Genomic DNA, 115,343 nt, shown 5'->3' on the forward strand with positions numbered 1-115,343 from the left:
GACTAATGTTAATCACAAGAAAATATTTGGTGCTCTTGAAAGCGTTGATATAGAGCAGTCTAAATTTGTGAGTAAAATTAATAGCCAGAAGGAGATAAAACTGGAAGATACAATGCCTTTCCCTAGCAGAAACGTTCGCGAAAACAAAATCAACTATGGAAAAGGACTTGATTATATATATGGCACAAAACCTGTAAGTGATCAAGAAGATAAAAATCCATTTGCCTCAGCTTTGCAAAAAATAAAGCCAAATACAGAGAAGCTGAGCTGGTTTAAGAGTTCTATAGTAGAGGCAAAAAACGTAAATGAATTGCACAAAGTTATAGACAAAGTACTAGCTTCTGGAGCAAGGCTAAATGCATGTAATGATGGAGAATGGAGCTTCGCGGAATATGTGATACTGGGCACACATTTTCATAAATTTGATAAGGCTGATCGTAAAAAGCTAATACGTAAATTAATGCTAAGTGGTGCAGAGTTTCATGATACTCTACTGCAGAATAGACTGATAGGTGAAATCTATAATGAGCTACAGCCAGAAGTTCAGCCACAGATAGATAAGCAACTAGAAGAGCTAGAGGAAGCTGGCGAAAATGCTGTGCAAGAAGGAGAATTAATAGATGTTGAGATAGATAATACAACATCGTATATAGAATTTTCTGGGAATAGTAAGGTAGAGGTAGCCAAAATACTGGAAGCAAACAGAAAGTTAGGAAGTAATATCTTAAAAATTGGTAATGATGCAGTTGAAGTTAAAAGTGAGAAGGGAGGTATAAGAAACTATACCGATATTTCAGATGGCAGCTCTATCATGTTAGAATTTCCTACAAGCATTGGTAAGCTAAATATTATATTGTACCAAGAGGCAGATCAGGTGCAAGTGAGAGTAGAAAATAAGGAAATGTGGGCTGAGTTACAAAAAAGAGGCGAAGAAATAGGAAAAAACTGTCTCTTTGGAGGAGTGAAACTTAAAGAAGCGGTAGAAAGAGGTAGTTTCACTAGATGTGGCATATGGAGTGAAAAGCAGAAGGAAGTAAGTGAAAAATTGTTTTCATGGGCAGACAAAGTACGTGAAAATAGTAAAGAAACTTGTAGGGCACTTTAATTTAAAGGTTCCAGAGTCTGGCTATTATATCTGGAGCCTTTGAGCTATAATAGAAAATATTATATGCAAGGTTCTTTTTGTGGAAAAAAGTCTAGATTATAAAGTGGGAGAAAAATTAAAAAGCTGGAGGTTAGAGCGAGGGTACACTCAGAAAGATTTAGCAGAGAAAATTGGTGTAAAATACTGGGTGATATTGCAATATGAGAAAGGGAATCGTAGAGTTCCAATTGAAAGGTTGTATGCTATAACTGAGGCACTATCAATCAGTATTACGGATCTTATTCCTGTATCAAAAAGCTGTCTTGAAGATGAAGAAGAAATATTAAATCTAGTAAGAGAATATAAAAAGATTAACGATCAGGAGTTACGTAAGATGTTTTGTTTGCTAACCAAATTTGTCCAAGTTAGTGAGAAAAGTAGTAGAAAATCGGAAAAAATAAAAATTGCAAAGAGTCTGGTTAAAGCAGGAGTTTCTGTTGATATTGTTGCAAAAACAATTGGTCTGTCTGCTGATGAATGTGTTGAAGAAAAAGTTGGTTCTATCTACTACCAAATAGGCAAAAAGATAAAGGAATGGAGACTAGTGAGAGAGTATACTCAAAAGGATTTAGCGGAGAAAATGAGTACAACACGTGACGAAATAAGCAACTATGAACAAGGACGCGTAGCTACTCCACTGGGAAAATTATATGAGATAGCAGAAACATTATCGATTAGTATTACAGATCTACTAACAGAGGAAGATGAAGGTAGTAAAGTGGAAAATGAGCTACCGAATTTGATTAAAGAATACAAAGAAATTGAGAGCCAAGAACTACGTCATGCACTAATAAAATCTTTGTTTGAAGGGATACGTATTTGTGAGGAGAAAGTGAGAGAGATAGAAAGGATTAAAGTTGCAAAGGATCTAGTAAAAGGGGGAATTTCTATTGATACTATTTTGCAAGCGGTAGGTTTATCTATTGATATGGTTTTAGATGGATAGCTCGTAAAAAAATTATAGCAATAAAGTTTTTTTCTTAAATGGAGGATAAATGTTTGTTTCTGCAAGCAATGTTAGTTACGGAATAGGGCAAAGAATAGAAAATTGTAGGTTAATGCGAGGGCATACTCAAATAGGATTAGCAAGTCAAATAGGTTTAACATACCAAGAAGTAAACAGCTATGAAGATGGGTATATTCCTATTCCAATTGAAGTACTATATATAATAGCAAGAGTATTATCAGTTGACGTTGTAGATTTATTACCTGAACCAGTAATAGTAAGGGAAGACAGCTATGAAGACGAGGAAATACTCTATCTAACGAAAATATACGAGAATCAAAAGTTAGGCAAAATAGTACCTTCATTAGTCAGGTTTGTTCATATTAGCGAAAAAATTAATCAAGAAGAGGCAAGGTTGGAAATAGCAAAAAATCTAGTGAAAGAAGGGGTTTCAGTTGACATAATTTCCCAAGCAACCGGCTTATCTATTTACGAGTATGATAATACAGAGAAAGAAGTCTGCACTGATTCTATATACTACAGAATAGGGCAAAGAATAAGAGAATGGAGATTGATAAAAAGGTATACTCAGAAAGATTTAGCAAACAAAGTTGGTTTAACACTCAAGGAAATACACGAGTATGAAATAGGATACACTGCCATATCATTTGACAAATTATATCAAATAGCAGAAGGATTATCAGTGAATATTAAAGTTCTGCTGCCTAAAACAAATGAAGATAGTGAACTACTTAATTTACTAAGAAAAACTGAAGAGCAAGAATTAGTGAAGAAATTTTTATCTAGGGATATGAAGAATAGCAAAGAGAAAGTTAAAAAAACAGAAAAGATCAAGGTTGCGAAAAATCTAGTGAAGGCGGGTGTTTCTACTGATGTTATTTTGCGAGCAAGTGGCCTAACTGCCGATGAGTGTGAAAATTGAATTGTGTTTAAGATACAAGTAAAAATAGTCAATATATTAACCATTCTAAATCCTTGTTTAGCTAACTCAACTGAAGCATTTTCATAAAGTTTTGCTGCTAATTCGTGTTGTTTGATAAACTTCAAATTTAATGCTTTTAAAATTGATGCTGAAAACACATATTGCTAATGCTAGCAGAGGAGCTAGTTGGTAAAATCGCCACAGCCGTCAGTACTCCCGATTACTTTTCCTGATAATGTGATAGTATTCGCAAGTATTATCATATATTACAAAAAAATCAGTTAGCATTTCTGTTTATTAAAATTATGCAATAAAGCTGCATTTTATATAACACTTCTCAAATTATTTCTACTAAATATTTATGAATATGGTTAAACAGTAGATAGAAGAAACCTTTTCTATTATTGATCTTTTGTACAGTAAAGTTATCTCATAAAATATTAAATTTGGAGTTTTATGGATCACGGACTAAGAGCTTATTTGCTTGGAGTTACCTGGTTTATACTCAGTTTACTTAGTAGTGTAGTTAATGATACTATATCAAAGTGTCTCGGTTTACACCTTCAAAGTTTTGAGATAATCTTTTTCCGTTTTTTATTTAGCACTATTACTCTTATACCTTTTATATTTTACTATGGAATAGGAGTTTGTAAAACAAGTCGAATATCTATTCAAATAACTAGAGGTGCATTGTTGTTTTGTGGAATGACCTTATGGACCTATGGGTTGACTATTTGCCCAATAGTAACTGCAACAATTATAGGTTTCTCAATACCATTATTTGTTATGCTTCTTGCAATTCCTTTTCTGGAAGAAAATATAATTTGGCAAAGATGGGTAGTAGCTGTCATTGGTTTTATTGGTATTGCTATTACTACTAAAGCTTATAGTGAGGATTTTAATCCTAAAATTCTTATTTTTATTGTATCCGCATTAATCTTCGCTATACTAGATGTACTTAATAAGAAGCTTGTAATGAAGGAGACAATAATAAGTATATTATTTTACTCAGCTCTAACAACAACAATTTTTTCCACTCCATCTTTGTTATTTTATTGGCATATGCCTTCCTTGTTGGAGTTAGTATTACTGCTGATTTTAGGAATAAGTTCAAACCTAATTCTGTTCTTCATGTTAAAAGCTTTTGCTCTTACTGATGCTACTGCACTTGCACCTTATAGATACATGGAGCTAATAATTTCTGCAATAGTAGCATACGTTATATTTAATGAATTACCTGATAAAAGTGCTTTATATGGTACTTTGATATTAATACCATCAACCTTATTTATAGCTTATTCGGAAGGTAAGGCAATTAAGAAAAATAATGTAACAACAAAAGTTTATAATTGTTAATGGTATTTATTTTAGATGCTAAGCTATATTTTTAAGGTGATAATAAAATGCACATAACTATTATAGGAGTAGGGTATGTAGGCTTAGTATCTGGTACAATGTTATCGGAGCAGGGCCATAAAGTTGATTGCATTGACATAAATACTGAGAAGATTGAACTTTTGAAATCAGGGAAAATTCCCTTATATGAACCTGGATTAGCAGATTATTTAGAGAATAATATAAAGTCACAAAGGATAAGATTTTTTGATTCGTATTTTCAAATAAATCCCAATACAGAAGTAGTATTTGTAACTGTAGATACTCCATCAGACTCCCTAGGAAATGCAAATTTACAGAATGTATATAATGCAGTAAGTGAAGTTTCTGAGAGAGTTAATCAAGATTGCTTAATAGTGATAAAGTCAACTGTTCCTCCTGGTACTGCAGAAAATATACATAATTATTTATCTAATAAGGGCTATAACTTTGATTTAGGAGTTAATCCAGAGTTTCTCAAGCAAGGCTCTGCAGTATCAGATTTTTTATACCCAGATAGGATAATAATAGGAGTAAAAACTAAGCTAGCTAGGGCAAAACTAGAAGTTATATATAGATCATTTATAGATAAGAATATTCCGTTAATAGTCACTGATACAGTTACTGCTGAAATGATTAAATATGCTTCTAATGCCTTTCTAGCAACAAAGGTTGCTTTTATCAATGAGATGGCAGGTTTATGTGAGCTATTAGGAGCAGACATTGACCTTTTAGCTAACAGTATGGGAATGGACCATAGAATAGGTAAGGAATTTCTCAAAGCTGGTCCAGGATTTGGAGGATCATGTTTTCCTAAGGATTTGTCAGCTTTATTAAGGCTTGCTGAAGACTACAATGTTAAGCTACAAATTTTAAATTCAGTTAAAGAATCTAACTATAATCATATAACAAACATTGCTAAAAAGGTAGAATATGTATTAAATGGAGTCCAAAATAAAAAAATAGCAATATGGGGGCTAACTTTTAAGTCTGGTACTGATGATGTAAGAAATAGCCCAGCTATAGATATTGCAAAATTGTTAGTGAATAACAAGGCTAAAATTACTGCATATGATCCAATGGGGATGGATAATGCTAGGCAAGTTCTAAAGGATATAGAGTACGCAGACAATGCTATAGGGGCTGCAAGAGACGCGGAAGCCTTATTATTATTAACGGAGTGGAAAGAATTTAAAAATCAAGATTTTGCAAGTTTAAAGAGTATTATGGCTGCACCTAATGTTTTTGATTTCCGTAATTTATTAGATAGCGAGCTATTACTAAGATATGGTTACCATGTTTATTCCTTGGGTAAAAAATCTATCTACAAAGTTTAACTGTTGAGAAATTTTTTTTACACCGCTTTACTTAGTTTTTTTAGATCTTTGCTTGATAGTATGGAAAAGCAAACGAGTGCAACAACAGAGCAAATAGAAAAAAATGAAAACATAATACTGTTACCACAGTGCTTAACAAGTACTCCTAAGAGCACGCATGAAAATATTGAACTTGCAATATACCCAAATAATCCTGTTAAGCTTACAATTGCACATACATTATTTTGTGGAGCAATTTCTACAGCTATAACACCTGTCAGTACTTGCACTCCAAATATAAAGAATCCTGATAAGATTGCACAAAGGTTCATAAGAATTATGTTTTGACCAAAGTTCATTGCAATAAAAGTGAGTGCTATACCCAACATATAAAGTGATGCCAGCAAGCTTCTATTTTGAAAGAAGTACATATCACTAATTCTTCCTGTTATTAAAGTTCCAAGGATTCCACCTAAATCATATACGCCTGTTATTAGTGAGGATTGTACAAGAGAAATTTGTAATTTATTCTTTAAAATTAGAGGAAACCAAAAGAAGATTCCCATTTTTATAATATAAGCACAAAAAGTAGCACAACATAGAAACCATATGGAACTTGTTACCTTGATACCTATTTGAGATTTCTGCACCTTATAATAGGTAGTAAAGTTGGCACTTTCTTTGTAATATGCCTTTAATATTATATAAATTCCAAAAAGTAAGCATAAGAAACCAGAGTACAAAAATGCACTTTTTGCATCATATATTTTAATTATACTTGGTAATACAATTAAAGTAATACAAGAACCAAGTTGCTGAGATGCGCTCATAACTCCCCATGATGATGCAATTGAAGAGATGCTGGAGTTTGTAACCATAAACTTGGTAATAGCTGGCCAACCTAACCCTTGTGTCCAAGCTAATAATATTAATGTTAACAGTAATAAAGTTAGATTATTATATGATAAAGTTATACCAATGGTTAATAATCCAGTTGCAATATTGCATAGCCCAAACATAAATAATGGATTATTTTTGGAGTCCATGATTATTCCATTAACAAATTTTGATACTCCATAAAAAAAAGAAAAGCAGGCAAAAAAATAGCTTAATTTTACATGGTCAGTATCTATTAACAGTGGTAGAGCAATTGGTATACTTTGTCTTGATAAATAAAGCAGCATATATCCACAGAAGAATAGTAAATATTGAAAGGAGACAAAGTTCACACCTATTCCCAAATAGCTCTATGCAGATGCTAGCATAATACTATATTGGTATAATATTGTTTGACAAGAAGTTTGCAAACAATTAGTGCAGAAAATTACTTAGTATCTTTCTTATAGCAGATACAGTAGTATTAATATCTTCATAGCTTATATCTCTATGTGTTATAGCTCTGATTTTACCTTTGATGTTAGCCATTCTAATTCCATAATTTGTCATTAGTACGTTTATTAATTCTTGAGTAGATATACAATTAGTACGTAATGAAAAATACGCTATATTAGTTTTATACAGGTCGATATCAATTATAACTTGATCTATGGAGTCTAGGCCTTCTATAAGGTGCTGCATTTTTTTATGATCTTCTTCTAAAGAATTTACATTATTACGTAGAGCATATAAACATGCAGCTGAAATAATGCCAGCTTGGTGCATACCTCCGCCAATTTGAAACTTATAGTACCAAGCTTTTTCAATAAAATCTTCACTTCCAAGCAATATTGCGCCCATTGGAGCACCTAATCCTTTACTAAAATCAATGAATACCGAATCAAAATAACTTGCATACTCCTTTGGAGATATTTTAGTATGAGCACAAGCGTTGAACAGTCTTGCTCCATCTAAATGAGTGAATACGTCATTCTCTTTGCAGAGACTTGAGATCTCTTGAATATATTCTAAAGGCCACACAGCTCCACCACCAAAATTTGTCGTTTGTTCGATAGAAACAAGCCCAACTCTCGGAATATTTCTTAAACTAGGACGAGTAATAAACTCAACAATTTGTTCTCCAGTAAATATTCCTCTCGTACCTTTGATGGGCAAAGGAGTGGCATGTGCCTGGGCTGCGATCAAGCCAGATTGTACTATGAGCGGATGTGAAGTTTCATCAAGCAGCAAGTAATCACCAGGTCTTTGAATGTGTACTTTATAAGCAATTACATTGGACATCGTTCCTGAAATCAAAAAGATTCCTGCAGGTTTACCTAATATTTTACATGCGGTTGCCACTAATTCGTTCACAGTTGGATCTTCACATGCAGCTTCGTTTCCAACTTTTGCTTTAGCCATCGCTTCCCTCATTTTAGCTGAAGGGTCAGTGTTTGAATCGCTAAAGAAATCTATTTTTACTCTCATATTAAATTTAACACAACCTCCTTTATAATTTCAGCAGCTTTCATGATGTCTGTTTCCTTTGTGCCAAGATGGGTAACTGCTCTTATATGAGACTCGAGCCAAGGAAAAAGCAATAAACCATAAGCTTGGCACTTACTCAAGAAAACCTCATTAGTTACATTTAGTGCTTTTATACTAAAGCTTACTATATTAGTTTCTGGATAAGGTAGTACCAGTTTTATGTGTGGAATTTCCTTAATCTTGTCTGCAAACAGTTTGGCGAGTTTATTGTCTTCTTTAAGCCTAGAGATATTGTTCTGTAGTACATACTTTGCTGCATTAGCACAATACCCTATCTGATGATAACCACTACCTAGCCAAACCTGTAGCTTTTTAGCCCTTTCAATTATCTCTCTTTTACCCATAAGCATTGAACCAAAAGGAGCTCCAAGTCCTTTGGTAAAAGAAAAGCTCATTGTATCCACATATTTAGCATAATCTGCTAAAGCAATATTTGTTTCGATATGAGCATTAAATCAACTATGTTTTTTTTTAATTTTTCATTTGTATAATTTTGCAACTTTACCCAACCATATAGATAATAAAAACCCGTTTGTCATAGGAACAGAATTCTATATCAAACAGCTACTGCAACAATTTCCGTTTAAGCTATGTGAACAAGCACTTTAAGTTTGTGTGGACGCACAATATTCATTTCAATTACTGCTATGTAAATTTTTAAACATTCAAATTAATTGCCTCTTTAAGCCTTGCATTAGCAATTACTATAATTTTACGCATTAGAGCTGTTATAGCTACCATCTTCTTCTTACCACTTTCAACAAGCTTGGAATAAAAGGTGCCAAGTGCAGATTTGGACCTTGCAGCAGACATGGCAGATGTAAAGAGCTTTGAACGAACATTACTTCTACCTCCTATAATCCTTCGGTAACCAACAGTTTTACCACTTTCCCTAGGATGAGGTGCAACTCCGGCAAGACTTGCTACTTCTTTTCTACTTAAGTAACCAAGCTCTGGCATTAAACACAGAAAATCTTGTGATAACTTTTTACCTATTCCAGAAACTGTTTTAAGGATTTTTTGACGTTGTTGTAGTTCATGGCTTCCATCAATAATTTTTTGTATAGTATCATTGAGTTCGTTTATTTGACTATCGAAAAATTCAATGGTCTTCTGACAACTTTTCTTTATATGATCATTTTCAGGAGCTTCCAGTCTACACTTTTCCTGAGCTCTCATTTGCGTAATGTCATCACGACGTTGACAAAGTGCAACCAGGGTTGATTGTTCTTTTGATGTAGGTACAAATAGAGAGAGAGTTCTATGGCGTTCAAATCCATATTGAGCAAGAGCCCTCGCATCTGATTTATCAGACTTTGCTACAGTTCCGTGAGACAAGATAAAGCTTTTTACTTTACGAGTATTAGCTCGATGTACTGCAATATTCTTGTCAATAAGAAAATGTGACAAACCAAGCTCATATTTTCCTGTGTTTTCCAAAGTTACTAAAGAATTAGGTAGAATATCTGAAAACTTTTGAAATAATTGTTGCCAACCATCAGAATCATTGTCAAATTTGACAGCGTTCTTCTGTTTGTGAATTGCAACGACATTTTTAAATTTTCCGATGTCAATGCCAATAAAATTTTGATAAGATGTAACCATAATAAACCTCGATAGTTTTAGTTAATTTAAGATTGTAAACGGGTGCATATATATGTCCCAAGCAACTATTCAAACGTATCGAGAGATGGGCTAGTGTACCTTGATTTAAACGGTTGTAGTACCAATATTCTTCCGGTCGCACACGCCCATGATAGTCCTATTCCTATAGTGAGTAGGGCTATCTTTCCCTCTTATCCTCTTTTATATCACATTTTCAACTTACAATATTCTCAGGAAAAGATTGACACTGAAAGCGTTAACAAGAAATTCATTGAAGAAATAAAACAAGAAAGAACAGAGGTTCTTGGAGAAAACCACAGTAAAGATGCTAAACGCAGCAGCTTAACGCTTGAGCAAGTTGTAGTCCAATCTCATAATTGTAAGGATGTTGTTTATAGTGTCGGTTAATAAAATGCATGATATAGCTAGTGCAACCCTACGTCATACCGCCGCAGAATAATTAACCGTCATACCGCCGCGGTATCTCAGCCGCTAACAAGAGATCCCGCTAACACGTAGCGGGATGACGAATATACCGCCGCGGTATCTCTTAGCCGCTAACAAGTAGCGGGATACTTAACCATCGTCTACACCGTCATACCGCCGCGGTATCTCAGCCGCTAACAAGAGATCCCGCTAACACGTAGCGGGATGACGAATATACCGTCGCGGTATCTCTTAGCCGCTAACAAGTAGCGGGATACTTAACCATCATCTACACCGTCATACCGCGATTCATTCGCGGTATCTCTAGATCCCGCTAACAAGCAGCGGGATGACGAATTGCTTAACCGTCATGTCACCGCAGACCGTCATACCGCGATTCATTCGCGGTATCTCAGCCGCTAACAAGAGATCCCGCTAACACGTAGCGGGATGACGAATATACCGCCGCGGTATCTCTTAGCCGCTAACAAGTAGCGGGATACTTAACCATCATCTACACCGTCATACCGCGATTCATTCGCGGTATCTCGCTAACACGTAGCGGGATGACAGCAGTCCTACATCATATCGTCACGGTATCTCTTGGCCGCTAACAAGCAGCGGGATGACGGTTGTCGTTTAGCTACAAACGTTAAGAAATTTACTAAACGAAAAAAAAGGCAAAAGAAGCCCTAGTCATTGTCTACTTTCAGTATTGGCGTTTTTTAAGTCTTAAACACTGCAATTTAGCTGCTTTTAAATGCAACTCACCTTAGTTTAAATGTTTAAGAAATTTACTAAGCAGAAAAAAAGGCAAAAGAAACCCCGTGTTAGCTAGTTGTCACTCTCTAATCCTGCAAATTGGCGTACTATACTGTCTTAAACGACTTATAAGCGCGTTTCAGCTTATATAGGTAAAAACCCAGAAATGTTGTGAAGACATAAGGTGCACATAGTGCAAAAAATTAAAAATAAGACGCCAACTACGTTGTTTTCTTGCTGTTTAATCTGCACAGATGAAGATAACTGAATACCTTCACTATCATAATAAGGGGGCTGGCGAAGGGTGTCAAGTAAGTTTTTCTTTCCCGTGAATTCCCTTTGAAGTCGAGTATTGAAAATTGACTGGAGAGTTGTGGATTACTTTGTATATGTCATAACAAGCCATGGCACTCTCGGCAAAACCACTTAATATTAACTTTAGTTTGCCTGAATAAGTAGCTATATCTCCGATTGCATATATTCTATCTCTACTGGTTCTAAGTGTAGCTGGGTCGACAATTATGCGGCCATGTTCTAACTCTATACACCAACTGTTTATTGGACCAAGATTCATTGACAATCCAAAAAATGGCAGCAAAGAATCAGCGGATATTTCTTTTTCTTCCTTAGAGGCAATGTTTTTTACTATCACTGCGCTCAACTGCCCATTACCTCCTGCTAGTTCGTGTAATTGATATGGCACTACCAGTTCTATCTTTCCATCATTTTCAAGTGATTCTAATTTATTTCTAGTTTCAGGAGTGCAGCGAAATTCCTTTCTTCTATGTATCACATAAATTTTCTTTGCAACTTTAGAAAGTTCTACAGTCCAATCAGCTGCAGAATCACCCCCCCCTGCAATGACTATAGTTTTGTCCTGAAAATCAGAAATTTTATTTACACTGTAAAATACAGATTGATTTTCATATTCTAATATACCACTTAAGGGTGGACGGTTAGGTTCAAACATTCCGTTACCTGCAGCAACAATAACAGCCTTACATTTTACCTCTGTACCTGTGTTAGTTATGATAGTAAAGCTTTGATCACAGTTATTCGAAATCTTTTCCACTTTTTGACTTAAATGGTAAACAGGCTCAAATGGTGAAGCTTGCTCTATTAATTGCTCAATTAATTTTTGGGCAGTAATTACAGGATAACCAGGTATATCATATATTGGCTTTTCTGGGTAAAGAGCTGTGCATTGTCCTCCTGCTTGATCCAAAACATCTATTATATGACATCTCATATCAAGCATTCCCGCTTGAAAAGCAGTGAATATTCCAATAGGCCCTGCACCTATTATTACTATATCGGTTTTCATATTCAGATGGTAATCTATTTATAGATATTAGCTTTCTTCGCTAATAAGGTCAATTTACAAAGGGATGTATTTTTAAAAGATGTGGCTAGATTAGATAAGATTTCCAGCGTTATGAACCACATAGTCCAAATAAGCTCTAAAAATCAGCTAACATCGCGGGATGCTGTGCGGACGGAATGGGATTCGAACCCATGGTACGCTCATCACGTACGTCAGTTTTCAAGACTGGTGCCTTAAACCGCTCGGCCATCCGTCCATTTCTTTTCTATCACAACATTTGATTTTAAGCAATCTATAAAAGCTTTACTTGCCCACGCAAAAATTGCTAAACACACTACTCAATATTTCCTCAACATTAATAATTCCAATCACCGCACCAAGTTCAAATGCAGCAAGCCTCAAATCTTCAGATATCAACTCAATTGGATTATCGATATTAAAACGTTGTAAATGTTCCAGTGCTTTCTGCATGTGACTCCTATGTCTTTGCCGAGTAATCACAGGAGTGTCTCTATCATGCCCAAATTTTTCCTCTGCCTTCTTTTTTATGAGAGAGATCAACTTGTTTGTACCTATTCCCTTTAAAATAGAAATAGGTAGAAAATCTACACCGCCAATCAGTATATTTCTGTCATTAATTGCATCGTCAGCTTTGCTCAATACATAAATAGTATCGCTATTTACAACGTTGCAATTGATATTACAACGTTGTTCAAAAGGAAATAGTTCTATTCTTAGATCAGCTTCAAAAGACCTCTTTTTTGCTCGACTTATGCCTTCTGATTCTATCGGGTCTGAACTCTCACGAATTCCAGCAGTATCAGAGAGAATGATTGGGTATCCGCCAATGTCAATATGAGCTTCAAGCACGTCTCTTGTTGTGCCTGCATATTCAGAAACAATAGCAATATCACGCTTGGCTAAGAAATTAAACAGAGTTGATTTACCGACATTTGGTTCACCAGTTATTACAATATGTAAACCCTCACGCAACCTTTCGCCCCGTCTATTATCATTTAAATGCTCTTGTATCAACTGCACGAGAGATTGCACTTCATTATTAATTTTTTTCAATTCACTTTTTTCTGCCCAAATGTCCTCTGGAAAGTCTATATATGCTTCGATTTTGGATTGTATCGTTATTAATCTTTGCCTCCAATTGCTGTATAGTCTCTCCAATTCTCCCGATATCTGCTTAATCGCTTGTTTAGCTTGCATTTTCGTCTCAGCATCAATTAAGTCTGCAATCCCTTCTATTTGCGTTAAGTCAAATTTACCATTTAGAAAGGCCCTAAGTGAGAATTCTCCAGGCCTGGCCATAACAAAAATTTTTGATAATTCCTCCAAGATGATTTTTATGACTGCCTTGCTTCCATGCACTTGTAACTCTATAACGTTCTCGCCAGTGAAACTGTTTGGAGCAGGGAAATAGATGATTATTCCATTATCTATCAATTGATTGGAATCATCATATAGATCAACTAAAGTAGCAAATCTTGGTTTAATTTCTTTCTTAATATGAAAATGATTTAAAGCTTTAAGCGCGTAGTTGCCTGAAATTCTGATTACTGCAACTCCTGACTTACCCAATACGGTCGATAAAGCGAAAATAGTTTCATTTGCGTTTGTCATTATTTATATAAACTACTTAGCAATATTACACTTAAGAAACCAAAATACCTAATTTGAAAATATTCAAAATTTTTATCTATCTTGCTAGTTTATAGTAATATCATATTAATAAATACATTATATAAAAAACTGCAAAGGTCACTCAGGTGAAAATATTTATTTTGAAAACTGATAATATGATTTATAATTATCAACATAGGTTTTAAATATTTTATGCTCAAGAAATTAGCTTGGTATTGGTCTTTTGTAGAGTTAATTAAAGGGTTTGTTATTACATTAAAATATATGTTTAAGTCAAAGGTTACTTTGAGGTATCCTATGGAGAAGGGCCCTTTAAGTCCAAGGTTTCGTGGTGAGCATGCGTTGCGTAGGTATCCAAACGGTGAAGAACGATGCATAGCTTGTAAATTATGCGAAGTTATCTGCCCTGCTCAAGCAATAGTTATTGAAGCAGAGGAAAGAGAAGACGGTAGTCGTCGCACCACGCGCTATGATATTGATATGACAAAATGCATATACTGCGGACTTTGCCAAGAGGCATGTCCAGTTGATGCAATTGTGGAGGGTCCTAACTTTGAATTTGCTACTGAAACAAGAGAGGAGCTAATGTACAATAAAGAAAAGTTATTGCGTAATGGTGAAATTTGGGAGGACGCAATTGCACTCAGGTTAAAAAAGAATAGACCGTACTACTGATGTTAAAAATTTATAGCTTTCAAATCATTCCTCTGTTACCCAGGTGCTGTTTTTCTGTCATTTCAGTGTTCCTTTTTTTGTCATCCCAGTGCGTGACACTGGGATGGCTTTGTTGCATCGCTAGCTATGATGGATTAAAGATAAAAAAGATGGAGAATATCAGTAGCTTATTATTCTGGTATTTATAACAAGAACGGTCAGTGAATACCTAAATTTGAGTAAAAGAAATTTCACTACCACTCACTAATCCGGCTAAAATTCAAGAATTTCAATGCTTTAGCTATTTTCAATAGAATTAAGTTTATTAATATAAATAATAAATTACTATTCTTAAATTTGATCAGATTGATTGCAAAAAAACAAGATTTTCAATAGGTTGCTTATAATCCTAGCTATAGTTAGCCTTTCATAAGTAGCGATGCAACAAAGCCCACTGGGATCCAGGTATAAAAATATTTGCAAATTGTGCAATGGACAACAGATTTTAGGAGCATACGTTAAACTAATTTCCATTATAAAAATAAGATGGATCCCAGTGGGCTTTGTTGCATAGCACCTTAAGCAGTGATGGTTTACGACAAATTTATGTAATGATTTCAAATTTAGCCATACCAATATCAGTGAATTTGTTGAGCAAATAGCACTTAATTAGTAATTCTTTTTCACGATTTACTTCAGATTTATTCCTAAAGCTAAATCCAAATACTTGCTTCAACCTTGAGAAAAATCCTTCTATGTAAGATCTCTTTCCATAAATTGCTTCCTTTTTCCACTCTTTTACACCATCTTGTCCATATAATTTTATTAACCTAATAGCAGCATTCCTGTCAGACATATAATCTATTTTTGAATGTTCTGCTGCATCCTTTTTTGGTAGAACTTTTGTCTTTATATCGTATTTCTTACACAATTTATAAAGTTTGTGCCTATCGTATGCCCTATCTGCATATAATGCTTTTATTTTGTGCTGAAAATTAACTTCTTCAAGCAAATCGCAAGCTCCATAGTGGTCAGAGTAGACGCCATTACTGTATCTTGCAGCTATAGCTTTTTTACTATTCACACTTAACATAACATGTAACTTTCTTACTTGCTCGTAGCTTCGGTACTTTCTATCTGCACTGTTTTCCTTACTGTGGCCAGGAGTGTTACTGTAAATGCTGATACTTGTGCTATCTATGATAATTTCAATATTTTCCATGTTGCTTTTATCAACCCTGCAATCATTTATCTTAATATTAAGTTTTTTAAACCTTCTTGATGCTTGTGAATAGCTGATAACTGCCAAATTTTTTCCTATTTGTTGCAGATATCCTTTTATAAACCCCACCGTTTGTCTTAACCCAATTCTAAAAAGATTGACAATTATATGCACCAAAATTACGACTTTATCACTGTAAATATAGTTGCCGCCCTGCATTTTTGGACTATTTTCATACCAATTTTCGATAGCTTCATCGATGTAACGAAAAATATTTCCCCTTTTTTCAAGGAATTTGTTATATTCGTTTTGGTTACTGACTTTCATTTTCTGTGGCATATTTTTTCTTCAACAGTTAAATGGTTATTTATAATGAATTTTGTCAGTAGCCACCAGATTTTTTCGGTTGCTATGCAACAAAGCCATCCCAGTGTCACGCACTGGGATGACAAAGAGAGGGTTAGACAAAAGGGTCGATAAATGATTAAAATTACTTTTCCAGCTGAAAAAAGAATAGAAGAATATGACGATAAAGTCACTGGCTTTGATATATTACAACTGGATGCTTTGAAAGAAGCAGTTGCATTGAAAGTAAACGGTGAGTTGTATGATCTCTCACGTGAAATTGAATCTGATACAGAGATAGAGGTGATACAACTGAGTGACGAAGTGGGTTTGGACATAATAAGGCATGATGCTGCTCATATAATGGCCCAGGCAGTGAAAGAGCTCTTTCCTAATACTCAGATTACTATTGGCCCAACAATTCAGGACGGTTTTTACTATGATTTTGCTACAGATCGTACCTTCACTACGGATGATCTTGCTGCAATAGAAAAGAAAATGAAAGAGATTGTAAAAAGTAATCACAGATTTGTTCGAGAGGTTTGGACTCGCAAGCAGGCAGTTGATTTCTTTAGTGGTATAGGCGAAAAATATAAGGTTGAAATTATATCCTCTATATCAGAGAGTGAAAACCTAACTGTTTATAGACAAGGCGATTTTGTTGACTTATGCCGCGGTCCACATTCTCCTTCAACTGGCAGAGTCAAAGCGTTTAAGCTTATGAAAGTTGCAGGAGCATACTGGCGTGGTGATTCTAAGGGTCCAATGTTACAGCGAATATATGGCACCGCATGGAGAAATAAGGATGAATTAAACGCTTACCTTGAGTGTCTCAAAGAAGCAGAAAAACGTGATCACCGCAAAATTGCTAAGGATATGGATTTATTTCACATCCAAGAGGAAGCTGTCGGGCAGGTTTTTTGGCATGAACAAGGATATACTCTATATAATGTTCTTGAGTCTTACATCAGAAAGAAGCTAATAAATAATGGCTATTTTGAGGTAAAAACCCCTATTTTAGTAAGCAAGGAACTGTGGGAAAAGTCGGGACATTGGGATAAATTTCGTGAAAATATGTTCATTGTTGATGAATCTGAAAGCAAAAAGCTAGCAATAAAACCTATGAATTGTCCTTGTCATGTGCAGATTTTTAATTCTCACACCAGAAGCTATCGTGATCTACCAATACGTATGGCAGAGTTTGGTACATGCCATAGAAATGAAAGCTCAGGCTCATTGCACGGACTGATGCGAGTGCGTGGTTTTACGCAAGACGATGCACACATTTTTTGTATGGAAGAACAAGTAAATTCTGAAACTGTAAAGTTTTGTGACCTTTTAAAAGAAGTATATTCAGAGCTTGGATTCAATGAAATTTCTGTGAAATTTTCAGACCGTCCAGATATTAGAGCCGGTAATGATGAAGTGTGGGATAGAGCTGAAAAAGCGCTGCTTGAAGCCATTAAAGAAGCGGGCTTGAGTTATGAACTGAGCCCTGGTGAAGGTGCATTTTATGGTCCAAAGTTAGAGTTCGTTTTGAAAGACGCAGTAGGCAGAAATTGGCAATGTGGAACATTACAAGTTGATTTCATTTTACCAGAACGTCTGGGAGCTTTTTATATAGGGGCAGATGGGCACAAGCATCACCCTGTCATGTTACATAGGGCAATTCTTGGGACTTTTGAGCGTTTTATCGGAATTTTGATAGAAAATTATGCAGGAAAATTTCCAGTTTGGCTTGCTCCAACGCAACTTGCTATTCTGACCATTACAAATGAAGCTGACGGTTACGCCACAGAAATTAGCAATATTTTAAAAGAACAAGGTGTGAGAGTCAAGACTGATTTGACCAATGAAAAAATTAGTTATAAGATACGTTTGCATAGTTCAAACAAGGTTCCTATATTATGGATTATAGGCAAAAATGAAGTTACAAGTAAAACTGTGTCAGTGAGAAATTTAGGATCAGAAAGACAGGAGTCTTTTTCTTTGGAAAAGGCTACTGAATCGCTGTTAAAAAGTATTAATTTGAATTAAGGGAGTTAAAGTTTGCAAGTTAAAAAGAACAATAAAAACAGAATTAATGGATTCATCACAGCTAAGGAGGTACGCTTAGTTGATCATAGTGGTGAAATGGTCGGAATCGTGCCAATAGAACGAGCTTTGGAATGTGCACAGGGTGTTGGTTTAGACTTGGTGGAAATTGCACCTGATTCAACCCCTCCAGTATGTAAAATTCTGGATTATAGCAAACAAAAGTATGATATAAAAAAGAAAGCAAGTGAAGCAAAAAAGAAACAAAAAACATTAACTATAAAAGAAATTAAACTGGGTCCTAATATTGGTGATCACGACTACGAAACAAAATTGCGTCAAGCAAGAGACTTACTTGCCCACGGACATAAAATCAAAGTTACAATGAGATTTAAGGGCAGAGAGCTTATAAACACTGAAGTCGGACTGGAAAAATTAGAACGGCTAATTAGAGACACTGAAGATATTGCAAAGGTAGAATTGGCACCTAAAAGAGAAGGGAATCAATATTTTTTAGCTCTGGTTGCTAAGTAGCAAAACGGCTTAAGAAGTATAAGTAGAGTTAAATTATCGCTCTCTCTTTGATAACATGGCGAAAATGTCTTATTAATCCTTGAATCGGCCAAGCTGCAGCATCACCAAGCGCGCAAATTGTATGTCCTTCTATTTGAGTTGTAAGGTCAAGCAGCTTATCTATTTCATCAGGCTTAATATCTCCTGCCACCATCCTCTTCATAATCCTCCACATCCATCCAGTACCTTCACGGCATGGTGTGCATTGTCCACAGGACTCATGCATGTAAAAGTGTGATAACCTCTCTATTGCAGCTATTATATCAGTTGATTTATCCATCACTATTACAGCAGCAGTACCAAGCCCTGATTGTGCGGTTCTTAATGAATCAAAATCCATTTCAATAGTATCGCATATAGATTTTGGAATTAATGGCACTGAAGACCCACCAGGTATTACAGCAAGTAAATTATCCCAACCCCCTCGCACTCCACCTGCGTATTTTTCAATCAATTCACGTAGTGGAATTCCGAGCTCTTCTTCAACATTACACGGGTTGTTTACATGTCCTGAAATACAAAAAATCTTAGTACCAGTATTATTTGGTTTACCAAGAGATGCAAACCATTCTCCTCCGCGATTTAGAATATCTGGAACCATGGCTATAGTTTCAACGTTGTTTATTGTGGTTGGACAGCCAAAAAGTCCAACACCTGCGGGAAATGGAGGTTTCATGCGAGGAAAGCCCTTTTTTCCTTCAATTGATTCGAGTTGAGCTGTTTCTTCCCCACATATGTAAGCTCCTGCACCCCTATGGATAAACACATCAAGATCATAACCTGATTTGCAGGCATTTTTTCCAATTAAGTTTTCTTTATAGGCTTCCTCAAGTGCTTTTTTTAGAACTAAATATTCATTATAAAATTCACCCCTGATATAAATATACGCAACTGATGCGCTGATCGCTTTGCCGGCTAGGAGAATTCCCTCAAGTAACTTATGTGGCTCATATCGCAATATATCTCTATCTTTACATGTACCAGGTTCTGACTCATCTGCATTGACTACTAAATATGCTTTTGGGAGATTTTTGGGCATAAAGCTCCACTTAAGGCCGGTGGAAAATCCTGCACCCCCTCGACCTCTCAAACCAGATTTCTTTACTTCATCAATGATCTTTTCTGATCCTAAATCTAGTAACTCCTTTGTTTTTTGCCAGCTACCACGTTTTTTTGCACCCTTAAGTAGTGGAGTTTCTTTACCATTTAGGTTGGTGAATATTTTGTCTTGTTCTTTTAGCATGTTTTTCAAAATTTGTGAGTGATCCCGACGCGATTCGAACGCGTGACCCACTGATTAAAAGTCAGTTGCTCTACCGGCTGAGCTACGGGATCATTTCATTTTTCAGCTATACTAAACATCAATACAGTTTTTATCCGTTTTAATCAAACTAAAATTTTCATGTGTGGTTAAGTAAATTATATAATATACTGCGTTAGTGATAATTTAGTTAAAAAATCTATGGATAATTTAAAAAATTTTTAAAGGAAAACTTCTTGTTAATTTTCAGTTCACAGATTTATTTGGATGGTGTGAAGTATAACGCTAAGGAGACAAGAAAAATAGAAAACTGTATATACCCTGCAGAATTTGTGCACTATTATAATGCTTAGCAATAGCCTATAGCTAACACGTCATACCGCCGCGGCGCTAACACGTAGCGGAATGACGGTTTTTCAAATTGTCAGTAAATCTAAGTTAGTTTAGCTATAACAGATAAATATTTCTTGCATTTCAGCCTGAGTGATTTATGCTTTAAGCAAGAATTGGGGGCATAGCTCAGCTGGTAGAGCATCTGTTTTGCACGCAGAAGGTCAGCGGTTCGATCCCGCTTGCCTCCACCAGTCTATATTAGCTCTAGCCGCCACAAAACCTGTCAAAGCAGCTTATTTTAATCTATGAGGGTTTTATACTATTTTCCTGAAAATCCCTATTTCTTTTCATAACTTTTCTCTATGCAAGTAATGTTTGTTATTATAATTCTGATATATATCAACTTAACAATAAATTAATCAATAAATGTTAGAATAGCTATAATTAAATTTATTAGGTAATACTCATGAGTGGAAAAAAACATGTTTTTAAGATGGTGCCTGGAAAAGAGGTGCTTAAAGACCAAGTTAGACATAACATAGATTGGTCTAGAACGCATCGTACACCTGTTAAAAAAGTTGAGCTTGTACCACTGGATGATAAAAATGATGTAGTACTAAACTTACCTGCAAAATTTTGCGGCGATCTTTGCCGAGACCATTTCATATGCATAGAGGAAAATGAAGAAGGTCTGGCAAGCAAGGCAGAACACGATTCTAGCTCAGATTATGTAAACAATAAGTATGCATTTGTATATTACGGTAATACATTAGCTAAGTTATCAATCGCAACAAATTTTGTGAAGGGTATGGTCATTAGTGGTTGTAGGAGTACTGTTGGGTCGGAACAACTGAAATACCAATATGTAACATGGGAAGAGTCAGATACTGGTAACAATAAATATTATTTTTCAGACAAGAAAGGAAATATAATCGATTCACCTGACAATGAAGCATTACAAGACATTATGTTATACTGCGGTGAGAGACAGATGATAAGAGATATAATACTATCCAATATACCAGAGAGTATACTACTATCAAACGCATTTGCCAAAATTTTTGCTGAGGACCTAACAGAAAACCAATTAAAGACTTTTGCCAATACTCTTAGTAACGAGCAATTGCAGGTCCTTGCACAGAATTTAACAGATAATCAACTGCAAAAAATAATTCCTGAACTAAATTCAAACCAACTGCAGGCTTTAGCAGAGAACTTAACAGATGCACAATTCCGAGCTTTAGTGGATCATCTAACCAACCACCAATTACAAACCCTCGTTCAGGAACTAAATCCAGAAAAATTACAAATAATAGTTCCTCTTTTAGATAAAGATCAGCTTACAAACCTAGTGAAAGACTTAAATCTAGACCAAGTAAAAGAAATTTTACCTCACATAAAAATGGATCAGTTCAGGGTGATTATCAGTACAATAAGCAATGATCAGTTTGTAGAATTAATAAAAGATGCAGATGAGAAAATTTTAAACACTCTTTTTGATGAAGCGTTGAAAGATCGACTTCCAATCCTAGTACACAATTTAGAAGGAGATAGATTACATGATTTAATTAATAAGCTAGACCACAAGAAACTTGCAATAGTAGCTCGAGATTTAACTGATCCTAATAAGATTCAGATTATCATTAAGTCTTTAGTTGATAACCCAGAAAAACTTCAAGCTTTTGCTCGCAATATGTCTAATGAGCAGTTTAAAGAACTTTTGGATAACATAGGCGCAGAAGAGCTTAAAGACATCATTCACAAACTGCCTTATGAGAAAGTGACAGCTGTGATTGGTGATCTTGGCAACCAAGATCAGTCTAAAGCTATTATTGATGCATTAAAAGAGAAGTTTGATGAACAAAACAAGAAACAAGAGGAAATGAAAGAAAAACTTGAAGAACTTAAGGAATTGCTGGAAGGTGATGATATAGTTAACCCCAATCAATTTAGCTATCAACATTCTTCTGTAGTAAATGAAGAGTATTACCTTAACAGTAATGATGCTTATACTGTTCAGGATTACTCCATATCTGTTTAGCAGATTACAGAAGATAATGAATAACATTATTTTTAATATTATTATTTAAGGAGTTAATAAACATGAATAATTCAACAGAAGATAAAAATTTTAATGTGGAGTTAATTGAGGCACCATTAAAAGAGATAACAGGAACTAAAGGGATGGTAAAAGCTGACACATTTGTAGAATCAGTCAATCCCATAATAAAACATATCAATAATGTAGTAAGCCAAACCACACAGCATTTATCTACAATAAAGAAGGAAATTGGTGATAAAGATTCAGGTTTAATTGGGAAAATCGATAAATTGAGAGATGAAGTAGATTCATTCACGGATTCTGACATAACAAATCCCAACACCTTTTTTTCTCCAGAGTTAAATCCACTAGGATAGAAAATAGCTAATAATTAGCAAAAATAAGAAAAAGTAATAGCCCACTGGGCTATTACTTTTTTCACATACCATTTCAATGTAGCTGAATTGATTTTAAAATTATAATTTTTTATAGGAGTTAGCATGAATAATAGTAAACAAGAAAGCAAAAGCGAACTTAAAGTAATAAGCAAAATAGAAGTTAACACCAAACCTAAAGGTTATGATGAAACAGTTGCGCGAAATCCAGCGCAGCTTGGTTATGTCCACAAAGCTTTAGATAAATTAATCGCAGAGCTGAACACGAAATTCGTTCCTGAATTGGATGATGTATTGCATAACAATAGCAACTCTATCAGTCAATTAAATGACATGCTAACAGAAGAAAGGAGTAAGCTTGACGAGCTAATAAAAGATCTCAGTGATTTAAAACAAGCTTTAGACGATATTGCTCCTCCACCAGCATCTCCTCCATTATTCCATATTACTGGTGAAGAGAACGGATTGCTTTAATAAAAAAGGTAATAGCCTGATATCAGGCTGTTACCTTCTCCATATGCTATTTTAATATAGCTGAGTTAGGAAATCTATTTTAAAACTTTCGGCATATAGTTCTCATCATGTTTTGCAAACACTGTATCTGCAAGAAAAGTACTATTATCAAACATTTTACCTTGCACAACAACACCACTTTTTTCTGAAAACATTGGTGGAAGTATTCCCTGGTATTTTACCACAACGCTTTTGTTAAAATCTGTCATTTGAAAAACTACTTCGCTTTCGCTCCGTATCACGCTATTTTCAACAACCATTCCACCAACACGGATTGGCTTTTGATTATTTGGTAAAACTATTGCCTCACTTACTGTATAGAAAAATGAGATATTTTCTTTGAGCGTTGTTAAAATAAAAAAAACTGCACAACTTAAAAAGCAGAAAATTCCTGAAGTTATAAGTAATCGCTTATGTTTCTTCTTCATTATTATCTTTCAGGCTTTCTAGAATTTTTTTACTTTTAGTATAGCAAGAAATGGTAAAAATCAGTTCTCCGGTAATCAACGTAAAACTAATAAGGTAAGCAAAAATTACATATGTATTCATAATGCATTATCAATAAATAACTCACCTGCATCAAAATAAATTAAGCTTCCATCCTTTTGCTGCAACACCAATTTACCACTTTTATCTATATCAGCAAAAATTCCTTCATACAATTTGTCAGCTAACTTTACACTGATTTGCTCATTCATTTTAAATGCTTTTTTTAACCACATTTCTCTTATAGCATAAAACCCATCAAATAGCCATTGCTTTCTTAGCTTATTAAAATTTATTATTAATTCCTTTAACAGATCCATGTTAGACACAGATTCACCGTAATTGCTAATGCACGTTGTTCCTGGAAGTGGTGCATGATTGACATTAATTCCAATTCCTATAATGAGCCAATTCGAATTGGATCTTTTTTCAAGCAATATTCCACTTATTTTCTTGCCATCGATTAGAATGTCATTTGGCCATTTATGTTGAACGTTACTGTCACTTATAAATGATAGTAACGTGTTGCCAACAGCAAGAGCAGTAACAAAAGTCAATTCTGTCAATTTGCTGACATCCGTTTCTTGGTTAATTATCAAACTCGCATAGAGATTACCCTCTGGAGAAATCCAGCTTTTTCCAGTGCGTCCCCTACCTTCTGTTTGTTTATCAGCAATAATGACAGTTTCATTTGATATTCCTTTATCAATTAAATCTAACGCTTCTTCGTTAGTGCTTGAAACTTCTTTGTAATGATGAATATGAAAGCCCTTAGGGATCACCTTGTCAGCCCTTTAGTTCAATGAGTGAGTAAAACGTACAAGAAAAGAACGAGGTTGATAAGTGAAGCCACTGAAGTGATAATGAATAGACCCTTAGAATAAGCAACCTTATTACCACTAGCTTTATCAAAATACATAACTTTCATGATATTTAAATAATAGTAGCATGATATCACACTCGCTATTACAAGGACCAAAGACAGGCTGATAAAGCCAGAATTTATTAAACTTTTGAATATAAAAAATTTAGCGATAAAACCTGCAAGTGGAGGTATTCCCGACATCGAGAGTAACAGCACAGAAAGATGAAATGCTACAATTGGGCGTTTCTTCCCTATACCAGATAAATTTGCAATATCACAATCGTCATCGTCAATTTGTATGAGATATGAGAATAGCCCTATGCTTGTGATGATATATATCACCAGATACATTAAGGCACTATCTGTTCCTGCTTGTGTAAAAATAGAAAGTGAAGCAAATATAAAACCAATGTGACCAATTGAACTGTAAGCAAGCAGCCTTTTTAAGTTTTGCTGACGCAAGGCCCCAAAAGCTGAGATAAGCACAGACAATGCTGAAACGTATAAGAAAATAGGCTGAACATAACTTTTTACATTTACTAACTCTTCATTCATCAATCGAATTAAAAATGTTACAAGTGCAGCTTTTGGGGCCGTAGAAAAAAACGCAGTTACTATGGTAGGTGCACCTTGATAGACATCTGGAGCCCACATATGAAAAGGAGCAATAGCAAGCTTGAAACACAAACCAATAAGGATAAAAACTAACCCAAAAACTGTTCCATAAGTTATCTGATGGTTTTGCAAGAATGAACCGAGCTCAGAGAAATTGACTTGTCCTGTATATCCATAAAGCAATGACATACCATACAGCATAATGCAGGAAGATAATGCACTAAGTGTAAAATATTTCACTCCTGCTTCACATGAATAAGCTGAATCTTTATTAAAGCTCGCAAGAACATATAAAGATATACTCATCAACTCAAAAGCTAAGTAAAAAGAAATCAGACTATTTGCTGAAACTAAAGTTATCATGCCAAATAGCGCAAAAAGAATCAGTATTGAAAATTCATATTTATAGTCATATTTTGATAAATTCAGCATCAAAAGTATTAAAATTCCTGTGCTGAGAATTAACCCTTGGGCTGACCTGATGTATAAATTGAGTTTTAACAACGAATTAAAGAGAAAAATTTCATTGTTTTCTGCCGAAATAATTAAAATAATCAAAGTTATCACTGTGCAGCCAAGTGCTAATAAGTTGATAGTTCGGCGGTTAAATATAATTCCAAGCAGTAGCAACACTAACGAGGAGATAATAGAGAACGTTTCCGGCAATATCTGTATATAATTCATAGCGCATTATATTTGACTAACAAATTTGCCATACATGGCTTCAAATAATTCAGTGCAAGGGTTGGGTAGAATCCAAGCAAAATAACAAACACTGCAAGCAGAATTAAGACAGAAAATTCTATGCTATCCAAGCGGTTATTTAATAATTTAGAATAGCTAACCCCCCATATTATTTGCTTACATAAATTCAGCATATAAACTGCGCTTAAAATAGTGCCAAGTGCGATAAATCCTGTAAAAAACCCTATGCTCTTAAACATTCCAACCATAGCCAAAAACTCACCTATGAATCCAGATGTTCCAGGTAGCCCTATTGAAGCCATTGAAAATAAAATGAACATAAAACCAAATTTTGGCATTGTGTTTACTATGCCAAAATATTTTGCAATCTCCAAAGTTCCAGTTCGAGTATATAGCATTCCAACACATAAAAATAAAGCAGCAGAAATAAGGCCATGACTAATCATTTGAAATATAGCGCCGAGTACTCCTTCCTCACAAAATGAAAAGAGGCCAGCAGTAACGATCCCCATATGTGCTATTGAAGAATAAGCTATTAACTTCTTTATATCATCTTGAGCAAACGCAACTAGCGAAGCGTATATTACTGCGATAATGCTCAGCACAACAACGAAATTTGAAAAATACAAACTTGCCTGAGGAAGCATTGGAATAGAAAACCTTAAAAATCCATATCCCCCCATTTTAATAAGCAAGCCAGCTAAAATCACAGATCCAGAAGTTGGTGATTGCACATGCGCATCAGGAAGCCAAGTGTGAAATGGAAACATCGGTACTTTTATTGCAAAAGAAATAAAAAATGCAATCCATAGTAACAACTGCACTTTAAGATCAAGACCCGGCGTTAATGTGGCTAATTTTTGTATACTAAACGTCCCAAAAATACTATAGATGTACACCAACCCAAGTAGAAATAATAACGAGCCAGTTAGTGTATAAAGAAACAATTTAAATGTTGCATACACTCTTTGTTTCCCTCCCCAAACGCCAATAATAAAGAACATTGGTATTAAAACAGCTTCAAAAAATACATAAAAGCTTATAGCATTCAGTGAAATAAAGAAACCGACTACAAAACTCTCAAGCAGCAGAAACAATGCCATATAGGCTTTTAGGGTCGTATAACTCATTTTGCAATTATAGAGCATACAAATAACAAACAAGAAGGTCGTAAGTAGAAGGAAAAGCAACGATATTCCATCCACCCCTATTCCAATATCTCTTACTGGATAGCTGACAAACTGAAAGTCCGTATTGTTATAATCAAATTCTATACAAGCTACAATGCTAAGCAAAAATGGAAGTACAGCAAAAAATAGGGCAAGGAATCTTAGGTGTATAGATTGATGATTAATCCTGATCGAGGATAAAATCAACGCTCCTATCAGTGGAAGCAAGAATATACTAAGTAACAACACCTTCTATTTAATTCCAATAATATATAAAGCACCGATTATTAAAGTAACAAACATAATAAATGCATAATCAAATATATAACCAGTTTGTAACTTTATAGAACTTTTTGAACATTCATTAACCAACCTTACAACACCATTTGGCCCAAATGAATCAATAGCCTTAACATCAAACTTCCATAGAAGCCTAGACATAAATCTTATCGGTGCAATTATAACAAACTCATACACCTCATCAAAGTACCATTTATTCTGCAAAAACTTAAGTAAAAATTTACTCTTAATTTGCCTAATTACTTGATATTGGTAAATTAGGTACGCAAGTGCTATTCCACTTAGGCTTGCCAAGGTTGGTAGTAATTTTATAAAGAAATTATGAACTCCATGCTCATCAATCACCATTAAACTTGATTTCCAAAACGCATTACTAGTTATGTTCAAAATATTTGCTCCCCACACTCCAGAAAATACCGATCCAAAAGCAAGTATCAGTAATGGTATAAGCATAATCTTCGGTGCTTCATGTATATTAATTTTACTTTGTTTTTGGCTATGGAACACAAGAAGCAATAACCTCCAAGAGTAAAACGCTGTGAAGAATGCAACAACTAAGCTTATTACAAAAGCAAAGCTATCCGTGCTATAAGCATGTTCAATTATCAAATCCTTTGAGTAAAAACCTGCAAATGGAAATATTCCAGAAAGCGCAAGAGACCCAATCCACATGAGAGTGTAAGTGCAAGGGATTTTCTTCCAGCAATTTCCCATTTTCTGAATGTTTTGCTCATGATGCATTGCATGAATTACATTGCCAGCACCAAGAAATAGTAGAGCTTTAAAAAAAGCGTGTGTCATTAAATGAAAAATAGCAACATTGTAAGCAGAAAGCCCACATGCCATGAACATATAACCAAGTTGGCTGCAGGTTGAATAAGCAATTATTTTTTTTATATCGTTCTGAGTAATCGCAACCGTAGCTGCAAAAAAAGCAGTAAGTGCCCCAACAATAACTATTAATTCTCGTGCCACATTTGATAGCTCAAACAATGGAGAACATTTTGCTACTAAAAATATACCTGCTGTTACCATCGTTGCTGCGTGAATGAGTGCAGAAACAGGGGTTGGCCCTTCCATTGCATCTGGCAACCAAACATGTAAACCAAGCTGTGCAGATTTACCCATACAGCCAATAAAAAGTAATATGCATATTATATGAATTATTTTAAATTCACAGCAGAATGCCCTAATGTTCTGTGCGCCAAGAAGATCAGCTGTGTCAAAAACTTCAGTAAATTTCAAAGAGTGAAATGTATAATAAATGAGAAAGATCCCAATCAATAGTGCAAAGTCTCCTACCCTATTCACAACAAATGCTTTAATTGCTGCATTATTTGCAGAATATTTTTGGAACCAAAATCCTATGAGTAAATAAGAACATAGGCCAACCCCTTCCCAGCCAAAAAAAAGCTGCACGAAATTATCGCTTACAACCAGCACAATCATGCAAAACGTAAATAGCGATAGGTAAGAAAAAAACCTCGACTTCCCTTTGTCATGCTCCATATAACCGATAGAATAGAGGTGGACTACTAGTGAAACGGTGGTAATAACAATAAGCATTAAGGATGAGAGAGCATCCACACTAATTGCCCAATTTACTTTTAATACACTTAATGAAAATAGAGGAAATAAACTCAAGTGATAATTTTCAGAGAAGGTGAGAAAAACATACCAAGATAAAACTGCAGATATTCCAATCCCTGCCGTTGTAACTAACTGACTTTTTCTAAAAAGTGCTGCAAATAGCGAACCAAAGAGTGGCAAAAATACTATTAATTTCAGTATATCCATCATACTTTCATTCTTTCATTAAGTTCGCTTGTTCAACATCTATATTGCCACGACTTCTATAATATACAACCAATATTGCAAGCCCAACTCCTGACTCTGCTGCCGCAACAGTCAACACAAACATCACAAAAATTTGCCCAACTATATCATTCATAAAGGCAGAAAAAGCAACTAAATTGATATTAATCGCCAGCAATAATATTTCTATTGATAACAGTATATTGATTATGCTCTTACGGTTAATGAAAATACCGCACACCCCAATAGTGAACAAAATAGCAGCAACTATCAAAAAATGATTTAATCCTATTTCCATTCTACTCCTTTTCCAAATTTAGCCTTAACCAATTTTACAGATGAAGATTGTGTCAATTGCTTTAATACATTCTGTTTTTTAACTCCTTTTTTCTTGTCCTGCAAAGTAAGAGCAATTGCACCGACAATTGCAACAAGCAGCAGAATACCAGAAAGATGAAAAGCGTACATGTAGTCAGTGTAGAGCAAATTACCGATAGCTTTCACGTTATTGGCATTATAGTTTATAACATTACTTATATTCAGCGTTGAGCTGCGGATTACAAAACTGATAATCAGAAAAAACACAACACATAATATAGCACCAGGAGTGAAATGCTTCGCAAAACCCTGGCGCAACCTTATGTAGTCAATATCGAGCATCATAACTACAAAAAGGAATAACACTGCAACCGCACCGATGTATACTATCAGCACCATCATAGCGATGAATTCAGCTCCAAGGAGAATAAAAAGAACTGCAGAATTAACGAAGGTGAAAATTAAAAATAATACTGCATGCACAGGATTTCTTACACTAATCACACAAACAGCAGATAAAATGCTAAGAATTGCAAAAAAATAAAAGAAAAAAGGCATTGATACTTTAACTGCAACAACAATTACTAATTTAAAGTGACTATCGTAGTAAAGTCAATATTAAATGCCTACCTTATGGATGAACTTGCGATTGTGATTTTAAACATTCGGGAGTAAGTACATTCTTAATTGCAGTACACATACTCATATCAGGATCATTTTGCTTCTCTTCACTTACTTTCTCGCAAAACTTTCCAATACCATAACCCACCAGTGCACCAACAACAGTGGCTGCAATAAATACTGCAACAGCAACAATAGCAGGAGCTAAAGTGGCGGCTCCTGCAAGGTATGCTATGCTCAAACCTAGAAATAAACCTACTGCTTTCCCACCACAAACATAGTATTTGCTATTGTTTTCAGGACTGAATGGTAGATTTCGATTACGGTAATCTACAACAACAATACAATTTGTAAGCTTAGCTTCTAGCTCTTTTCTAACTTCATCACCAACACCTTCGGTTAAGATAAGATGTTGAAGCTTTGTAAAGTTACCATTAGCTAAAGCTTTTGCACCTTCATTACGAATGTAGTTGTCTTTTAAACTAAGGTATTCAAGCTTTGTAAGATTGTTATTAGCTAAAGCTTTTGCACCTTCATCACCAATATTGTTGTTTTCTAAGTTAAGCTGCTCGAGATTTTCAAACTTACCATTGGCTAAAACTTTTGCGCCCTTTTTACCAATCTTATTCCGGGTTAAATTAAGTTGAACAAGATTGATAAGATTACCTTCAGCCAACCCTTTTGCACCTTCAGAAGCACCAATATTATTTTGCGTTAAATCAAGATATTTAAGATTTTCAAGCTTACCATTAGCTAAAGCTTTTGCACCTTTACCACCAATTTTGTTACATGATAATTTAAGCCATTCAAGACTTGTAAGATTACCGTTAGCTAGAGCTTTTGCACCTTCATCACCAATATTGTTGTTTTTTAAATTAAGCTGCTTGAGATTTTCAAGCTTACCATTGGCTAAAGCTTTTGCACCTTCATCACCAATATTGTTGTTTTCTAAGTTAAGCTGCTTGAGATTTTTAAGCTTGCCATTGGCTAAAGCTTTTGCACCTTCAACACTAATATTGTTACTCAATAAGTTAAGTCTAGTCAGACTGGTAAGACTAGCTAAAGCTTTTGCACCTTTATCACTAATGTTGTTCATGGATAAATCAAGTGAAGTAAGATGTGTAAGCTTAGCTAACTCTTTTGCATCTTCATCATCAATTTTACACCATTCTAGACCAAGTTCTGTAATGTGTGTTTCATTTTGTAAAAACCTTACTAGCTCTTTAACCACTATATCTACAGCAACACATCCATATATAAAAAGTGCATTGCCTTTAATATATTTGTCAAAATCCATTTTTCCTCCTCACAAGAATTATCATATAAACATTTTAGCCTGTATCTCAGTGATTGTCAATTATTGACTTGTATCCTTATAATGTAAGGTATTGGAACTGAAATAGATTGTCCCGGCAGGTTATACTAGAATTAGTACAATAAATTGGTATGGTGGGACCATACACCTAGGACATTCTTTAACTGTTCTATTCAATAAAACCTTTACAATATTTCGATCATAGGTTTAACTTTACGAAGTTATAATCTATAGGGCTGCAAATGAACGATTATCTCTCACTGCTAAATCCAGAACAACAATCAGCTGTAACTAACATAGATGGACCGGTTTTAATATTGGCAGGAGCCGGAACGGGAAAGACAAGAACGATCACTTCAAGAATAGCGCACATAATTAGGAACGGTCACGCTTACTCTGATGAGATATTAGCAGTGACATTCACAAACAAAGCAGCAAATGAGATGGTATCAAGGGTACTTGAGCTAACAGGCACAAACATACCATGGCTTGGCACTTTCCATGCAATTGCAGCAAAAATTCTACGTCATCATGCTGAAGTCGTGGGGCTAAATTCCAATTTTACAATTATTGGTGTGGATGACCAATTACAGGTAATAAAAAACATCATGAATGAAATCAGCCCTGATTACCTATCAGAAAAATGTAAGACCATTATGAATATTATTCAGCAATGGAAAGAGAAGTGTTTGTTGCCATCTGAAGTGGAAGACGTTCAATCATTTAGGCCAGTGTACGTAACTGCACTCAAAGTCTATCACCAGTATCAGGAAAGGTTAAAATTCCTTAACTCTGTCGATTTTGGTGACTTATTGCTATATAACATACAACTCTTTAATCAAAAGACCGAAGTTCTGTCCTACTACCAAAACAAGTTTAAGTATGTCATGGTAGATGAGTATCAAGATACAAATGCAATACAATATCTTTGGCTAAAATACCTTGCAAAAAAGCACTCAAATATTTGCTGTGTGGGAGATGACGATCAGTCAATATACAGTTGGCGTGGTGCAGAAGTTGAAAACATTTTAAAATTTTCTGATGATTTTAAAAATGCAAAAACTGTCAAACTAGAGTGTAACTATAGATCAACATCTCACATACTTGCAACTGCGTCATATGTTATCAATCACAATAAAACTCGGCTAGAAAAAAAATTGTGGACAACAAACGTTGAAGGGGAAAAGGTAGATCTAATAAAATTATGGGACGGAAAAGCTGAAGCAAGGTTCATAAGCGAACAGATATTAAAGCTCAATAAATACAGATTTAGTGACATTGCAGTGCTGGTAAGGGCCACTTTTCAAACTAGAGTTCTCGAAGAGTATTTTATAAAATATTCAATTCCCTACAAGATTATAAGTGGCGTAAAATTCTACGAACGTCAGGAAGTCAGGGATATAATTGCATATTTAAGACTTGTTACAAACAATAACGATGACTTAGCTTTCGAAAGGATCGTAAATCGGCCAAAAAGAAGCATAGGAGCTACAACTCTAAAGAAAATATACACGACTGCTCAGGATAACAAAATTTCTTTTTTTGAGGCAGCAAAAATATTAGTTAATAGTAATCAAGTAACCGAAAGAATTAAACTCTCACTCAACGATTTTTTAAATAAAATTAAAGCTTGGGAAGAAATAGTAAGCGTAAAACCACTGCATGAATTCATTAAAATCGTAGCAAACCAATCAGGGTATATTGAAATGCTTGAAAATGAGGAGGTAACAGGCTTAGCACGAATAGAAAATGTCAAGGAGCTCATCTCATCTTTAAAGAATTTCGATAATGCCACAACTTTCTTGGAGCACATAAGTTTGGTGATGGAAGTGGATAATATGAATAACGATGACACCGTATATGTTATGACTCTTCATGCAGCCAAAGGACTTGAATTCCCGTGCGTGTTTCTACCTGGTTGGGAAGAGGGATTATTTCCTCATCAAAGATCTTTTGAAGATAAAAGTGGTAAAGCTTTAGAAGAAGAAAGGAGACTTGCATATGTTGGCATAACCAGGGCAAAGGAAAGGTTAATCATTTCATGTGCAGATAGGAGGGAAATTAACAACCAGTGGCAACCGATGCGCACTTCTCGGTTCATTAAAGAATTGCCAAGAGAAAATGTTGAGGTAATCAAGAGTAACGCCTACTGTTGAAGCTATAACTGCAGATAAACATATCTTACAAATCTGAATTACTTCAACTATATGTGTAACCAGACTGCATTCTGTGATTTTTAGCAAAACACGATCTTTCATTTGAGCTTTCTTCAATTTAAAATAAATACAGAAAATTGCTGCCTATAGCTAAACTGACTTAGATTTACCGACAATTTGAAAAACCGTCATTCCGCTACTAGTTAGCGCCGCGGCGCTATGACGGTTCGCGGCGGCATCCTCGTCATCCCGCTACTTGTTAGCGGGATCTATGCTAAGAGATACCGCGGCAGCATAGCTATCTTCAAAAATATAGTTGAATAATTGTTAATAATAGTGTATAATTATTAATATTTTCCAAGCATTACGGCTCTTTCAAAATTTCTCGATCCTCGCAATGATTTGTGTTTCAAAAAAATCTTTGGAACGGAAAAAAATAAGAATATCCTGATCCACTTTTTGAACGATATTTTAGGGTTTACTGAGATAAATGCAATACAAGAAGTTGAGTTTCTTAGCACTATTATGGATCCCGAAGTTGCCTCTGATAAACAAAGTATTGTTGATGTTCTCTGCAAGGATTCTCATGGAAATAGATATATAGCAGAAATGCAGCTCGCTAGAGACAAGGGCTTCGAAAAACGCGCTCAATTATATGCCGCTAAAGCCTACTCAAGACAATTAGATAAATCTGGCAACTACATTGATTTAAAGAAAGTCTTCTTTATTGCTATATCAAATTGTAACTTACTTCCTGAAGAAGTTGATTATATTTCTACTCATAATATACGTGATATAAAAACTAACGGCCATTACTTAAAAGATTTTCAATTTATCTTTATAGAATTGCCCAAATTTTCAAAAAGTAAAGTAGAGCAGTTAGAAAGTATAGTAGAAAGGTGGTGTTTCTTTTTTAGTGCGACCTGGAAGGTCATGGTTTTGTGGTGGTTAAATTCCATCTTCCCAGACATCAGGGATAATGTATATCTCACATTTCAAAGAGTGGCAACCTCTGGGATGCAAGCATGAGATAAAAGCAGGTAACACTAAATCTCGTGGTGAATCCCTGCAAACAGAGTTAGATATGATTACGAGAGAAACCTATGTTTGAATTGTCGTCAAAGCATAATATGCGAAAAGAGATTGAACTACGCATAGACCAAAATGGTACGAAGCAAAAAGGGAACTAAAGATTGAAGACTTTAGTTATTGATGTTCCAAGCTTCCGGCAAATAGTAGGAATCTAAGTTTAACGTGAAACGAAGCCATGGAACAGAGTAACCACATAGAAGCTCTTATATTCATTAAAATATAAGTAAGTAGCCAGCCACAAGCTACTATGTGGAAGGATTGTTTAAGAAGCTAATGCCCAAAGTAATATCTGGGATATGCAGACGTAAACACTTTAATTTGGAAGGTAAAGTGGTGAATAGTAGTGAATATGTTATGGACCAGCAAAAAGTTAGATATGAATGGAATGGAATTCCTTGGCGCAAGCTAAAGAAATCTTCATTTAAGCTACAAAAACGAATTTACCAAGCTTCTAAATGTAATGATATCAAAAAGATGCATAATCTTCAGAGATTATTACTCAAATCAACAAGTGCAAAAACACTCGCTGTTAAGAAAGTAACACAGGACAATAGGGGGAAGAAGACTGCAGGTATTGATGGAAAAGCTAACCTTAATCAAAAAGAAAGATTACAACTATCATATTTTTTAGATATAAAAGAAAAAGCAAAGCCATCAAGACGTGTCTGGATTCCAAAATCTGGTAAGCCATCGGAGCATCGCCCACTTGGTATACCCACTATATCGTGTCGAGCAAAACAAACACTTGTAAAAATGGCTTTAGAACCAGAATGGGAGGCAAAACTTGAGCCAAACACTTATGGTTTTAGACCTGGTAGATCATGTCATGATGCAATTGAAGCCATATTTGATGTGCTAAAACAGAAAACAGCATATGTATTAGATGCTGATATTTCTGGATGCTTTGACAATATTAACCATAATAAATTGCTTGAAAAGCTCAATACCACACCAACATTAAAGAAAATCATAAAAGGATGGTTAGGAGCTGGTGTTATGGAAGATGGAAAGCTTCAATCCACAAAACGTGGTACAATTCAAGGAGGGACGATCTCACCGTTGCTAGCTTGTGTTGCATTACACGGATTAGAGCAACATGTCAAAAAAGCATTAACAAACGAACTCTTTCAATGCATGAAAAGAAAATATGGTAGGATATCGCATAGAAACGCGCAAAAGTCTATTAGTGTAATTTTCTACTGTGATGATTTTGTCATCATACATGAAAACGAAGAGATTATTCTTAAAGCAAAAATTTTAGTTGAAGAATGGTTAGAAACCATTGGACTAAAATTAAAGCCCTCTAAAACAAGAGTTTCTCATACATTAAGAACCATTGACGAAACAAAACCAGGATTTGATTTTCTTGGATTTTCAATAAGACAATATCCAATAAAAGAAAGTAAGAAAGGTTACAAGTTATTAATCAAACCAAGTCGTAATTCTATAAAACAGCATACACTAGCTATTAAACATAAACTCAGAGAAATGCGTGGAGCACCACAAGAACGGGTGATAAAGGATCTCAATCCAATAAACAGAGGATGGAGTCAATATTACTCCTCGGTAGTTTCATGTAAAATCTTTAGCTCATTGGATAATATTATGCATAGAAAACTCTGGAAGTGGGCAGTTTTTAGGCACCCAAACAAAGGGAGATGCTGGATAAAAAGAAAGTACTTTAAGAAGTATAATAACGAAAACTGGCGCTTTATGACAAGTAACAAGGTACGTCTTACTATACACAGCGATCATGTTATTAAACGACATATCAAAGTGCAAAAAACCAGATCCCCATATGATGGTGATTGGGTATATTGGGGTAAACGTCTGAGAAAAATACCAGATAAGCCACTAGGAGTAATAAAATTATTGAGGTTGCAACAAAGTAAATGCGATAATTGTAGACTATGGTTTAAAAGTGATGATACAATAGAAATACATCACAAAGACCGGAATAGACGAAACAATATGATCACAAACTTATCTTTGTTACATGGACATTGTCACGATGAATTACACAGGAGGTGTGCATGAAAAGCACCAAATTAGAGAGAAGCCGTATGAGGCGCAAAGTCTCACGTACGGTTTTGCAGTCGAGTGAGGAAGGGCAACCTTCTTCACTTAGACAACAATACGCAGAAGAAACAACAGAAGAGGACTTAAAAGAGATAGCAGAAAAAGCGCCAATAATAAAGCTAGCATATGATGAATTAGACAAGTTTCGTTGGAACGAAAAAGATTTAGTAGCTTACGAAGAAAGAATAATGGATCTACGGAAAGAAGAAGCCATTCTTGAATACAGACTTGATCTTGCTGAAGAGAAAGGTATACAAAAAGGTATAGAGAAAGGAAAAATTGAAGGGAAAATTGAAGGGAAAATTGAAGTCGCAAAAGCAATGCTGGCTAATAATGTTGATGTCAACACTATTGTCAAGTTTACTGGCCTTTCTATTAGTGAGATTGAAGAATTAAGTGGAAATCTGTGAACGGTTACACTTGGAAAACCTTTGTGGCATAATTTAAGTGGGCAGCGTAGTCTACGATTACCGCATAATTTACTATATAGATATTCCAGAACATATAGACTTCAATTGAACACAGAAAAGATTCTTATCAAAGTTAATTACCCTTATTGTCAATAACTATTAGCTACAGACCAGTTCTTGTTAAGTTACAGTAAAGAAATGAGTCATATATAGCTAAACTGACTTAGATTTACCGACAATTTGAAAAACCGTCATTCCGCTACTAGTTAGCGCCGCGGCGGTATGACGTGTTGCTTGGGTCAGCTATAGAATATAGATCAGAAGTGACAGAGCTTAAAAAAAGGCCTAATATAACACAAAAAGCTTTATGAAAATCAGAGTTGGAGTAATAGGCTGCTTAGGCAGAATGGGCAAGAAAATACTCAATGAATTAATTACAAATGCCGAAGTGGAAATAGCAGGTGCTGTTGCCCGTTCAGGCAGTAAGTACATAGGCTTAGATATTGGACCAATTATAGGCTGCGGTTCCAATCTAGGAATTAAAATTACAAGTTCTATTAATGGCATATTTGAGTCATCTGACGTTGTAATAGATTTTACAACTAAAGAATGTATGTTAGACTGCCTTAAAGCAGCTGTAAAATTTAAAACACCGCTAGTTAGTGGCACAACTGGAATAGAAGGTGTCGATTTAAAAGAGTATGCTGCTGAAGTTCCAATATTATGGTCAGCAAATATGAGTGTTGGGGTTAATGTGTTGCTGAAATTGGTAAAAAAAGCTGCTGAGCTTTTAGGTAATGAATATGACGTTGAGATTTGGGAAATGCATCATAACTTAAAAAAGGATTCACCATCTGGAACAGCTATAGAACTTGGCAAAACAATTGCTAACGCTTCAAAAGTGGATTTTCAGTCCAATCAATATTTACATAGTGGTTCAAACATAAGAAAAAAGGGGGGAATAGGTTTTGCAGTATCTCGTGGAGGTGGAGTAATAGGAGATCACAGCGTGATGTTTGTTAATTCTGATGAACGGATAGAACTAAACCACAAAGCAATTGATCGCACAACATTTGCTAGAGGAGCTGTTCAAGCAGCAGTATGGCTATATGAAAATAAAAGAGAAATTCCGGGGCTCTATTCAATGCAGGATGTGATATGAGCAATACACGTGCCTCTGTTAAAGATTTAAATCTCTGGTATGGCTCTAAGCAAGTTTTATTCGATATAAATTTGAATATTTATAAAAGAAAAGTTACTACTTTTATCGGACCATCCGGGTGCGGTAAATCAACATTTTTGCGTTGTTTTAATCGTATGAATGACTATGTACCTGGATGCAAAACTGTTGGTGAATTAGATATCGATGGGCTGGGTGATATATATTCACGCGATATGGATGTTGTGCTACTCAGAGCAAAAGTTGGCATGGTATTTCAAAAGCCAAATCCTTTTCCAAAATCAATATACGACAATGTTGCTTATGGACCAAAACTGCATGTTATGGCGAAGGATAAGCAAAAATTGAATGAGATGGTGGAAAATAGTTTAACTAAAGTTGGCTTATGGGAAGAATTAAAAGACAGATTGCAAGATAGTGCACTCGATTTATCCGGTGGCCAACAACAGAGGCTATGCATCGCTCGCGCAATTGCAGTGAAGCCAACTATTTTATTAATGGATGAACCGTGCTCCGCTCTTGATCCAATGGCAACCAATGCAATCGAAAATCTTATACAAGAGCTGAAATTAAGGTTTACTATAATTATGGTAACTCATTCAATGAAGCAAGCTAAAAAGTTATCTGATAGTGTAATTTTCTTTCATAATGGCAGAATTGTTGAGTCTGGAAGCACTCAAGAAATATTCGAAAATGCTCAATCTCCCTTAACAAAGGAGTATATCCTGGATCATTAGGTTTCTGTCATCAAAGTAGCTTGGCTACTTTAAAAAATGTATCCGTATGCCGTATTTGTCATTCAGCATGGTAGCGGTTGGATCATTCAAAAAATACCACTTCATTCTTTTTGCTTCTAACTTTTCTATTTTTTACTGTAAATTTTTGCAGAGTTCTCTCACATTTACTCTCTGATTACCTTTTTGTCTTGCTTTGTTTATCTGTTTTAACGCTCCACTAAACGGATACCCAATTGTTCAACACTGTCTATTTCAATTTGTAAAGTGTCCTTTATAAACTTATCAGCCTGGTCTGTACTCATAAAAACTGTATGTTTATTGGGCATTAATTTTTCTATAGTGGCTCTATCTTTTTCGTCATATGTATATTTAAGAAGCACATCAATTTCTTTGTCCTTCAGATGAGATGTGCAATTATAACTATGCTTTTTGAGATTCAGAAATTTAGCAAAGCTATTACAATCATTCTCATGGTGAAAGGTTACATTTATACCTACTATTTCGTCCGTTTCTTGCAACTTTCCATCTTTAGCTATCTGTGCCTTAGCAAGCGCAACTGTAGGTTTATGGCCATAATTTGCTCCAATAATCCTTCTTATTGAGTGTTCTATTGCCATTTTTTGCACTTTGGGATTTTCATCGAACTCTTTCAAAAAATTAAGGTGTAAGTTAATATATTCAGAGTATTTCAACCTGTGTTTTTTATGTATAGTTGGTTTGCAGGGCAGTTCATTTGTAGGTGACTTATAGCTTGCAAGAAGCAACTTTTGTTCATACTGTTCATTATATTCTTTTACCCCTTTAAAATGTCTTTCATATTGAGTCAATCCATCTTTTCCTTTTTTCTCCATCCTTTTCAAGAATTCCTCTGCTGGCTCTTGTTTAGCTGGAATAATTTTGCGTATAAACGGAATTTGTTTTTGCAAGCCAACCCAATATGGTAAGCAGACAACTTTTGCATCTTTCGAAAATAGACCTTCTAATTTTTTCACTGCATTGTATAAGTTTGCTGATTCTGGTTTATAATGCCCACTATTATTGTCTATATAAGTTATTTTACCATTTACCACTTTTATTAAACCAGAACATAAAACTGGCCTACCACCTGCAAGAGTTGAATGACGATAAGCCCATTCGCTTTTATTAACATTAATATGTTCATGAGTGACTAGCTTTCCATCAAGCGTGATCACATAAGCTACACAACCTTTTTCTCCCTTACTAATTTTATCAGTTGTATCATATAATTTGCCTTTAAAGCCTTTTAACTTATTACCTTCTATTTCTGGCATTAAGTCTATGCATAATTTTCCTTTATAAGTAATTTTAGTATGTTCTATTTGATCATTGGAGTAAAATACTTAACCTTTGTATTAGTTCCAGGGATTTTCCTTCCTTTAACTCCAACTTCTGAAAATAAATTATAGCGTGGAAAAAAATATGTAAATTTACTTTCTATCCAGTGTAAAATTCTGTTTATAATACCAAAAACTTTTTTGTTACCTAAATCAATAGAGAGTTGCTGTTCTTTTGGTACTGTTTTATGATTGGACTTTGTACCAGATTTGCCAAATTCTTTGGCAGCATATTTAAACTTTTCTAGTAAATATTCCTTACGCTCTTTTGATACTGACATTTTTACCTCACCAACTATTATTTTATTTTATATTATTTTAGACAAAAAGTCAATTTTTCTTAATATGTTAATAAAATGAAACTTGAGTGAGAAATATTTAAGTAATAATTTTCCGCCACAAACAATACTTTCTTTGTTTGCTAGTGCAATAGAAGTCTAATCTACTTTCAATTCCCCAGTATGTAAACTGCGCGGTAAGGACTCTAATTCCTTTGCAGCACTTAAACTTTTATTTTTTGCATGTATACCAAGCTTATTGAATTCTCGGGCAGCAGGAAACACCCTTGCTTCAAGCGAACCAGCAGTTTTATTATAATGATCGACAGCACTTTTTAAGCTCCTGCGCAAATTATCAAAGTTTTCGCCCATTGTGCAAATGCGCTCATATAAAATATGACCTAGTTCACTGATTTTCTTTGCATCTTCAGCTATCATTTCTTGCTTCCATCCATATGCTATTGCTCTTAGCAACGCAATTAGAGTGATCGGTGTTGCAATGATCACTTTTTTTTCCACTCCAATCTCTATCAAAGCAGGCTCATATTCCAGTGCTGCGCTAAAAACCCCCTCCCCTGTTAAGAAAAGCACCACAAGTTCTGGCGTATTTTCAAATTGATTCCAATACTCTTTTTTACCCAAGTCATTTATGTGTTTTTTTATTGCCAGGGAATGATTCTTTAATTTCTCCTTTTGTATTTGCAAATCATTTTGTGATATAGCATCCATGTAGGAATCCAGTGGCACTTTAGCATCTATTATTATTTGCTTTCCAGATGGCATTTTGATTATTAAATCAGGACGCAATAAATTATCCTCGTTTTTATCAACCACTGACGGCTGAGTAAAAAAATCGCAATATTCAATCATTCCTGCTATTTCTACCACTCTTTTGAGTTGCATTTCACCCCACTTTCCTCTAATGTGGGGCTTTCTCAAGGCATTAGCAAGGCTGGAAGTTTGGTTCATCAGTGCTCCAATTTGCTCCTTTAAACCTTCATAGGCCCCTACCCTCTCCTTTTCTAGCTCACGTATTTCGTTATCGAATTTTTCTAATTTTTCTTTTATTGGCGTTACAACTTCGTTGATCGTTGCTTGTCTTTTTTTGAAATCGCTTTCTGTTTCTTTTAATTTACTATCAATTACTTCCTTTGCTAAGTTCAGAAAATTATTGTTATTTGTCTGCAAAGCATCAAGAGAGAGCGCTTTAAAAGTGTTTGTTAATCTCTCCTCTGCTTTTGTTAGTAATTCTATTTCCTTTTTCTTTTCCTCACGTTCTTTTTGCAGAGTTACTTCAAGCTCTGCTCTTTTGACCCTTAAATCAACTATTTCTTCATTCTTTGTAAGTAAAGTTTGCTTTGTTTCTTGAAGCTCACGCTCTAATTTACATAAATTACCCTCAAGGTTTGCTTTCTTTTCGCTCAGTTTTTTTACAATAATGTAGAAAAATAGTAATAGAGAGACAACCAGAGCTATAGAATTGAAAAGCATCAGAATAAAAGAACTGCGTTTACAATTCTATATGATTTTTGTGTGTATAGCTATAAGTAACGACGTCATACCGCACACAACTGTACGAATGTCTAGTTTAGTTATAAAATGTATATAAAATATTAACCGCTGATGTCATCCCAGTGCGTGACACTGGGATGGCTTTGTTGCATCGTTAGCTATGATGGATTAAAGATAAAAAAGATGGAGAATATCAGTAGCTTATTATTCTGGTATTTATAACAAGAACGGTCAGTGAATACCTAAATTTGAGTAAAAGAAATTTCACTACCACTCACTAATCCGGCTAAAATTCAAGAATTTCAATGCTTTAGCTATTTTCAATAGAATTAAGTTTATTAATATAAATAATAAATTACTATTCTTAAATTTGATCAGATTGATTGCAAAAAAACAAGATTTTCAATAGGTTGCTTATAATCCTAGCTATAGTTAGCCTTTCATAAGTAGCGATGCAACAAAGCCCACTGGGATCCAAATTTTTTAGACTGGATCTTATGGTCAAGCCCACAGATGTATGAACATTGTCTACCAGGAGGGTGTCATCCCAGTGCTTGACACTGGGATGACACAAGTAGGAGCTGGGATGACAACGTTCATACAGTTTGCACGGTATGACGTACTTATTTATATAGTATAATATAAAAAAAAGAACACCTAAAGAGGTGCTCTTTTTGAAGAGTTTGCTACAATGATTATGCATTAACTGATAGATCATCACCAACAGTGTGTTGTTCTGCTTCTGAATTAGTAGTTTCTGAATTTGGTAACCAAGGTTGGTTTTCTTCTGCATCAAAAAACCCCTCTTCTAAAGCAGAAGGTGAGTTTGCTCCCTCTGGAATAACAATATCATTAATAGCAGTACCATTAACTTGAGATTCACTTGGTACTTGACTTCTCGGTTGACTAGTTCCACCTGCTTGATTTGTCTTGTTACCAGACTTCCACCCTGATGAAATTTTTCTTGCAATCCACGAAATTCCCGTGTGATCAGCAATCCACTTAAAAAACTTTTTTATGTTTTTCCACATATTTTACTCCTTAAATTAATAATAAATTAACTGAATTATTTCATAAATAGTATAACATGTCAACTATTTTTTACTTTAAAGAGAAAATAGACTTCTCACATTATATAGCTAACCCAAGAAAGGTTTTCCTACGTCATACCGCCGCGATATCTCAGCATAGATTCCGCTAACAAGTAGCGGAATGACGAATTTTTGTTTTTCAAACTGTCGGTAAATCTAAGTCAGTTTAGCTATATGTGTCAAGCACTGGAATGACATCGTCGTAACATTATACCGTATTACAATGTTCGTACAGTAAGCCATAGGATGGAGCTATACAAAAAGAAGTAAAACGGCTCTAAAGATGATGCTATAGAAGTTTTTAGTACTTGCTCGCAACTTTCAACAATTTAATAGCACTGGTGTTTACAACCTCTCCGCCGACACGCTTAGTGACAAAAAACCTCACATAAGGTTTATTCGTATAAGGGTCTCGTAATATTCTCATTCCTCTGTTATCTACAATCTTATAAGCTTGTTTGAAATCTGCCATCGCAATTACCGGTAGCTGATTGTTTGGCACCGGTGGCATATCGGCAGATTGATATACTGGTATTCCCATTAAGGTATCTGGAGCTTCAAGCGACAAACTTGGTTGCCAAAGATATTGGCCCTCTTGAGATTTTAGCAGCCTAATGTTCTTCAACGTACTCCTGTTCATCAAAAATGATGCATTTTTGGAATAATATTCATCCAGAGAGTAATACAATATCATTATTGAATCGCTATCTAATTTTTCAGTTTTAACTTGCTCTATTTTATTGTAGCCCTTTCCATCATCATAAGCTAAAATTCCTTTGGGTTGAAAAGTGCCATCACCCTTAATGAAGGCTTCGTTTTCTTTCTTACTAAAAGTCTCGGCAATCTTTTCCACCAGCCAACTCTCAACATCAACAAACGCATCATCGAGTAACTTTTGTGATATCTGTGGTTGAGCATATAACTCGTAAGTCGTGATAGAAATCTTTTGGATTTTAGGCGTGTCCGTATCTTTTGCAAAATCATACTTAGATTTATTGCCACCGTCCTCATCATCTACTGTTTCACTGCTCCAACCTGCACCGGCACGGTCAAAATCTTCTATAATGTAATCCAATGTTTCAGTAGAGATTCTTTGACTGGAGCATATTTGTCGCATTGGGGACGAATCAGTTACGCGCTTGTTTATGCGTTTTACAATATGCGGAGTAACTAGATACCCTCCGATATCATTATCATCTCCACTGAGGGTTTTGTGTGATAAACCGCTTTCCATTCCCTTGCGGATATAATCAGAAAAATATTTATCACTTGTGCTAAAATCTGTATTTACTTCTGGACGTTGAGCTGCAGTTTCGATCAAGTCTAAACGCTCTTTGCAACTATCAATGGCATTATTTACCTTGCATAGCTGCTCAATCGTTGCAGAATCAGCACGCCCTTTGCTCTCAATTTCTTTTAATTTGCGATCATTTATTAATTTAAATTGCTCCCATGATGAAGCGAGTTCATTGATACGGTGAGCGATATCGGTAAGTGACATAATAGCCTCCTTTGAAAATAAAATTAGAATGGAAATAAGGTAATAGGAATGGCACCCATAGATGTTTCCCACAGTTGTACGAATATTGCAATATGGTACATAGTAAACGATGTCATGCCAGTGTCTGGGCACATAACTGTACGAACATTGTAGTTTGGGAGCAATTCCCTACCAGTGGGGTGTCATCCCAGTGCCCAGACACTGGGATGGCTTTGTTGCATCGCTAGCTATGATGGATTAAAGATAAAAAAGATGGAGAATATCAGTAGCTTATTATTCTGGTATTTATAACAAGAACGGTCAGTGAATACCTAAATTTGAGTAAAAGAAATTTCACTACCACTCACTAATCCGGCTAAAATTCAAGAATTTCAATGCTTTAGCTATTTTCAATAGAATTAAGTTTATTAATATAAATAATAAATTACTATTCTTAAATTTGATCAGATTGATTGCAAAAAAACAAGATTTTCAATAGGTTGCTTATAATCCTAGCTATAGTTAGCCTTTCATAAGTAGCGATGCAACAAAGCCCACTGGGATCCAGCTTCTATGCAACTTAATTAAAAACGTTTGTTTTAGCGTAAGACAACTACCTTTAGCTCATCAGCTCAGTTATAAGCAAAATTTCTGGATTCCAGACTGGAATGACATCATCTGTTGTGCAATTTATCTTCAAAAATGAATATTCGTACAGTTATGTGCCCAGACACTGGCATGACATCATTTGTTTATCTGTTGAAAATGTAAATCGGAAAATAGCGTGGCACTTTGTACCACGCTTAGTGATGTAAGCTTAATCCAGTAATTAAATTAAGCGAGGTAAAACAAAAGATAACGACAATATATAATGTTCGTTTTTTTATGTCAAGCACTTTTTTTATCTGCTTCAAACTTTTTTTTATCTGCTTCGATTAGATAAGGGATTTCAATATTAATTCTGCACTACTTGCAGTTTTTGTAATGGGTCTGCCAATGACGATATAATCAGCTCCTAAATTTATTGCTTCTCTTGGTGTTGCTGTTCTTTTTTGGTCGTCATGACCTGGATCTATACGAATTCCTGGAGTAATAATTTTAAAGTCTTCACCGCATTCTCGGCGCACTTCTTGAGCTTCTAGTGCAGAGCAGACTATTCCATGGAGTCCAATCTTTTTTGCAAGTTTTGCAAGCAAAATTACCTGTGATTTTGCCTCTCTTGCTACTCCAAGCTCGTTTAAATCCTCATTGCTCATACTAGTTAGCACTGTCACTCCAATCAGCTTTATTTTTGTGCCTTGCAATACACTTAGCGCTTCTTCAAGCATTTTTGTTCCACCGCTGATGTGCAGAGTTAACATTTCAATGCTCAGAACTTTTATTACTTCAACTGTTTTAGCTACAGTGCTCGGAATATCATACAATTTCAGATCTAAAAAAATTGGTACATTGCATTTTGCAACTTCTTGCACTCCAGAGAGACCATGAGCAGCAAAAAATTCTAATCCCAGCTTTACCATGCCAACTTTATTACGTAAGGCATTAGCTAGAGAAATAGCCTTATTTAAGTCTTGTGTATCCAGTGCGCATATTATTGGGTTCATTATCTTGCATAATTTTTTTTATAATAAAGCTAATTATTATGTTTTGCAAATACCTTCACTCTGACTACGTTCATAAGATTCTGTCAATAGTGAATTTGGCAATTTGATCGGGGTGGATGAGCGACTGTTATATCCAGAATCTTCCAGTAAAAAATCAAACGTTTCCTCTGATGGTGATTCACATCTAGAATCTTCACCTGGCATAAATTGCATAATTTCCTTCAATATAAACTTTATTTTTTGAGTCTCCTGTAATATTATTTTTCTACTATGATCTCCGATCGCTTCATTAGCGTTTACCAATTTTTCTACCTTGTCTATCACAGATTCTAACATTTCCAGTAAATAACCCTTTTTTTCTTCTGCATTTCTCAACAAACCTTCTTCAAGTTGTTCTATTTGAGCGTCTTGCTTCAAAAGTAAATTTTTTAAACTTTTCACTTCGTTATTACAATCTTTTCTTATCCCATCTAACTCAAAAGATTGATTTTTAATTAAATCATCTGCTTTATATAGCTCTTCAAATTTCCTTTTTAATTCTTGAGATAAGTTTTTATTTTTCTGATTAATTTCTTTAAATTTACATTGTAATTCATCTAATTCTACACAAAGTTCTTCTTGTCTTTTATGTAATTCTTCTTTTTTTTCACATAATATATGTTTTTCCTTACATAACTTGTTTATTTCCTTATCTAATTTCTCTTTTTCTTTAGATAATTTTTCTATTTCCTTATATAATTCTTCATTTTTTAATTCTGCATGTTTATTATTGTCTATTTTCCTTTTCAATTCCGTTATGCGTTTTTCTTTTTCAGCTAGATTACCTTCTTTTTCTTGTAACTGTTCACATAAATGCGTGATTTCATAAAGTAATTCTTCTTCTTGCTTACCAAGCTCATCTTTTTCCTTCGTTATCTTTTTCAATTCGTCTGTTATTTCAAATGTGTGATTCGCTTTGGCTTCTAATCTTTTCTCTAAAGATTTTTTTTCTTCAAGAAGAGATTCTCTCTCAACTTCTGACTCATTTACTTTCTGATCCAATTTTTTTGCTCTCTTGTCTAAATTTTGCTTTTCTCGAGTTAATTCACGTGATTGATTCTTTAATTTTTCCACTTCTTTGTTTGCAGCTTCTTCAGCTTCCTTTCCTAGAGTTATTTTATTTTCTAACTCTTGCTCTTTCTGAGCGAATTTATTTCTCTCAACTTCCAGTTTCTTATTATTACTAATTATTTTATACGAAAGTGCAAGCACCAAAACAGATAATGCAGCTAAAGCAAGAATTAGAGGAAGAGGCACATTAGAAGTTACAGTAAGCGCTAAAGATGTAAGTAACGTAAGAGTAGCTAAGGAACTAGCTACAAAATAAAATGTGTTAGCTTTGTTAAACAAATTGCTCATTACTCCCCTCCCCTCATGAACAAAACTTCAGCAGTCTTGTATATATTTGTTAAGATTCTCTTATCTGTGGAGGTCCCTGCACTTACATCGTTAAGGTGTGATAGGAATTATTTGTTGCATCTCTAAAAAGCGATAAATTAGGGCTGCCGGTACTTGTATTAGGATTTTCGTGATTTAGTTGCTCTGAATTTTCTTTATTCTCATCCTCATCTTCCTTTTTAGGAGATAGAGATTTTCTAGAATATCTTCTTGGTGTGGATGTGCGAGGAGAAAGTGGTTTCGGGAAAGTTAGTCCATTAGCAAGCTTATTTTCACCTGTTCCTTCAAATTCTGATGAATGTTCACTGCTTATATCTGAAGAAATGGAATGACTAGGCTTGTCTTCCTGCCCAATTACTGCTTGCAGACGTTTAACTTTTCTTTCCAAATCAGAATTACGTCTTCTTAATTTACTGCATTCGTCATCCAAATCTTTTTCGCTACTTTTCAACTTACTGTTATTATCGCGCAACTTTTCATTTCCTTTTCTTTCTTGATCCAAAAGTTTATTTAACTCTCCGATCTTATTAAGATCTTTAGTTTTTTCCTCTTCTAATTCCTTGCATAGTTTTTCTTTTTGTTCTAAATCTGCAGCTAGCTGGATCGTTTCTTGCGCTTTTTTACTTAACTCTTCTTTCAATCGTCTTTCTCTTTCTACTACATCCCTTAATTTAGGTTGTAAACAAGAAGTTTCGCCTTTTTCTTTTCTTAACTGCACTACTAATTCTTCTACTTTTTTCTTTCTCTCTTCTAAACATGTTTCCAATTCTGTTATTCTTTCTTCTAATAAAAGAGCTAAAGTTCCTTCATATTTTAATTCATGTAACTGCCTTTCTAAGGAATCTACTTCTTTTTGAGGTTGAGATAATTCCTCCATTAAAGAACCTACTCTTTCATTCAATCTTGCATTTTCATCACGTAACTCTTCAGTATAATGAAGAGAATTTTTCTTTTCACATTCTAACTGACTTACTTTCTTATTTAATTCTTTTACTCTCTCGTCTAAACCCTGCTTTTCTCGAGTTAATCTATTTAGTTGATTATTCAATTCCTCCACTTCTTTATTTACAGCTTCCAATTCTTGACCTTTCCGATTTGATTCTTGTCGTGCATCAGTTAGTTGTTTCTTTAACTGCTCTATTTCCTTATTTAACCCTTCAATCACTTTGTCTGCATCTTGCTTTTCTCGAGTTAATTCATTTAGTTGATTATTCAATTCCTCCACTTCTTTGCTTGCAGCTTCTTTAGCTTCTTTTTCTAGAGTTATTTTATTTTCTAACTCTTGTACCTTACTCTCAAATTGTTGTTTTACGCTTTCTAACTCTTGCTCTTTTTCAGCAAATTTATTTTTTTCAACCTCTATTTTCTTATTATTACTAATCATCTTGCATGAAAGTGCGAGTATCAAAGTAGATAGTATAGATAAACTCAAGGCAACAGGAAGAGCTACATTAAAGACTGCAACTGAAGACAAGAACTCAACACAAGGGGCAACAGCAAGTGTCCCAGATGCAAGCAATACCAAAGTAGCAAAAGCACCAGCTATAAGATATGGTGCATTGGCTTTATTATATAAATCCCCCATTATTATTCCCTCACAACTAAAGTATTATAATAGCATAAATGTCAAGGGAAGTAAAGCTATAAAAATCAGTATAAGTCTATATTCACTATGTATTTCCCGTCTTCAGTTTCAAGCTCGGACTGCATCCACTCTATCATTTCCGCATTGCAAACTGCTTGTAGGTCATTCTGCGCGGATTGATTCAATTTGTCCTCTCGTAGATCTGCTTTTATCACTAATTTCTTTATCAAATGCTTAACTGATACATTATTATCTGCTTTTATCTTTCTGATAATGTTTAATATCTGCACGCAATTGTCTCCCATTTCCTCTGAATATTTATCGTAGATAAGCTCTTCTTTGCTCGGCCAATTACTTTGATTGTGTACAGAATTATAACTATACAACTGGTGGTATATCTCTTCTGTAATGTAAGGCAAAAAAGGTGCAAATAACCGCAAAATAACATTTAACACATACGCCAAGCTTTGTTTTGCACTTAAGGTTGCTTCACTGCTTCCGTACGCGCGTTTTTTTACTAATTCCAAGTAGTTATCACAAAAGTCTTTCCAAAAAAATTCCTCTATTACGCCCAAAGCTTCGCAGTATTCAAACTGTAATAGGTTATTCGTTGCTCTTTCTATAACTTTGTATAACTTAGACAATATCCACTTATCTATTGTCTCGTGAGCAGAATTTATGCTCATTACTTGATGCTTTTCCATGAACATGGAAACAAACTTGCTAGCGTTCCAAAGTTTTGTAACTAGGCGCTTGCCAATTTTAAATATATTTTCAGAGTAGACTGTATCAACTCCAAGCCTTGAGTTCGCTGCCCAATAGCGTACTACATCAGCTCCATAAGTTTCAAGTATTACATGAGGAGTGATGATGTTACCTTTTGATTTACTCATCTTTTTCTTATCATCGGCTAAACACCAACCGCTGATCATAATGTTTTTCCAAGGTAAAGAATCTGCATGATAATGTGCTTTCAAAATCGTATAAAAAGCCCAAGTTCTTATTATCTCATGACTCTGGCTGCGCAGATCTGCAGGAAATATTGTATTATAGCGATGATTTGGTAAGCTAAACTCACTGTTTACTGCCAGTGCACTTAGTTGAGGAGTAATTGAACTTGTGGCCCAGGTATCCATTACATCTTGATCTGGGATAACCTCTTCTTTGCTATACCCTTTTGGCAAATCTTTGAGTGGATCTATAGGTAGGTCCTTTATCTCAGCTAGAATAATTTTACCTTCTTCTCCCTTACGTTTGGAATACCACGCTGGAAATGGCACACCAAAATAGCGCTGCCTTGAGATGCACCAGTCCCAATTTAGCCCTTCTATCCACACTTCCATACGTTTACGCATAGTAGCTGGATGCCAATTGCATTCTTTTGCTTTATCTAATACTTGAGCTTTTTGCTCTAAGGTCTTGATAAACCATTGATAAGTAGGCAATATCTCAAGTGGTGCACCAGACCTTTCTGCGCACTTAACAGAATGAGAAATGTTAGTGCTTTCTATTAGTAACTCCTTCTCAGTTAGGATTTCGATCATCCTCTTTCTTGCTGCTGTAACTTTCAATCCATTGATTTCATTGTAGATTCCAGCGTCACGCGCTGGAATGACGCCGGGGTGTGGTGGAATGACGTCTTCTTTTGTCATCTGAGTAGCTCTTTCTCCTGTCATCCGAGTAGCCCCTATGGTGTCATCCCAGTGCCCAGACACTGGGATCCATTCTTCTATTTCCTGGATTCCAGTGCCACCTATGGTGTCATCCCAGTGCCCAGACACTGGGATCCATGCTCTTTCCTTCTGACCATGTGGTGGATGCAGGTTCATCCTCCCATCCTGATCGATGATAATTTTCATCGGCAGATTATGCTTTTGCTGCCAATATATGTCGAGCTCATCACCGAATGTACAACACATAACAAGCCCAGTGCCTTTATCTATTTTGACCTTATCGTCAGCTATTATTGGAACTTTTTCCTTTATTATTGGCACTATGGCTGTTTTTCCGATCAGATGAGTGTAGCGCGCATCCTCTGGGTGGCAAAAAACTGCAACGCATGCGGGAAGTAACTCAGGTCGCGTAGTTGCAATATTGATCTGCTCATTTTCGTGAGTAGAGAAAACTATCGTATTTAAGGATGACTCAAAAACTTTATCTTCTATTTCTGCTTGCGCAATTGCGGTTTTATCAACCGGATCCCAAAGAATAGGTTGCATTTTTCTATATGCATACCCTTTATTATATAGATCGATAAACGACATTTGAGAAAGTGTCACAGTTTCCTTGCTGATCGTGTGATATTCCAAACTCCAGTCATAACTAATGCCGACCGATTTAAATAGTTCCTTAAATTCTTGCTTTGATTTTTCAATAACTTCATGGCACATCTCTATAAATTTTTCTCTGCCAACTTCTTTTGCACGGGTTTTATAGGTTTGTTCAACCAATCTTTCAGTGGGAAGGCCGTTACCATCAAACCCAATTGGATAAAACACATCTTTCCCCAGCATGCGTTGAAACCTTGCAATAAAGTCTGTGTGGCAATAGCTAAATATATGGCCAATATGGAGTTTTCCCGATATTGTTGGTGGAGGTGTGTCTATAGTGAAAGTGTTATCCTTTTCACCATTCCATTTATAAACTTTACTGCCTTCCCATAATATGTTGCATTTGTCTTCAATTTCTTTAAAGCCGTATTTTTCTTTTAACATAAATATTTCTCAATTTTAAACCTTAAGCTAGCAACGTCATATCGCGATTCATTCGCGGTATCTAAGCCGCTAACACGTAGCGGAATACTCAACCGTCATACCGCCACGAACCGTCATACCGCGATTCATTCGCGGTATCTCTTAGCATAGATCCCGCTAACAAGCAGCGGGATGACGATTGTCGATAAACCTAAATTACTTTAGCTATAGCACAATTAAGCAAATACGGCAATTTTACGCCAAAATTTTTTGTTTACGAACATAAATTTCTATGTTATGGTGAAAATATTACTTGACTTTAGATTCTAAAGGTGTCATGTAATGCTTTTATATATTGAGGTTTATTATGTATGGTTCACATAAAAATTCTTCCAAAAAGAAGGAAACAAAACAACAACAAGATGTTCTTCAGGAGGATGAGCAAGCAAAATTAAAAACAGAGAAAGATGAGAAAATTACAGAGTTAGAAAATCAAGTAACAACTTTAACGACGGAGAAAAATGAGGCAATTCAGCAGAAAGATGGAAAAATTGCAGAGTTAGAAAATCAAGTAACAACTTTAACGACGGAGAAAGATGAGAAAATTACAGAGTTAGAAAATCAAGTAACAACTTTAACGACGGGGAAAGATGAGAAAATTGCAGAGTTAGAAAATCAACTAGAAGGTTTAAAAGATGAACAGAAGAAAGTTAGCGAAGCAATTGATGGTTTATTTGCTGAAGAGTTAAACAGAGAAATAAAAGGTCTAATTGGATCCAAAGACAAAGTTAAGGGCTTATATGATGGAAAATTAAAGAGCACAATAGAAGATATAATAGGCAGTAATTTATCAAAAATGAAAGATGAAGAGAAGGCGAAATTGCATGAAGAGTTACAAATCAAAATAGAATCTATAATAGGGACTGATCAAAGTAAAAATGCAGATAAAATTGTGGATTCGATTAAGAAAGAGTTAAAGAACATTATAATAAATGCAAGTAAGTTCAGTAAGGAAGTTGCGGACTTACAGCAACAATTAGCAGATAAAGAGAAAGAAATAGCACAACTAAAACAACAACAGCCAAATGCTGAAGTTGACAAACTGAAGGCAGCCTTAACAGCTAAAGAGAAAGAAGTTGACAAGCTAAAGAAGGAAAATGAAGAACTAGAAGCTAAAATAAACCAACCAAATGCTGAAGTTGAAAAACTAAAGAACGACTTAAAAACTAAAACTTCTCAAGTTCAGCAGTTAACGCAGAAAAATAAAGAATTGGAAGCTAAAAACAAAACAACTGAGCAACCAAAACAAGGCAATGGAGCGAAGTATACCGCTACTGTTGGTATGGGTCTTGCTGCTGGACTGATAGCATTTACTGCACTTGAACGTACAGTTAGGTTAGAGATGTTAGTAATGATTGGTATAGCAGTAGCATCTGCACTCGTAGCTGGTAGTATTACATATGTAGCATTACCTAGTACTCAAGTAGATGGAGCGAAAGCACAAGAAGTAAATGAGAATGGGAAAAAGAAGTAACAAAGGCGCACTGGGCTGAAACCGTCATAAAGGAACCAGCGTCAGCTACTTGGATGACAAGAAGAGGGCACTGGGATGACATCATTATAGAGTGAACCAGTGTCACACTACTAGGATGACATCCTGACAATCGTCATCCCGCTACTTGTTAGCGGGATGACGATTAATTATTCTGCGCGGGATGACAAGAAAGGAGCAGCAGGATGACGCCTCACCATGTCATTTGAGTAGCGGACACTGGAATGGCTTTGTTGCATCGCTAGCTATGATGGATTAAAGATAAAAAAGATGGAGAATATCAGTAGCTTATTATTCTGGTGTTTATAACAAGAACGGTCAGTGAATACCTAAATTTTAACAATCTCAATTATCACACACCATAATAAAAAAGTCACCTCCATATGTTTAGGTTGTAAAATCCTAAAAAGCAGCCACAATGAAATAAGCAAACATTTACGAATTGAATTTAGTGCAAACAAGGGTGTTGATATCAACCATACTCTGCAGAATCGCAATATGGTATGACTACATGCTCTTCACTGATTTGATTAACATAATTAGCAGAGAGTTTTGTTTTGCAAAAGATGTCTACAGTAACATACTGCAATTATTTGGAATTGTAGGGCTAGGCGCGATTGTAAGGCCACTTGGTGCATTCATATTTGGTCACGTTGGTGACAGGTATGGAAGGAGGATAGCATTAATAATTACTATCTTGCTAATATCGATACCATCAAGTCTTATTGCATTTATTCCAAGTCACAATCAAGTAGGTATCATTTCTACTATATTGCTTTTTGCAATCCATATAACACAAGGAATTGCACTTGGTGGTGAACAAGGAAGTTCTGTTTATCTTATAGAACATTTATCCAGTAGGAAAGAGAACTTAGGAATGTATTTTGGAATAATGGGCTGTGGTCGCTCCATTGGTGTCTTGCTTTCTGCGGTGATAGTAATTATCTGCAAAAAAACTACTGATTTTTGTACCTGGGGTTGGAGATTGCCATTTATTTTCTCAGCTATTTTAGGATTAATTAGCGCGTATAGCATATACACATTGGGAGAAACTCCAGCATATGAAAAAAATCGAAAACAAAGAAATTTACCTGATTTGCCAATAATAGAGCTTATAAAGCGCCACAAGAGAGCTCTTATACTTGCTATTTTAATATCTGTACCTGTTAATGTTGCTGTCGGATTTACCATATTTCTTCGAACACTCGCAAAGGAAATAGCATCAGTGGATGTGTATGTAACGACATATATCAACGAAATTGTGCTCATTATAACCAGTGTATTAATGCCGATATCTTCAATAGCGTTTGGAATGTTGGCTGATAAAGTTGGAAAAGAGCGCACTGCAATCTTATTTATAGCAATTACAATGGCACTATGTTGTCCTGCGTTATCTATTGCATATTACTACAAAAATTACCTTATAATTATGCTTAGTGTAATGGCTCTTTCTATAATAGAAAGAGGTATAGTTCCCATAGGAATAGTTGCATCTGAACTCTTTCCCACCAATGTTAGATTTAGTGGTGTGAGCTTATCACGCAACATCTCTTATGCGTTACATGGAGGATTTACTCCTATGGTTTGTATTTGGTTGACTGTAACATTTCCTCAAACAAACCTTGCTGCTGGGCTTTATATAGTCTTCTGCTTGTTGGTCAGTGTGGTAGCAATATTGCAAATAAAACCGCAAGATAAAAAATGTGATTGGTCTTAGTTTTCTCTTATGTGATTTGATAGTGATCTCCACCGGAAAAGGGTTTCATCTAAGTAGCTAACACCCTGACAACCGTCATCCCGCTAACAAGCAGCGGGATGACGGTTGTCAGGGTGTCATCCGAGTAGCCTCTTTCTTGTTATCCGAGTAGCCCCTTCTCCTGTCATCCCAGTGCTCTTTTTTTGTCATCCGAGTAGCCCCTTTTTTGTCATCCCAGTGCCCAGACACTGGGATGGCTTTGTTGCATCGCTACTTATGAAAGGCTAACTATAGCTAGGATTATAAGCAACCTATTGAAAATCTTGTTTTTTTGCAATCAATCTGATCAAATTTAAGAATAGTAATTTATTATTTATATTAATAAACTTAATTCTATTGAAAATAGCTAAAGCATTGAAATTCTTGAATTTTAGCCGGATTAGTGAGTGGTAGTGAAATTTCTTTTACTCAAATTTAGGTATTCACTGACCGTTCTTGTTATAAATACCAGAATAATAAGCTACTGATATTCTCCATCTTTTTTATCTTTAATCCATCATAGCTAGCGATGCAACAAAGCCCACTGGGATCCAGCCTTTATCATGTAATTTCATCATATAAATCTTTCCATTTCTGATGTGTCTGTATATAAACATAATAACTTTTCATATATAGGAAATAAATTTACTGGATCCCAGTGTCTGGGCACTGGGATGACACCATTTGCTGTGCAATTTACCTTCAAAAATGAATGTTCGTACAGCTATGTGTCAGCTACTTGCATGACACCCTGCTGGTGGGACAATGTTTGTATAGTTGTGCGTCACGCGCTGGAATGACGAATTACTTAACCGTCATACCGTCACGGTATCTCCTAGCATAGATCCCGCTAACACGTAGCGGGATGACGAATTTGTATCGGAAAACAAGTAGCATGACGGTTTGTCAAATGTCTCTCAGTTTCTCAAAAAAATCCTTTAACAAAAAAGAGCATTCTGTTTCTAATATCCCACCATAAACTTCAGGTATATGGCTGCAAAATTGAAATATCTTAGCACCATTTTCAATTCCTCCACCTTTTGGATTATAAGCTCCAAAGTACAATCGTTTAATCCTGGCAAAGGAAATAGCTTGAGCACACATCGGACATGGTTCTAATGTTACGTATATGTCAGAATCATAAAGCGTTGAAGTTGAGAGCAACTCACATGCCTGCTTGATCGCTAACATCTCTGCATGTGCAGTTGGATCGTTGGATATGTTGTGTGCAGAAGAAACGACATTGCTTCCACTAACTATTACGGCACCTATGGGAACCTCATCATCTTTCTGAGCAAGTTTGGCTTGCTCTATGGCAAGCTCCATATATTGATACTTGAACACTTTCCTTTGCTAATCTTCTTTTTTTAAATTTTATTAACTGCTGCCTTAATAAACGATATAAAAAGAGGATGAGGAGAAAACGGCTTTGATTGAAACTCTGGATGAAACTGCACACCAATAAACCACGGATGACTCTCTAACTCCACTGCCTCTATACATGTTCCATCTTCTGATATGCCACTGCATAGCAGCCCATTTTTTTCCAAATCATCTTTATAATCTGAATTGATTATGTATCTATGCCTGTGTCTCTCTGAAATAGTAGTGTTACTATATGCATCCATCATTTTAGAGCTTGCATTTATATTACATTTGTATGCCCCAAGTCTCATGGTTCCACCAAGATCGTCATCTTGATCGCCAGCTAACTTAACGATTGGATGTTTACAGTTATGAAATTCTTCAGAGTGTGCATCTTCAAGCTTAACAACATTACGAGCAAACTCAATAATTGCAAGCTGCATACCAAGGCAAATTCCGAAAAATGGGATATTATTTGTACGGGCATAATTTATTGCTAATATTTTACCCTCTACTCCGTCATCACCAAACCCCCCTGGGACAAGAATTGCATGAGAATTCTGCAACTTCTCCCCTATAAGCTTTTCATTTATAGGTTTTTCTTCCTTTTCTCTTGAGTTAACCCAATTTATCCTTACTTTGACTTTATTACTAATCGCACCATGATTTAATGCTTCAACTAGTGATTTATACGCATCAGGGAATTCGGTGTATTTTCCCACTATAGACACAGTAACTTCCTGTGTTGGGTGCCTTATGGAATGCACTATTTGATCCCATTCAATCAAGCTTGGTTTTGGCTCACTTAAATGAAAGTGCTCCAAAATTTGCGTATCAAGCCCACATTGGCTATACAACACCGGTAACTCATATATATGACTCACATCAGGAGCAGGTATCACATTGGACAAAGAAACATTGCAAAGCTTAGCTATTTTCTCTCTCTGATTATCGAAAATTTCTTTCTCACTGCGGCATAATATAATATCTGGTTGTAACCCCGCAGAATTTAACTCTCGAACTGAATGCTGCGTTGGCTTTGTCTTTAATTCTTGCGCTGCGGTAAGATATGGTATTAAAGTTAAGTGAATAAGGATAACTCTTTGTTTTCCTAATGTGTAGTTAACTTGGCGTATAGCCTCCAAAAATGGTTGGCTTTCAATGTCACCTACAGTTCCGCCTATTTCACATATTACAAAATCTAAACCTTCCGTACCATTAAAAATGAACGATTTGATTAAATCTGTCACATGAGGAATGACTTGCACAGTTTTGCCCAGATAATCACCACGCCTCTCTTTCTTCAACAACTCATGATATATCTTACCAGTTGTTATATTGTCATCTTTTGTTGCTTTAATTCCAGTAAAACGCTCATAATGCCCAAGATCCAAATCAGTTTCAGCACCATCCTCGGTAACAAACACCTCTCCGTGCTGAGTTGGGTTCATTGTCCCAGGATCAATGTTGAGATACGGGTCAAGTTTTCTGATACGGATCTTAAAACCGTAAGCTTGAAGAAGCGCACCAACGCTTGAAGCAACTAAGCCTTTACCAAGCGATGACACAACTCCACCTGTGACAAAGATAAATTTAGCTTCCTTCATTAATTTTCAAATGGAACAGAAGTAGGTTCACTTTCTTGCTTTTTTTCTAATATAATTTTCTCTGCAATCGATTTTTTATGTACGTCTTTTGAATATAATCCTGACAATAGCAATGTGTTTATAATAAACAATCCAGCAACAATAGCCGTTATTCTGCTGAGCGGGTTTTCAGAAGATTTTACCGGAATCATCGAATTGACTCCCTGTTGTGTATTACTAAAACCACTTAACGAACTACTCCCAGGCGGCTGCAAGAGCACTAAAATTACTAACACAACAACCAATATTACTTGAAATATACTTAATACCGCTACTGACATTATAGATAGAGCTGAAAATAAAAATTTTAGGAGCATAAAGTGCATAAGTCAAGAACATCTGTCACCCAAGTAGCTTGGAATCTAAGTATGTATTTACTGCCTACCTTATTTTGGTTAGCATATGCATAAAACTGTGGGCTTAATATGTATCACATTTTAAAATACAAAGATTATGAACCAAAAATAGACGAAAGTGCTTTCATCGCAGGTGGTTCGCATATCATAGGCAAGGTTGAAATAGGAAAAGATGCGAGCATCTGGTTTAATTGTGTGGTCAGAGGGGACGTTGGATCAATAAAAATAGGTGATGGAACAAATATTCAAGATGGAACGGTAATTCATGTGGATAGAAACCCAGGTGGTGATACAACTATTGGCAATATGGTAACAGTGGGACATTTTTGTATGTTGCATGCATGTATGGTGCATGATAAAGCGTTTATTGGTATGGGCTCTACCGTGATGGACCATGCAGTTGTGGAGCCTGAAGCTATGGTAGCTGCTGGCTCGCTAGTGACACATGGAAAAGTAATAAAAAGTGGGGAAATATGGGCTGGCAGGCCAGCAAAGTTCTTCAAAAAAATGTCGAATGAAGAAATTAAACATATTACACAATCAGCACAAAATTATATTATGCTAATGAAGGAATATAAAAATTAAAGTTCGCGTGAGGCTAATTTATACTACCAACCCTATTGAGGGACTGCATAGACAGATTAGAAAATTCACTAAAACTAAGGGCTCATTTACTAGCTTGTACAAACAGGTATATTGTGCTATAAAAAAGGCAGAGCAAAATTGGACTATCCTAATTGGGCTTTAACTATATCTCAACTTGATATTTTCTTTCCTGGTAGATTGAAAATTGAGTTGAGTTAAAAATGCGGTTTGACACACTTTTTTGAACATTTCCTTATTGCCTGTTTTTACAATTTTGAATTGATTCCTTAGGTTATGCAAGAGGTCTATTGAGCAAATCCAATAATATCCTTGATTTCTTTTATATTATGGGTTGCAATTTCTGCTGCTTTCTTTGTACCTTTTTTTAATATTTCACGTAAATGGAATTGGTCTTTTAAAAGATCATTCATTCTCTCACGTATGGGTGATATAACACTGATAATTAAATCAGCTAACTCTTTTTTGAAGTGCTTCATGTCATGTTTGTTCACTTCTTCACATACTTTTTCCGCATTTACATTACTAAGCACTGAATAAATGTTTATCAAATTGCTTATTTCTGGTCGGCACTCTAAAGTAGCAAAATCAAAGCCTAGAATTGAATCTGTTTTTGCTTTTTCTATTTTTTTGACAATTAAATCATCCGTATCATCAAGGTTAATGCACGAATATTCTGAAGGGTCAGATTTACTCATCTTGCTTGTGCCATCTCTTAAGCTCATTATTCTTGATGTGCAATCCAAAGTTAAGATTTCAGGTACGATGAAATAATCCAGTTTATAATGATTGTTAAAAGCTGATGCAATATCACGTGCAAGCTCCAAATGCTGTTTTTGATCATCACCAACAGGAACGTATTTAGTTTGATACAACAATATATCTGCAGCCATAAGTACTGGATAACTATATAATCCAAGAGAGGCTTTTTGTTTATCGCCGCCAGCTTTATCTTTAAATTGAGTCATGCGATTAAGCCAACCAATTGGTGTATAGCACCCAAGCAGCCAGCCCAGTTCTGCATGACCACTAACCGTGGACTGATTAAAAATAATGGACTTTTCTGGATCTATTCCACATGCAATATAAGCTGCTGCTGTTTTGAAAATATTACTTTTTAATTCACTTGCGGGAAGCTTATTTGCTGTGATTGCATGTAGGTCGACAATACAAAAAAGAGATTTGTATTTATGCTGTAAGTCTATCCACTGTTTGATTGCACCAAGATAATTACCTAAATGTAGTACGCCACTTGGCTGGATACCTGAAAAGACAATACTTGTCATTATACATTTACCTCATGCTAATCGCTTCCACAATCAGCAGATTTCTTAGAAAGAATAACCATTGCAGGACGGAGCAACCTATTTTTGATAGTATAACCAGTCTGTAGTACTTCTATAATAGTGCCAGGCTCTTTTTCATTGTCTTCTCTTTCCACAACAGCTTGGTGTAAATTACTATCAAAAAGCTCACCAAGTGGATCTACTTCCTCTATTCCATGTTTTTTTAGATCATTTATAATTTTTTGATAAGCTACTTTAATCCCCTCATGAACAGGATCACCGTCTTTCAAAATTTCCATTACTTTTTTTAAATTGTCGCACGAGTCGATCATATCACGTGCAAATTTTGTGACTGCATAGTCACTTGCATCGCTAATTTGCTTTTGCATTATACGTTTGACGTTTTCATTATCTGCAACAGCACGGCGTAAATGATCTTCAAGCTGAGCTGCACGTTCTTTTAATGTATTGAGATCTTCATTTAAATCATCAGTTTGCTTATGGTTATCACTTTGTTGGTCGTCACCTTTCTGCCTATTTACCATATCGGCAAATTTCCTCTTTTTTTCTTTACTGCTGTCTGACATATCACTATCCTTAAGAATCTAATAAATATATAGCAATTAATTCGAAAATATCAAGCACCAGCTACATTTGTCTTTCTATGCTCGCATTTAAAAAGTCAATTAAAGTAATTTTATAAAAAGAATCAGAAAAAGTACTAATATCATTTTGTGCCATATTAATGTAGTATCTAGCTTTTTCCATAGAAAGCTGAATGGCATTATGGTGATTAATATAGTGTAATGCTTGGTCAAAATTGTGTCTAGCTGAAGAAAAGCATTTTTCCCAGAATTTTTGCTCTGCTGGACTGCCCTTTTCGTATGCTATAATAGCAGGTAAGGTGACTTTACCTTCGAAAAAGTCTTTTCCGACTTGTTTTCCAGAAGTGCCTTGATTAGCAGTATAATCGAGCATATCATCAACTATTTGAAATGCCATACCAAAATTAAAACCAAAATTCTTTAGCCTCTCTGTTTCGTCATTTGTTGCACCAGATACTGTAGATGCAGCTTCACAGCATGCAGAAAATAAAGATGCTGTCTTTTCTCCAATGATATCAAAATAATTTTCCCTGACTGTGTGGGGGTCAAAACGTGTTGTCATCTGCTTTATTTCACCCTTCACAAGTAAATGCGATGCTTTAGATAAAATAGAGAGAATATTTAAATTTCCACACTCTATAAGCCATCTAAATGCTAGAGTCAACAATAGATCACCAACTAAAATGCTTGATTTATTTCCCCAAATCTTATTCGCTGTTTTAACTCCATGGCGTGCCTCACTTTCATCGAGCACATCATCATGAAGTAAAGTAGCATTGTGTATAAACTCTACCGATGCAGCAACGTTGATCCTATCCTCCCCAGAATAGTTTAGCATTTTACATATAATAAAAACTAGTTTAGGCCTTATTTTTTTTCCACCTGAACTAACAAGATGAGATATAATATCAGTAGCAAGCTTAGCACCTTCATCATTGACATTTTTGAAGATAAAGTCCTTCATAGCTGATAAATCAGAAGATACGACATCGTCTAATTTACCATTATTTGTTAAATCAGTATTTAGCATTTTAAAGAGACTTATGCTTCTTGTCCCTGTGCTTTCTCGTTCTCTACTTTCTTCTTTTCTGTTTTCTTTGGTTCTGTTTCTAAAGTTACTATGCCTTTTTTAATGAACCATAGTACTCTTTCAGTTGCTTGCGCACCTACGCTTAGCCAATGTTTTAATCTATCAGCCTTCACCACAACACGATTTTTATTGTCTTTTGGTAACATTGGATCATATTGTCCCATTTTCTCAATAAAACGCCCATCTCTTGGTGCTCGTGAATCAGCTACAACTATCCTATAAAAAGGGCGTTTCTTTGCGCCAAACCTTGCCAACCTTATTTTAACTACCATGTTAACCTTTATTCATATATTAGTCACAATTTTATACAATGAGCCGTTTTAAGTCAAATGAATTATACAACTTTTGCACCTTATAATATAATTACCAATAATGTAGGGCAGCGCCGGGCGCACAGCTATACGAACATTCATTTTTGAAGGTAAATTGCACAGCAAATGGTGTCATTCCAGTCTGGAATCCAGCCTTTTCATAATCATTAAAACGTTGTATTTTAACATAAAACGGCTACTTTTATACTTAATAAAATTCCTGGATCCCAGTGTCTGGGCACTGGGATGACATCCTTCCTAGTGAAGATTGCTCTCAAATCGCAATGTTCGTACAGTTGTGTGTCTGGGCACTGGATGCGTTTGAAGCAACTTATAAGATTTTTGACTATATATCATCAAGTATAGCGTGATTAACTTCGACTTTATACTTTGATTCCAGATAGCTAATTAATTGCTCTTTTAGCGATATCATCACACGTTTTCCGGTGTCAAGCGTGTTTAATTTACCATTTGATGAATGCATTTCTTTTAGAACACCTATTATAATTTCATTATTGTATTGAATAGGGTCTGTCACTGAACCAGTTGTTTTCATATTGAAAATCTCTTCTACAAAAGAAAAGGGGTAGTTTTGTTGATCCACTTCATTGCGTTGCATCTGCTGACCTTTAACTAATTCCACACCTTGAATTTCTTCCAAATCTGTTTTTTCTCTTAGTTGAACTGCAACCTCTTGCCCAATTTTAAACATTCTTTCTTTTATAAACTCACTACACCAAAGCTCTACCGCTAATGCCCTGCCTTCTTCAAAACTTTGCAATTTGGGTGGAACGATATCAATGATTTTTACACTAACAACAGCGTCCCCAACGCCCTTGAAATAACCTTTCTGATCCTTTTCTCGCGAAAAAATGAAAGAAATCAAATCACTAGAATCTCCTACGTTATTACCGCTTTGATCTTTTCCACTCGCATCTACTGGACCAATAGTTTGTATAGGTAAATTATATTCACTCAATATTTCTTCAATTTCTGAACCATTGTATATCTTATAGTTCACTTGGTTTATGAAATCATTGACTCTTTCAAAAGACTTTTGGTTAGTTAGAACTGACTTTATGTCTTTTTTTAAATCAACTAAGTCTTCATCAGAGATTTGATGCGCACTTTCCACTTTTATTATATGCCAACCAAAACTGCTTGCTAAAACTTCACTTACTTCACCTACTTTGAGAGCAAATACCTTTTCCCTCACGTCTTCTGGTAAAAAATCCTTAGTTATATTATTTACTCTAGTTTCCTCAAGTTTTGCTTTGCCAAACTCTCCTACTATCTGTTCAAAGCTTGTTTTACCCTCCTCAAATGCTCTTCTTGCTGTCTCAGCTTCTTCTTTGGTAGAAAATATTACATTGAATACATCTCTTTGATCTTTTAGTTCCTGTTGTTCTATTATACCATCAACTTCTTCATCTGAGATCTTGATTTGATCTTCAAAATACTTTTGGCCTAGGGAAATATATTGCGCAGTTCGATACTCAGGATAATAAAAATGGGATTTATTTCTTTCGTACAAATCAAGTAAGGCTTGATCATCTGGTTCAGGAATGTTTGTAACTGCATCTTCAGTTATTTTAACAATATCAACCACTCTAGTTTGGTAGCGACTTTTGTATATCTGCTCATCAACTCTCTCGCCAAAAGTTACCGGATAATTATCTTTAAATAACGAAGTCATGAACATCATTGCAGGCAGAACTTTCTCTAGCTTTGCTATATACTCTTTCTCTGTCATATGCAGGTCATTTAGCGTTTCATGGAATTTATTTTTGTCAAATTCGCCTTTATCATTTTGAAAGTATTTGGTATTTTTAATATGGTTTTTTATAGACTCTTCTCCAACTGTCAACCCCAGCTCACTAATTAGGTTAAACAATAGTTTTTGCTCTATAAGTGCGTTAAGCAAATCATATTTCAGCTTTTTTACTTGTTCTCTACTCGCATCAGATCCAGAAATTTGCTTTTCATAATTTTGATATAGTGATTTATACTCATCTGACGTTATAACTTCTTTTCCAACCCTAGCTACCTCTTCTTTTTCATCATCACCTGATAAAAGGTTGCCAATTCCCATGAAGACTAATAAGCAAGCTAAAAGGACAACGGTTACTTTAGTGAAAAAATTTTTAACATTCATTTTAAACTCAGTTAATTAATGGTTAATTATAGAATAGTGATAATTTAATTCTTGTAAACCTGTTGCTTTATTAGCCAATATATATAATATTACAATATATTAACTTAAAATTTAACTCTTTTCTTAAATAGAAACATATGTTTGACTGAGTTATACTATACCTTAAGAAGGGAAAATATTTTTTTGAATCGTTTGAAATATGCTTAAACGTAAGCGCATTTAATTAACTTAAGAGGTGGGAAGTGACAAACAAAAAGTCATTGAATGACAAAATTAATGCTTTTTTAGTTTTAATAGCTTATATTTTAGCTCTGCATAACAGTAAGGGATACTTTAAATGGGAGATGCTTTTTTGATGTCAATGGAATCTTCTAAGGGCAATAACGATAGAAATAAACAGTTTCTAATGCAAATAGCTGCTTGGTTAGTAGACAACACTGGTTTAACTTTTAATCAAATAGCACAATGCTGTAGGTTGGCCCTTGAAGAAGTACAAGACATAGCTGATGAGGAAATAGAAGTTGAAAAATATAACCCTATTATTTCTGGGGTAATTACTGAAAAAGAAATCGATGATTGCAAAAAAAATTCAAACCGTGTACCAAATTTGATTATAAAAAATATAAAAAAAAGGAGTAAAGCGATTGGTAGCATTCTTGGCCTTGCCTCTACGGCAAGGCGTAGAGATAAACCTGATGCGATTTATTATTTAGTAAAAAAATTTCCTATCTTGGATAATAACGTTATAGCTAAATTAATTAGTACAACAAATTACACAGTTGAGCAAGTAAGAGATGGATCTCATCATAACATGCAAAATATAAAACCCCAAGATCCTGTACTACTTGGCTTATGTAGTCAAAAAAATTTAGAAGCAGAAGTGGAAAAAGCAAAAGTAGAAGAAGAGAAGCAAGAAAGGTTAAAAAATATAAAGAATAGCTATTGAAAATCCTCAAATTTTTGTGCTTTGTTAACATTAAACTAACTTGACTTGCTAGTGTTTATTAGTATAATGTAAGTAAAGTACGGGGTTTAATAATAATTAAGCTTAATACGCACTAAAACTAGTTCAGCCTAATTTATTATCTTATAGTCACATTTTAGGTTAGTAAGCATCAATTAAAATTTTTGGAGGATTATGACAACAATCAATGAAGATGTTTTGGCAAAAGGAAAGGTTACAGCTCAACCTGAAAAAAGTGAGCAAATTCACAATAACGATACAGTAAAACAGATGGTCAATGAAGGTACTGAGAAAAACAGAAAAACATTAGATCTGAGCGAATTAAAAGAGAAAACAGCAGAAGAATTGTTAGAGTTAGCTGAAGAAAGAAAAATTTCAACTAACGGTAAAAGCAATGGTAGAATGCTAAAGCAGGAAATGATATTCAGCTTAATGAAGAAAATGAGCGAAGAAGGAGGCATAACCACAGGGAGTGGAATAGTGGAAATATTGCCTGATGGTTTCGGTTTCTTACGTTCAGCAAGTGCAAATTATGCTCCAAGTACCGATGATGTTTATATTTCTAACGGGCAAATAAAGAAGTTTAATTTACGTACAGGAGATATGGCATGTGGAGAAATAAGGCCACCTGGTGATAAAGAAAGATATTTTACTTTAACTAAGGTTCAAAGTATAAACTCTACTGAAGTCAGTGAATTAAGAAAGTACGTCCATTTTGATAATTTGCTTCCTCTTTATCCTGAGGAAAGCATAGTACTTGAGTGTAATAGTGGTGATGATAAAAAAGGCTTAAGCATGCGTGCTATAGATATAGTAGCTCCTCTTGGGAAAGGGCAAAGAGCGTTAGTAGTTGCTCCACCTCGCACAGGAAAAACTGTATTGCTTCAGCAAATGGCTAACTCTATAGCTATAAATCACCCTGAAATAGAATTAATAGTGTTACTTATAGATGAAAGACCTGAAGAAGTAACAGATATGATACGTTCTGTAAAAGGTGAGGTAGTGAGTTCTACGTTTGATGAGCCTGCTTACCGTCACGTACAGCTTGCTGAAATAGTAATAGAAAAAGCTAAAAGAATGGTTGAGCATAAAAAAGATGTGGTAATCCTACTTGACAATATTACTAGACTTGCACGTGCTTATAACGCTGTTATTCCTTCGTCTGGGAAAGTTCTAACTGGTGGTGTGGATTCAAATGCACTGCAGAGACCCAAGCGTTTTTTTGGAGCGGCTCGTAATATTGAAAATGGTGGTTCTTTGACAATCATCGCTACAGCTCTTATAGACACTGGTTCAAAAATGGATGAGGTTATTTTTGAAGAGTTTAAAGGTACAGGAAACGCTGAGATTATACTTGATAGAAAACTTTCTGATAAACGTATATTTCCAGCTATTGACATTACAAAATCCGGAACAAGGAAGGAAGAGCTATTAGTTGATAAGGCTATACTAAATAAAATATGGGTGTTGCGTAGAATACTCAATCCTATGGGATCTGTTGAAGCAATGGAATTTTTACGTGACAAACTACTTTTAACAAAGAGCAATGCTGACTTTTTTAACTCCATGAATCACTAAAAGTAAGCCAGTTATGATGGATATGCTGAGCAAAAAGTAAAACGCTTTTATAGTTAAAATAATTGTATCCGTTCAGGCAATGGCGAACTTAGGGAGCGTTAAATAAACTATACGCGTCAAGTTAAGAAGCAAAGGTAAGAAAATTCAATGAACTTAAGGTGGATACTCTAGTCTTTCTATATCTGTCTTTCACAGAAAATTGTGATACCAAATTCCATTACTAATCGAACAAATAAGAAACATTACAAACTCGTTTAATAGTAGTGCTGGAAATACTGACAATAAAATTACACACAACATCTTCAAGTAAGCCTATGGTATCGTAGACTCTGTTGCGTAAAGTATTGTGTTTGATATATTGCCACAACCTCTCAACAGGATTCAGTTCAGGTGAATAAGGAGGCAAGTATATAATGGTAATGTTTTCCTGAAATTTCAAACTTTTTGATCTATGCCAACTTGCACAATCCATTACAAGAAAGGCTTCTTTCGTGCCTAAATCTTTCGACATCTGCTCCAGAAATATATTCATACAATCAGTGTTTACATATGGAGCAAGTAGGCTAATTTCCTTACCACTTCTTGGATTTACCGCACTGTAGATATAGAAATTTTGTCTACCGATTTTTATTTTAACCTGCGTTCTGATCCCTTTTTTGAACCATCCGTGTCCGATTTTTGAATGAGTTCCAAATCGTGATTCATCAAAAAAATACCTCCTTTTCAGGGTGGGAATTGACTATTTTATTGAAGTATTTTTTAAACTCTTCTTGCTTGTTTTTATCTTGTTTATGGTGCATTGGCCTTGGTGTTATGTAAGAAAATTTCATCCTTTGTATCTCACGGTGCACTGTTGATTTACCGATGTTTAGGTCAAATTCCTCTGAGATTTTTATTCGCACTTCCTTAATAGTAATATTTGGATTTTTTTCTACCCATATTTCAATTTGCTTACGTTGATTTTTGTTTAATTTGCTTTTTCTTCGCCGCTGAGACGGGGCAAATAGTTTTTCTACTCTACCAAATTTTAGATGCTTTATCCATTCAGTCAAAGCAGTCCTTGAAATTTTACATATTCTTGCTACAGCGCTTATACTACTTTCTTTTCCTGCTATTACCGCTTGTAACTTTTTTGAAACATATGCATTATTTCTGACCTTTTTTAACATTTCTTTCGCCAAATTTACAACTTTTTCGTCTAATAGTTTTGACCTTAATGCCATTTAAACCTCGCTATTTCACTTACTTTAGTATAGCTTTTTTTCCATTATCTTCTATCTGTTCTTTGTATAGTGGGAATTGGTATGACCAGTTTGTGGTAAGTTTTTTCAGGAAAATTCTCAAATTATTAATTTTGCTGCTTAACGCTAAAAACAAGTAACCGTTCACGGATTGTGAGAATGAATAAAGAACTAAGCAGTCGTAACTTTTGGAAGGGATTTTGGCCATTGAGACGTGATGTCAAAAATATCGACAACATTCTTCCACGAACCTTTCCCCACGTTCCAACCAGGTGAAAAAGCTGTTTTTACGATAGCCGTCTAATTTGCCGTTCTGCAAGGTTGTTGATTGACTTCAGGCTTTCGTAAAAACTTCCACACCATATCCTCGGCCTTAACATCTTAATGGCCATTCTCAAACCATTTTCGTCATTTCATGAAAAAACCCTTCTTTCGCATTAGTTGTGTAGCATCTTTTAATATTAACAAGGCCTATAATAGTGCAGCACTGCCTTACGTATTGCCAATCCAAATTCTACTTGCTGTAAAATAACACAATCTGCTACATCGCTGCTAATCTCAATCCCTCTATTTATTGGCCCTGGGTGCATAACAATCGCATCTGGTTTTGCGTATGATAGCTTTTGTGAATCAAGTCCATACAAATGAAAATATTCTTTCTCTGAAGGAACAAAACAACTATTATTCATGCGCTCTTTCTGCAGTCTTAAAAGCATGATTACATCAGCATCCTTTATACCTTCAATTAATGAATAATGGACTGAATCTACTTCAGGAAAATGCTTACAAATCAAAGTTGGTGGTGCGACCAAGCTTATCTCTGCTCCAAACATTTTTAGCAACCTTATATTTGACCTTGCAACTCTGCTGTGCAGAATATCTCCACATATCACAACTTTGAGATCCTTTATTTGCTTTTTATGACTGCTGATTACAAGATAATCTGCAAGAGCTTGAGTTGGGTGTTCACTGCTTCCATCGCCTGCGTTGATTAGCGAGCAGCTAACATTCTTAGCCAGCATATTAACAATACCGCTATTTTTTTGCCTGATTATTATATAGTCAGGATTCATTGCATTTAATGTTTTGATCATGTCTTTTAGATCTTCTCCCTTGTTAATAGAAGAAGATCTTATTGGCAAAGTTACAACATTTGCTCCAAGGCTTTTTGCTGCTATTTCAAAAGACGCAAGTGTACGCGTTGAATCTTCAAAGAATAAATTTATTACTGTCTTATTTTCCAAGATATGACTATTTGCAGCTTCTTTTTTAAGGTACTGGTTAGCCAACTTAGTTATATTTTCTACATCATCGACTGTAAGGTCTGAGATGTTTAACAAATTCCTTCTCTTGTGCATAGTTTCCTTTTCAACTACTTGAACCTATTCTACTTTCTTATTATTGTTTTTCAATAGACCTCTTGTGCAGCAATTGTTTTGGTGAAAGAACAGAAAAAGATAGTAAAGTCAAAATTAAGTTAGAAGGAAGAAAAAGTTCAGCGAGTCAAGAGTAAGGTACATTAGCATAAATCTTTCATCCCAGTGTTCAGTGGCACTGGGGATTACTTCCACTTACACTCATCCGCTATCATAACAGCCTCAAAAAGATGCTTCTCAAGTTCACTTAGAGGTAAATCACTTTGTGGATAATTTCCCCAAGACTTTAGTATATCGGAAGTTTCAACGCCTTCAATAACAGGGTATTCTTGGTTTTTTTTAGCGTATAGCTCTTGAGCCTGCTTGCTTACTAAAAATTCCAATAAGACTATAGCATTTTCCCTGTTTTTTGCGTTTTTTGTTACTGCTGCACCACTGATGTTTACCATTACGCCGTGATCATTGCGATTAGGAAAAAAAGCCCCTAGCTTGTCTATAACATTCTTTTTATTTTCTGATGAAAGAATTCTTGCAAAGTAATAACTATTTACTATTGCAACATCTCCTTCACCAGCAGCTACAGCATAAATTTGGTCAGTATCACCACCACTTGGTTTTCTTGCCATATTACTCACAATTCCACTTACCCATTCTTTCGTCTTTTCAAAACCATTATTTGCAATCATAAAAGCAATCAACGACCGGTTATATGGACTTGTAGAAGAACGCACTAATATTTTTCCTTTCCATTTTTCATTTGCTAAATCTCCATAAGTACTTAAGTTTTTAGGATTTACTGACTCTTTATTATAAACCAATATTCTGGTTCTTTTTGTAAGGCCAAACCAATAATCTTCACTATCTCTAAATTTTGCAGGTATAACACTTTTTAAAATCTCTGAATCCACTTGAGATAAAAGCCCTCTTTTTTTTGCCAAAATCAGGTTCACTGCATCTGCAGTTAAAAGTAAGTCAGCTTCACCGCCATTTTCCATGCGTGAAAGTAGCTGAGAATAATCATCAATGATGTAACGTACTTTAATGCCTGTATTTTTTGTAAATTCATCAAATAAAGTACGTACTAATTCTTCTTTGCGCGATGAATAGACATTCACTACTTGTGAATTGTCAGTTCCGCTGTTTTTATACAAAAAAGTAATGACTATTAATACAACTGCTATTAAGGATGTGAATATAAAGGCTTTTTTCATATTGGATAAAAAATAACTTCTTTCAGTTAAAGATACTCAAATAGCGCAATCTTAGCAAGTGTAAAATTCGTTAGATGTAGCTAATATAATTTGGATTTACCGAAGTCAATGTATGAAATAATCGAAATTGTCATTCCAGCGCGTGACGCTAAGCCATAAAACCTACTTGACAAACTTCGCCAGCCCCCTTATCATGAAACTGAAGGTATTCAGTTATCTTCATCTGTGCAGATTAAACAGCAAAAAAACAACGTAGTTGGCGTCTTATTTTTAATTTTTTGCACTATGTGCACCTTATGTCTTCACAACATTTCTAGGTTTTTACCTACACAAGCTGAAACGCGCTTATAAGTCGTTTAAGACAGTATAGTACGCCAATTTGCAGGATTAGAGAGTGACAACTAGCTAACACGGGATTTCTTTTGCCTTTTTTTCTGCTTAGTAAATTTCTTAAACATTTGAACTAAGGTGAGCTGCACTTAAAAGCAGCTAAATTGCAGTGTTTAAGACTTAAAAAAACGCCAATACAGAAAATAGACAATGACCAGGGCCTCTTTTGCCTTTTTTTTCGTTTGGTAAATTTCTTAATGTTTATAGCTAAACGACAACCGTCATCCCGCTACGTGTTAGCGGGATCTATGTTAAGAGATACCGCGGCGGTATGACGTAGGGCTACAGGTGTCATCCCAGTGCCCAGACACTGGAATCCAGCTAAGTTAGTGAGTGTAAACAGTAGCCAACCTTACGTTAAAACACAACGTTCTTGATGAGATTGCATAAAAACTGGATTCCTTACATCATAGAGGCACTGCCATTATAGAGTGAACCAGTGTCTGGGCACTGGGATGACAAAAAAAGGGGCTACTTGGATGACAAAAAAGAGGCACTGGGATGACATCATAGGGGCGCTGGGATGACACCCTGACAATCGTCATCCCGCTGCTTGTTAGCGGGATCTATGCTAAGAGATACCGCGGCGGTATGACGGTCTGCGGCGGTATATTCGTTATCCCGCTACGTGTTAGCGGCTAAGAGATACCGCGGCGGTATGACGTATTACTTATTATAGCTATAGTTCTACATGAATTACAAAAGTAATATTTACTAGATCTTAATATTTTAGATCTATATTTTAATAAATAATGAGCTGTAATTAGTATGAATGATCCATTTAAAAGTGAGAACTATAAAAAAAATCTCGACTCCTTGATAGAAGCTATAAAGCTGAAAAATATTGGTGAACAATATAATAAAACAGTGAGAGATTTATCCCAGACATTAGAGAGTTTTACAGATAAGGCAGAAGATGTAGCTAAGTTTGTTATATGTAGTGACTTGAATAATTATATAGAACCGGTGAACAAAAAGCCATCAGGTTTTTTTGGAATATTCAAGGAAACATTTAATAAAATCTTGGGAAAAGATGCTTCAATTCAGGATAACGATATAAGAAATTTTGCTAATGATAAATTGCCCAGTCTTGCTGAAAAAATAACATTCGAATACCTAAATGTTTTAAAGAAAATTTCAGATTTAGAGCAAAGTAAAAAAAATCAGGAGGAACATAGATTGTATGGAGTGAACTTAGAGGATAGAACAGCGTCAAAGCAAGAAGAAAATCCTTTATATGATCTACAAGCAGGAGATTCAGGCTATGGAAGTTTATTAAATGAAGAGCATGAATATGAAGACATATCAAATTATCAAGAGAAAAAGCAAAAGGAAAATCCTTTATATGAGCAGAGAGAAGATTTAGGCTATGGAAGTTTATTAAATGAAGAGCATGAATATGAAGACATATCAAATTATCAAGAGAAGAAGAGTAAAATTTTAATAGAAAATTCGCAGAGTTCAAAATCGCCCAAAGAAGAGCCAATTTATGCAACAGTTTCTAAAGAACATATAGAAGCAAAAAGAGAACGTAAGCAGAAACAACAACCTCAATCCCTCGTACTAACAAAACCACCAAAAGCATCGCAAGTGCCAAAAAAAATATCTACTACTGGTCAAGAAGTTAGACAAGAATCGAACGTGGTAGTCAAAGATAAACCTGCAGTACCGCCAAAGCCTAAAAATCTAAGCCGTGCTGATCAAAAAGTAAGCACAGAGCCAAAAGTAGTAGAAGTAATTCTTAAAAAATCAGCTGAAAGTAAACCTACAGTACCACTAAAATCTGAAAATCAAGACAATAGGAAATCAGCACAAAAAGCTGCTGGTAAGGCGATACCAAAAGTAGCAGCAGCTACTATGAAAGGAGGAGCTAATCGCGAGATGGGCAGTAAAGTAAAGGCATTAAAAGAAAAATTTGAGCAAAATCAAGCAAAAGGAAATGCTAATGTACGGCTTGCTGAAAGCAAAACTACCCCAGCAGCACAAGCGGATATCGGTGTGAAGAAAAAACAATCTCATTCATTTCTAACAGAGAATAAAAGATCTGCAACGAAACACATAACAGCAAAATCTGATCCAAAATCTCATGTCAGCAAAAATCCTCCTTCCACACAAGTAAGTGTTAAGGAAATGGTTGCACAAATTGAGAAAGGAAAAGGAGGAAGATAGTAACATTTGGGAAAAAAACATATGGTCAAGTCAAGAGATTGTGAGCAAACTTAGGAAGTTATAGCTAAACTGACTGTATCTGTTCAGAGGAGTGGCTAATGTGCAAATATTGAAGCAAAGTGCGTGACTCACAGCTGTACGAACATTGCAATATGGCACATAGTAAACGATGTCATCCCAGTGCCCAGACACTGGGATGGCTTTGTTGCATCGCTAGCTATGATGGATTAAAGATAAAAAAGATGGAGAATATCAGTAGCTTATTATTCTGGTATTTATAACAAGAACGGTCAGTGAATACCTAAATTTGAGTAAAAGAAATTTCACTACCACTCACTAATCCGGCTAAAATTCAAGAATTTCAATGCTTTAGCTATTTTCAATAGAATTAAGTTTATTAATATAAATAATAAATTACTATTCTTAAATTTGATCAGATTGATTGCAAAAAAACAAGATTTTCAATAGGTTGCTTATAATCCTAGCTATAGTTAGCCTTTCATAAGTAGCGATGCAACAAAGCCCACTGGGATCCAGTTTTTCATATAATCTCATCGAAAATGTTGTAATCACTTTCTGTGCTAGTTTGCTTGTTCACAAGCAAACTTTTCTGGTTCCCAGTGTCAAGCACTGAGATGACATCATAGGGACACTGGGATCTAGGGAATGTTCAAAAAACTGTGTCAAATCAACTCATACACTTCATTACCAACTTCATGATGAAGTTCTGCAGTTGGATGGAAATAATCAAAAAAGAAATAATCCTTTAGTGTTTCTTCGCTACACCCAGGGTTATAGTGAACGTCAAGTTCCCCTTTAAATATCAACTTTAAGAGTATTTTTATATTTTCTTTAAATCTCCCAATTTGGTTTGCAATGTTCGATGTGCATGCATCTTGACAATTTAAACCTTTGCTCTTGTATTCGCTAAGCATACTTTTCATTTTAGAGTTAAGATCAAATGCTTTTATTTCAAGATTTGTACTTTTCTTCATATAATCTAAGCCATTAGCCAATTTTGCATTGAAACTCTCTGTGAGCTTCGTAGCTAGTTCCCTTGCTTCTTCATCTCTATTAAAAGCTGGTATTGAGCCAACTTCAGGTGCGTTTGCAACAACTACATGCTTAACACCATGTTCATTTAGAACCTTAAGTGCATTACATATTTCACTCACTGCTTGTTCCAACACTTCTTCCGCTTTAGTATCGTCATAAGCAGTGGCAACCATAACATCATTTCCGCCAATTATGATGCAAAATAAATCTTCTTCACCTATATCTGGATGATGTTTAATTACCGCATCTAGCTGGTTAGCTAAACGAAATTTATTGAAGAAATAAGAAAAAATAGGGTCAAAAATTTCAGACGCTGTTGCACATGAAACTGCATAGTTTTGACCTTGCTGTTCGTGGCATCTACCAAAAAATGAATAACTCCACCCAGGTTTAAATTCGTCTAAATCTAAATATTTTGCTACATATTCAACAGCAGTGGGGCCATTGCTAAAAGATCCTCCTTGATAAAAAGGGTCATCAAACTTTACGCTTTTTGCAAAGGATAAGTTATTTAAAATTCCAATGATTGCGCCATTATCGGATAAACTATCACCCAGAACATAAAAATTTCTATACTTTGAATTAGAATTGTCATTTTTGTTTGTCATAATATTTACCGTAGATTAGCATGTTGTTTCATTAGATTCATAAAAAAAAATAGCGGTGCAACTTTTTTACAACCCCCATTTTAAACTTTATTGTGCATTTCCTTCATATCATACCTTTTTGAAAAAACGTTTTATTTTAAAAACGCTCTGACTTTTTCTCCACTTTTTCCGGGCAAAATCAGCTTCTTCTTAACTTGACACGTATACTTAAAAGAACCCTCTAAGTTTTCTAGCGCGGCTTGGATGTTTCAACTTGCGCAGTGCTTTTGCCTCTATTTGCCTAATTCTCTCACGTGTTACATTAAAAATTTTTCCTACTTCTTCTAAGGTATGCTCCTTCCCATCTTTACCAAGGCCAAAACGCATTCTTAGAATTCTTTCTTCCTTTGGTGTTAAAGTTGCAAGAACATTGGTTGTAATGCCACGCAAGTCAGCAAGTATTGCAGCATCCTCTGGTCTGGAGACTCGCTTATCTTCTATACAATCACCGAAGGTACTACTATCATCCTTTCCTGTTGGAGCTTCAAGACTTACTGGGTCCCTTGCTATTTTCATAACTTTGCGTATTCTTTCCAGTGGCATTGTCAGTTCTACACTTAATTCCTCTAACGTCGGCTCTCTTCCCATCTCATGAGTCATTTTTCTTAATGCTCTGTTGATTTTACTGATAACTTCTACCATATGAACTGGTATTCTAACTACTTTAGACTGCTCAGGTATTGCCCTAGTGATTGATTGTCTTACCCACCAAGTGCCATAAGTTGAAAATTTATATCCACGTTTGTAATCAAACTTATCCACGGCCTTCATAAGACCAATATTGCCTTCTTGTATCAAATCAAGCAGATCAAGGCCTCTTTTTGAATACTTCTTAGCAATGGAAACTACTAGCCTTAAGTTAGCCTTAATCATCTCTTGCTTTGCTTCAGAGACTTCTCGTTCGTGTTTTTGTATTCTCCTGATTAGCTCCTTAAATTCTTGCACGTTATCTTCCTGTATATGCTGCTTAATACCGTTCAAAGTACTAGCTATATGTTCAGAGTTATCGTCTATAAACCTTAAAAATTTGTTTTTTAATTCACCTGTAAAAGAGGACTGATTTTCATTGATCTTTAAAAGACTTATCTTTTTCAATTCGTGCTTTAAAAGCACGTCATCATAAACTTTATAGAAACTTTCTCTATCGATATCGTATTTTCTAGCCTCAGCAATAAGATTAGCCTCTTCAAGCGTGATGGATCTATTTATCTTATAAAGTTCTTGTGTAATTCTGGCAACAGCAGCATCACTTAACTTAATTTGTAATGCTATAGACCATATTTGACTATATAAATTCTCTAGTTCATCAGAGGAATCTTTAGAATTTTTTCTTAATACCAATGCTTCATTTGTTAAAGTAATTATCTCATCCAATGCAACTATGACCTTTGGCAATAAGTCACTTTCCATTTCAAGAATAGAAACATTTAAATTCGCTGAATTTATATCTTCATTATCACCGTCTTTCTCATCATCACTTTTTTTACTATCTTTCTCATCATCACTACAGTACTCAGCATCTTCAGAAACATCCTCAGAATCCTCAACATCTTCAGCACTTTCTTCACTCTCTTCTTTGGGTACCACATTAAAGTCAGAGTTATAAATTGCATCCAGATCTATAATTTCTCTCAGTAAGAGAGCTCCACTACTTAAATCATCACGCCATACTTTTATCACCTTTAATGTTACTGATGTTTCAATTATTGCACGTAACATGTTATGCTTTTCAGATTCAATTTTTTTTGCTATCTCGATTTCATCTGCCCTTGACAAAAGCTTTACAGAGCTCATGTCTTGTAAATAAATCCTCACTGGATCATCATTTTGTACTAAAGTTGCAGTAATATTTGGCGATGTGTCATCATCATCAAGTTTACTATCATCACTGTTGGAAGGAATATCTTCTTCATCTTCGCTACTTTCAAGCACATTAATTCCGGAATCCTGCAATAAAGATATAGCATCATCTATAAAATCAGACGAAAAATTTTCATCTGATAATTTATCATTTATATCATCAAAGGTGACAAAACCACCTTTTTTTATACTTTTAGTTACAAGATCTCTGATAATTTTTTTCTTATCTTCTGCATCATTAATAGTTGACATCATTACCTTTATAGTTTATAATTTTATTTCTTATTAACAAATAAACTTACAACGAGCAAGTCTATAATTTTACTTTTAACTTGTGGCTATTCGTTACTTCATATAGTTTAAGATACTGTTAATTTATGTACACTTGTCTTGATCAATTGTTCCATACTTTTCTTCCATTTTTACTGCTATGGACAATCCAACTGAAAATGTTGCAATTCCAACCACTATAGCAGTAAGCATTAAAACATGAGGTATAGGATTGCTATATGAATAAAAATTTGAAACCAATATAGGAGGCAAAGAACTTTTTATATATCCTAGAGATATGTAAAACAACAAAACAGATGCTTGGAAGACGCTTACCCCTATCATTTTCTTGATTAAATTTTTATCGTTTATAATAATATATAAACCTAGCACCATTAATACAATAATAATCGTATAATTATATAAAGTCATTGTTTTTTCCTACGAGCAAAATTCATATATATAATTAACATAGAGGAGCAGACAGTAAATGCTACACCTAATTCCACCAAAAAAATACCCAATTTTTGACCGGTTCTATTATTGGCTGACAAGATATCATAAGATAAAAAATTTTGGCCAAGTAAAGTTGTTGCAACGCCCGTTCCTCCATAAATTAAAATACCTAACACGTTAGTCAATCTAATCACAGAATAAGGTATTGCTTTTAGAGTTGTAGATACACCAAATAGCATTGAATATAATATTATCCCGGAGGCAATAATTATTCCTGCTTGAAAACCTCCACCCGGAGTGTAATCACCGTGAAATTGTATGTATAAACCAAATAAAATGATAAAAGGTATCATCAAAAATGTTACTGCATTTAATATCGGATCTTTAATCATTGTCTTTTTCTTCTTTTAATATCAACGTTATACAAAGCGCAGCAGTAAAAACTACTATAGTTTCTCCAAACGTGTCATAACCACGAAAGCTTGCCAAAACAGCTGTCACTATATTAGGAATACCGGTAGCTTTTTCGGTATTTTCCACATAATAAGGAGCAACATGTAAGTGGATCGGAGCATTGTGGCTGCCAAAATCTGGCAATTGAATCATAAAATATGACAAACATACAGCCAGAAATAACATAAAAAAAAGCGTTATAGGGTTATGAGATAGATTTACTTTATGATTCTTTATCAAGGAGAGTGCTGCAAACGTAAAAACCGTACTGAGCCCCGCACCAACAGAAGCTTCAGTAATTGCAACATCAGGTGCATTCATAATTAAGTATATAAGCGCAATAAGTGAACTAAATACACACATTAGAACAGCACTTACGACTAAATGTCGCGAGAAGACTATAAAAACCGTAACTGTTAGTAACAACAAAAGTAGCACTACATTTAATATTTCTAACACCTTAACCTTCTTTAACAGTTTTTTTCTTAACTTTATAATAAGTGCGCGCTAAAATATAGCCATTAGTTGAGCTAGCTACCCATATTATAAGAATTAATAATATTATTTTAACAGTATTGATTGAAAATCCATTCTGCAAAGCAAAACCAATTAACAATAGCGTTGCACCGCTAGAATCTGTAATACCTGCTGCATGTAACCTAGTATAGAAATCAGGAAATCTAATTACTCCCACACTTGAAATGATTACTGAACAAATGCCTAAAAATATAAGAACGGATCCTATCATAAATTATTAAAACAACATTAATCTCATTAGTGCTATAGTTGATATAAAGCTAACGCTAGCATACAACAATGCTATATCAATTAAAAAAAAATTATTCAGAATGATTGATATTGCTGTTATGAGTACAACTACTTGCGTTGAGAAATTATTGAACGCTAAAACCTTATTGTACACATCACTTGACTTAGACACTATGCGGCACAACATTATACTCATACAGAACAACAGTGTATAGATAGCAATGTGAAGCATTTAAAGACTATGTAACTTCAGTAGATTTCTAAACGGATACTTCTTCATCGCCATCTTGATCATTTATTTCATCATCTATTTCACCATCCACTTCATAATCTTGGCTTTCTTGACTTGCATCAAGATCTGTGTTAAATTGACCATCAGAAAAATTTAATAAATTCGCTAGCTTACTTGTATTACTGCTGTAAACATTATTCATATTTCCTTTCATGTACTCCTTGCATCTACCTACCAAAAGGTTAAATAGCTCATGAGTATCCACCTGTTTTTCTGCTATTTCATATAAGGAAACTATGGTGTTTTTATGGTCTTTAAACTGAACTGTTTGAACTGGATTACTTGCTCCTGTATTTAAATCATGTGTTCTTTGACTTGCCAATAGAACCAATTTGAAACGGTTACTTACCTGTTCTGTACACTTTTCTACAATAGACTCAGCCATAAGATACTACCTTAATAAGTTTTATACTATATCACAAAAAACAAGTTGTCAACTTTGTATCTATTGCGATTCAACTTCATGTTTTACTTTTTCTGCCTCAGATTTTATTTCTTGGCTTTCTGTCATCGTGATTGTTATTTCATGATCAAGTTTTTTTAGAAATCCTAACAATCGCTCTAAAGAAAAACCATCTATTTTACCATTTTTAATTTGTGATACCTTTGGCTGATCAATACCAAGTTTCTCAGCTGCAAAAGCCTGAGTCCAAGCATTTTTTTCTATAATTTTATTTATTATATAAAGCAACTTTGTTTTTATTGCTGCACTGTCTAAGTTATTTAACGATATTATTTCCATAATTCTTACACTCACATATCAATTAACTTTATTAAATATTATAGCATAATATTTAATATACCAAGATATTAATATCATATAACTTGTCAATAATTATATGATATCAAATTTAAAACTTTAAGTTGATTGTATATTAATATTTCAATCAAATTTCTAGTAATTTTAAATTACCATTTTACCATCAGCCTCTCTGAAAAAATCATTTACAGAAAGAACAAGCTAAAATTACAAAGCTTGAAATACAAAAATAATTATTTTATAAATTTATCTTACATAAGAAGTTTATATCTCTATATCTTAACATAGATATTTATTTAAATTTTTAAAATTTCTATTTTAACGAGAATTCTATATATTATATTTATAATATAACTTAAATATTTGTTGCTTTTTAGCTGGAACACTATTTAGTTAGTAAGTAAAATTGTGTTGAATATGACAAAAATAAAAAAAGATGTTGCTGTTATTATGGGAAGTGAGTCAGATTACACCACTATGGTCCATACCGTCGATATGCTAAAAGCATTAGAAGTTTCACATGACATATTCATAATATCTGCACATAGAACACCAGAAAGGCTCTTCAATTTTGCTAAATCTGCACAAGAAGAAGGTTTTAAGGTTATTATAGCTGGTGCAGGAGGTGCAGCTCATTTACCTGGTATGGTTGCGTCATTAACTTGTTTACCAGTTATCGGCGTTCCTGTGCATAGTAAACAATTAAATGGGCTGGACAGTCTACTCTCTATAGTTCAAATGCCAAAGGGTGTTCCAGTTGCAACCATGTCTATAGGAGAAAATGGAGCATATAATGCTGCCATTACCGCCGTATCTATATTGTCAATTTCCAACGGTGAAATTGCAGGTAGGTTAAAAAAGTGGAGAGAGAGACAGACCAAAGAAGTAAAAGAAAAACCAGTTTCATAATAAATCTATGGCAATAATCCTTCTAGACACAAAAACCATAAACCGTATAGCAGCGGGGGAAGTGATAGAAAGGCCTGCAAGTGTAGTAAAGGAATTAGTGGAAAATGCAATAGATGCTGGAAGTTTAGAAATAGAGATCAAAATAGAAAGTGGTGGGCGTAACCTTATTATTGTGACAGATGATGGTAACGGAGTAGAAAAAAACGATTTAGAACTTGCGTTTATGCGCCATGCTACTTCAAAATTGAGCGATAGTGAGTTGATAGAAATCAAGCATCTTGGCTTTAGAGGAGAAGCTCTGCCTTCAATAGCAGCAGTAAGTAGGATAAAATTATCGTCTAAAGCAAGCGGAGCAAGTGAAGCATGGTCTATAAGTTATGAGGGTGGAGAAAAGATGGGGGAGCTAACTCCTTACTCTTTATCACAAGGGACACATATTGAAGTACGAGATTTGTTTTTCGCTACCCCAAATAGACTAAAATTTCTAAAAACCGAAAGAGCAGAAACTCAAAGCATTGTTGATATTGTAAACAACCTAGCAATGGTTAACTATCATATAGGGTTTACTCTCACTTCAGGTAATAAAAAGCTCTTAAAATACGCTAAGCAGACTTCGTTATTTCATAGATTGTGTGAAGTAGAAGAAGAATTTCAGGGCAATTCTTTGGAGGTCAATGAAGAAGAAGACGGCATTAAACTTACGGGACACATCTGTAAGCCGACCGTCAATCGTGGTAAGTCAACTCAGATCTATACATTTGTTAATGGAAGGCCAATTAAAGATAATTTACTTATTGGTGCGGTTAGGTATGCATATCATGATTTTATTCCAAGCGATAGGTATCCTTTTGCAGCGTTACATTTAGAGATACCTTATGATCAAGTAGATGTAAATGTGCATCCAAATAAATCAGAAGTAAGGTTTCAGAATAAGAAGCTCATATATGAGATAGTGACAAGAGGATTAATTAAAGCGTTGTCAAGAAGGATAGGCACCTTTGATGTCATTCCAGCTAGTGACCAGAGAACTACTAATACGATAGAGGGTTTTGTGAAAGGTTCATTATCAGATCCTTTTGATAAGTCTAATGTTCAAAAAGAATTTTATGAAAGGAGGCCAAGTCCTTTTGAAAATCAACTAATAAAAGAATTTGCCTCTCCAAATGAAAAAGCAAAAGGCTTATCAGAACAGTCAAAATCGTTTGATTATACCGGCATACAGAAATCCCCATCACAAGCGGAAATTATGGTTCTAGAAAAAAAGGTGTTAGAGCAAGTTGATTTGATAGAGAGCCACCCGCTCGGGTTTGCACGCTGTCAGGTCTATAATACTTACATTATTGCCGAGGTAAGAGACAAATTGATTATAGTTGATCAGCATGCAGCCCACGAGAGATTAGTATATGAATGCCTAAAACAAAAATCAAGTATAAAAAGACAAAAACTACTTCTTCCTGAAACGGTTGAAATCAAAAATCAAGCTGGAATGGAGATGATTGAAATCTATAAAGATAAGTTATTTGAAATGGGTTTTGATATTGAAATCAAATCAGAGAATAAAGTGATAGTAAAAGAAATCCCTGCAATTTTGGGAGCAATAGATGTGAAAGAGATGCTAATTAATATAGTGGGTAGATTAACGGAAATAGAAGATACATTGCCAGTAGAAGACAAAGTGAACAAGATATTGGCTACTATCGCTTGTCATGGATCAATTAGAGCAGGCAGGAAAATGAGGTTAGAGGAGATGAATGAGCTGCTGAGACAAATGGAAAAAACTCCATATTCCGGGCAATGCAACCACGGAAGGCCAACTTATATAGAAATGAAACTCAGTGATATTGAAAAACTGTTTGAGCGGAGGTAATGAGGTTGCCATAAATATGTAAGTGCTCTTTCCTCGTCATCCAAGTAGCTCATAGAAACGGATTAAACGAAAAACGACTTGACAAACTCCGCCAGCTCCCTTATCATGACAATAAGGGTATTTATGACTCAAAACTTGTTTTTGACCTGCAGGCTCAATGACAAAATTCAGTAAAAAAACTCAGGTATTTATTGGCGGATTACATAAAATTATAGCGGCTGCATGTCTTTTAAATTTTTTCTACATTCAGCCAAACCGCGCTTAAACTAAGCGTCAGCACATTATTACAGCGCCACTTACAGTAATATAGAGTCAAAACTCGCTACTCGGGGCTTCTTTTGCCTTTTTTTTCGTTTGGTAAATTTCTTAATGTTTATAGCTCAAAGAGAGGTGTCATTCCAGCACTTGATGCTGGAATCCAGGAATTTTATCAAGTATAAAAGTTATGTTAAAATGCACCATTTATGGAAAACTAGATCCCAGTGTCTGGGCACTGGGATGACGAGAAAGGAGCACTGGAATGACATCATAGGGGCACTGGGATGACATCATAGGGGCGCTGGAATGACACCCTTTCCTAGATGGAGATAAATTACAATGTTTGTACAGTTATGGGATTGCGCAGTGGATGCAGTTTAACATAAAAAGCTTTGCTTTTTGAAATTTTGGGTTATACTCAACTTCAACACTATTAGCAGGGGTAATGATCATGAATAAAGAAGAAGCTTTAAAAATTTTGGAACTAACAGATAGCCATGACGTTATCTCTAAAGCCAGAAAGAAATTATTTGATAGTGAAAAAAACTTAGATGTATTAAAAACGCAGATCGAGGCATATAAATCGCTTACCGATAGTCAAGCAGAAGCTTTTTCGGATCTTGTAATATCAGCTATTAACAGTAATGAGCTAGATTTTTTGGGATTATTACTAGAGACAGTAAAAAATGATGATAAATTTGATTATTTAAATACAGAAAGCACTAGTGGCAATATACCATTAAACTTCGTGCTTGGGTATACAAGTTGTAAAGATGAGTTAAGGGTTAAGGCCATAAGTTTACTTTTAAAGTATGGTGCTAATCCTAATACGAGAGATCGAGAAGGTAAATCATCATTACACTGTACTACCAAATGGAATGGTGTTCTCTGTCACAAAGTTACTGAATTACTTTTAGACAAAGGTGCTGACCCTAATGCAAAAGATAATCAAGGTAAAACACTGTTACATTACTTATGTGATGATCATAGTTACCTTAATGATCATGCACGTGGTCATGTTGAAATCGCGAAATTGCTTTTGAGGAAAGGCGCTAACCCAGACTTAAAAGATCATTACAATAAAAGACCAGTAGATTATGCTAAACACGACAGTAAAGTTGGGCAGTTATTTGGTGCCGTTAACTCTCATATGGTGTTGCTATACTCTTATGGTACAATAGTTCTTTCATCTCTTAGTATCATCTGCGCAACTGAAGTGGCAGCTAGGAATGTCAGAAAAGCAGATAAAATCGGGTTTGCCATTTTTGCAGTAGGTACTGCTGCTGTTGCATTATATTGCGCATACTGTGCAATAAAAACTGCGTTTTTTTCAAAACCCTCACCAGATTTTACCGAAGCTAGAGCAGAATTTCTTAATAGTCAATCACCAAATCCAGCAGGTGCAGCTTAATAATTATAGCTAAAGTAATCTAGGTTTACCGTCATTCCGCTACTTGTTAGCGGATGAGATACCGTGAATAAATCACGGTATGACGGTTCGCGGTGGTATAGTAATTCGTCATTCCGCTACTTGTTAGCGGGATCTATGCTAAGAGATACCACGGCGGTATGACGGTTCGCGGTGGTATAGTAATTCGTCATCCCGCTACTTGTTAGCGGGATCTATGTGAGATACCGTGAATAAATCACGGTATGACGGTTCGCGGCGGTATAGTAATTCGTCATTCCGCTACTTGTTAGCGGGATCTATGCTAAGAGATACCACGGCGGTATGACGGTTCGCGGTGGTATAGTAATTCGTCATTCCGCTACTTGTTAGCGGGATCTATGCTAAGAGATACCACGGCGGTATGACGGTTCGCGGTGGTATAGTAATTCGTCATCCCGCTACTTGTTAGCGGGATCTATGCTAAGAGATACCGCGAATGAATCACGGTATGACGTAGATTGCTGATAAATCGTCATTCCGCTACTTGTTAGCGGGATCTATGCTAAGAGATACCACGGCGGTATGACGGTTCGCGGTGGTATAGTAATTCGTCATCCCGCTACTTGTTAGCGGGATCTATGCTAAGAGATACCGCGGCGGTATGACGTATAGAAACTAAAAAAGTTCTTTTTTAAAAAACTTAAGTTATACTTATAAGTGTTTGATATCTTATATAGTAATTATGTCGAGTTTAAGCTGCCTTTATGGCGATAATGCAGAATTTGTGGAAGAAATGTATAGCCGTTATCTGCAGGGCGATAAATCAATCGGGGAAGATTGGTATAGAATTTTTTCAAGCAATTTAGAAGTTAATAAAGCAGAGCCCTGCAATGCAACTAAGGTAGATGATTCAGTTTCTAGTTTAGCAAATTTCTTCAGGTCCTATGGTCACTTTTTTGCAGACTTAAACCCATTGTCACCAAGTGAAAATCAAGAAATAGATTACCAAAAATATTCAAATCTATCTCCGGCAAGTGACGCTGAAATCTATAGAGATATTTACTGCAAGAATATCGGTTTTGAATTTATGCATATCTCCTCTTATGAGGAGAGAATATGGCTGCAGGACAAGATCGAAAATCAAACCTATACGCTGAGTTCACAAGATAAAAAGGAAATCCTGAGGCACTTGATCGAATCCGAAATGTTCGAGCAATTTCTCCATATGAAATTTCCTGGATATAAACGTTTTTCTATCGAAGGTGGGGAATCAGCTATCGTTGCAATTGAGAGAATCATTAGTGATTCTGCAGCTTTTAGTACTGAAGAAATAGTCCTTGGCATGGCTCACCGCGGACGACTTAATGTTCTGACCAAAGTTATGGGCAAAGAATATGCGGCAATGCTATCTGAATTTCAAGGCAACCTTGCATACCCAAGTGGTCTTGAGGTGTCTGGTGATGTTAAATATCACCTTGGCTATTCTTCTGATCGAGCACTTACAGGTGGCAAAAAAATACATTTAAGTTTATGCCCTAACCCATCTCACCTTGAAGCGGTGAATCCGGTTTTGGCTGGAAGAATAAGAGCAAAACAGAATATAAGGTCTGTGCTTGGCATATCAATTCATGGTGATGCGGCTTTCATCGGTCAAGGTGTCGTTGCCGAGACCTTGAGCCTAAGCAACATTGAAGGTTATAAAGTGGGTGGTATTGTGCACATTGTTATAAACAATCAAGTTGGTTTTACTGCTAACCCATGCTGCGCACGATCCTCTTTTTATTGCACTGACATAGCAAAATCAATAGAAGCTCCGGTTTTCCATGTGAATGGAGATAACCCGGAAGCTGTGAGTTTTGCTGCAAGTCTGGCGATGGAATATAGGCAGAAATTCAAAAAGGACGTAGTGATTGATATAATATGCTACCGCAAATACGGCCATAATGAAGGCGATGAACCGAATTTCACTCAGCCACTCATGTATAAGCTGATATCAAAACATAAAACTCCTGGAACATTGTATGAAGAAAAATTGACTGCAGAGAAAGTATTAGATGGCGATGAAGTAAATAAATTGCGCAGTGAGTTCAGGGCAAAATTAGATAAAAGTCTTGCTGAATCAGTGACTTACACTCCAAAAAAAGCTGACTGGTTCGGTGGAGTGTGGTCAAAATTAAGAAGAGCAAAGCTGAACGATTTGAGCGAATACTACACGGATTCTGGTGTTCCGCCAGATGAGTTGAAAAAATTAGGTGTGCATATAAATAGCAACATCCCAAGCGGCTTTAACATTAACAATAAGGTTAGAAAAATACTCGATGGAAGAATAGACAGCATAAATTCTGGTAGCAATATAGACTGGGCAACTGCCGAAAGTCTTGCATTTGCGTCACTGCTTACAGAAGGAATAGGAGTGCGTTTATCAGGACAAGATTCTGGTCGTGGGACTTTCTCGCACCGTCATTCAAGGCTTGTTGATCAGGTAACAGAAGAAGCGTTTATTCCGCTAAACAATATAAATGAAAAGCAAGCTCACTTTGAGGTCATAGATAGCGCTTTATCAGAGTATGCTGTAATGGGCTTTGAATATGGATATAGTCTTGATTCTCCGTATTCACTGGTGCTCTGGGAAGGACAATTTGGTGATTTTGCAAATGGTGCACAAATTATGATCGACCAGTTTATCGCATCTGCAGAAACAAAGTGGTTGCGATCAAGCGGTCTAGTTCTATTGTTGCCCCACGGTTATGAAGGGCAAGGACCTGAGCATAGCTCCGCACGTATAGAGAGATTTTTGCAACTCTGCGCAGAGGATAATATGCAGGTAGTTAATTGTTCCACTCCGGCGAATTACTTCCATGTCTTACGCAGACAAATGCATAGAGACTTTCGTAAGCCTTTAGTAGTGTTTACACCTAAATCACTATTGCGTCATAAAAGAGCAGTTTCTAACCTATCTGACTCTGAAGGAAAATTCCTCACGGTAATTCCAGAATGTAGAACAGGTTTAGTTTCAAATAATGAAATACGTAAAGTTGTAATATGCAGTGGTAAAGTTTATTACGATATAATTGAAATGCTTGAAACACAAAAAATAAACGATATAGCAGTGATACGTTTAGAACAATTCTATCCGTTTCCGGCCGATAAATTAAGCAGCGAACTTGAAAAGTACAAGAACGCTGAAATTATATGGTGTCAAGAAGAACCAAAAAATATGGGGGGATGGTTTTTTGTCAACCCATTGATAGACGAGGTGTTATCTGACCTCAATATTCAAGCAAAAAGACCTAAGTGTATCGCAAGACCTGCTGCTGCATCTCCTGCATGTGGTTATGCTAGTGTTCACACTCAGCAACAGGAGGAAATTTTAAAGCAGCTTAATTAAACTTCACCTCTACTAGTGGAATGTTATTCCAGCTATTGCTTCCATAGTCATCAATAGAAGCGTTTAAGTAATCTGTATCAAAGCGCACGGGCACATCAAATTCGAAGCTCGCAGTGATTATCGCATCTTTTACTGGTGGCTTCATAAATGTTATTTCTCCCGTTGAATAATTTACTGAATATTCACTCTCTTCTTTACCATTTAAATAAATCTTTACTGTCCCATGTACTGGCTTTTTGATCATGCGTATATGCTTATCTTCCCCACTTACATAAGTTTTGATTAGCTGAAAAGTCGTTTTTTTGTTATCTCCTATACCAATCTTTTGATTAATGGCTATAAAATCTGACCAATCCTTAAAACGAAACCCTATTGCTTTACCTTTTCGTGCATGAAAAAATGTTATGAGTTCTGTTAGCTGCTCGTTTGATCTGACCCCGTAAGCTATGTTGTATCTAGTGCGTGCATGAGACCAATTGATGTTGCGCTGTTCACAACCGTTATGAGTTGTTACAACGTCAGTGGAAAATTCCGGTCCTCCAGTGGAACCATAAGATATATTTTCTGGAAATCTAATTTCTGTGAATGACATATGTCCTCCTATGAAAGTAAAATTAAAGTAATTTGAGCTAAATAACACCAGGTCATCCTGATTAAAAAGTACAATTATTGATGTCTGTGCTTGAGAGAAAACTTGCTAATTGAATGGCATCTTAAGTGTAATTTAAGCACCACGCCTACGGTACATTGTACTCAGGTTCGTTTACGTTGTCAAGTAAAAAAATAAAATTTTATAGCAAATTAATCGCTGAAGCTAGTTTTTGCTTGCGACTTAATTCATCTACTTTTTTGCGTAATACATTCAAATCAGTTGCTCCTACAAACAGACTATCCCCAATTATTAAAAAAGGTGTGCCCCCTACTCCCAAATCTCTTACTAGGAGCTTACTGCCATTTATCATTTGCTCAATTTTGTCCGCGTTATTTTTCATGGAATTATTAAAATCGTCCTCATCAATCCCTATGCTTTTCACTATATCCAATATGCTTTCGTCTGAAAATCCTCCTTTGTGACTTAAAGCAGAATAGTGAAAGTCGAAATATTTTTCTTTATCAATAAAGTAAACAGCTAAAGCGCTTTTTGCTGCCCTTAAAGAGTCATTACCAAGTATTGGAGCATCCCTAAAGATATACTTAATTTTACCGTCGTTAATTAACTGTTTTATATCGTCTTTTATAGTCTTGCAATATCCACAAGAATAGTCAAAGAAACCTACAGCTATAACACTACTATTTTCATTTCCGGAGTAAGGATAAGTAAGGTCAAATATTTGATCCTTGTATTGTGAAATTTTACTTTTGGTCACATTATCTCGAGCAGCGTAACTACTTTTAATCGACTCCTCTTTGAGAGTTTTTACGATCTTATCAAAATTTCTACTTATATAATTATCTAATTTCTCACCTATATAATCATCGCTTAGCATTTGGCTGCGATTTGAGAGCCAATTGTTTATTACTGGTAAACTTGCTACTGCCAGTATAAGGATCAATAAAAACGATATTCTAGACATACACTTACTTAAAGAATAATCAGACACATTATATTAAATAAATGTTCAATCTTAAGATATAAAAATATTTATATCAAGAAATGCAAACTTTATAAAGTGAAATTTAAGCATATTGTTGTAAAGTTCATTAGAAGATTTGGTGATGAAAACTTGTGCAGAGTTGGGGATTTGAGAGATTTGGATGGTCTTTACCGTCACGTCTAGCAATTGTAAGTGTGGTAGTAAAAAGTTGATTATCTTGTAATTGCCGCATATAATACTGGTAAACGCGGCGGTAAATTATATGAATGATTGGTAAAGAAACAGCCATCCTAGAAAGTAAACTTCTTTCCTAATCAGCTGGCTGTTTGTATTATAGGCAGCATTGTGTAAGTCTAATAAAATGATTTTTCAGTAAATATGGTGACGTAATGAAATTTTTAAAAACTCTCTTTAACTTAGCATTATTAGTACTTTTTGTAGCTTCTACAGCTGAAGCGAGGTGGAGCAAGTATGAAGATGCTTCCGTTGAGGTCAAATTTTCTAATGTTAACATTAGTGTTAATAAGGATGGTACCTATGAAGTGGAAGTTGAACAACTAGTAAAAATACTCAAGGAATCTGAGCGTAGCAGATTCTCTCCGTATAGTGTTATTTATAATGGTGATAGTACAGACTTGACTGTTTTAGAGGCTAAAACAGCTTATAACGGAGAGGAATATATAGTCACTGAAGACATGATGGAGGATAAACCATTGGCTAGTCCTGGCAAAAGTTTCGATCAGTTAAGGCAAGTAACCATATCATTTTCTAAAATAGAAATTGGTACCGAAGTATATTTAAGATATAAAAGTATTAACAAAAAAGTCCCTGTTGATAATTTTTATAGCTTGAGCTTTTCTTATTATGGGAATTACTTCCAAGCAGAAAATACTAAAATCAATTCTAAATTACCTCTAGAGATTAAAGTTAATGATCCAAGAAACGTATTAAAGATCGTTGAGAAAAAAAAGAATGATGTACATTCTATAAGTATTACTTTAAAAAAAGCAGTTTATGAAAACACAATAAATGAGCCACATAATGGAATATTGAATATTAAACATAATACTTGGGTATCATTGTCAAGCTTATCTAAATGGGAGGATTTAGCTAAAAAATTAGCGCCTGGATATCATAGCGTCATTAATCAGCCACTTCCTGCAACTTTTACAGCTATAGTAGGATCTGCTGCCAATAAGAATACTGATGAGGAGAAAATTAATGCTGTTACTTCTTTATTGAACGAAAAAATCCAATACATGGGAGATTGGCGTACAGTATCAGGAAAGTATTTTCCGAGAGATTTAGAGAAAATTGCTGATTCTCAAGTCGGGGATTGCAAAGACTTTTCTGCCAGCACGGCTGCTATTTTACAAGAACTTGGTTATAAAGTTCAACCTATTTTAGTTATGAGGGGAACTACTGGCATTTCCAATCCTGAAGCTTTACCTAATATGGATAATTTTAATCATGTGATGCTTAGAGTAACAAATAAAGGTGGAAAAATATATTGGATTGATCCAACTAATACTGTCAGTATGGCTCAGGGTATTTTCCCAGACATTGCTAATAGGAATGCTCTAGTACTGGATTCTGAGGAAGCTAGTTACATAAAAATTCCTGCTGTGCAAGCTGAAAACTCAAAAGTGATATCCTATAGTGAATTAACTATAGAAGATGAAGATAATGTTGTAAGTGAACGCGGATGGCTTACTGTTCAAGGGGAGTCAACTCTAGGCTTAACAGGTGTTGGATTATATTATTCAAACGAACAATTAAGAGATTCTGTTTTTCGTATGATTAGTGGAGTATATCTTGATGAAGAAGAAAAGAAGTTCTTAGAGTTACCTGATCTTACTTTGCGTAATGTAGAGGGTCTTACAATTAAGTATGAATTTCAGCAAAAAAATAAGGTTTTTAAGACAAATCTAGGGCCTGCTTTGAATTTAGGAAATAATTGGCTTAATGATGTTGTGAATACAGCTTCTGATCAAGTATCAGACCTTTTTATCGGTATTCCTAAAACGAAGGAAAGTCATATGATAATAAAAGATATTAAAATTAAAAACTGTGAAAGTTTGAATTTTGAAATAGATACTCCTTGGTTATATGTAAATAGGTTCTGTAAATATAAAAATGATGGAACTGAATTTAGCAATGTAATAGCTATAAAGAAAAGTTTTATTACTAATGAAGAGTTAAAGACTGCTGAATATAAAAACTTAAAAAGCGAGCTGGAGAATAATTTTTCTAAGGCCTCTATAGTAATCAGTGAATAGATAATTGTCTTATGTACTTATTGTGCTGGAATCTGGGGAAAAGCACTACTTAGTAGACTTAAATACTCAAATATGTACACCAACTTACGCGACTTCATTAAAGCCTTAGAAGAAAAAAAAGATCTGATTAGGATTAAGGAGGAAGTTTCAACAGTTCTTGAAATGACAGAAATTCACCGTAGGGTTTTGTCAAACAAAGGGCCAGCTATAATTTTTGAGAATGTTGTTAAAGAGAATGGTAAAAGCTCGATCCCTGTTTTGGTGAATTTATTTGGTACTATTAAGAGGATTGCATTGGGGTTGAACATAAACCCTGGTGAACTAAGAGATTTGGGTAAACTTTTAGCATTTTTGCGATCACCTGAGCCACCAAAAAACTTCAAAGATGCCGTGAAAATGTTTCCTTTACTAAAAGTTGTATTGTCGATGCGAAGTAAAGTTGTGAGCAAGGCTCCATGTCAAGAAGTGGTGCTAACTGGGGATGAGGTGGATCTTAGTTTGCTACCTATTCAAACATGCTGGCCAAATGAACCTGCACCACTTATCACCTGGCCAATTGTGGTGACAAAAGGCCCAACGGAAGACAAGCAAGATAATTTCAATCTTGGAATATATCGTATGCAGGTTATAGATAAAAAAACGACTCTAATGCGCTGGCTTGCACATCGTGGTGGTGCAGGTCACCACAAACGATGGAAAGAGAAGGAACAAAATATGAAATTTCCTGCTGCTGCTGTGATCGGTAGTGATCCTGCAACAATTATTGCTGCGGTAACTCCAGTGCCAGAAACATTGTCAGAATACCAATTTGCTGGGTTGCTGCGCAAAAAACCGCTTGAGCTTGTAAATTGTAAGACTATTCCGCTTCAAGTGCCAGCTCATGCAGAGATTGTTCTGGAAGGCTATGTAAGTTTGGATAGATATCAAGATGAAGGGCCATACGGAGATCACACCGGCTACTATAATTCTGTTGAGCAATTTCCAGAATTTAATATTACTGCAATTACTATGCGCAAAAATCCAATTTATCTCAGCACTTTCACTGGCAAGCCACCTGATGAACCATCAATTCTTGGTGAAGCGCTCAACGAAATCTTTGTGCCCATTCTTATCAATCAATTTCCAGAGATAGTGGATTTTTATCTACCACCAGAAGGTTGTTCATATAGAATAGCGGTGATATCGATAAAAAAGTCTTATCCAGGGCAGGCAAAAAGAATTGTTATGGGCATACTTTCTTTTCTAAAGCAATTTTTATACACGAAGTTTATTATCGTTGTTGATGATGATATAAATGTACGTGATTGGAAGGAAGTGATGTGGGCAATATCAACGAGAATGGACCCTGTGCGTGATACAATCATGATAGAAAATACACCTATTGATTATTTAGACTTTGCTTCCCCTGAAAGTGGCCTGGGAGGTAAGATGGGATTTGATGCAACAAATAAAATCCCGCCTGAAACCAAACGAGAATGGGGAGAGAAAATTAAAATGAGTGAGGAAATAGTAAGAAAAGTCACGGAAAAGTGGGAAGAATATATGGACTAGACTTCTTGCATAAAAGCAGAAAAAAGTTTGGCGTTTTTTGTAATACCGCGATTAGCATTAACTGATAATTGTGATTTAAGTCCGTCACAGTGCCCTTTTTTTGTCATTCTATAGCTATACCGCCGCGGCGCTAACGGGTAGCGGAATGACGAATTACTATACCGCCACGAACCGTCATCCCGCCGCGAACCGTCATACCGTCACGGTATCTCTAGATCCCGCTAACACGTAGCGGGATACTTAACCATCATCTACACCGTCATACCGCGATTCATTCCACAACTGTACGAACATTACAATTTGAGCCTACCAGAAGGATGTCATCCCAGTGCCCAGACACTGGGATGGCTTTGTTGCATAGCAACCGAAAAAATCTGGTGGCTACTGACAAAATTCATTATAAATAACCATTTAACTGTTGAAGAAAAAATATGCCACAGAAAATGAAAGTCAGTAACCAAAACGAATATAACAAATTCCTTGAAAAAAGGGGAAATATTTTTCGTTACATCGATGAAGCTATCGAAAATTGGTATGAAAATAGTCCAAAAATGCAGGGCGGCAACTATATTTACAGTGATAAAGTCGTAATTTTGGTGCATATAATTGTCAATCTTTTTAGAATTGGGTTAAGACAAACGGTGGGGTTTATAAAAGGATATCTGCAACAAATAGGAAAAAATTTGGCAGTTATCAGCTATTCACAAGCATCAAGAAGGTTTAAAAAACTTAATATTAAGATAAATGATTGCAGGGTTGATAAAAGCAACATGGAAAATATTGAAATTATCATAGATAGCACAAGTATCAGCATTTACAGTAACACTCCTGGCCACAGTAAGGAAAACAGTGCAGATAGAAAGTACCGAAGCTACGAGCAAGTAAGAAAGTTACATGTTATGTTAAGTGTGAATAGTAAAAAAGCTATAGCTGCAAGATACAGTAATGGCGTCTACTCTGACCACTATGGAGCTTGCGATTTGCTTGAAGAAGTTAATTTTCAGCACAAAATAAAAGCATTATATGCAGATAGGGCATACGATAGGCACAAACTTTATAAATTGTGTAAGAAATACGATATAAAGACAAAAGTTCTACCAAAAAAGGATGCAGCAGAACATTCAAAAATAGATTATATGTCTGACAGGAATGCTGCTATTAGGTTAATAAAATTATACGGTGAAGATGGCATGAAAGAATGGAAAAAAGAAGTAAATTATGGGAAAAGATCTTATATTGAAGGGTTTTTCTCAAGATTAAAGCAAATATTCGGATTTAGTTTTAGGAATAAATCTGAGATAAATCGAGAAAAAGAACTGCTAATCAAATGCTATTTGCTTAATAAATTCACTGATATTGGTATGGCTAAATTTGAAATCATTACATAAATTTGTCGTAAACCATCACTGCTTAAGGTGCTATGCAACAAAGCCCACTGGGATCCAGGAATTTTGATTGGGCACTAAGTTGGTAAGCATAAAAGTGGCTGATCTTATGTTAAAACACAACGTTCTTGATGAGATTACGGCAAGGCTGGATTCCAGACTGGAATGACACCATTTGCTGTGCAGTTTACCTTCAAGAATGAATGTTCGTACAGTTGTGGATTCATTCGCGGTATCTCTAGATCCCGCTAACAAGCAGCGGGATGACGAATTACTATACCGCCGCGAACCGTCATACCGTCACGGTATCTCTAGATCCCGCTAACACGTAGCGGGATACTTAACCATCATCTACACCGTCATGCCGCGATTCATTCGCGGTATCTCTTGGCATAGATCCCGCTAACAAGCAGCGGGATGACGGTTGTCGTTTAGCCATAAATATTTAAGAAATTTACCAAATAAAAAAAAAGGCAAAAGAAACCCTGGTCATTGTCTATTTTCAGTATTGGCGTTTTTTAAGTCTTAAACACTGCAATTTAGCTGCTTTTAAATGCAACTCACCTTAGTTTAAATGTTTAAGAAATTTACTAAGCAGAAAAAAAGGCAAAAGAAACCCCGTGTTAGCTAGTTGTCACTCTCTAATCCTGCAAATTGGCGTACTATACTGTCTTAAACGACTTATAAGCGCGTTTCAGCTTATATAGGTAAAAACCCAGAAATGTTGTGAAGACATAAGGTGCACATAGTGCAAAAAATTAAAAATAAGACGCCAACTACGTTGTTTTCTTGCTGTTTAATCTGCACAGATGAAGATAACTGAATACCTCCAGTACCATGATAAGAGGGCTGGCGGAGTTTGTCAAGGAAGTTTTTTCGTTTCTATTCCCAATGTTATATGGTTATGCAAGAAGTCTATTGACAGGTGATTAAATTATGATGTAGCCTATCGCCGTATATCCGGGGGTGGGTTGTTGTGAGGCTTTTTCACTTTTTATTCTTGTTAATGTGTTTTTCTCTGTATTACTATGCGGGTTTTATATTTTCGCCCTGCCCAAAAGCTACGGTTTGCTTTTCACCTGGAGAAGATTGTGCTGTACCGATAATCAGCGTAATAGATCAGTCTAAAAAATCTATCTTAGTTCAAGAATATACATTTACTCTTGGAACAGTTGCAAAATCTTTGATTAATGCTAAAGAACGCGGTGTTGATGTTAAAGTCATCTTAGATAAATCGCAACTCTACTCAAAATATAGTGTTATAAATGAATTATTTTCAGGTGGAGTACCAATTTGGATCGATGATAAGCCAAAGATTGCTCATAATAAGATAATGATTGTTGACAATCAAAAAGTCATCACAGGGTCATTTAACCTTAGTAAGACAGCTAAAAAAGGAAATGCTGAAAATTTATTAATTATTACAGATTATCCTGAATTGATTCAGCAGTATGTGAAAAACTGGGAGGCACGAATGTCACAATCTTATAAATACGCTCCCAACTAATCGAGAGCGCTTGCTTAAAATCAGTTCTAAAAACAGCAAGAGAGAGCTTTTTTGATTGATTGGCATAATGATTATGATATAATGAACTAAAAGTTTAAGGAATAAAGTAATGGATTATATAAATGATGCTGACGGTAGCTACACTGCCCTTCATGATTTTTTTCAAAACAACGGTGTTGGAGATTACAAAGTTCAATGCAGTTATGGTGGGGTGCCGTATGCTACTGATGAGTACGTGCATTCTGGCGATAAATTTTGGAGTAATAATTTCATAGACTCACATTTTGGCAGGGAAATAAAAATGTATCCTCAAAGTGAACTTTTAGCTAAAGAATATGCTGGAAATACGTTGCCAGTTTCAATATCACTAGATAAGGATTTAATAAAAATGAAGGAATGTCAGAAAAAAACGAAATTTGTGGAACTAGAAAGGGAGTCAGGTGATTTAGTGTATGATAAGCAAAAGCATGTAAAGTGTTACACAACAAAGCTATCATATGATGATGTACATATTTACAATAACGATAAAGTTTCAACATTTAGCATAAAATACGACGTGCCAAATGATCCGAAATACAGTTTAAATATAACATTTACAAAGGTTAATGATAATAAACCAGGATTTTGGCAAAAATTTAAAAACATGTTTTAACGTGACCATTCACTGGTTTTTACTCAATCAATCAATTACATTCTGTAATATTTGGGACGTCAAAAATTGACTTTATTTTTCTTGAGCTTTTTTTAATTTAAAATAAATACAGAAGCTTGTATCTTGAAATTTGCTGCAAGTGCAATTGCTTTCTAGCTATCTTTTATGGTATCTGTTCAGCTAAGCGGTGTGAGAGATAATATAGCTAAACTGACTTAGATTTACCGATAATTTGAAAAACAAAAATTCGTCATTCCGCTACTTGTTAGCGGAATCTATGCTGAGATACCGCGGCGGTATGACGTAGGAAAACCTTTCTTGGGTTAGCTATATCAGTTAATATTAAATTTTTATAATTAAAAAATATGCTATTTTTTAAAACTTTCATTCTCCTTGACTCTGTCAACTTCACAAAACAACTCTTGGACCAAATGTACCTGGCATAACACCTTTTGGTAACTTGCTACTTCTTTTTTTTCCGCATCTCCAACAACGGCCATTGATATTCCACTACATAAGGCTTAATTTTTGGTAGATCAACTTTTTTATGAATAATACTATGCTTCTCCTTAAATTGACCATTTCCCCTAAACGCTATTAGCTTCCTTAAAACTTACATTAATGCCTATTTTGCCTAAACTGAAGCGTCTTTTCCAATTTTTTCTAGCATCAACTCAGCAGCTTTTTGTTCAGCAATCTTTTTACTAGAAGCACATGCAGAAACTTTACCATAATCTTCTATGCAAACTGATATAGTAAATTCAGGATTGTGTGCTGGTCCAGTTTGTTTTACAAGCTCATACTCTGGTAAAGGCAATTTGTTTTTCTGAGTCCACTCTTGCAGTGAGGTTTTAGGATCTTGAGGGGGGTCAAGCATGCTTTTAGCTAGCTTTTCCCAATATTGGGTAATAAATTTTTCAACATTTTCAAGTCCGCCATCAATATAAATTGCACCTATTAGTGCTTCAAGCGAGTTTTCTAAATTTTTTAGGTTACATCTTCCTCCATTGCAGCGTTCACTATTATTCATGATGATAAAGCTGCCTAATTTTATTTCTTTAGCAACATTAGCAATGGTGTTGCCACAAACTAAATCCGTCTTTCTTTTTGCCAATGCTCCTTCTTTTTCTTCAGGAAATAGTTTAAACAGTATGGCAGATACGACCATATTCAAAACACTATCGCCCAAAAACTCTAGTCTTTCGTAGCTTACAATCTGGTTTTTGCTATTCCTTTTATTTACGCTTGGGTGAGTTAGTGCCTCTTCTAATATTGCATAATTTGTAAATTTATAATCAATGATCTTAGATATTGCATCATTCAAACTCTTCATACCCATTATTTAAAAGAAAAGCACTTTCTACCACCTTTATACCAGAGAATTAGTCTTATTTTATTAAAATAATACCACCAACTTCCAAAATTAATGTATACAACCCACCACCTCACTAATGTTACTAAATCCATCTCTCCTTATTAGTTCTGCAAGTTCTAGATTAATTTTGTTTACAACTTGAGGTCCGTGGTATATGAGAGCAGTGTACAACTGCACCAAAGAGGCTCCTGCCTTTATTTTTTTATATGCATCAGCACCACTTGAGATTCCTCCGCACCCTATCAATAATATTTTGCCCTTAGTAAATTTGTACATATCGCCCAATAACTCGGTTGAAAGTTTGAACAGTGGTTTGCCACTCAATCCGCCACTTTCGTTGTGGTGGGAATGCAGATTATCTCTACTTACCGTAGTGTTGCTTACTGTTAATCCGTCAATCTTATATTCCAACGCAAGCTCAGCGATATTTTCTTTCGTTTGCTGATCTATATCTGGTGAGATTTTTAATATTATTGGTATGGATTTAGAATTATCAATTGATTTCCGGATGGATTTCAACAATTTCGATAATTCTTGCTTATTGTGCAGATTGCGTAAATTAGGCGTGTTTGGAGACGAGATGTTCAGCACTATATAATTGCTTTTTCCATATACCATCTTTATTAAATCAACATAATCACTAATTTGGTCTTTCGATGCACTATTTTTTCCTATATTTATGCCAAAAATGCAGTCATCAAGCTTGGTTTCATCTATTTGTTTAAGAAAATAGTCTATTCCTTTATTGTTAAATCCCAATCTGTTAATTACCCCTTGATCTTTAATTAACCGAAAAATTCTTGGTTTTTTGTTTCCATATTGTGGATTACGAGTTACAGTACCAGTTTCAATAAACCCAAAACCAAATGAAAGCATAGGCCTTATAACTTCTGCATTCTTGTCAAAACCTGCAGCCAGGCCCACGGGGCTTCTGAGCTTATTACCAAAAAAATTCACACTCAAAGATTCTGGTAGCTCTATAGGATTCTTATAAGGTATTTTCTTTAATGCCATGATTGCCAAAGAGTGAGCAACTTCAGGCGGCAGTAAAAACAATAAATTACGTAATATCATTTTGTAAAACACTTTGCTTATTTTTAGTTTATTTTTTACCATGAAACGCTATAAGAGTATAACCATAACTTGAAAAGAAATTGATTTTACTTATGAATAATTTTCTCTATAGGTTACACACTTAAAGCTACTGTTGAATTGAGCAATTTTTACAAGATATAGAAAATGAAAGAGGCCGGGACCGGAATTGAACCGGTATAAAAGGATTTGCAGTCCTCCGCATAAGCCATTCTGCCACCCAGCCATTTTTTATGTGTAGATATCCATTATATCTTTTAGCATAGATAAAGCTTCCTCCCTTTTGCGTTGAAAAGTGTTACGTCCAATGATTGAACCATTACCACCTCCCTGCTTAATTTCTTTCGCTTCATTGCATATGTCATCTACTTCCTTCGATTCGCCACCAGAAAAAACTACTATTCTTTTCCCTGCAAAGCAAGATTTTTTAATATATTCAATTCTTTTAGATAATGATTCAATATTTTCTGTTTCTATCTTTTCTTTTTCCAAATATCTAGTTGGAAGCTTTACTTTGATTATATTAGCGCCAAGTAAAGCTGCTATGTGCGCAGCATAGGCAATAACATCAACTGCTGTTTCACCTTCTTTGGAAATTCCTTCACCACGTGGATAAGACCATAGCACTACTGCAAGCCCATAAGATTTGGCTTCAGCTACGATTTCACGGGCTTCTTCCATCATATCAAAACACTTAGCAGAACCAGGATATATAGTAAATCCAACAGCCAAGCAGCCCAAACGCAGTGCATCTTTCACAGAAGAGGTTATTGCTTGATCAGAAGTCAGATTTTTTGAATGTAAGGAGTTGGAACTATTAAGTTTCAAAATAAGTGGGAGCATTCCAGCATAAGTTGAAGCACCAGCTTCAATCATACCAAGTGGAGCAGCATATGCACTTACTCCCGAATCAACTGCAAGCTGAAAATGATAATGTGGGTCATAAGCATCAGGGTTAACTTCAAAGCTTTTTATTGGCCCGTGCTCAAATCCTTGATCTACTGGCAGAATCACTAACTTGCCAGTACCGCCAAGCTTTCCATGCATGAGAATACGAGTAAGATTTGCTTTTACCCCGGGGTTTTCACTTTCGTAGTAGCTTAGGACTTGTTTTACTTTATCACTTATCACTATAATTCAAATTAAATTTAAGTTATAAATTGTAACAAAGATGAAGTTCAATACAAGGATTTTAAACTATATCAAAAGCAATTTTATTTTCTACTTTATTCATATAGATTCTTAATTTCTTTCCTTTTGTTAATTTACGATTCAGTATTTCTTCCGCTAAGTAACTTTTTATCTCTTTTTCAATAAGTCTCTCTATCGGACGTGCTCCCATTTCCTTACTATAACCCATTTGTACAAGATAAGATTTCACTTCATCCTCTACCAAGCAGTTTATGCCTTTTTGCGTCAGTTGCTTTTTCAGTTCTAGGACAAATTTATCCACAATATGCAAAATCACATCCGTACTTAAGTCAGAAAAAGAAATAATCGCATCAAGACGATTACGAAATTCAGGGCTAAAAACCTGTTCTATTGCTTTTTCGCTATCACCAATGTTAAAATTTTTATGCCCAAAGCCAACAAAACTTTTGCTGCGTTCAACTGCTCCTGCATTAGTTGTCATAATTAAAATTATATTGGAAAAGTTAACTTTACGTCCGTAAGTGTCTGTAACACAACCATAATCCATAATTTGTAGCAATATATTATAGATATCGCTATGGGCCTTTTCAATTTCATCAAGCAGCACAACACTATATTGATTGTTAGATACAGACTCTGTGAGTAATCCACCCTGATCATAACCTACATATCCAGGAGGAGAACCAATCATCCTTGATATCGTATGAGATTCAATATATTCGGACATATCAAAGCGTATAAGATTCATGCCCATGCTTTCTGCTAATTGTTTTGCTAGCTCGGTTTTACCAACACCGGTTGGCCCTGCAAAAAGATAATTTGCTAAAGGCTTATTGTAATTTCTCAACCCAGATTTAGCAATTTTAATAGAATTAACAAGAGATTCTATTGCCTGCTCTTGGCCAAAAATCACCTTTTCTAGATTAGCTTTTAAAGACTTTACTTTCTGTAAATCATCAGATTCAGATCCGCAAGGCACATTTGTAATTCTAGTAATGGTATTCTTAATATCTCTACTATTTACAATTTTACCCCTGTTTCTTAGCAATTTACAATATGCCCCTGCCTCATCAATAACATCAACCGCTTTATCAGGTAATATTCGCCCAGTAATATACTTATGCGAAAGTTCAGCCGCAGACCTAATGGCATTCTTTGTATAATATACTGGCTTTGTTGCATCGCTAGCTATGATGGATTAAAGATAAAAAAGATGGAGAATATCAGTAGCTTATTATTCTGGTATTTATAACAAGAGCGGTCAGTGAATACCTAAATTTGAGTAAAAGAAATTTCACTACCACTCACTAATCCGGCTAAAATTCAAGAATTTCAATGCTTTAGCTATTTTCAATAGAATTAAGTTTATTAATATAAATAATAAATTACTATTCTTAAATTTGATCAGATTGATTGCAAAAAAACAAGATTTTCAATAGGTTGCTTATAATCCTAGCTATAGTTAGCCTTTCATAAGTAGCGATGCAACAAAGCCTAATATACTCCATGATACCCTTCATAGTAGTGCTTTATGCCATCTAGTATCTTTATCGTTTCATTAACAGAAGATTCTTTAACATTAATTTTTTGAAACCTTCTTGCTAGTGCTTTATCTTTTTCAAAACTAGTGCTGTATTCTCTATATGTAGTTGCACCTATACAACGTAGTGTACCTCTTGCAAGCGCAGGTTTGAGTAGGTTACCTGCATCAAGAAAGCTACCACTTGTAGAACCTGCTCCAATGATAGTGTGTATTTCGTCAATAAAAAGGATAGCACCTGGTTTTACCTCAATCGCTTTTATTATAGATTTTATTCTCTCTTCAAAATCACCTCTGTAGCGTGTCCCTGCAAGGAGTGATCCTAAATCCAAAGCATAAATTATACTGGACCTGAGCGCACTCGGAACACTGCCTTCAATGATCTTGAGTACCAAACCCTCAACTATTGTTGTTTTGCCAACACCTGGGTCTCCAACATATAAAGGGTTGTTTTTTCTACGCCTCAATAATATTTCTATAGTGCGATTTAATTCATAATCACGACCAATAACATAATCTATTTTTTTGCTTCTTGCATAGTCATTTAAATTTTTACAATAACTTTGTAGAACTTCCTCATCTTTTAGTAGCTCACCTTTATTTACTGTAGTAGGAGCGTCATTATTTTTATCAAGTTTTACTTTATGATTGGTGGTGTATTCATCTATATCGCTCAAGTATTTCATATTAGATATATGGTAAATCAAATTGGAATCTTTCACACTTTGTTTCTGCAATAGATCTTCAACGTATAAATCTTGCCCAGACAAAATTTCTACTAGAACACTTGCTCCATTTATTTCTTTTTTTCCCAAGCTATGAGCCCGTATTATTGCTCTGTGTATTATGCATTGAAACATTGAGCTAGGTTTAACTCCACTGATAATCAATTCAGAACTGCTTTGTAAAAACCCTTTTATATTATTATTATAATCATTAGCCTTAATATTGCATCTTGATAGAATGTTATCCATATTGATGATTTCATCGGCTCTGATATTACATCTTGATAAAACGTAATTTACATCCACGTCTTTAGTTAACGCCAGCAATAAATGTTCTACTTTCGCATATTTTAGATTAAAATTAGAAGCAATGAGTAGCGCTCTATTCAAACTTGCCTCTAAGTTTTTGGAAATCATCTCCTATTCTCTTTAAAAGTGGGAACTCATATATAATGAATAGCACACAATTATTAAAAAAATTGAAATCCAGCAGTTCGCTGTAGCCAATTTGAATCCCCACTCTGGATCTACGTCATAGCACCGCGATACCTCAACATAGATTCCGCTAATGAGTAGCGGAATGACGAGTTTTACGCTTATCAAGTTGTAGGTAAATCCTATTTAATACGCTTTTTCTAGTACTCTGCTTTTCTTCTTAAATGCATTGATCTTTTTTCTACCGTATTTAGTCTTTAACGTACTTGGCCTTTTAAAGACCTTTTTGCTATTACGTTTTTTAAATTGCACACTACAATCAAAATTTGGCTCTCCTTCTTTGTCTGCCAATGCAGGCAGTCTTCTCTTATCTTGAGGTGTAACAAAAGATAGCGCATGCCCTTCAGCTCCAGCACGTGCAGTTCTGCCTATACGATGAATATAGTCAGCTTGCGATTGTGGTGCATCATAATTGATAACATGTTGAATGTGGGGAATATCAAGGCCGCGAGAAGCAACATCTGTTGCAACCATGATTTGATTGCGGCCACGACGAAAAGAATTAATGACCCTTTCGCGCTTGTGCTGCCTTAAATCACCATGAATTGCTAAAGCGCTATAGTCATCTTTGTGCAATCTGCTAGCTAGCTGATCCGCTCCTTGCTTTGTTTTGACAAAGATAATGATTGATCCTTCGCGCTGACATAGTTGTGTAACAAGCTTTTCATATTTTTCTGATTCTGATGCATAAACAATCTCTTGCTTAATTTTTACAGAAGTTGTAGTCTCACAATCAACAGAAATACGTTCTGGTCGATTAAGGTACTTCTCAGTAAGTTTAACTATATCACTAGGAAGAGTTGCAGAAAACATAAGAGTCTGCCGTATTTTTGGCAGATATTTCATGATCCCTTCAATTTGAATTCCAAAGCCCATATCAAACATACGATCCGTTTCATCAAGCACAAGAACGCTAACATTGCGAGTAATCAAAGTTTTACGCTCAATATGGTCTATAATACGACCAGGAGTACCTATTACAATTTGTGGTTTTTTCTGAAGCTGATTTAGCTGCCTAAAAATAGGCTCACCACCAATCAATAAAGCGACCCTTAGTGCAGAATTTTGAAATAAGAGTTTTCTTATCTCATTTGTTACCTGATGCGCAAGCTCCCTGGTTGGCACGATGACTAAAGCTGAACCAGTGTTAGGCTCATTCAGCAACTTAGCAACCAACGGAATAGCAAATGCCAAAGTTTTTCCAGTTCCCGTTTGAGCAGACCCAAGAATATCTTTACCTTGTAGCGCTAAGGGAATCGCTTGTATTTGAATCGGAGTTGGGACGAAAAGATTATTTTTATCTAGAGCTTGTGTAAGCGAAGCTGGGAGACCCATCTCATAAAAATTATTCACAATACGTTAACCCTATTAAAAGACTTCATAATAGATTAATCTTCCAATCTTAAATTTATTGCAGATTTTTTATCTTCTCCGTTTCTACCGCGCTCCTCTTTAACCTCATAACTCACCCTTTCTCCTTTTATCCCCTTCTCTTTATTCTCTCCTTTAAGTGTCTCAGGCCTTATTCCTGAACGTTCCAACGTGCTAATATGTACAAAAACGTCACCCCCTTTACCTTCTGGCTTGATGAAACCATAGCCTTTTTCGGCATTAAACCATTTTACATTACCAAATTCCATTTAAACAACTCCTAAATTATTAATTAACATTACTAATGTGATGAAAAACTTTGAAATTACGATTGAGAATGCTTTAAGCTTAGCTATTGAAACTAAACCTTTATACTCCATAGTCTATTCTTAACATTACATGACAATAATACACAATTGTTGTACTTAATGCAAATAAATTTTTTAATCGTTAAGCGAACCTGCAACCGTCATTTCGCTAACTTTAATCGTTGGTGAATTAAATTGCCCACAAAAAGTTAGATCATCTGCAACGACTAAATTGCTAAACATATCCTTTAAATTGCTAGCAATGGTAATCTCATGTATTGGATACGTTATTTTTCCATTTTCTATAAAAAATCCGGAAGCGCCTTGGCTGTAATCGCCATTGATTAAATTAACACCAAAACCAAATAAATCAGTTACATATATTCCCTCTTTCACTTCCTGAATTAATTCTTCAAACGATACATTACCATTCTCAATGTAGAGGTTACTAGCTGCAGGAATAACTGCAGCATTACTTGCACGAGTTGCACTTCCGGTTGTTTCTGAGTCTAATTTTCTAGCCGAGTATAAGTCTAAAATCCAATTTTGTAATATTCCGTTTTTTACAAATATATTTTTCTTGCTAGTTATCCCTTCTCCATCAAATGGTCTCGATGCTATGCCTCTTGGCAACAATGGATCATCGATAATATTAATTCTATCGTTGAAAATCTGAGCGTTTAAACTACCCCTCAAGAAAGAACTGTTGCTTATAATACTGCTCCCATTTATAGCAGAAGCAAAACTTTTTACTAGCCCTTTTGCTGCTCTTTTTTCAAAAATAACTGGAAATTTACCAGTTTTAATTGTACGTGAATTCAATTGATCAACTGCTCTTTTTGCTGCTTCTTTTCCCATTAACTCTGGCAACTTTAAATCACTAAAATTACATGCTATATCATAATCGTAACCAACCTTCATTTCACTTTCTCTTCCAGCAACAACAGAGACCTGATTAGCAAAGGTTGATTTACTAAACGAGCCAATAAAACCAGAAACAGTCGATAATACTGTATTCACTAAAGCGTATGAAGAAGAGGCTCCTTCAGAATTAGTGATACTCTTATGTGTAAGGGCTGAATTTTCTGCAGCTTCAGCAATTTCTTTTAGGTTATCAACGGTTACAACATTATTATCTGAGATACTTAAATCTGCAGAAGAGATATAATTACTACCATTTACAGCAAAATTAATGCAAGGATCTTCTGGCGCATTCTTTGCCATTTCTACCACTTGGCTTACCGTATCACTAAGATTATTCAAATCGTTTGTAGAAATATACGCAGCTTTGTTTTTACCTGCTATAGCTCTGATTCCTACAGTGCAATTTTTAGATTGTGATATTTGCTCAATTTTTGATAGACGCTGAGAAACTGAAGTCTTATTAGTTTCATATATTGTAACTTCCGCATCTTGATTCTGCTTTTTTATTAATTTAGTGATATCTGCTGCAATATTTAATATATTCATTTTCTATTCCTTAGATTTTTATAAAGACTCTGCACCACCTATAACTTCAATTAAATCAGTTGTAATTGCTGCTTGACGAGAACGATTATAAAGCAATGCTAGTTTGTTCAGCATCTCTTTAGTGTTTCTGTTTGCTGATTCCATAGCAACCATCCTAGCACTATTCTCACTTGTTGCACTTTCAAGCAAAGCAGAGTAAAGAGCAATTACAACGTAATCTTGAACCAAAGATTTTAAAATAAATTCAATATTTTGTGGTTCATACTCATAGCCGTAATCTGTTGTTGGACCAGCCAGAGAGTTGTCAATCAAGGATGAGTCTTCACTCCATGGTTTTATTGTTTCCAACATTGGTTTTTGCGTGAAGGTATTATAGAATTTACTATAAAAAACTTTAACTTTATCGTATTTACTTAGATCTATACCACCAACCAAAGCTTCTACGTGCTTTAACGTGATCCCCTTACTATTTTCAATTTTTAAGATACTTTTAGAGTCAAATCTATTTTTACCTACATCAAAAGCTTTTTTACCAAGAAATACAATATCTACTTTTTTGCCATTTGCGATTAACTTATTTTGACTAAATTTGACAATAGAAGAGTTAAAGTTGCCGCACAAGCCACGATCAGACGCAACAATGAATACTAGGTAAGAACCGTCGTTACTGACATTTAGAATTTTTGCCAGTAATTCTTGATCAACTGATAGCATTAATGAAGAAATAATGCTATGCAGCTTAGATATATATAATTTTGAATTTGATAATTTCTTTTGGCTTTGTAATAACTTTGCTGCAGAAACCATTTGCATTATTTTCGTGGTTTTCTGTACAGACCTAATATTCTTAATTCTTAAGGATAATTCCTTTAAGCTCTTCATTTTGTATACAACCCTGATTTATTAAAATATATAATTGTTAGTGTCTAAAAGCAAGTTTTTTTGACATTAGAACCAAGTCTAACTAAAAAACTTGCAGGTTTATTATTTTGAAATAAGGGTTATATTAAGAGATCTACTCCAAAAATTGTTCAATAGAGGTCTTTGATGGTAATTTCCCATATATTATTATCATCACACTTTGTGGAACCTTATAATATATAATAAACGCAATTAAAACTATTGCAATTTGAACATTTATGATCCCATTGCTTTAGTTCTCTGTTACAATTTTTACACTTCCAGCCCGGATCAGGCAAAGCTTCTGAGCCCATCTTGTTTAGCCAATAAATTACCTTGTCGTGTTCTTGCAATGTAACCTTAAGTTGTATTACAATAAAGTAGATTGACATGTAATTAGCCTTTTTCATAGCAGTGTCTAAATATTGACTTGCAAGATCATATTTACCTGAACTCATTGAGGACAAAGCAAGTAAACAGTAACTAAAATAATAATCAGGGCGTAAGTTGTATAGTCTTTCAGCACCTTTACTATTTAAATTGATGTACATTTTAGCTGACTGAGGAGTAGGATTTACTGCATATTCTGCCTCTAGCACTGCAGAAGCTTTTCTGATTTTTCCAAGTTTAATATATAATTCTGCCTTTAAATAATTAATGGGCCGAAAAGTTGCATAATAACTTTGTGCTCTGAGTAAAGACTTTATAGCCCCTTTAAAATCCCCTTTACTTTCATATTGTTTTGCCAAAGCACAATAAAAAACTGCAAACATTTCTTTATGGTCAAAGGGAAGAAAAATATTGAACTTAACTGCTTCCCTCAACTTCAAAATTGCATTAATCCAATCTTCTTTCAATATGCAATGCTCTATTTGAAAGGGAATAGATAGCATTTTATCATTAATTGAACTAGAGCAATATTCTATAAATTTTTGAAAGACTACTTTTTCTTGTTTGAGGTGAACAATCAGCTTATTGGCCAGAAGTAGAGCTAAGTTACGATTTTTATTTGCAATATTTGTTAAACCGTTACTGAAAAAGCTGTAATTTCCCGTCTTACCTGAGTTAAAGAGCTTTATTAAAGATAACTTATCACTCTTCTCATTTAGACTTTTAACTACCTTTTGGGCATTCTCTATATTGTTTAAGTCTATGCTAAAGAAAGCTTCAAAGAGAAGCAATTCTTCCCTATCCCTTCTTCTATTTCTTATGTTGGCAAATGTTGATAAAATGGAGGAAAAAAAGCGTACAAGTGTAATTAATAAAAATAATAAAACTACACAAGTAAAAATAATGAAATATAGATCAATACTTATAGTGTAATTGCCTAATTCCAATTTTATTACTTCACCACTTACCTTGACCCATATGCCAAATAAAAACGAAAGAGCGAAAATTATAAAATAAATCATGAGATATATTGTAATAAGTGATGATATATTGTTGAAATATTCTTAGAAGCTACAATAAAACCATTCAATTTATTCAGCCATGGCTTGAATTCTGAATGCGTTAAATTGCTTACTGTAACAGTTATATTTTGCCAATCATTATCGTTTATTGACTCCTCAATTTCTGCGAATTTTGCCCTTAATGGGTCATTTTTATCTTGTATTCTAATCCAGTTTGAAATGATTTTTTTAGACAATGTACTTTTATTGTAGTTAATAACAGCAATGGTCTTCTCAAAAGATAACTTCAACTCACGTAAAGTATCTACCTCTTTCAAACTTTCCAATTCATTTACTGCATTTTCTATCTCTGGATCATCAAGCTCTGATATCAAAGGCTTTATTGAATTTATATGATTATCAAATTTTGCTTCTCGCAATAACGAATTCTTCATTTTAACTACAAGTAGCAGCAATCTTGCGAGGTTCTTATACCTTGAGCTACCATCACCTTGCTCACATTGAGTGTGCAGACCTCTCTTTAAGTCAAATATCTTTTTTTCTACCCTGGATTGATTAACTTCAAGTGACATTCTGAATTCATCTATTTTTTCCGTTAAAACATTTATATTGTCTTCGCTTTCTTGCTGACTTATTTTAAAAAAGATTATGTTATTTATTGTGATGTAACCGGTAAATAACAATACAATTAAGAACCAACCTATGTACTTTTGCTGAGTATCATTCATAACGTAGTATCTCCGCAGGATCTTGTGCAGCTGCCTGCAATGCAGGAGCAATTGTCGCTAAAAATGATAAGAGTAATGCAAGTGCAGAAATACTTACTACATCTTGAGGGACTAATATCACCGGTAAACTTGAAAAAAAGTATATCATAGGATCAAATAGCTTGACGTTAGTAACGCTTTCTAAAAATACTCTAATATTTTCGATATTGAGAGAAAAAACGACACCTATAATACAGCCAAGACAAGTTCCCGCAAAACCGATTAATAGACCACAAGCGCAAAATATGCGCATAATGCTTCCACTTGTTGCACCAAATGTACGCATAATTGCAATCGCGGATTTCTTTTCTTGCACTATCATCATTAAATTTGAGATAATATTAAACGCTGCTACAACTATAATCAAAGTAAGAATTAAAAACATCACATTTCTTTCAGTTTTTAAAGCACTAAAATAATGGCTTTGCTGTGATTGCCAACTTTCAGCTTTCATTCCTATTTCTTTTTCTATAGCATCTGCCAGCTTATCAGCTCTAGTAACGTCGTCTACAAGTACTTCTATATTTTTTATGCTATTTTCATAATTAAAAAAGGCTTGTGCTGATTTTAGAGGCATATATATCAAGGTATTATCATACTCAAACATACCCATATCAAATATTGCTACAACCTTATATTCTTTCATTCTTGGCATCTCACCAAACAATGCATCAAGTCCTTCAGGTGATACAAGCATAATGTTATCACCATAATCAATGTTCAAAGCTTCTGCTAAGCGTGTCCCTATTATTATCCCTTCATCAAATTTTTTCACATCGCCTATAATCACATTATTTATAACAGTAGTATTATTAAGCAGGTCTTGAGTTGACACACCTCGCACTATGCTACCTGCAATTTTACCATTTGCTACAATAATAACTTGATCATTGGTCATAGGAGTAGCTTTTAATATACCAGGAATTTTCTCAATAGATTTCGAAACTGTGCAGTAATCTGAATTTATGTTCCTATCAAAATAAACATTAATATGGCCATCAATGCCAAGTATTGAGTCAAGCAACTTTGCTCTGAATCCGTTCATCACAGACATCACCACTATTAGTGTTGCAACTCCAAGGGCAATGCCGATAATAGAGAACAAAGTCATTATAGAGCAAAATCTGGCATTTTTCGCTCGCAAATAGCAAGCAGCCATAGTAATTTCAAAGGCAATGGACATTACAAAATATTTTGAGGTTAAACATTATATTTTTGAAACTTCGTATAATTGTAGACTTTTCTTTATTTGAAAACTAGATATTTTTACTCCTTTAAATTTAGCAGACTTATAGAGTATCTTTAACATTAGAATTTCAAAATCTTCCATATACATCATCCAACCTCACTATATCATTATCAGATAAATGCTCTCCTATCTGAAATTCAACTATCTCAAGTGGAGAGCTTGCGCTTCTGTTTTCAATCCTATGGGAAACTTCCCTTGGGATTTCTATCATATGGTCTTTTACTATAGCATATTCTTTGTCGTCTAAACTAACATACCCAACTCCCGATAGTACTATATGGTATTCATCTCTATAGTGATGGAATCGCTTAGAAGTGCAGCTTAATGGATTTATAAAAAGATATTTTATAAGAAAATTTTCGCCTATTAAAATTATACTACAAAATCCCCATGGCTTGATTTCTCTTCTTATCGCTTTTGCTTTCTTAACCTTATTAATAAACGATATTAGGCTTTTGTTTGGTTGCTTATAAGCTCCACCCAATAAATTTTTATTACTTTCTGTCGTTGAAACTGGCTCTCTTTTTTTTGTTACATGTCGGAATGACGACGTAAACTTCTCACTCAATTCTAAAACTGAATTCCAAGTTCCAACATCCAGCCAATCGAAATTAGCTTCTATCATTGCAACGTTTTTTGCTTTCTCCATCACCAAGTAATCAATGGATATGCCTTCAATTCCTGCAAAATCTCGTTGTTTTAAATACAGAAATCTCTCTTGCGGTGTGAAATGTTTAAAACATAAATTGTAAAGAGTCGGGGCAGATTTTTTGATCTCATCTATATAGCGTTTTGCTTTGAACACAAATATTCCAGAATTCCAATAATAATCATTACTTAATACATGCTCAGGTTTCTCTATGAAATCCTTTACTATATGATACTTTTCCTTATGATCATAAACTGCATTTATATAGCCGTATTCAGAATTGAATTCATGAGGCTTAACTCCAAACGTAACTATAGAGTTAGTTTCAGAAGCTAGCTGAGATGCTTTGTGAGCAGAAGCATAAAAATTATTCAAATCACCTATAAAATGGTCTGAAGGCAGAATTAACATTATCTCGTTTTCATTGCAGAGAAGCGCAGCAATTAATATCGCTGCTGCTGTTCCAATTTTCACTGGTTCGAAAATCACTTTATATTCTCGCAGCGCATGCAACTCCTTCTTCACTAACGACTCGTACTGTATATTTGTGGCAATTATGGGTGGCATATAACCACTTTTTAGCCTCAATAAAGTGTTCTGAAACATAGTGTTATGGCTAAATATTTTTTGAAATTGCTTTGGCTTCGATAAAGGCCAAAGTCTGCTGCCACTACCACCACATAGTATTACAGGGCGCATATAGTTAAGAAAATTAATTAAATAATTAATACCTTATACTAATAGTAAAATGCATGCAAGTTTTTGTTGTGGAATAGTTAATAAAGAAAGTAAATGTTAATTTAAAGTAGTGGCCGGTTAGCGAGGAAGTAATTGAAATTTTTCGTCTGGCAATGAACTCCGTCTGCTTAGTACTTCATTAACATGAGGAGTATCACTCACTTTTTCAACATCTGCTTTTTTAGACGCAGCTATTTTCTCATTACTTTTGTTTTGCAACTTCTCCTTCTTTAAGCTTTTTCCAATATCTGGTTCTCTAGATTTATCTATACTTTCACTACTTTTATTTGACGGCTTCTCTAAGTCTTTTTCAATACCTGGCCTTCTAGCGTTAAGCTCATCCCATGTGCCCACTATACTAAGTGGCTTATGATCCTTTTGCCCTGGCTTTAGCCTTTCTCCACCTTTAATAACATTAAAGTCACTTTTTGCTTCTTCCCAACATCCTTTCAATTGGTGTTTCCACATAGTGAAGTAAGCATCACCATACTTCTTCTTATCTGCTACAAATAATAAAATTGGAGCCTTAAGTATGGTAGCTCCCATATTCACTAAATTTTTTACTGCCATTGCAGGGGTGAACAAAAGATAGCCAAAAGACTTTGCAATTGGGTTTTGTTTGCTTATTAAATGCTCCCCTAACTTTATAGGAAGAGAAGTCAACAATTTAGTACAAACTTTAGCCAAGCTTGCAACGAAAATAATAGGAACAGATATAAGACTTTTATCTAGCTCCAAGTTATTATTCTGATCTCTAATTTCTGAAAAATGGGTGCTTAGCTTCTTGTAATCACTAGTGTATAGTAATTTTCCATTTCTTCCTTTTTCATCTCTATCTTTCTCATCAACTTCTCCCGTGTCATCATTGATGAAGCAACCTTTTTTAGCAAGAAAAGAAGAATTAGTTAATCTAAGTAACTTAGTATCAACCTCAAAGACCGGCAAGTGTTTTTCAAGATCTATTTTTGAAAACTTAAATGGCTTATAAAATTTACTATAATCATTAACCTCACGCCTACCTTTACTAACTAAAAAGTCAATAGTAAAGTAAGATTTTTTATCAATTTCCTTAACCAAGGCTAGATCAAATTCGTATTCATTATATATAAGCTGGTACTCTGGATTTCCGTCTTTATTTTTTACAAGCTTGTCATTTTTTTTTACAACTCTCCCAGAATCTACAATCTGATCATAATTTTTTGGATATTGACACTTTCGTCCATCCTCATATATCATTACCTTTCTAAGGTCTTTGACATAAACTTGAGACTCAGATGAACTAAATAGATCCTTCACCTTTAGCGTAAGGTCTATTCCCCACTTTTTCAATGTCTCTAACATATTGCTAAACCAAAATCGCTATAGTTCAATGATAAAACTAGTACACTAATAATATATTAACACAGAATTGGCAATTTTACAAGAAAATATGCCTGTAGAAGACAAAGATTGTAAAAGCGAGGGTTATATAAGTAATGCTTGATAAGTACTTTATGCATGTAATTGTGAAAATCCTTAGAGATACGCTGTGTATATAATCTTCACACACTACCTGCATTCCAAGAACTGCGTGCCAAAAAATGCAAAACAACAATACAACAAAAAATAAAAGCTCTAGAGGGTGATTAATAAATTTTTCACTAAAAGACAAAGAGCTATCAGTATAAAATGCGCAAGAAAATGAATAGATAAACCAAGGAAACAGGAGCAGTAAAATTACCGCAGAAACACGCTGGACCCACCAATGATGTACTGAATTTCCAGATTGACTCATATAAACATAAATAAAAAAGCCATAGTAGAAAGAAGTAGCGTTACTGTCAGCAGTATAGCACTCCTTGAAACGCCAGTAATTTCTAAATTAAGCCCAATATCCCACAATAAATGACGAATACCATTAAGAAAATGATATACAAAACTTATAAAACATAAGACATAAGCTAATTTAGCAACAGGAGTGAATAATAATGCATTTAAGTACCTTACTATAAGTAACTCAGGAAAGTAAACATGTAATATGAAATACCAAGAAAGTATCATTAATAAAAGGAATAGCAAGATACCAGTCAATCTGTGCATAATAGAGAAAAAACTAGTAACTTGTACTTTATATATTTGTAAACGTGGAGAAAGAGGCCTATCACTCATAAAATTCCGTTATTGGGAAATTAAAATAAAGTAGAAGTAAAGACAGCAGTATAGCACATAACAACACCATCATTAAAAATGGTAAGTTATGCGCAAAGCCCAAGGAGGTAATCCAGCTGCAGATTCCCCTACTGCTACCTTGTTACGACTTCACCCCAGTCACCGATCCCACTTTAAATAACTCCCTCCTTGCGGTTAGGTCGTTAGCTTCGAGTGAAACCAATTCCCATGGCGTGACGGGCAGTGTGTACAAGACCCGAGAACGTATTCACCGTGGCATGCTGATCCACGATTACTAGCGATTCCAACTTCATGTACTCGAGTTGCAGAGTACAATCCGAACTAAGATGGCTTTTAAGGGATTAGCTTAGCCTCGCGACTTTGCAGCCCATTGTAGCCACCATTGTAGCACGTGTGTAGCCCACTCCATAAGGGCCATGATGACTTGACATCATCCCCACCTTCCTCCAGTTTATCACTGGCAGTTTCCTTAAAGTCCCCAGCATTACCTGATGGTAACTAAGGATGAGGGTTGCGCTCGTTGCGGGACTTAACCCAACATCTCACGACACGAGCTGACGACAGCCATGCAACACCTGTGTGAAATCCGGCCGAACCGACCCTATCCCTTCGAATAGGTATAATTTCCATGTCAAGGAGTGGTAAGGTTTTTCGCGTTGCATCGAATTAAACCACATGCTCCACCGCTTGTGCGGGCCCCCGTCAATTCCTTTGAGTTTTAATCTTGCGACCGTAGTCCCCAGGCGGAATGTTTAACGCGTTAGCTGTA

General features: G+C 35.1%; 103 protein-coding genes, 4 tRNA genes, 1 rRNA gene and 8 pseudogenes (2 of these 116 running past the window's edge). 42 read left to right on the forward strand and 74 right to left on the reverse strand.

From position 1 onward, the window contains the following. The 5 genes from OOK92_RS05955 to OOK92_RS05975 form a co-directional block, all read left to right on the forward strand. Window positions 1-1,105, forward strand: partial view of a hypothetical protein gene (locus OOK92_RS05955; RefSeq protein ID WP_264735535.1) — the 3' portion only. The gene continues 26 nt to the left of window position 1, outside the view; the window shows 1,105 of its 1,131 coding nt (coding positions 27-1,131); its start codon lies beyond the left edge, outside the window; its stop codon occupies window positions 1,103-1,105. A 79-nt stretch (window positions 1,106-1,184) separates the two neighbouring features. Further along, window positions 1,185-2,090 carry a WO male-killing family protein Wmk gene (gene wmk / locus OOK92_RS05960; protein WP_019236554.1) on the forward strand — a complete coding sequence of 302 codons (906 nt, stop codon included), beginning with the start codon at window positions 1,185-1,187 and terminating at the stop codon, window positions 2,088-2,090. A 49-nt stretch (window positions 2,091-2,139) separates the two neighbouring features. Further along, on the forward strand, window positions 2,140-3,033 hold the full coding sequence (gene wmk, locus OOK92_RS05965; RefSeq protein ID WP_250120255.1) for a WO male-killing family protein Wmk: 894 nt from the start codon (window positions 2,140-2,142) through the stop codon (window positions 3,031-3,033). Window positions 3,034-3,489: 456 nt separating this feature from the next. Then, window positions 3,490-4,389 (forward strand): DMT family transporter, encoded by a 900-nt coding sequence (locus tag OOK92_RS05970; RefSeq protein WP_264735536.1) that lies wholly within the window; start codon window positions 3,490-3,492, stop codon window positions 4,387-4,389. 47 nt (window positions 4,390-4,436) lie between these two features. Continuing rightward, on the forward strand, window positions 4,437-5,744 hold the full coding sequence (locus OOK92_RS05975) for a UDP-glucose dehydrogenase family protein (RefSeq protein WP_264735477.1): 1,308 nt from the start codon (window positions 4,437-4,439) through the stop codon (window positions 5,742-5,744). Window positions 5,745-5,761: 17 nt separating this feature from the next. Here OOK92_RS05975 and OOK92_RS05980 read toward each other — a convergent pair whose 3' ends face one another. The 4 genes and pseudogenes from OOK92_RS05980 to OOK92_RS05995 form a co-directional block, all read right to left on the reverse strand. Continuing rightward, on the reverse strand, window positions 5,762-6,907 hold the full coding sequence (locus OOK92_RS05980) for an MFS transporter (protein ID WP_264735478.1): 1,146 nt from the start codon (window positions 6,905-6,907) through the stop codon (window positions 5,762-5,764). A gap of 127 nt (window positions 6,908-7,034) precedes the next feature. After that, window positions 7,035-8,087, reverse strand: coding sequence for a threonine aldolase family protein (locus OOK92_RS05985; protein ID WP_006280070.1), 1,053 nt, complete (start codon window positions 8,085-8,087; stop codon window positions 7,035-7,037). Further along, window positions 8,084-8,602: pseudogene (locus OOK92_RS05990) on the reverse strand (threonine aldolase family protein); the annotation flags it as partial. The pseudogene OOK92_RS05990 and the gene OOK92_RS05985, both read right to left, overlap by 4 nt. Window positions 8,603-8,804: 202 nt before the next feature. Then, the gene (locus OOK92_RS05995) at window positions 8,805-9,752 is read right to left on the reverse strand and encodes an IS110 family RNA-guided transposase (protein ID WP_264711509.1); all 948 of its coding nucleotides are present in this window, start codon (window positions 9,750-9,752) and stop codon (window positions 8,805-8,807) included. A gap of 216 nt (window positions 9,753-9,968) precedes the next feature. Between OOK92_RS05995 and OOK92_RS06000 the strand changes: the two are divergent. Beyond that, a pseudogene (locus tag OOK92_RS06000) lies at window positions 9,969-10,160 on the forward strand (hypothetical protein); the annotation flags it as partial. A gap of 1,087 nt (window positions 10,161-11,247) precedes the next feature. Here the strand turns inward: OOK92_RS06000 and OOK92_RS06005 are convergent. From OOK92_RS06005 to mnmE, 3 genes are all read right to left on the reverse strand, one after another. After that, the gene (locus OOK92_RS06005; RefSeq protein ID WP_264735538.1) at window positions 11,248-12,264 is read right to left on the reverse strand and encodes an NAD(P)/FAD-dependent oxidoreductase; all 1,017 of its coding nucleotides are present in this window, start codon (window positions 12,262-12,264) and stop codon (window positions 11,248-11,250) included. A 168-nt stretch (window positions 12,265-12,432) separates the two neighbouring features. Continuing rightward, window positions 12,433-12,520: transfer RNA gene (locus OOK92_RS06010), tRNA-Ser, on the reverse strand. Between the two features lie 47 nt (window positions 12,521-12,567). Beyond that, on the reverse strand, window positions 12,568-13,896 hold the full coding sequence (gene mnmE / locus OOK92_RS06015; RefSeq protein ID WP_264735539.1) for a tRNA uridine-5-carboxymethylaminomethyl(34) synthesis GTPase MnmE: 1,329 nt from the start codon (window positions 13,894-13,896) through the stop codon (window positions 12,568-12,570). Between the two features lie 213 nt (window positions 13,897-14,109). Between mnmE and nuoI the strand changes: the two genes are divergently transcribed. Next, window positions 14,110-14,592, forward strand: coding sequence for an NADH-quinone oxidoreductase subunit NuoI (gene nuoI, locus OOK92_RS06020; RefSeq protein WP_264735540.1), 483 nt, complete (start codon window positions 14,110-14,112; stop codon window positions 14,590-14,592). Window positions 14,593-14,657: 65 nt separating this feature from the next. After that, window positions 14,658-14,780: a hypothetical protein gene (locus OOK92_RS06025; protein WP_264735541.1), complete on the forward strand. Its 123-nt coding sequence runs from the start codon at window positions 14,658-14,660 to the stop codon at window positions 14,778-14,780. 142 nt (window positions 14,781-14,922) lie between these two features. On the opposite strand, the gene OOK92_RS06030 is transcribed toward OOK92_RS06025, so the two are convergent. From OOK92_RS06030 to OOK92_RS06040, 3 genes are all read right to left on the reverse strand, one after another. Next, complete coding sequence (locus OOK92_RS06030) at window positions 14,923-15,054, reverse strand: hypothetical protein (protein WP_264735542.1); 132 nt, start codon at window positions 15,052-15,054, stop codon at window positions 14,923-14,925. Window positions 15,055-15,175: 121 nt separating this feature from the next. Then, window positions 15,176-16,132 carry an IS5 family transposase gene (locus OOK92_RS06035; RefSeq protein ID WP_264735368.1) on the reverse strand — a complete coding sequence of 319 codons (957 nt, stop codon included), beginning with the start codon at window positions 16,130-16,132 and terminating at the stop codon, window positions 15,176-15,178. Next, window positions 16,117-16,245 (reverse strand): hypothetical protein, encoded by a 129-nt coding sequence (locus OOK92_RS06040; RefSeq protein ID WP_264735543.1) that lies wholly within the window; start codon window positions 16,243-16,245, stop codon window positions 16,117-16,119. The genes OOK92_RS06035 and OOK92_RS06040 overlap by 16 nt, the downstream gene beginning before the upstream one ends. Before the next feature lie 28 nt (window positions 16,246-16,273). Here OOK92_RS06040 and thrS point away from each other — a divergent pair, with 28 nt between their 5' ends. Continuing rightward, complete coding sequence (thrS, locus tag OOK92_RS06045) at window positions 16,274-18,175, forward strand: threonine--tRNA ligase (protein WP_264735544.1); 1,902 nt, start codon at window positions 16,274-16,276, stop codon at window positions 18,173-18,175. A gap of 12 nt (window positions 18,176-18,187) precedes the next feature. Next, window positions 18,188-18,706, forward strand: a complete 519-nt coding sequence (gene infC, locus OOK92_RS06050) for a translation initiation factor IF-3 (RefSeq protein WP_264730993.1) — start codon at window positions 18,188-18,190, stop codon at window positions 18,704-18,706. Between the two features lie 28 nt (window positions 18,707-18,734). Here infC and nuoF read toward each other — a convergent pair whose 3' ends face one another. Together nuoF and OOK92_RS06060 are read right to left on the reverse strand one after the other, a co-directional pair. Next, a complete protein-coding gene (nuoF, locus tag OOK92_RS06055) occupies window positions 18,735-19,988 on the reverse strand; it encodes an NADH-quinone oxidoreductase subunit NuoF (protein ID WP_253309962.1) in 1,254 nt (417 codons plus the stop codon). Window positions 19,989-20,007: 19 nt separating this feature from the next. Next, a tRNA-Lys gene (locus tag OOK92_RS06060) sits at window positions 20,008-20,080 on the reverse strand. Between the two features lie 434 nt (window positions 20,081-20,514). Between OOK92_RS06060 and OOK92_RS06065 the strand changes: the two genes are divergently transcribed. The 4 genes from OOK92_RS06065 to OOK92_RS06080 all read left to right on the forward strand — a co-directional run bounded on the left by OOK92_RS06065 (window position 20,515) and on the right by OOK92_RS06080 (window position 23,249). After that, a tRNA-Ala gene (locus OOK92_RS06065) sits at window positions 20,515-20,590 on the forward strand. 215 nt (window positions 20,591-20,805) lie between these two features. Then, window positions 20,806-22,380 carry a magnesium transporter MgtE N-terminal domain-containing protein gene (locus tag OOK92_RS06070; RefSeq protein WP_264735545.1) on the forward strand — a complete coding sequence of 525 codons (1,575 nt, stop codon included), beginning with the start codon at window positions 20,806-20,808 and terminating at the stop codon, window positions 22,378-22,380. A gap of 62 nt (window positions 22,381-22,442) precedes the next feature. Beyond that, window positions 22,443-22,757, forward strand: coding sequence for a hypothetical protein (locus tag OOK92_RS06075; RefSeq protein ID WP_264735546.1), 315 nt, complete (start codon window positions 22,443-22,445; stop codon window positions 22,755-22,757). 123 nt (window positions 22,758-22,880) lie between these two features. Beyond that, the gene (locus tag OOK92_RS06080; protein WP_264735547.1) at window positions 22,881-23,249 is read left to right on the forward strand and encodes a hypothetical protein; all 369 of its coding nucleotides are present in this window, start codon (window positions 22,881-22,883) and stop codon (window positions 23,247-23,249) included. 74 nt (window positions 23,250-23,323) lie between these two features. Here OOK92_RS06080 and ccmE read toward each other — a convergent pair whose 3' ends face one another. The 9 genes from ccmE to OOK92_RS06120 all read right to left on the reverse strand — a co-directional run bounded on the left by ccmE (window position 23,324) and on the right by OOK92_RS06120 (window position 31,479). Then, on the reverse strand, window positions 23,324-23,716 hold the full coding sequence (ccmE, locus tag OOK92_RS06085) for a cytochrome c maturation protein CcmE (RefSeq protein ID WP_264702474.1): 393 nt from the start codon (window positions 23,714-23,716) through the stop codon (window positions 23,324-23,326). Further along, entirely contained in the window at window positions 23,700-23,837 is a 138-nt protein-coding gene (locus OOK92_RS08565; RefSeq protein ID WP_182158513.1) for a CcmD-like small membrane protein, read from the reverse strand. The genes ccmE and OOK92_RS08565 overlap by 17 nt, the downstream gene beginning before the upstream one ends. Then, entirely contained in the window at window positions 23,834-24,556 is a 723-nt protein-coding gene (locus tag OOK92_RS06090; protein ID WP_253309436.1) for a biotin--[acetyl-CoA-carboxylase] ligase, read from the reverse strand. The genes OOK92_RS08565 and OOK92_RS06090 overlap by 4 nt, the downstream gene beginning before the upstream one ends. A gap of 17 nt (window positions 24,557-24,573) precedes the next feature. After that, a complete protein-coding gene (locus OOK92_RS06095) occupies window positions 24,574-25,938 on the reverse strand; it encodes an NADH-quinone oxidoreductase subunit N (protein ID WP_264735548.1) in 1,365 nt (454 codons plus the stop codon). Next, window positions 25,935-27,377, reverse strand: a complete 1,443-nt coding sequence (locus OOK92_RS06100; protein WP_264735549.1) for a complex I subunit 4 family protein — start codon at window positions 27,375-27,377, stop codon at window positions 25,935-25,937. The genes OOK92_RS06095 and OOK92_RS06100 overlap by 4 nt, the downstream gene beginning before the upstream one ends. Before the next feature lie 3 nt (window positions 27,378-27,380). Further along, window positions 27,381-29,228, reverse strand: coding sequence for an NADH-quinone oxidoreductase subunit L (gene nuoL / locus OOK92_RS06105; RefSeq protein WP_264735550.1), 1,848 nt, complete (start codon window positions 29,226-29,228; stop codon window positions 27,381-27,383). 4 nt (window positions 29,229-29,232) lie between these two features. Beyond that, window positions 29,233-29,541 carry an NADH-quinone oxidoreductase subunit NuoK gene (gene nuoK / locus OOK92_RS06110; protein ID WP_019236815.1) on the reverse strand — a complete coding sequence of 103 codons (309 nt, stop codon included), beginning with the start codon at window positions 29,539-29,541 and terminating at the stop codon, window positions 29,233-29,235. Next, window positions 29,532-30,119: an NADH-quinone oxidoreductase subunit J gene (locus OOK92_RS06115; protein ID WP_253309432.1), complete on the reverse strand. Its 588-nt coding sequence runs from the start codon at window positions 30,117-30,119 to the stop codon at window positions 29,532-29,534. The genes nuoK and OOK92_RS06115 overlap by 10 nt, the downstream gene beginning before the upstream one ends. A 73-nt stretch (window positions 30,120-30,192) precedes the next feature. After that, window positions 30,193-31,479 (reverse strand): leucine-rich repeat domain-containing protein, encoded by a 1,287-nt coding sequence (locus OOK92_RS06120; RefSeq protein ID WP_264735551.1) that lies wholly within the window; start codon window positions 31,477-31,479, stop codon window positions 30,193-30,195. Between the two features lie 260 nt (window positions 31,480-31,739). Between OOK92_RS06120 and OOK92_RS06125 the strand changes: the two genes are divergently transcribed. The 6 genes and pseudogenes from OOK92_RS06125 to pstB all read left to right on the forward strand — a co-directional run bounded on the left by OOK92_RS06125 (window position 31,740) and on the right by pstB (window position 39,151). Then, window positions 31,740-33,653 (forward strand): ATP-dependent helicase, encoded by a 1,914-nt coding sequence (locus OOK92_RS06125; RefSeq protein ID WP_264735552.1) that lies wholly within the window; start codon window positions 31,740-31,742, stop codon window positions 33,651-33,653. Between the two features lie 363 nt (window positions 33,654-34,016). Then, window positions 34,017-34,568 (forward strand): annotated as a pseudogene (locus OOK92_RS06130) (Rpn family recombination-promoting nuclease/putative transposase); the annotation flags it as partial. Between the two features lie 450 nt (window positions 34,569-35,018). Further along, window positions 35,019-36,782: a group II intron reverse transcriptase/maturase gene (ltrA, locus tag OOK92_RS06135; protein WP_264735553.1), complete on the forward strand. Its 1,764-nt coding sequence runs from the start codon at window positions 35,019-35,021 to the stop codon at window positions 36,780-36,782. A gap of 95 nt (window positions 36,783-36,877) precedes the next feature. Further along, window positions 36,878-37,234 (forward strand): annotated as a pseudogene (locus tag OOK92_RS06140) (Rpn family recombination-promoting nuclease/putative transposase); the annotation flags it as partial. 367 nt (window positions 37,235-37,601) lie between these two features. Continuing rightward, window positions 37,602-38,396: a 4-hydroxy-tetrahydrodipicolinate reductase gene (gene dapB, locus OOK92_RS06145; RefSeq protein WP_264735554.1), complete on the forward strand. Its 795-nt coding sequence runs from the start codon at window positions 37,602-37,604 to the stop codon at window positions 38,394-38,396. After that, entirely contained in the window at window positions 38,393-39,151 is a 759-nt protein-coding gene (pstB, locus tag OOK92_RS06150; RefSeq protein ID WP_264735555.1) for a phosphate ABC transporter ATP-binding protein PstB, read from the forward strand. The genes dapB and pstB overlap by 4 nt, the downstream gene beginning before the upstream one ends. Before the next feature lie 206 nt (window positions 39,152-39,357). On the opposite strand, the gene OOK92_RS06155 is transcribed toward pstB, so the two are convergent. The 4 genes from OOK92_RS06155 to OOK92_RS06170 all read right to left on the reverse strand — a co-directional run bounded on the left by OOK92_RS06155 (window position 39,358) and on the right by OOK92_RS06170 (window position 42,801). Continuing rightward, a complete protein-coding gene (locus OOK92_RS06155; RefSeq protein WP_264735556.1) occupies window positions 39,358-40,443 on the reverse strand; it encodes a hypothetical protein in 1,086 nt (361 codons plus the stop codon). A 44-nt stretch (window positions 40,444-40,487) separates the two neighbouring features. Then, the gene (locus OOK92_RS06160) at window positions 40,488-40,787 is read right to left on the reverse strand and encodes a hypothetical protein (RefSeq protein ID WP_264735557.1); all 300 of its coding nucleotides are present in this window, start codon (window positions 40,785-40,787) and stop codon (window positions 40,488-40,490) included. Between the two features lie 156 nt (window positions 40,788-40,943). Further along, window positions 40,944-42,275, reverse strand: a complete 1,332-nt coding sequence (locus OOK92_RS06165; protein WP_264735558.1) for a DNA recombination protein RmuC — start codon at window positions 42,273-42,275, stop codon at window positions 40,944-40,946. A gap of 385 nt (window positions 42,276-42,660) precedes the next feature. Beyond that, window positions 42,661-42,801 (reverse strand): hypothetical protein, encoded by a 141-nt coding sequence (locus OOK92_RS06170; RefSeq protein ID WP_264735559.1) that lies wholly within the window; start codon window positions 42,799-42,801, stop codon window positions 42,661-42,663. Between the two features lie 12 nt (window positions 42,802-42,813). Here OOK92_RS06170 and OOK92_RS06175 point away from each other — a divergent pair, with 12 nt between their 5' ends. Beyond that, window positions 42,814-42,936 carry a hypothetical protein gene (locus OOK92_RS06175; RefSeq protein ID WP_264735560.1) on the forward strand — a complete coding sequence of 41 codons (123 nt, stop codon included), beginning with the start codon at window positions 42,814-42,816 and terminating at the stop codon, window positions 42,934-42,936. 55 nt (window positions 42,937-42,991) lie between these two features. Here OOK92_RS06175 and OOK92_RS06180 read toward each other — a convergent pair whose 3' ends face one another. From OOK92_RS06180 to OOK92_RS06205, 6 genes are all read right to left on the reverse strand, one after another. Continuing rightward, a complete protein-coding gene (locus tag OOK92_RS06180) occupies window positions 42,992-43,327 on the reverse strand; it encodes a hypothetical protein (RefSeq protein WP_264735561.1) in 336 nt (111 codons plus the stop codon). Window positions 43,328-43,688: 361 nt separating this feature from the next. Continuing rightward, entirely contained in the window at window positions 43,689-44,888 is a 1,200-nt protein-coding gene (locus OOK92_RS06185; protein WP_264735562.1) for a phage major capsid protein, read from the reverse strand. A gap of 914 nt (window positions 44,889-45,802) precedes the next feature. Next, a complete protein-coding gene (gene pyrF / locus OOK92_RS06190) occupies window positions 45,803-46,471 on the reverse strand; it encodes an orotidine-5'-phosphate decarboxylase (RefSeq protein ID WP_264735563.1) in 669 nt (222 codons plus the stop codon). Window positions 46,472-46,507: 36 nt separating this feature from the next. Next, window positions 46,508-47,869, reverse strand: coding sequence for a coiled-coil domain-containing protein (locus tag OOK92_RS06195; RefSeq protein ID WP_264735564.1), 1,362 nt, complete (start codon window positions 47,867-47,869; stop codon window positions 46,508-46,510). An 82-nt stretch (window positions 47,870-47,951) separates the two neighbouring features. Beyond that, window positions 47,952-49,493 (reverse strand): coiled-coil domain-containing protein, encoded by a 1,542-nt coding sequence (locus OOK92_RS06200; protein WP_264735565.1) that lies wholly within the window; start codon window positions 49,491-49,493, stop codon window positions 47,952-47,954. A 65-nt stretch (window positions 49,494-49,558) separates the two neighbouring features. Further along, window positions 49,559-52,207, reverse strand: a complete 2,649-nt coding sequence (locus OOK92_RS06205) for a valine--tRNA ligase (RefSeq protein WP_264735566.1) — start codon at window positions 52,205-52,207, stop codon at window positions 49,559-49,561. A 346-nt stretch (window positions 52,208-52,553) separates the two neighbouring features. On the opposite strand from OOK92_RS06205, the gene OOK92_RS06210 reads away from it, so the two are divergent. The 3 genes from OOK92_RS06210 (at window position 52,554) to OOK92_RS06220 (ending at window position 56,273) form a co-directional block, all read left to right on the forward strand. Beyond that, entirely contained in the window at window positions 52,554-53,720 is a 1,167-nt protein-coding gene (locus OOK92_RS06210; protein WP_264735567.1) for a coiled-coil domain-containing protein, read from the forward strand. A gap of 529 nt (window positions 53,721-54,249) precedes the next feature. Further along, window positions 54,250-55,455: an MFS transporter gene (locus tag OOK92_RS06215; protein WP_406722700.1), complete on the forward strand. Its 1,206-nt coding sequence runs from the start codon at window positions 54,250-54,252 to the stop codon at window positions 55,453-55,455. A gap of 617 nt (window positions 55,456-56,072) precedes the next feature. Then, window positions 56,073-56,273 (forward strand): hypothetical protein, encoded by a 201-nt coding sequence (locus OOK92_RS06220; RefSeq protein WP_264732445.1) that lies wholly within the window; start codon window positions 56,073-56,075, stop codon window positions 56,271-56,273. A gap of 106 nt (window positions 56,274-56,379) precedes the next feature. On the opposite strand, the gene OOK92_RS06225 is transcribed toward OOK92_RS06220, so the two are convergent. The 3 genes from OOK92_RS06225 to secG are packed head-to-tail and all read right to left on the reverse strand — an operon-like array spanning window position 56,380 to window position 58,765. Beyond that, window positions 56,380-56,799 (reverse strand): nucleoside deaminase, encoded by a 420-nt coding sequence (locus OOK92_RS06225; RefSeq protein ID WP_264735569.1) that lies wholly within the window; start codon window positions 56,797-56,799, stop codon window positions 56,380-56,382. Window positions 56,800-56,840: 41 nt separating this feature from the next. Beyond that, window positions 56,841-58,445 (reverse strand): CTP synthase, encoded by a 1,605-nt coding sequence (locus OOK92_RS06230; protein WP_264735570.1) that lies wholly within the window; start codon window positions 58,443-58,445, stop codon window positions 56,841-56,843. Next, on the reverse strand, window positions 58,445-58,765 hold the full coding sequence (gene secG / locus OOK92_RS06235; protein WP_264732556.1) for a preprotein translocase subunit SecG: 321 nt from the start codon (window positions 58,763-58,765) through the stop codon (window positions 58,445-58,447). Before secG ends, OOK92_RS06230 begins: the two co-directional genes overlap by 1 nt. 144 nt (window positions 58,766-58,909) lie before the next feature. Here secG and OOK92_RS06240 point away from each other — a divergent pair, with 144 nt between their 5' ends. Further along, window positions 58,910-59,425, forward strand: coding sequence for a gamma carbonic anhydrase family protein (locus OOK92_RS06240; RefSeq protein ID WP_253307252.1), 516 nt, complete (start codon window positions 58,910-58,912; stop codon window positions 59,423-59,425). A gap of 10 nt (window positions 59,426-59,435) precedes the next feature. Further along, window positions 59,436-59,644 (forward strand): annotated as a pseudogene (locus tag OOK92_RS06245) (IS256 family transposase); the annotation flags it as partial. Window positions 59,645-59,730: 86 nt separating this feature from the next. Here OOK92_RS06245 and trpS read toward each other — a convergent pair. The 5 genes from trpS to OOK92_RS06270 form a co-directional block, all read right to left on the reverse strand. Next, window positions 59,731-60,729, reverse strand: a complete 999-nt coding sequence (trpS, locus tag OOK92_RS06250) for a tryptophan--tRNA ligase (RefSeq protein WP_264688393.1) — start codon at window positions 60,727-60,729, stop codon at window positions 59,731-59,733. 17 nt (window positions 60,730-60,746) lie between these two features. Beyond that, complete coding sequence (locus OOK92_RS06255) at window positions 60,747-61,316, reverse strand: nucleotide exchange factor GrpE (RefSeq protein WP_253307254.1); 570 nt, start codon at window positions 61,314-61,316, stop codon at window positions 60,747-60,749. A 61-nt stretch (window positions 61,317-61,377) separates the two neighbouring features. After that, window positions 61,378-62,364, reverse strand: a complete 987-nt coding sequence (locus tag OOK92_RS06260) for a polyprenyl synthetase family protein (RefSeq protein WP_253307255.1) — start codon at window positions 62,362-62,364, stop codon at window positions 61,378-61,380. Window positions 62,365-62,375: 11 nt separating this feature from the next. Beyond that, window positions 62,376-62,696: a 30S ribosomal protein S16 gene (rpsP, locus tag OOK92_RS06265; protein ID WP_264735571.1), complete on the reverse strand. Its 321-nt coding sequence runs from the start codon at window positions 62,694-62,696 to the stop codon at window positions 62,376-62,378. 385 nt (window positions 62,697-63,081) lie between these two features. After that, on the reverse strand, window positions 63,082-64,890 hold the full coding sequence (locus OOK92_RS06270; protein ID WP_264735572.1) for a peptidylprolyl isomerase: 1,809 nt from the start codon (window positions 64,888-64,890) through the stop codon (window positions 63,082-63,084). Between the two features lie 337 nt (window positions 64,891-65,227). Between OOK92_RS06270 and OOK92_RS06275 the strand changes: the two genes are divergently transcribed. Further along, window positions 65,228-65,836 carry a cell cycle transcriptional regulator TrcR gene (locus OOK92_RS06275; RefSeq protein ID WP_264735573.1) on the forward strand — a complete coding sequence of 203 codons (609 nt, stop codon included), beginning with the start codon at window positions 65,228-65,230 and terminating at the stop codon, window positions 65,834-65,836. A gap of 192 nt (window positions 65,837-66,028) precedes the next feature. Beyond that, window positions 66,029-67,432, forward strand: a complete 1,404-nt coding sequence (rho, locus tag OOK92_RS06280; protein WP_264328936.1) for a transcription termination factor Rho — start codon at window positions 66,029-66,031, stop codon at window positions 67,430-67,432. Window positions 67,433-67,652: 220 nt separating this feature from the next. Here rho and OOK92_RS06285 read toward each other — a convergent pair. The 3 genes from OOK92_RS06285 to OOK92_RS06295 all read right to left on the reverse strand — a co-directional run bounded on the left by OOK92_RS06285 (window position 67,653) and on the right by OOK92_RS06295 (window position 71,260). Beyond that, window positions 67,653-68,655 (reverse strand): IS630 family transposase gene (locus OOK92_RS06285; RefSeq protein ID WP_264735405.1). Its coding sequence is split into 2 segments (ribosomal slippage): window positions 67,653-68,144 and window positions 68,146-68,655, totalling 1,002 coding nucleotides; the frame shifts between segments, so codons are not numbered across the junction. Window positions 68,656-69,134: 479 nt separating this feature from the next. Further along, complete coding sequence (locus OOK92_RS06290) at window positions 69,135-70,031, reverse strand: aspartate carbamoyltransferase catalytic subunit (RefSeq protein WP_253307260.1); 897 nt, start codon at window positions 70,029-70,031, stop codon at window positions 69,135-69,137. 203 nt (window positions 70,032-70,234) lie between these two features. Next, a complete protein-coding gene (locus tag OOK92_RS06295; RefSeq protein WP_264735574.1) occupies window positions 70,235-71,260 on the reverse strand; it encodes an extracellular solute-binding protein in 1,026 nt (341 codons plus the stop codon). A gap of 494 nt (window positions 71,261-71,754) precedes the next feature. Here OOK92_RS06295 and OOK92_RS06300 point away from each other — a divergent pair, with 494 nt between their 5' ends. Then, the gene (locus OOK92_RS06300; protein WP_264735575.1) at window positions 71,755-71,925 is read left to right on the forward strand and encodes a hypothetical protein; all 171 of its coding nucleotides are present in this window, start codon (window positions 71,755-71,757) and stop codon (window positions 71,923-71,925) included. 132 nt (window positions 71,926-72,057) lie between these two features. Here OOK92_RS06300 and OOK92_RS06305 read toward each other — a convergent pair whose 3' ends face one another. Further along, the gene (locus OOK92_RS06305; protein ID WP_264735576.1) at window positions 72,058-72,195 is read right to left on the reverse strand and encodes a hypothetical protein; all 138 of its coding nucleotides are present in this window, start codon (window positions 72,193-72,195) and stop codon (window positions 72,058-72,060) included. Window positions 72,196-72,418: 223 nt separating this feature from the next. Between OOK92_RS06305 and OOK92_RS06310 the strand changes: the two genes are divergently transcribed. Both OOK92_RS06310 and OOK92_RS06315 read left to right on the forward strand, forming a co-directional pair. Then, complete coding sequence (locus OOK92_RS06310) at window positions 72,419-73,819, forward strand: hypothetical protein (protein WP_264735577.1); 1,401 nt, start codon at window positions 72,419-72,421, stop codon at window positions 73,817-73,819. 152 nt (window positions 73,820-73,971) lie between these two features. Continuing rightward, window positions 73,972-74,100, forward strand: a complete 129-nt coding sequence (locus OOK92_RS06315; RefSeq protein ID WP_264735578.1) for a hypothetical protein — start codon at window positions 73,972-73,974, stop codon at window positions 74,098-74,100. Between the two features lie 142 nt (window positions 74,101-74,242). On the opposite strand, the gene OOK92_RS06320 is transcribed toward OOK92_RS06315, so the two are convergent. The 10 genes from OOK92_RS06320 to OOK92_RS06365 all read right to left on the reverse strand — a co-directional run bounded on the left by OOK92_RS06320 (window position 74,243) and on the right by OOK92_RS06365 (window position 80,363). Then, window positions 74,243-74,374 carry a hypothetical protein gene (locus OOK92_RS06320; RefSeq protein ID WP_264735579.1) on the reverse strand — a complete coding sequence of 44 codons (132 nt, stop codon included), beginning with the start codon at window positions 74,372-74,374 and terminating at the stop codon, window positions 74,243-74,245. A gap of 128 nt (window positions 74,375-74,502) precedes the next feature. After that, the gene (locus OOK92_RS06325; protein WP_264735580.1) at window positions 74,503-75,483 is read right to left on the reverse strand and encodes an SGNH/GDSL hydrolase family protein; all 981 of its coding nucleotides are present in this window, start codon (window positions 75,481-75,483) and stop codon (window positions 74,503-74,505) included. Between the two features lie 207 nt (window positions 75,484-75,690). After that, window positions 75,691-77,634 (reverse strand): RNA polymerase sigma factor RpoD, encoded by a 1,944-nt coding sequence (rpoD, locus tag OOK92_RS06330; protein ID WP_264735581.1) that lies wholly within the window; start codon window positions 77,632-77,634, stop codon window positions 75,691-75,693. Between the two features lie 123 nt (window positions 77,635-77,757). Beyond that, window positions 77,758-78,084: a cation:proton antiporter subunit C gene (locus OOK92_RS06335; protein ID WP_253307288.1), complete on the reverse strand. Its 327-nt coding sequence runs from the start codon at window positions 78,082-78,084 to the stop codon at window positions 77,758-77,760. Next, the gene (locus tag OOK92_RS06340; protein WP_164224942.1) at window positions 78,081-78,500 is read right to left on the reverse strand and encodes a Na(+)/H(+) antiporter subunit B; all 420 of its coding nucleotides are present in this window, start codon (window positions 78,498-78,500) and stop codon (window positions 78,081-78,083) included. Before OOK92_RS06340 ends, OOK92_RS06335 begins: the two co-directional genes overlap by 4 nt. Continuing rightward, complete coding sequence (locus OOK92_RS06345) at window positions 78,493-79,020, reverse strand: DUF4040 domain-containing protein (RefSeq protein WP_264735582.1); 528 nt, start codon at window positions 79,018-79,020, stop codon at window positions 78,493-78,495. Before OOK92_RS06345 ends, OOK92_RS06340 begins: the two co-directional genes overlap by 8 nt. A gap of 1 nt (window position 79,021) precedes the next feature. Next, window positions 79,022-79,309, reverse strand: coding sequence for a monovalent cation/H(+) antiporter subunit G (gene mnhG / locus OOK92_RS06350; protein WP_096617042.1), 288 nt, complete (start codon window positions 79,307-79,309; stop codon window positions 79,022-79,024). A 6-nt stretch (window positions 79,310-79,315) separates the two neighbouring features. Continuing rightward, window positions 79,316-79,561: a monovalent cation/H+ antiporter complex subunit F gene (locus OOK92_RS06355; protein ID WP_082860906.1), complete on the reverse strand. Its 246-nt coding sequence runs from the start codon at window positions 79,559-79,561 to the stop codon at window positions 79,316-79,318. 28 nt (window positions 79,562-79,589) lie between these two features. Next, complete coding sequence (gene rpoZ / locus OOK92_RS06360) at window positions 79,590-80,006, reverse strand: DNA-directed RNA polymerase subunit omega (protein ID WP_253307286.1); 417 nt, start codon at window positions 80,004-80,006, stop codon at window positions 79,590-79,592. A gap of 60 nt (window positions 80,007-80,066) precedes the next feature. Then, entirely contained in the window at window positions 80,067-80,363 is a 297-nt protein-coding gene (locus tag OOK92_RS06365) for a helix-turn-helix domain-containing protein (RefSeq protein ID WP_253310011.1), read from the reverse strand. Between the two features lie 435 nt (window positions 80,364-80,798). On the opposite strand from OOK92_RS06365, the gene purE reads away from it, so the two are divergent. The 5 genes from purE (at window position 80,799) to OOK92_RS06390 (ending at window position 88,193) form a co-directional block, all read left to right on the forward strand. Further along, window positions 80,799-81,290, forward strand: coding sequence for a 5-(carboxyamino)imidazole ribonucleotide mutase (gene purE, locus OOK92_RS06370; protein ID WP_264735583.1), 492 nt, complete (start codon window positions 80,799-80,801; stop codon window positions 81,288-81,290). Between the two features lie 7 nt (window positions 81,291-81,297). Next, entirely contained in the window at window positions 81,298-83,157 is a 1,860-nt protein-coding gene (mutL, locus tag OOK92_RS06375) for a DNA mismatch repair endonuclease MutL (RefSeq protein WP_264735584.1), read from the forward strand. 369 nt (window positions 83,158-83,526) lie between these two features. After that, window positions 83,527-83,703 (forward strand): hypothetical protein, encoded by a 177-nt coding sequence (locus OOK92_RS06380; protein WP_264735585.1) that lies wholly within the window; start codon window positions 83,527-83,529, stop codon window positions 83,701-83,703. Window positions 83,704-83,860: 157 nt separating this feature from the next. Next, entirely contained in the window at window positions 83,861-84,826 is a 966-nt protein-coding gene (locus OOK92_RS06385) for an ankyrin repeat domain-containing protein (RefSeq protein WP_264735586.1), read from the forward strand. A 721-nt stretch (window positions 84,827-85,547) separates the two neighbouring features. After that, window positions 85,548-88,193 carry a 2-oxoglutarate dehydrogenase E1 component gene (locus OOK92_RS06390; protein WP_264735587.1) on the forward strand — a complete coding sequence of 882 codons (2,646 nt, stop codon included), beginning with the start codon at window positions 85,548-85,550 and terminating at the stop codon, window positions 88,191-88,193. Here the strand turns inward: OOK92_RS06390 and OOK92_RS06395 are convergent. Then, window positions 88,186-88,785 (reverse strand): TIGR02217 family protein, encoded by a 600-nt coding sequence (locus OOK92_RS06395; protein WP_253307282.1) that lies wholly within the window; start codon window positions 88,783-88,785, stop codon window positions 88,186-88,188. The genes OOK92_RS06390 and OOK92_RS06395 overlap by 8 nt on opposite strands. A 199-nt stretch (window positions 88,786-88,984) precedes the next feature. Next, the gene (locus OOK92_RS06400) at window positions 88,985-89,767 is read right to left on the reverse strand and encodes a DsbA family protein (protein WP_253309838.1); all 783 of its coding nucleotides are present in this window, start codon (window positions 89,765-89,767) and stop codon (window positions 88,985-88,987) included. Between the two features lie 410 nt (window positions 89,768-90,177). On the opposite strand from OOK92_RS06400, the gene OOK92_RS06405 reads away from it, so the two are divergent. From OOK92_RS06405 to OOK92_RS06430, 6 genes are all read left to right on the forward strand, one after another. Continuing rightward, window positions 90,178-92,067 carry a DUF3857 domain-containing protein gene (locus OOK92_RS06405; RefSeq protein ID WP_264735588.1) on the forward strand — a complete coding sequence of 630 codons (1,890 nt, stop codon included), beginning with the start codon at window positions 90,178-90,180 and terminating at the stop codon, window positions 92,065-92,067. A 72-nt stretch (window positions 92,068-92,139) separates the two neighbouring features. After that, complete coding sequence (locus OOK92_RS06410) at window positions 92,140-93,618, forward strand: UbiD family decarboxylase (RefSeq protein WP_264735589.1); 1,479 nt, start codon at window positions 92,140-92,142, stop codon at window positions 93,616-93,618. A 300-nt stretch (window positions 93,619-93,918) separates the two neighbouring features. Continuing rightward, the gene (locus OOK92_RS06415; protein WP_264735590.1) at window positions 93,919-94,065 is read left to right on the forward strand and encodes a hypothetical protein; all 147 of its coding nucleotides are present in this window, start codon (window positions 93,919-93,921) and stop codon (window positions 94,063-94,065) included. Further along, complete coding sequence (locus OOK92_RS06420; protein ID WP_264735591.1) at window positions 94,050-95,006, forward strand: IS5 family transposase; 957 nt, start codon at window positions 94,050-94,052, stop codon at window positions 95,004-95,006. Before OOK92_RS06415 ends, OOK92_RS06420 begins: the two co-directional genes overlap by 16 nt. Window positions 95,007-95,979: 973 nt before the next feature. Next, window positions 95,980-96,510, forward strand: a complete 531-nt coding sequence (locus tag OOK92_RS06425; protein WP_253309843.1) for a phospholipase D family nuclease — start codon at window positions 95,980-95,982, stop codon at window positions 96,508-96,510. Window positions 96,511-96,619: 109 nt separating this feature from the next. Then, window positions 96,620-97,162, forward strand: a complete 543-nt coding sequence (locus OOK92_RS06430) for a hypothetical protein (protein ID WP_264735592.1) — start codon at window positions 96,620-96,622, stop codon at window positions 97,160-97,162. Between the two features lie 417 nt (window positions 97,163-97,579). Here the strand turns inward: OOK92_RS06430 and OOK92_RS06435 are convergent. The 19 genes and pseudogenes from OOK92_RS06435 to OOK92_RS06530 all read right to left on the reverse strand — a co-directional run. Then, window positions 97,580-97,715: pseudogene (locus OOK92_RS06435) on the reverse strand (IS66 family transposase); the annotation flags it as partial. Window positions 97,716-97,796: 81 nt separating this feature from the next. Continuing rightward, window positions 97,797-98,495, reverse strand: coding sequence for a ribonuclease III (gene rnc / locus OOK92_RS06440; protein WP_253309845.1), 699 nt, complete (start codon window positions 98,493-98,495; stop codon window positions 97,797-97,799). A gap of 90 nt (window positions 98,496-98,585) precedes the next feature. Beyond that, window positions 98,586-99,653: a quinone-dependent dihydroorotate dehydrogenase gene (locus OOK92_RS06445; protein WP_264688383.1), complete on the reverse strand. Its 1,068-nt coding sequence runs from the start codon at window positions 99,651-99,653 to the stop codon at window positions 98,586-98,588. 130 nt (window positions 99,654-99,783) lie between these two features. Next, window positions 99,784-99,855, reverse strand: a tRNA-Cys gene (locus OOK92_RS06450). 5 nt (window positions 99,856-99,860) lie between these two features. Next, complete coding sequence (locus OOK92_RS06455; protein WP_253309992.1) at window positions 99,861-100,757, reverse strand: class I fructose-bisphosphate aldolase; 897 nt, start codon at window positions 100,755-100,757, stop codon at window positions 99,861-99,863. A 64-nt stretch (window positions 100,758-100,821) separates the two neighbouring features. Beyond that, a pseudogene (locus OOK92_RS06460) lies at window positions 100,822-101,949 on the reverse strand (AAA family ATPase); the annotation flags it as partial. Window positions 101,950-102,278: 329 nt separating this feature from the next. Further along, a pseudogene (locus OOK92_RS06470) lies at window positions 102,279-103,463 on the reverse strand (AAA family ATPase); the annotation flags it as partial. A 204-nt stretch (window positions 103,464-103,667) separates the two neighbouring features. Beyond that, window positions 103,668-104,894 (reverse strand): DEAD/DEAH box helicase, encoded by a 1,227-nt coding sequence (locus OOK92_RS06475; RefSeq protein ID WP_253309848.1) that lies wholly within the window; start codon window positions 104,892-104,894, stop codon window positions 103,668-103,670. A gap of 35 nt (window positions 104,895-104,929) precedes the next feature. Next, window positions 104,930-105,181: a cold-shock protein gene (locus tag OOK92_RS06480; RefSeq protein WP_064124857.1), complete on the reverse strand. Its 252-nt coding sequence runs from the start codon at window positions 105,179-105,181 to the stop codon at window positions 104,930-104,932. A 174-nt stretch (window positions 105,182-105,355) separates the two neighbouring features. Next, window positions 105,356-106,690: a TldD/PmbA family protein gene (locus tag OOK92_RS06485; protein ID WP_264735595.1), complete on the reverse strand. Its 1,335-nt coding sequence runs from the start codon at window positions 106,688-106,690 to the stop codon at window positions 105,356-105,358. Window positions 106,691-106,708: 18 nt separating this feature from the next. Continuing rightward, a complete protein-coding gene (atpG, locus tag OOK92_RS06490) occupies window positions 106,709-107,572 on the reverse strand; it encodes an ATP synthase F1 subunit gamma (protein ID WP_264735596.1) in 864 nt (287 codons plus the stop codon). A 209-nt stretch (window positions 107,573-107,781) separates the two neighbouring features. Next, window positions 107,782-109,002: a heme biosynthesis protein HemY gene (locus OOK92_RS06495; RefSeq protein WP_264735597.1), complete on the reverse strand. Its 1,221-nt coding sequence runs from the start codon at window positions 109,000-109,002 to the stop codon at window positions 107,782-107,784. After that, window positions 108,999-109,730 (reverse strand): hypothetical protein, encoded by a 732-nt coding sequence (locus OOK92_RS06500; RefSeq protein WP_253309852.1) that lies wholly within the window; start codon window positions 109,728-109,730, stop codon window positions 108,999-109,001. The genes OOK92_RS06495 and OOK92_RS06500 overlap by 4 nt, the downstream gene beginning before the upstream one ends. After that, entirely contained in the window at window positions 109,723-110,952 is a 1,230-nt protein-coding gene (locus tag OOK92_RS06505; RefSeq protein ID WP_264735598.1) for a lipoprotein-releasing ABC transporter permease subunit, read from the reverse strand. The genes OOK92_RS06500 and OOK92_RS06505 overlap by 8 nt, the downstream gene beginning before the upstream one ends. Window positions 110,953-111,085: 133 nt before the next feature. Next, entirely contained in the window at window positions 111,086-112,366 is a 1,281-nt protein-coding gene (locus OOK92_RS06510; protein ID WP_264735599.1) for a sugar phosphate nucleotidyltransferase, read from the reverse strand. A gap of 117 nt (window positions 112,367-112,483) precedes the next feature. Beyond that, a complete protein-coding gene (locus OOK92_RS06515) occupies window positions 112,484-113,746 on the reverse strand; it encodes a hypothetical protein (RefSeq protein WP_264735600.1) in 1,263 nt (420 codons plus the stop codon). A 76-nt stretch (window positions 113,747-113,822) separates the two neighbouring features. Then, the gene (sdhD, locus tag OOK92_RS06520; protein ID WP_253309857.1) at window positions 113,823-114,179 is read right to left on the reverse strand and encodes a succinate dehydrogenase, hydrophobic membrane anchor protein; all 357 of its coding nucleotides are present in this window, start codon (window positions 114,177-114,179) and stop codon (window positions 113,823-113,825) included. Next, a complete protein-coding gene (gene sdhC, locus OOK92_RS06525) occupies window positions 114,176-114,553 on the reverse strand; it encodes a succinate dehydrogenase, cytochrome b556 subunit (protein ID WP_264735601.1) in 378 nt (125 codons plus the stop codon). The genes sdhD and sdhC overlap by 4 nt, the downstream gene beginning before the upstream one ends. 100 nt (window positions 114,554-114,653) lie before the next feature. Continuing rightward, a 16S ribosomal RNA gene (locus tag OOK92_RS06530) occupies window positions 114,654-115,343 on the reverse strand; it runs 814 nt beyond the window's last position.

The sequence above is a fragment of the Wolbachia endosymbiont (group A) of Rhinocyllus conicus genome, assembly GCF_947250775.1.
In the GTDB taxonomy this organism is placed as follows: domain Bacteria; phylum Pseudomonadota; class Alphaproteobacteria; order Rickettsiales; family Anaplasmataceae; genus Wolbachia.

Excerpts from the sequence above, each read along its gene's own strand:
- OOK92_RS06080 (WP_264735547.1), top strand. The coding sequence starts at position 22,881 with ATGAATAATAGTAAACAAGAAAGCAAAAGCGAACTTAAAGTAATAAGC.
- OOK92_RS06260 (WP_253307255.1), bottom strand. The coding sequence starts at position 62,364 with ATGCTAAATACTGATTTAACAAATAATGGTAAATTAGACGATGTCGTA.
- OOK92_RS06510 (WP_264735599.1), bottom strand. The coding sequence starts at position 112,366 with ATGCGCCCTGTAATACTATGTGGTGGTAGTGGCAGCAGACTTTGGCCT.
- pyrF (WP_264735563.1), bottom strand. The coding sequence starts at position 46,471 with ATGAACCCAATAATATGCGCACTGGATACACAAGACTTAAATAAGGCT.
- rho (WP_264328936.1), top strand. The coding sequence starts at position 66,029 with ATGACAACAATCAATGAAGATGTTTTGGCAAAAGGAAAGGTTACAGCT.
- OOK92_RS06515 (WP_264735600.1), bottom strand. The coding sequence starts at position 113,746 with ATGTTAGAGACATTGAAAAAGTGGGGAATAGACCTTACGCTAAAGGTG.
- mutL (WP_264735584.1), top strand. The coding sequence starts at position 81,298 with ATGGCAATAATCCTTCTAGACACAAAAACCATAAACCGTATAGCAGCG.
- OOK92_RS06075 (WP_264735546.1), top strand. The coding sequence starts at position 22,443 with ATGAATAATTCAACAGAAGATAAAAATTTTAATGTGGAGTTAATTGAG.
- OOK92_RS06335 (WP_253307288.1), bottom strand. The coding sequence starts at position 78,084 with ATGACTTTATATAATTATACGATTATTATTGTATTAATGGTGCTAGGT.
- nuoI (WP_264735540.1), top strand. The coding sequence starts at position 14,110 with ATGCTCAAGAAATTAGCTTGGTATTGGTCTTTTGTAGAGTTAATTAAA.
- OOK92_RS05985 (WP_006280070.1), bottom strand. The coding sequence starts at position 8,087 with ATGAGAGTAAAAATAGATTTCTTTAGCGATTCAAACACTGACCCTTCA.
- nuoL (WP_264735550.1), bottom strand. The coding sequence starts at position 29,228 with ATGATGGATATACTGAAATTAATAGTATTTTTGCCACTCTTTGGTTCG.
- OOK92_RS06200 (WP_264735565.1), bottom strand. The coding sequence starts at position 49,493 with ATGGGGGATTTATATAATAAAGCCAATGCACCATATCTTATAGCTGGT.
- OOK92_RS06340 (WP_164224942.1), bottom strand. The coding sequence starts at position 78,500 with ATGATTAAAGATCCGATATTAAATGCAGTAACATTTTTGATGATACCT.
- OOK92_RS06305 (WP_264735576.1), bottom strand. The coding sequence starts at position 72,195 with ATGACGATTGTCAGGGTGTCATCCCAGCGCCCCTATGATGTCATCCCA.
- OOK92_RS06125 (WP_264735552.1), top strand. The coding sequence starts at position 31,740 with ATGAACGATTATCTCTCACTGCTAAATCCAGAACAACAATCAGCTGTA.
- OOK92_RS06255 (WP_253307254.1), bottom strand. The coding sequence starts at position 61,316 with ATGTCAGACAGCAGTAAAGAAAAAAAGAGGAAATTTGCCGATATGGTA.
- OOK92_RS06165 (WP_264735558.1), bottom strand. The coding sequence starts at position 42,275 with ATGCTTTTCAATTCTATAGCTCTGGTTGTCTCTCTATTACTATTTTTC.
- OOK92_RS06180 (WP_264735561.1), bottom strand. The coding sequence starts at position 43,327 with ATGTGGAAAAACATAAAAAAGTTTTTTAAGTGGATTGCTGATCACACG.
- OOK92_RS06355 (WP_082860906.1), bottom strand. The coding sequence starts at position 79,561 with ATGCTTCACATTGCTATCTATACACTGTTGTTCTGTATGAGTATAATG.
- OOK92_RS06500 (WP_253309852.1), bottom strand. The coding sequence starts at position 109,730 with ATGAATGATACTCAGCAAAAGTACATAGGTTGGTTCTTAATTGTATTG.
- OOK92_RS06035 (WP_264735368.1), bottom strand. The coding sequence starts at position 16,132 with ATGCCACAGAAAATGAAAGTCAGTAACCAAAACGAATATAACAAATTC.
- OOK92_RS06095 (WP_264735548.1), bottom strand. The coding sequence starts at position 25,938 with ATGAATTATATACAGATATTGCCGGAAACGTTCTCTATTATCTCCTCG.
- OOK92_RS06225 (WP_264735569.1), bottom strand. The coding sequence starts at position 56,799 with ATGGAGCTTGCCATAGAGCAAGCCAAACTTGCTCAGAAAGATGATGAG.
- trpS (WP_264688393.1), bottom strand. The coding sequence starts at position 60,729 with ATGACAAGTATTGTCTTTTCAGGTATCCAGCCAAGTGGCGTACTACAT.
- OOK92_RS06155 (WP_264735556.1), bottom strand. The coding sequence starts at position 40,443 with ATGCCAGAAATAGAAGGTAATAAGTTAAAAGGCTTTAAAGGCAAATTA.
- OOK92_RS06270 (WP_264735572.1), bottom strand. The coding sequence starts at position 64,890 with ATGAATGTTAAAAATTTTTTCACTAAAGTAACCGTTGTCCTTTTAGCT.
- rpsP (WP_264735571.1), bottom strand. The coding sequence starts at position 62,696 with ATGGTAGTTAAAATAAGGTTGGCAAGGTTTGGCGCAAAGAAACGCCCT.
- OOK92_RS06120 (WP_264735551.1), bottom strand. The coding sequence starts at position 31,479 with ATGGATTTTGACAAATATATTAAAGGCAATGCACTTTTTATATATGGA.
- pstB (WP_264735555.1), top strand. The coding sequence starts at position 38,393 with ATGAGCAATACACGTGCCTCTGTTAAAGATTTAAATCTCTGGTATGGC.
- OOK92_RS06495 (WP_264735597.1), bottom strand. The coding sequence starts at position 109,002 with ATGATTTATTTTATAATTTTCGCTCTTTCGTTTTTATTTGGCATATGG.
- mnhG (WP_096617042.1), bottom strand. The coding sequence starts at position 79,309 with ATGATAGGATCCGTTCTTATATTTTTAGGCATTTGTTCAGTAATCATT.
- OOK92_RS06160 (WP_264735557.1), bottom strand. The coding sequence starts at position 40,787 with ATGTCAGTATCAAAAGAGCGTAAGGAATATTTACTAGAAAAGTTTAAA.
- OOK92_RS06215 (WP_406722700.1), top strand. The coding sequence starts at position 54,250 with ATGCTCTTCACTGATTTGATTAACATAATTAGCAGAGAGTTTTGTTTT.
- OOK92_RS06175 (WP_264735560.1), top strand. The coding sequence starts at position 42,814 with ATGAACATTGTCTACCAGGAGGGTGTCATCCCAGTGCTTGACACTGGG.
- OOK92_RS06380 (WP_264735585.1), top strand. The coding sequence starts at position 83,527 with ATGTTTATAGCTCAAAGAGAGGTGTCATTCCAGCACTTGATGCTGGAA.
- OOK92_RS06185 (WP_264735562.1), bottom strand. The coding sequence starts at position 44,888 with ATGTCACTTACCGATATCGCTCACCGTATCAATGAACTCGCTTCATCA.
- OOK92_RS06070 (WP_264735545.1), top strand. The coding sequence starts at position 20,806 with ATGAGTGGAAAAAAACATGTTTTTAAGATGGTGCCTGGAAAAGAGGTG.
- ccmE (WP_264702474.1), bottom strand. The coding sequence starts at position 23,716 with ATGAAGAAGAAACATAAGCGATTACTTATAACTTCAGGAATTTTCTGC.
- atpG (WP_264735596.1), bottom strand. The coding sequence starts at position 107,572 with ATGAAGAGCTTAAAGGAATTATCCTTAAGAATTAAGAATATTAGGTCT.
- OOK92_RS05980 (WP_264735478.1), bottom strand. The coding sequence starts at position 6,907 with ATGCTGCTTTATTTATCAAGACAAAGTATACCAATTGCTCTACCACTG.
- OOK92_RS06325 (WP_264735580.1), bottom strand. The coding sequence starts at position 75,483 with ATGACAAACAAAAATGACAATTCTAATTCAAAGTATAGAAATTTTTAT.
- OOK92_RS06420 (WP_264735591.1), top strand. The coding sequence starts at position 94,050 with ATGCCACAGAAAATGAAAGTCAGTAACCAAAACGAATATAACAAATTC.
- OOK92_RS06005 (WP_264735538.1), bottom strand. The coding sequence starts at position 12,264 with ATGAAAACCGATATAGTAATAATAGGTGCAGGGCCTATTGGAATATTC.
- OOK92_RS06410 (WP_264735589.1), top strand. The coding sequence starts at position 92,140 with ATGTACACCAACTTACGCGACTTCATTAAAGCCTTAGAAGAAAAAAAA.
- OOK92_RS06430 (WP_264735592.1), top strand. The coding sequence starts at position 96,620 with ATGGATTATATAAATGATGCTGACGGTAGCTACACTGCCCTTCATGAT.
- OOK92_RS06315 (WP_264735578.1), top strand. The coding sequence starts at position 73,972 with ATGGCACATAGTAAACGATGTCATCCCAGTGCCCAGACACTGGGATGG.
- OOK92_RS06230 (WP_264735570.1), bottom strand. The coding sequence starts at position 58,445 with ATGAAGGAAGCTAAATTTATCTTTGTCACAGGTGGAGTTGTGTCATCG.
- OOK92_RS06365 (WP_253310011.1), bottom strand. The coding sequence starts at position 80,363 with ATGGAAATAATATCGTTAAATAACTTAGACAGTGCAGCAATAAAAACA.
- OOK92_RS06275 (WP_264735573.1), top strand. The coding sequence starts at position 65,228 with ATGGGAGATGCTTTTTTGATGTCAATGGAATCTTCTAAGGGCAATAAC.
- OOK92_RS06480 (WP_064124857.1), bottom strand. The coding sequence starts at position 105,181 with ATGGAATTTGGTAATGTAAAATGGTTTAATGCCGAAAAAGGCTATGGT.
- mnmE (WP_264735539.1), bottom strand. The coding sequence starts at position 13,896 with ATGACAAACGCAAATGAAACTATTTTCGCTTTATCGACCGTATTGGGT.
- purE (WP_264735583.1), top strand. The coding sequence starts at position 80,799 with ATGACAAAAATAAAAAAAGATGTTGCTGTTATTATGGGAAGTGAGTCA.
- OOK92_RS06295 (WP_264735574.1), bottom strand. The coding sequence starts at position 71,260 with ATGAAAAAAGCCTTTATATTCACATCCTTAATAGCAGTTGTATTAATA.
- OOK92_RS05970 (WP_264735536.1), top strand. The coding sequence starts at position 3,490 with ATGGATCACGGACTAAGAGCTTATTTGCTTGGAGTTACCTGGTTTATA.
- OOK92_RS06205 (WP_264735566.1), bottom strand. The coding sequence starts at position 52,207 with ATGTTAAAAGAAAAATACGGCTTTAAAGAAATTGAAGACAAATGCAAC.
- OOK92_RS08565 (WP_182158513.1), bottom strand. The coding sequence starts at position 23,837 with ATGAATACATATGTAATTTTTGCTTACCTTATTAGTTTTACGTTGATT.
- OOK92_RS06485 (WP_264735595.1), bottom strand. The coding sequence starts at position 106,690 with ATGAATATATTAAATATTGCAGCAGATATCACTAAATTAATAAAAAAG.
- OOK92_RS06310 (WP_264735577.1), top strand. The coding sequence starts at position 72,419 with ATGAATGATCCATTTAAAAGTGAGAACTATAAAAAAAATCTCGACTCC.
- OOK92_RS06385 (WP_264735586.1), top strand. The coding sequence starts at position 83,861 with ATGATCATGAATAAAGAAGAAGCTTTAAAAATTTTGGAACTAACAGAT.
- nuoF (WP_253309962.1), bottom strand. The coding sequence starts at position 19,988 with ATGCTAAAAGAACAAGACAAAATATTCACCAACCTAAATGGTAAAGAA.
- rpoD (WP_264735581.1), bottom strand. The coding sequence starts at position 77,634 with ATGTCAACTATTAATGATGCAGAAGATAAGAAAAAAATTATCAGAGAT.
- OOK92_RS05975 (WP_264735477.1), top strand. The coding sequence starts at position 4,437 with ATGCACATAACTATTATAGGAGTAGGGTATGTAGGCTTAGTATCTGGT.
- OOK92_RS06445 (WP_264688383.1), bottom strand. The coding sequence starts at position 99,653 with ATGGTAAAAAATAAACTAAAAATAAGCAAAGTGTTTTACAAAATGATA.
- wmk (WP_250120255.1), top strand. The coding sequence starts at position 2,140 with ATGTTTGTTTCTGCAAGCAATGTTAGTTACGGAATAGGGCAAAGAATA.
- nuoK (WP_019236815.1), bottom strand. The coding sequence starts at position 29,541 with ATGGAAATAGGATTAAATCATTTTTTGATAGTTGCTGCTATTTTGTTC.
- thrS (WP_264735544.1), top strand. The coding sequence starts at position 16,274 with ATGATTAAAATTACTTTTCCAGCTGAAAAAAGAATAGAAGAATATGAC.
- OOK92_RS06405 (WP_264735588.1), top strand. The coding sequence starts at position 90,178 with ATGAAATTTTTAAAAACTCTCTTTAACTTAGCATTATTAGTACTTTTT.
- rpoZ (WP_253307286.1), bottom strand. The coding sequence starts at position 80,006 with ATGGCTGAGTCTATTGTAGAAAAGTGTACAGAACAGGTAAGTAACCGT.
- OOK92_RS06210 (WP_264735567.1), top strand. The coding sequence starts at position 52,554 with ATGTATGGTTCACATAAAAATTCTTCCAAAAAGAAGGAAACAAAACAA.
- OOK92_RS06505 (WP_264735598.1), bottom strand. The coding sequence starts at position 110,952 with ATGTCCATTGCCTTTGAAATTACTATGGCTGCTTGCTATTTGCGAGCG.
- sdhC (WP_264735601.1), bottom strand. The coding sequence starts at position 114,553 with ATGAGTGATAGGCCTCTTTCTCCACGTTTACAAATATATAAAGTACAA.
- OOK92_RS06400 (WP_253309838.1), bottom strand. The coding sequence starts at position 89,767 with ATGTCTAGAATATCGTTTTTATTGATCCTTATACTGGCAGTAGCAAGT.
- OOK92_RS06395 (WP_253307282.1), bottom strand. The coding sequence starts at position 88,785 with ATGTCATTCACAGAAATTAGATTTCCAGAAAATATATCTTATGGTTCC.
- OOK92_RS06290 (WP_253307260.1), bottom strand. The coding sequence starts at position 70,031 with ATGCACAAGAGAAGGAATTTGTTAAACATCTCAGACCTTACAGTCGAT.
- dapB (WP_264735554.1), top strand. The coding sequence starts at position 37,602 with ATGAAAATCAGAGTTGGAGTAATAGGCTGCTTAGGCAGAATGGGCAAG.
- rnc (WP_253309845.1), bottom strand. The coding sequence starts at position 98,495 with ATGAAGAGTTTGAATGATGCAATATCTAAGATCATTGATTATAAATTT.
- OOK92_RS06195 (WP_264735564.1), bottom strand. The coding sequence starts at position 47,869 with ATGAGCAATTTGTTTAACAAAGCTAACACATTTTATTTTGTAGCTAGT.
- OOK92_RS06320 (WP_264735579.1), bottom strand. The coding sequence starts at position 74,374 with ATGAGATTATATGAAAAACTGGATCCCAGTGGGCTTTGTTGCATCGCT.
- OOK92_RS06115 (WP_253309432.1), bottom strand. The coding sequence starts at position 30,119 with ATGCCTTTTTTCTTTTATTTTTTTGCAATTCTTAGCATTTTATCTGCT.
- sdhD (WP_253309857.1), bottom strand. The coding sequence starts at position 114,179 with ATGAGTCAATCTGGAAATTCAGTACATCATTGGTGGGTCCAGCGTGTT.
- secG (WP_264732556.1), bottom strand. The coding sequence starts at position 58,765 with ATGTCAGTAGCGGTATTAAGTATATTTCAAGTAATATTGGTTGTTGTG.
- OOK92_RS06390 (WP_264735587.1), top strand. The coding sequence starts at position 85,548 with ATGTCGAGTTTAAGCTGCCTTTATGGCGATAATGCAGAATTTGTGGAA.
- OOK92_RS05995 (WP_264711509.1), bottom strand. The coding sequence starts at position 9,752 with ATGGTTACATCTTATCAAAATTTTATTGGCATTGACATCGGAAAATTT.
- OOK92_RS06240 (WP_253307252.1), top strand. The coding sequence starts at position 58,910 with ATGTATCACATTTTAAAATACAAAGATTATGAACCAAAAATAGACGAA.
- ltrA (WP_264735553.1), top strand. The coding sequence starts at position 35,019 with ATGCCCAAAGTAATATCTGGGATATGCAGACGTAAACACTTTAATTTG.